This is a genomic window from Streptomyces sp. NPDC000404, assembly GCF_040300365.1.
GTDB lineage: Bacteria > Actinomycetota > Actinomycetes > Streptomycetales > Streptomycetaceae > Streptomyces > Streptomyces ramulosus.
In genome coordinates this window covers 56,883-172,225 of record NZ_JBEPDN010000010.1, presented here as the reverse complement: position 1 = coordinate 172,225, position 115,343 = coordinate 56,883, and the positions used below count along the sequence as shown (strand labels likewise).

The following is a 115,343-nucleotide window of genomic DNA, read 5'->3' as shown; positions in this document are numbered from 1 at the left end:
GCCACCGCCGGAAGCGTCGACGACGGCAAGTCGACGCTGGTCGGACGGCTGCTGCACGACTCCAAGTCGGTCCTCGCCGACCAGCTCGAAGCCGTCGAACAAGCCTCCCTGGGCCGCGGCCAGGAAGCCCCCGACCTGGCCCTGCTCACCGACGGCCTGCGCGCCGAACGCGAACAGGGCATCACCATCGACGTCGCCTACCGCTACTTCGCCACCCCCCGGCGCCGCTTCATCCTCGCCGACACCCCCGGCCACGTGCAGTACACCCGCAACATGGTCACCGGCGCCTCCACCGCCGAACTCGCCGTCGTCCTCGTCGACGCCCGCAACGGCGTCGTCGAACAGACCCGCCGCCACGCCGCCGTCGCCGCCCTCCTCCGCGTCCCCCACGTCGTCCTCGCCGTCAACAAGATGGACCTCGTCGACTACGCCGAGCCGGTCTTCGCCGCCATCGCCGAGGAGTTCACCGCCTACGCGGCGTCGCTCGGCGTCCCGGAGATCACCGCCATCCCGATCTCGGCGCTCGCCGGCGACAACGTCGTCTCCCCGTCGGCGCACATGGACTGGTACGGCGGCCCGACCGTCCTCGAACACCTGGAGACCGTGCCCGTCGACACCGACCCGGCGCGCGACCCGGCCCGCTTCCCGGTGCAGTACGTCATCCGCCCGCAGACCGCCGAACACCCCGACTACCGCGGCTACGCGGGCCAGATCGCCTCCGGCGTGCTGCGCGTCGGCGACGAGGTGAGCGTGCTGCCGTCCGGCCGCACCTCCACCGTCACCGGCCTCGACATGCTCGGCCGGGCCGTCGACGCCGCCTGGGCGCCGCAGTCGGTCACCGTCACCCTCTCCGACGACCTCGACATCTCCCGCGGCGACCTGCTCGCCCCCGCGACGAGCGCACCGGCCGTCACCCAGGACGTCGAGGCGACGGTCTGCCATGTGGCCGACCGTCCGCTCACCATCGGCCGGCGGGTGCTGCTCAAGCACACCACCCGCACCGTCAAGGCGATCGTCAAGGAGATCCCGTCGCGGCTGACGCTGGACGACCTCTCCCAGCACCCGGACCCCGGCGAACTGGCGGCGAACGACATCGGCCGGGTCCGTATCCGCACCGCCGAGCCGCTGGCCCTGGACGCCTACGCCGACTCCCGCCGCACCGGCTCCTTCCTGCTGATCGATCCCGCCGACGGCACCACGCTGACCGCGGGCATGGCGGGCACCGCCTTCGCGGCGCAGGCGGCCGAGGAGACCGCGGCCGACGACGAGGGCTGGGACTTCTGACCGTGCACCAGGACGTGTTCTCGACCTTCGCGAAGGAGGGCGGCCGCATCGGCAGCGGCGCCCTCGGCAGCGGGCAGGGCGGAGTCGGCCGATGTGTGAGCTGACGACGCACCACTTCGCCCGCCCGCTCACGCCCGTACGAAGAACCATCGCACCGCCGGGCGCGCCCTAGAGGGGCGCGTACTGCCCCGGCCCTACGAGAGGAACGCCTCCCGTGCCTGCCGTTCGACCCCGCCATCCGGCGGCCGCCGCCCTCGCCCTGCTGCTGCTCGGGGCGGTCAGCGCCTGCGGCTACGGCTCCGAGGCGAAGAAGGACCCGGCGGCGGAGGTCGCCGCCAAGGGCCCGAAGACCGACGGCCTGGACACCGTCAAGATCGGCTTCTTCGGGAACGTCACCCACGCCACCCCGCTGATCGGCCTCCAGAAGGGCCTGTTCCAGAAGGAGCTGGGCGGCACGGCGGTGAAGTCCTCGGTCTTCAACGCGGGCCCCGCCGAGATCGAGGCGCTCAACTCCGGCGCCATCGACATCGGCTGGATCGGCCCCTCCCCCGCGATCAACGGTTACGCCAAGTCCCACGGCAAGAGCCTGAAGATCATCGGCGGCTCGGCCTCCGGCGGAGTCTCGCTCGTGGTCAACCCCAAGAAGATCAAGAGCCTCGACGACCTCAAGGGCCGGACGATCGCCACCCCGCAGCTGGGCAACACCCAGGACGTGGCGCTGCTCAACTACCTGGCGGAGAAGGGCTACCGCGTCGACGCCACCACCGGCAAGGGCGACGTCACCGTCCAGCGCACCGAGAACAAGGTGACGCCGACCGCCTTCCAGCAGGGCGCCATCGACGCCGCATGGGTGCCCGAGCCGACCGCCGCCAAGCTCGTCAGCATCGGCGGCAAGACGCTGCTGGACGAGAAGGACCTGTGGAAGGACGGCAAGTTCGTCATCACGAACATGATCGTCTCGCAGAGGTTCCTGGCCCAGCACCCCAAGGCCGTCGAGGCGGTGCTGCGCGCCTCGGTGCGGACCAACGCCTGGATCCGCTCGCACCCCGCCGAGGCGGTCAAGGCGCTCAACGAGAAGCTCGCCGACCCGCAGATCTCCGGCAAGGCGCTGCCCGCCGACATCATCGGCCCCGCCTTCAAGAACACCGATGTCACCGACGACCCGCTGGCCGCCACCCTCCAGCTGGAGGCGGACCACGCCGTCAAGGCCGGTCTGCTCCGGAAGCCGGACCTCAAGGGCATCTACGACCTGCGGCTGCTGAACAAGGTCCTCAGGGCCGAAGGCAAGAAGCCCGTCGACGCCGCCGGTCTCGGCAACGACTGACGCCCGCCCCGCAGCACTCCAGGAGGTGACCTTGATGACGACCACCACCCTCTCCAAGCGGCCGGACACCACGGCGGACGCGGGCCCGGCGGCCCCGTACGCCGCACGCATCGACCATGTCTCGAAGTCCTTCGGCCGCCCCGGCGCCCGGCAGCACGTGCTCGACGACATCAGCATCGATGTCGCACCCGGCGAATTCGTCTGCCTGCTCGGCGCCTCGGGCTGCGGAAAGTCCACCCTGCTGAACCTGGTGGCCGGGCTCGACGCGCCGACGTCCGGCTCCATCGCGACGCCCGGCGGCCGCCCGGCGCTGATGTTCCAGGAACACGCCCTCTTCCCCTGGCTGACCGCCGGACGCAACGTCGAACTGGCGCTGCGGCTGCGCGGGGTGCCGCGCGCGGAGCGCCGCGAGGAGGCCGAACGGCTCCTCGAACTCGTCCGCCTCAAGGGCGCGTACGCCAAGCGCGTCCACGAACTCTCCGGTGGCATGCGCCAGCGCGTCGCGATGGCCCGCGCCCTCGCCCAGGACAGCCGGCTGCTGCTCATGGACGAGCCGTTCGCCGCGCTGGACGCCATCACCCGCGATGTGCTGCACGACGAACTGACCCGCATCTGGCACGCGTCGAACGACGGCTCCTCCGGCTCCGGCGGCCTGTCGGTGCTCTTCGTCACCCACAACGTCCGTGAGGCGGTACGGCTCGCCGAGCGCGTCGTGCTGCTCTCCTCCCGCCCCGGCCGGGTGGCCCGGGAGTGGCAGGTCGGCATCACCCAGCCGCGCCGCATCGAGGACGCCGCGGTCGCCGACCTTTCCGTCGAGATCACCGAACAGCTGCGTGGGGAGATCCGCCGCCATGGCCAGCACTGAGACCACCACCGGGCCCGCCGGGGACACCCCGGGCGACGCACCGGACGCCACGGACGCCCCGGCCGGGCCCACCGCCGCCGACACCGCGACCGCCACGACTGACGGCGGCGCGGACCGGAACGGCACCGATCTGGCGGGCCTGGAGGCCGGGCTCGACGCCCTGGAATCCGCCGTCGCCGCCCGGCAACCCTGGCTGCGTACGCTCGCATCGAAGGCACTCCCTCCCGCCATCGCCGTCGTCATCGTGCTGGTGCTGTGGCAGCTCGCCTACCACTTCGAGGTCAAGCCGCACTATCTGCTGCCGAGCCCCGTCGACGTGGCCCGCTCCCTCCAGGAGAAGTGGCTGCAGGGCACGCTGCTGAGCTATGTGTGGACCAGCCTGTCCCGCGGTGCGCTCGGCTTCCTCGCCTCGGTGGTGCTCGGCACCGTCCTCGGGCTGATCGTGGCCCGCGTCAAGGCGGTGCGGGCCGCGATCGGGCCGATCCTCAGCGGGCTGCAGTCGCTGCCGTCGGTGGCGTGGGTCCCGGCCGCGATCATCTGGTTCGGCCTGAGCGACGCCACCATCTACGCGGTGGTCCTGCTCGGCGCCGTCCCGTCGATCGCCAACGGCCTGGTGGCCGGGGTCGACCAGATCTCCCCTCTCTATCTGCGGGCGGGCCGCACCATCGGTGCGACCGGTGTGGCCGGGGTGCGGCACGTCCTGCTGCCGGCCGCGCTGCCCGGCTACATCGCCGGACTCAAGCAGGGCTGGGCGTTCTCCTGGCGCTCCCTGATGGCCGCCGAACTCATCGTCAACGCCCCCGACCTGGGCACCGGCCTCGGCCAGCTCCTGGAGCAGGGCCGGGAGTTCCAGGACATGCCCTGGGTGCTCTCCGCGATCCTGCTGATCCTCATCGTCGGTATCGGTATCGAGCTGCTGGTCTTCGCGCCTCTGGAGCGGCGGGTGCTGCGCAGCCGCGGACTCCTGGTGAAGAGCTGACCCATGGACACCTCACCCACCCTTCTCGTCGTCGCCCACGGCAGCCGCGACCCGCGGCACGCGGCCACCGTCTCCGCGCTGTGCGCACGGGTGCGGGCGCTGCGGCCGGGGCTGCGCGTGGAGGTCGGGTATCTCGACTTCAACGCGCCGGCCGTGCCCCGGGTGCTGGAACGGCTGGCCGCCGAGGGGGCGCGGGAGGTGGTGGCGCTGCCGCTGCTGCTCACCCGCGCCTTCCATGCGAAGTCCGACATCCCGGCGGCGCTGCGGGAGGCCACCGCGCGCCTGCCGCGGCTGACCGTCCACCAGGCCGATGTCCTCGGCCCCTCCTCCTTGCTGACCGCCGCGCTGGAGCGGCGGTTGGCCGAGGCCGGGCTGCGGCCCGGCGACCGCCGCTCGACCGGGATCGTCCTGGCCGCGGCGGGCTCCAGTGACCCGGAGGCGATCGCAGTGATCGCTGAAACCGCGCGGGAGTGGCGGCGCACTGCTGGTTGGTGTGCCGTGCGACCTGCGTTCGCCTCCGCATCTCTGCCCCGTACGGCCGATGCCGTGCGGGAGCTGCGGGCCGAGGGTGTCGCGCGCGTCGCCGTCGCCCCGTACGTCATCGCGCCCGGCTTTCTGCCGGACCGCATCACCCGGGGTGCCCGGGAGGCGCGGGCCGATGTGCTGGCGCCGGTGCTCGGCCCCGCCCCGGAGCTGGCCCGGCTGCTGCTGCGGCGTTACGACGCATCGGCCACCGCCCCGGCCGGCCGGCCGGCGCGGCCCGCGCTGATCGCCTGAGCTGCGCGTTCTCGGCCGGCGGCGGTGGGCTGCGCCGCCGGTGTGTCGGCCCGCCCCTTCTCGTAGACCGTCAGCCCCTTCGACAGGCCGAGCGGGACCAGCAGCAGTTCGACGACGAGGGCTTTCCAGGCGTAGACGAGGTTGACCGCCTTGGTGGCGTAGACGCAGGGCAGGTCGCGCAGGACGGCGAGGGTCCGCAGTCCGCGGCGCCGGGCGGCGTAGAGGAGGGGTGGCGCGGTCAGGAGCAGGTCGGTGCCGGCCCACCAGCCGAGCGTGGCGGGCAGCGGCCGGTCGGTGAGGGCCGCCAGCGCGAACGGGGTGGCCCACCACAGCGGGGCGGTGACGATCTCAAGGACCGCGAGCGTCACCCAGAGCGCAAGCAGCGGTTTGCGGCGGATCAGGGCGCCGAGGTGGAGCCGGACGTTCTGGCAGAAGCCCGCCATCCACCGCCAGACCTGCTTGCGCAGATAGGTGAGGTCTTCCGGGTCGGCGGCGAGGGCCACGGCATCGGAGACATAGACCGCCGTGCGCCCTGCGATCTGCTGGCTCCAGGTGTAGTCCATGTCCTCGACGATGGTGCGCTCCGGGAAGCCGCCGAAGGCCACCAGATCCGCGCGGCGGAAGACGGAGCAGCAACCGGAGCAGACCATGGGGCTGTTGGCACGCGCCTGGATGGGCCGGTGCCAGTGGAACCCGAAGAGGTACTCGGTGGAGCGGCCGCGTTCCCAGACCGTGCGGGTGTGGCGGGTGCGTACCGTGCCGGCGGCGACGGTGACGGACGGGTCGTCGAAGACCGGCAGCACCGTCTCGATGTAGTCGGGCGCGAGGACGGTGTCGGCGTCGACGGCGAGCACCAGGTCGGTGGTGCAGTGCGGCAGCGCGTAGTTCTGTGCCCGGGCCTTGCTGCCGAGGTTCCGCGGCGGGCGCAGCACGGTGACGCCGTGTGCGGCGGCCACCTCGCCCGTGCGGTCGGTGGAGGCGTCGTCGACAACGAGGACGCGGTCAGGTGGGACCGTCTCCCGCGCCAGCGACTCCAGCGTGGCGGGCAGTCCTTCCTCCTCGTTGTGTGCGGGAACGATGACGGTGATGGTGTGCATGCCGAACTCCCCCTGCGGTGCGAAGTGCGCCGGCCACGAGCGTGAGCAGCCCGATCAGGCCGTAGACGAGTGTGCTGATGCCGATGAACGGCAGTCCTCCGTGCATGCGACCGACGGTAGTGAGAGGACGCGCACCGCGTTTTCCGGAGGCATCCTCCTGTGGATAACTCCGCGGCTGCGCACGGCACTTCGACGCAACGGCGCCGGCCGCCGCGCCCCGTGGGGGCGAGCGCGACGGCCGGCGTGTGGCGCTGAGGGGGGAAGTCGGTTACTCGACGACCTTCAGCAGCTTGTTGGGCGTGCCCTCGCTCGGGTTCGAGATCTTGTCCGGCGTGGCGCCGTCCGTGAGGGCCTTGGCGACCTCGTCCGGCTTGGCGTCCGGGTGGGCGCCGAGGTAGACCGCGGCCGCGCCCACGACGTGCGGGGTGGCCATGGAGGTGCCGGAGATGGTGTTGGTGGCGTTGTCGTCGGTGTTCCAGTCCGAGGTGATGTCGGAGCCGGGGGCGTACAGGTCGACGACGCTGCCGTAGTTGGAGAAGTCGGACTGCTCGTCCTTGTTGGTGCTGGAGGCGACCGTGATGGCCTCCTTCACCCGCGCCGGGGAGCCCTGCGAGGCGTCGGCCGACTCGTTGCCCGCCGCGACGGCGAAGGTCACGCCGGAGGCGATGGCCTTCTTGACGGCCGCGTCGAGCGCCTCGTCGGCGCCGCCGCCGAGCGACATGTTGGCGACCGAGGGGCCCTTGTGGTTCTTGGTCACCCAGTCGATACCGGCGACGACCTGCTCGGTGGTGCCGGAGCCCTGGTCGTCCAGCACGCGGACGGCGACGATCTTGGCCTTCTTGGCGACGCCGTGGTCGGCACCGGCGATGGTGCCCGCGACGTGGGTGCCGTGGCCGTTGCCGTCGTTGGCGTCGTTGTCGCCGTCGACCGCGTCGAAGCCGTAGGAGGCACGGCCGCCGAAGTCCTTGTGCGAGATGCGCACGCCGGTGTCGATGACGTAGGCGGTGGCGCCCTCACCCGCGGAGTCGGGGTAGGTGTACTTCTTGTCGCCCTGGGTGTCCGCCTGGTCGATGCGGTCCAGGCCCCACGACGGCGGGTTGTCCTGGGTGGCGTCGATGTGGAACTTCTTGTTCTGGACGACCTTGTCGACGGCCGGGTCGGCGGCGAGGCGCTTGGCGTCCTCGTCGCTCAGACCGGTGGCCGAGAAGCCGTTGAGGGCGGCGCTGTAGTTCCGCTTGACCTTGCCGCCGTACTTCGAGGCGAGGTCGTTGTGGGCGGTGGCCGACACCGAGGCGCTGCCGATCGACTTCTTCAGCATGACGATGTAGCTGCCGTTGACAGCGCCCTTGGCCTCGGCACCGTAAATCTTGCCTTCGGCGGGGGTCGCACCAGCGGTGACCGCGGTGACGGCGGCGATACCAGTGGCGGCTACGGCGGCGGCGATTGCCGTGACGAGCCGCTTCTTGCTGGAACGCTTGTGAGCCATAGCGAGGGTTTCTCCTCGTTCGTGGTGTGGGGGGAAAGCGTTGCGCAATGGCCCGGTTCGACAGGAAGACCTGCACCGGGCCGGATCGAAACCCTGTCGGATTGACGAGTTCAATTCAAGGCCAGAGGCCCCGTGTGAGATAAACAACAACCCTGCATAAAGACAAAATCGGTCACAAGTGGACCAAAAGATGCGGGTAGTTGAATATTCGAACCTCAACACCGTTTACATTTCGGCAATCTGCGGTTACAGAGGGTGGATTGGCCGCTACCGAGGGCCCGTTGGTGCGGGCATCACCAAACGGTGGAGCTGACGGCCCGGAAGCCGGAGTGGCCGTCAGGCGTCGTTGGGTCAGTCTGCCGTCAGGCAGGACCGGTTCGCCGGGTATGCCGCGAAGGTGCCGCGGCCGGAGGAAGGCGTCCGGTACGGGTGCCCCGGCCCGGGTGCCGCTCCTCGTACGTGGGACCCCGGCCCGTCGGCTTCGGCCGCTCGCCCCCGCCCGTCGCCGTGCCGGATCCGTCCGCGGCCGTCGCGGGGCCGCCCGCCGGGCCCGGGGCCGGCACCTGCGAAACTGGGCACGTCACGCCCGGCAGGAGGAATCACCATGAATGAACCGCGCCCCGGCGCCTTCACCGAGGCACGCGCCCGCGCCGCGCTGGCGGCCGCCGGGCGGCCCGACGCCGCGGCCGACGCCCGGCTGCTGTCGCTCGGCGAGAACGCCGTCTTCGCACTCGGCGAGCATGGTCCGGTCATCCGGGTCGGCCGCAGCGCCGAACTCCTCGAACGCGCCGAGCGGGAGCTGGCCGTGGCCCGCTGGCTGGCGGACGCGGGCATCCCCGCCGTACGCGCCGCCGAGCCGCAGGCGCAGCTCGCCGACGGTCACCCCGTGACGTACTGGGAGCGGCTGCCGGACACCGTCCGCCCGGCCGAGCCCGCCGACCTCGCCGCGCTGCTGCGGCTGGTGCACGCGCTGCCGGAGCCGCCGTTCACCCTGCCGCGACGCGAACTGCTCGGCGGCGTCGAACGGTGGCTGCGGCTGGCCGGGGACGCCGTCTCCCCGCAGGACGCGGAGTACCTGCGCGGCCGCCGGGACGCCTTCGCCCTCGCCGCGACGGCGCTGGAGCCGCACCTGCCGCGCGGCCCCATCCACGGGGACGCACTGCTCCGCAACGTCCACGTCGGGCCCGACGGGCCGGTCCTGGTCGACCTGGAGACCTTCTCGTCCGATCTGCGCGAGCACGATCTCGTGGTGCTGGCCCTCAGCCGCGACCGCTACGGGCTGGCCGCCGAGGCGTACGACACCTTCGTCTCCGTCTACGGCTGGGACGTGCGGGACTGGGAGGGGTGCGCGGTGCTGCGCGGCTCCCGGGAGACCGCGAGCTGCGCCTGGGTCTCCCAGCACGCTCCGGGCAATCCGGCGGCCCGTACCGAATTCGCCCGGCGCATCGCCTCGCTGCGCGAGAAGGACACGACCGTGCGGTGGTACCCCTTCTGACGGCGCGCCGGGACGGCCGGCGGATCAGTCGTGCGACGCCTGGTGCGGGATGAGCGGCCAGGCCCCCTCCACATACGCCTCCGGCTTGCCCGAACGCCGCAGATACGCCTGGAAGTCGGCGGCCTGCTCCGCCGCCGCGCCCTCCTGGAGCACGTGCAGCGCCTCCGGGGACGACAGCGCGACGGCCGGGTACCGCTCGCCTATCCGCCGGGCGACGCCGGCCGCGGCGACGGCGTCGGCGCCCGCCTCGTGCGCGCCGTCGAGCGGCACGCCGTAGTGGCCGCAGAGGGCCTGGAGGGCGCGCTTGCCCTTGCGGTAGCGGTCGACGTGGCGGTCCAGGACCAGCGGGTCGATGACCGGGGAGGGGGCGCGGCCCAGCCGCTCGGTCAGAGGCCGCACGCCGTGGCGGCGGCACTCGCGGTCCAGGAGCGAGAGGTCGTACCGGGCGTTCATCACCACCAGGGGTATCCCGGCGCCCAGGGCCTCGGCCAGGGCCGCGGTGATCTCCTCCACGGCGGTCCTCGGCGGGGCGCCGTGCTCGCGGACGTAGGCGGTGGACATGCCGTGGATCGCGGCGGCCTCCTCGGGCACCGGGACGCCCGGGTCGATCAGCCAGCTCTGCCGGATCACGGTCGTGCCGTCGCCGTCCAGGCGGATCAGTGCGGCGGTCACGATGCGGTCCCGCTCGATGTCGGTGCCCGTGGTCTCCAGGTCGAAACCGGCCAACAGGTCCTGATGCCAGCTCATGGCGGGGCCTCCTTCGGTGGTGCGTCCCCCGTTGCTCCGCCACTCTCGCACGCGCCACTGACAACGCGACCGGTGCCCGCGACCGGAAAGGGGCAAAGAGGACAGCCGGCCGGTGGGCGAGGCCCGGTGGGCCCGGTGCGGCACTCTGCGCCGGGCTCCGGCCCGCCCGGCGCCGTCGCAGGTCAGGACACCGGCCGGGAGTCCGCCCACTCGCTCTCGAACTCCTCGCGGTACGTCTCGAAGAGCCCGGCCTCGCCCTCCCGGCCCGCGCCGCCCTGACGGACCACGTCCCGGCCGCCGCCGCGCAGCACCAGCACCGGCGACTCCATGCCGCGGCTGCGGCGCAGATAGCTCTGGACGACGGCCAGCCCGTCGGGCCCGTCCCCGTCGACGAGGTAGGCGGTGAACCGCGGGGTCTCGTCGAAGACCTGGATCTCGAACGCCCCCGGGTCGCGCAGCCGTGCCCGCACCCGCCGCATGTGCAGGATGTTCATCTCGATGGACCGGCTCATCTCGCCCTTCTTCAGCCCGATCTCGCGCTCGCGGCGGCGGACCGCGCTGCTCGCGGGGTTGAGGAAGAGCAGGCGGATGCGGCAGCCCGATTCGGCGAGGTGGACCAGGCGGCGGCCGGAGTAGTTCTGCACGAGGAGGTTGAGCCCGATGCCCACCGCGTCGAGGCGGCGGGCGCCGCCGAACAGGTCCTCGGCGGGCAGCTGCCGCTGGAGCCGCACCCGGTCCGCGTGGACGCCGACGACATCGGCGTAGCGGTCGCCCACCAGGTCCTCGACGGCGTCGATGGGCAGCCGTCCGGAGGTGCGGGTGCCGCTGCCGGAGCCCAGGAGGTCCAGCAGCCGGGCGGAGGCGCGCTCCGCCTGGGCGAGGACGGTCTCCGACAGGGCGCGGTTGCGGGAGACGATGTTGCGGGCCACCTCCAGCTCGTCGAGGCCCAGCTCGACGTCGCGGCGGTCGTCGAAGTACGGCGCGAAGCAGGGCCAGTGCTGGACCATCAGCTCCCGCAGCTGCGGCAGGGTCAGAAAGCTGACGATGTTGTCGTCGGCGGGGTCGAGGAGGTAGCCCTTGCGGCGGCTGACCTCCCGGACGGCCACCGCGCGCTGGACCCACTCCTGTCCGGCCGGTCCGGCGGCGGCGATCACCCATTCGTCGCCGTGCACCGGCCCGTAGATGGGGCGCAGCACCGCGGAGACCACGGCGCGGAGCCGCTGCTCGACGAGATTCAGCCAGATGTAGGCGCGACCGGCCCGGCGGGCGCGGGTGCGCACCTCGCTCCAGGCCTCGGCGCCCCAGTCGAGCTCCGCGCCGATCTCCAGTGGCCGCGCCAGGGACACCGCGCCGGGCGGCGCATCGACGGAGCCGCCCTCATGGCCCTCGTGACCCTCGTCACCAGGGGGCAACTCCAGCCCGCCGCTCACCTGCCACCGCCTTCCGAACCTCCGTGCCAACGATCAAGGCAGACTACTGCGGAGCGGGGAGCGGTGCAGCAGGATGGGGCGACCCATCCGTCAACTCCCCATGTCAGAGGTGGCCGTTGCGCCCCGAAATGCGGGGTGGACGTGAGCGGATTCATAGCCGTATCGCCCCCGGATGGCCCGCGTGCGGCCCCGAGGTGCGGGGCCGGGGCCGGACGGGAGCGGCCGTTCCGGTCGCCGCCGCGGACCCCGTCCGCCGCAGGTCCGCGCTCTCGGCGCGACGCCGGGGGCGGCCGGTGCAGGGGCGCGTGGCGGCGCGCGGTGGCCCCTGGATGCGCGGGCGTCGAACGCCCGGGCGCCGGGTGATTGGCCGGGCCGTCACTGGTGAACTCCGTCTGGATGAGCTAGCCGCTACCGCATCTGGCGTATGGGAGCTGGTCACCGCCCACCAGGGCCGGCGGCACGACGGAAAGGTCCCAGTGGGGTGGAAAATGCCCGCTTTCCGTGAAGCCCGCGTGGCGACCGGGCCGAGGCGCCGCAGCCGCACCCGCCCAGTCGGGCTCGGGTGCCGCCCCGTTCAGGGCGTCCGGAGAGGGGAGCGCGCGCAGCGGCCCGCCGAGGCACACGGTGAACGTGCCGGCCGCCGCCCGCGGTTGAGGCGGTGCCCGGCGCCGTTGCCCCGTGGCGGGCGGTCAGCGCACCAGTAGATCGATCACGCCCGTCAGGTCCTCCTCTCCGCCGCCTTCGGCCAGGCGGCGGTGCATCAGTGCGAAGTAGGGGCTGAGCAGTTCCGGGCTGACGCCCTGCTGCTCGGCGGTGGTCACGAACGTGGGCACGCCGGCCACCTGCATGGCGAGACGGGAGGCGACCCCCGTGGTGTAGTCGTCGCTCCGCAGCTGCTCGGCGGTCCGGTGCACCGAGGGGGCCATCGCGGCGAGCCAGTCGGCGAGCAGCGGGGCGAGCGACGCGGGGTCGATGTCCTCCTTGCGGATCAGGGCGAAGGCGTGGGCGACCCCGGCGAACATCCCGTACATGGCGCTGAGCAGGGCGACGTCGTGCAGCGCGGCGAAGCCCGCGTCCGCGCCGACGTAGGTGGTGCCGACCGGGACGCCCAGGGTCTCCCGGTGCCGCTCGAACAGTTCCCGCGACCCGCTGTAGAAGACGTAGCCGCCGGCTTCCGGCACGCCGATCGCCGGAGGGACGGCCATGATCCCGCCGTCCAGGTAGCGGGCGCCGCGCTCGCGGGCCCACGCGGCGCGGGCACGGGCCTGGGCAGGGGTGCCGGTGGTCAGGTTGACCAGGTCCTTGCCGGTCAGGTCGGTGCCGGCCAGCACCTCCTCGACCGAGGCGTCGTCCAGCAGGCAGCAAATGATCAAGGGGCTCGCGGCGACCGCCTCGGCGGCGCTGTCCGCGGCCCTCGCGCCCTCGGCGGCGAGCGCGGCGGCGCGGGCCCGGGTGCGGTTCCAGACGGTGAGCGGATGGCCCGCGGCGAGCCAGGCGCGGGCCAGTGCGGTACCCATCGAGCCGAGGCCCAGCAGGGTGACGGAGGTCTTCTCAACGGTGGGCTGTGTCATGCCGAAGATGCTGGTCACCGGCGTGCGGGCAGACAAGTACGCACTTGGGAGTGGGTGGTTACCCTGAGGTGAGCATGCACGTCAGCAGCGTTCAAGGGGTGGGGGCCATGACGACGCCGAGCCGGCCGGGCGCACCGGACGGACACATCTGCGGGATCGACATCGCGCTGGAGGTGATCGTCGGCAAGTGGAAGGTGTCGATCCTCTGGGCGCTGCACGAGCACCCCTACCGGCGCTTCGGCGAGCTGCGCCGGCTCCTCCCGGGGATCACCGAGAAGGTGCTCGCCTCCCATCTGCGCGAGATGGAAGCGGCCGGCGTCGTGCGCCGGGTGTCCTACGACGAGGTGCCGCCCCGCGTCGAGTACTCGCTGACCGAGGACGGCACGCGCCTCAACGAGGCACTCCGGCCGCTGGGCGCCTGGGGACGCGCACGGTCGACCGCTCCAGGGCCGCGGGAGACGGTGGGCTAGGAGTCCCGGTCGGCGATGGCGGGGAACCTGCGCGTGGGTGAAGGCCGCGCCATGGCCGATGTCCCCGCGGCCGGCTGTGCGTACGGCGGCGCCGTGCCCACGCAACGTCCCTGTGTGGCTGCGGGAGTTGGCGAGGGGTGGCGCACGGTCACCGATGGCCCCGAAGCGCGGCGGTCACCGCTCCGTCAGGACGTAGTCCATGTTGCCGAAGCTGATGTGGTCGCCGGGGCCGACCGGGACCTCGCCGACCACCCGGAGGCCGTTGACGCAGGTGCCGTTGGTCGAGCCGAGGTCGCGCAGCATCCAGCCGCTGCCCTCGCTGCGGAGTTCGGCGTGGGTGCGGGAGACCGTCTCGTGGTTGAGGCGCAGCCCGGCGCCGGGCGCCCGCCCTATGGTCAGCGGGATCGGCCCGGGCACCGGGAGCATCAGCTTCGGGAGCCGCTCCGTGCGCCAGGCGCGGCGGATGCGGAGGTGGAACGCCGACACCCGGCCCACCGCCCGCAGCAGCGCGCCCTGTACCTTGCGGCTCTCCAGATCGGCGGTGGCCAGGGAGAGGTCGGAGTGCTGCTGCGCGGTGAGAACCAGCTCCAGCCGGCGCAGAAAGGTGTCCTGCGACAGCCGCCCCTCCGCGGCGCCCTCGCGCAGCAGATGCAGCGCACGGTCCCGGTCCGCGTCCGACGGGCGCGCCGGTCGGGCGGGGAAGTCGAGCGAAGTCATGCGGTGATTCTGCGGGGCGGGTGACCTGCTGTCCAGGCGAGGTGGCGGTTCCGGCCGCCCCGGGCCGCGGACCTGACGTCGTACCAGGTCCGCGTGGAGGCAGGGGCACGGACGGGTTGCCGGGCTCGCCCCGGTACGGACCCCGGCGGACGCCCCGGGGCAAGCCGGTACCGCGCACGGCCCGGGCACGGCGGCGCACACGGCGACCGGTGCGCCGGGGCGCGGCCCGGCGGGCGGCGGCGCGCGGCGGATGCCCGCGCGCTCCTGTCGCCACCGGTGACGGAAACTGTCCCCATGCCCCTGCGTATCGCCGACCTGCTGGCCCGGACGGACCTCGCGCTGTCCGCCGGCTACGACGTCCCGCCACCGCTGCAGGACCGCGCCATCGAGGCCGCGACGGTCTCCGACCTGCTGCGGCCCGGAAAGTGGCTGCAGGGCGGCGAACTGCTGATGACCATCGGGCTGCTGCTGCCCGACGACGCGGCCGGCTGCCGGGAGTACGTCCGGGACGTCGCCGGGGGCGGCGCCGCCTGCCTGGCGCTCGGTCTCGGGCACGACCTGCCGTACCAGGAGGCGCCCCGGCCGCTGGTCGATGCCGCGCGGGAGGCCGGGCTGCCGCTGCTGACCGTCCCGGACGAGGTGCCGTTCATCGCCGTCACCAAGGCGGTCTTCGCGGCCCGGGCCGACGAGCGGCGCGCGGCGCTGCACCGGTCGTTCGCCACCCAGCGGCGGCTGACCGCCGCGGCGGTCGGCGGCGGGCTGCCCACCGTGCTGCGGGAGTGGACCGCCGCCACCGGGGTGGGCGCCGCCGTCCTCGACCCGTTGGGCCGCCCGCTGGCGACCGGCGCCGGCCCGGCGGACGACGTGCCGCCCCCGGAGGCGGCCCGCGACCTCGTCGACCGGGTCGCAGCCCAAGGGCTGCGCACCAGCGCCACCAGCGTGGCGGACGGCCGCCATCTGGAGGTGCAGCCGCTCGGCGCGCGGCGGCTGCGCGGGCTGCTGCTGCTCACCGGCCGCCCGGACGGCGCCGCCCGCGCCGTCGTCCCCGGCCTCGTCTCGCTGCTCTCCCTGGAGCTGGAGCGCCGCCATCTGCGGGACGAGCCGGAGCGCCGCCGCCGCTCGGCGCTGCTGTCCGAACTCCTCGCCGACGCCGGGCCGACCGCCGAACGCGCCGGTGACCTGCTGGTTTCGGCGGGCCTGACGGCCGGGCGGGTGCGGGGCGTCGCGGTCGAGGCGCCCGGCGGGCCGGACGAGGCGGCGCGGGCGGCGGCCGCCCAGGACCTCGCCGCGGATCTGGCGCTGGCGCTGCCCGGCGGCCTGGTGCGGATCAGCGGCGGGGTGATCGAGGCGGTGGCCGCGGAGGAGTGCGACGTCCGTGAGGTGCTGGGGCGGTTCGCGCCGGGCCGGCCGGCCGGTATCGGGCCGGCCACCGCGCCCGTGTCCGCGCGGGTGTCGCTGCGTCAGGCCACCGGGCTGCTCGGCGTCAGCCGGGCCACCGGCGAACCGGCCGAGGCCCGCAGCTCCGGCACCAGCCGCCTGCTGCTGGGCCTCGGCGACCGGCCGACGCTGCTCGGCTACGCCGACACCGTGCTGGGCCCGCTCGACCTCGACGACCACGGCGCGGAGCTGGTGGCGACGCTCACCGCGTGGCTGGAGACCGGCGGCGCCTGGGACGCCACCAGCCGCCGCCTCGGCGTCCACCGGCACACCGTCCGCAACCGCCTGGACAAGGCCATGGACCTCACCGGACGCCGCCTCGACGACCCCGACGACCGCTTCGACCTCTGGCTCGCCACCCGCATCCGCCGGGGCACCGCTCCATGACGTCCGCCCCGGAGCGCCCGGGGCGCGCCCACCGGCACCGGGCCGCCCCCGGGAAGGCCGTACGGACACCGGCCCGCCCGGGTACGCCCCGGAACCGGCCCGCCCGGGGACGGCGGGACCGCCCCCGGAACACCGCCCGACCGGCCCCGGTTGCGCTCCGCCGGTCCGGTCCGACGCGCCCCGCCCGCACCGGTGGCCCCTTCCCTCCCCCCTCCCCCACGGTCTTTACTGCGCAGGTGACTTACGAGATCCGTGCCACGGGCCCGCTGCCCCACGCCCCCGACCTCTCCCGGCCCGCCGGCGGCCCCGGCACACCGGGCGACCGGCCCGGGAAGCTCGTCGCCGTCAGCGACCTGCACGTCCGGTACGGCGAGAACCGCGAGATCGTCGAAGAGCTGCGGCCGGAGTCGGACGCGGACTGGCTGCTGGTCGCCGGGGACATCGGCGAGCAGGTCGCCGACATCCGCTGGGCCCTCGGCCTGCTCCGCGACCGCTTCGCCCAGGTGGTGTGGGTCCCCGGCAACCACGAGCTGTGGACCCCGCCCGACGACCCGGTGCAGCTGCGCGGCGTCGCCCGCTACGACCATCTGGTCGGGATCTGCCGGGAGTTGGGCGTCCTGACCCCCGAGGACCCGTACCCGGTCTGGGAGGGCGACGGCGGCCCCGCCGTCATCGCGCCGCTCTTCCTCCTCTACGACTACACCTTCCGGCCGCCGGGCACCCACGACAAGGACTCCGCGCTCGCCACCGCCCACGAGGCGGGCATCATCTGCACCGACGAGTATCTGCTGCACCCCGATCCGTACCCGACGCGCGACGCCTGGTGCCGGGAGCGGCTCGCCCTCACCGAGGCGCGGCTGAGGGAGATCCCCGAGGAGCTGCCCACCATCCTCGTCAACCACTTCCCGCTGGTCCGCGAGCCGCTGCGGCCGCTGCGCTACCCGGAGTTCTCCCTGTGGTGCGGCAGCGAGGCCACCGCCGACTGGCCGCGCCGCTTCCGCGCCCGGACCGTCGTCTACGGCCATCTGCACATCCCGCGCCTGCTGACCTGCGACGGCATCCCGCACCAGGAGGTGTCGTTGGGCTATCCGCGCGAATGGCGCCCGCGCGCGAAGGAGCCGGGCCGCCCGGTGCAGATCCTGCCGCCGGTCACCGCCGGGGTCCCGGCATGATCGAGAAGCTGCTGCCGCCGCCGATCGCGACCGCCGAGGCGTTCGAGGACCGGCCGCTGGACGAGATGTTCCCCGAGGAGCGGGCGGCCGTGGCCCGCGCCGTCCCCTCCCGGCAGCGGGAGTTCGGCACCGTACGGGCCTGTGCCCGCGCGGCGCTCGCGACGTTCGGCATCCCGCCGGCGCCGCTGGTGCCCGGGGCCGACCGGGCGCCGCGCTGGCCGGAGGGGCTGGTCGGCGCGATGACGCACTGCACCGGCTACCGCGCCGCCGCCGTCGCCCGCGCCACCGACCTGCGCTCCGTCGGCGTGGACGCGGAGCCCAACGAACCCGTGCGCGACCCCGGCGTCCTCGGCCTCATCACGCTGCCCGAGGAGCGCGCCGCGCTGCCCGCGCTGCAGGCGGCCCAGCCGGAGATCCACTGGGACAAGCTGATCTTCAGCGCCAAGGAGAGCGTCTACAAGGCGTGGTACCCGCTCACCGGCCGCTGGCTGGGCTTCGAGGACGCCGTCCTCACCCTCGACCCCACCGACGCGTCGTTCACCGCCCGGCTGCTGGTCGAGGGCCCCGAGATCGACGGGCAGCGGTTGACCACCTTCCACGGCGGCTGGCTGGTCGCCGACGGCTTCGTGGTGACGGCGGTGACGGTGGAGCGCTGAGAGCGGGCCGGGGCTCGCCGCCGGCGCGCCCCGGCCCGCCCCGGCGTCAGCCCGCGTCCGGCGTCAGCCGCAGCGAGATGGAGTTGATGCAGTACCGCTGGTCCGTCGGGGTCGGGTATCCCTCGCCCTCGAAGACGTGGCCCAGGTGGGAGCCGCACCTCGCGCAGCGGACCTCGGTGCGGACCATGCCGTGCGAGCGGTCCTCGATCAGCTCGACCGCCGTGGAGTCCTTCGGGTCGTAGAAGGACGGCCAGCCGCAGTGGCTGGCGAACTTGGTGTCGGAGCGGAACAGCTCGGCGCCGCAGCCGCGGCAGGAGTAGACGCCCTCGGTGGTGGTGTCGGTGTACTCACCGACGAAGGCGGGCTCGGTGCCCGCCTGGCGCAGCACCTGGTACTCGCCGGGGCTCAGCTCGGCGCGCCACTGTTCGTCGGGCTTGTCGATCTCGTACGGCATCAGGTCTCCTCAGCTCAGCCGGCCAGGCGGGACAGGATCGCGGGGCCGAGGTCGGTGACGTCGCCCGCGCCCATGGTGAGAACAAGGTCACCGGCCCTCGCCATTCCGGCGACGGCGTCCGGGACGGCGGTGCGGTCGGCGACGGCGGTGACCTCGGCGCCGGCGGCGCGCGCGGCGTCGACGATCAGGGCGCTGGTGATGCCGGGGATCGGGTCCTCACGGGCCGGGTAGATGTCGAGGACGACGGAGGCGTCGGCGAGGGCGAGCGCCTGGCCCATCTCCTTGCCCAGCTCCTGGGTGCGGGAGAAGAGGTGCGGCTGGAAGACGACCAGGACGCGGGCGTCCTCGGCGGCGCCGCGGATGGCCTCCAGGTCGGCGGTCATCTCGGTGGGGTGGTGCGCGTAGGAGTCGATGACCTGCACCCCGGCCGCCTCGCCCTTGAGCTGGAGGCGGCGCTTGACGCCGGTGTACGTGCCGAGCGCGGAGGCGAGGTTGTGCGGCGGCAGGCCCAGGGCGATACCGGCGGCGAGGGCGGCGACGGCGTTGTGGGCGTAGTGGCTGCCGGGGACGGAGACGGTGAAGGTCAGGATCCGGCCGGTGGCCAGGGAGACGCTGACGTCGCTGGTCAGACCGCGCGGGTTGATCTTCAGGATGCGGACGTCGGCGTCCTTGGACTCGCCGTAGGTGACGACCTGGATGTCGAACTTCCCGGCGATCTTCGCCGTCAGCTCCCGGGCGCCGGGGTGGTCCGCGGAGATCACCAGCGTGCCGCCGGGGCGGATGCGGCCGGCGAAGGTCTCGAAGGACTCGTAGATCTCGTCCATCGAGGCGTAGTTGGCGTGGTGGTCCAGCTCGACGTTGAGGACGATGGCGACCTCGGGCGCGTACTTGTGGAAGCTGCGGTCGCTCTCGTCGGCCTCGGCGACGAAGATCTCGCCGCTGCCGTGCTCGGCGTTGGAGCCGGGGGCGTCGAGGTCACCGCCGATGGCGTACGACGGCTTGAGGCCGAGCGAGGTCAGGGAGACGGCGAGCATGGAGGTGGTCGTCGTCTTGCCGTGGGTACCGGCGACGGCGATCGGGCGGACGCCGTCCATCAGGGCGGCCAGCGCGTCGGAGCGGTGCACCACCGGGACGCCGCGCTCGCGGGCGGCGGCCAGCTCGGGGTTGTCGTCGCGGATCGCGGAGGAGACGACGACGGCGGTGGCGTCCGATGCGACGTGCTCGGCGGCGTGGCCGATGTGGACGGTGGCGCCCAGCTCGCGGAGGGCGGCGGCGGTCGCGGACTCCTTGGCGTCACTGCCCGCGACGCGGGCGCCGCGCTGCGCGAGGATCTTGGCGATGCCCGACATACCGGCTCCGCCGATGCCGATGAAGTGCGGTCGGTCCATCGAGGCTGGGATGGCGGCTGCCATGGGTGACTCCCTGATCGTCGCGGCTCTCGTGCTGCCGTCGATTCTCGCACCCACCGGTGACACCGCGTGCCCGGCCGCTCCGCGCCACGGCGGACGGGCGCCGGCAGACGGGCCCGTCCGGCTCAGCGGCGGATCAGACCGCGCGCCGTGGCGGCCGCCACCGCCGCCGTACGGGAGTCGACGCCGAGCTTGGCGTAGATGTGCACCAGGTGGGACTTGACGGTGGCCTGGCTGAGGAAGAGCCGCTTGCTGGCCTCGGCGTTGGACAGGCCGTCCGCGACGAGCTGGAGCACCTCCGTCTCGCGGCGCGAGAGCGCGACGGCGGGGTCGCGCATGCGGTCCATCAGGCGCAGCGCGACGGTCGGCGCCAGGGCCGACTTCCCGGCCGCCGCGGCGCGGACGGCGGCGGCCAGCTCCTCGGGCGGGGCGTCCTTGAGGAGGTAGCCGGTGGCGCCCGCCTCGATGGCCGCGAGGATGTCGGCGTCGGTGTCGTAGGTGGTCAGCACGAGGACCCGGGGTGCGCCGGGACGGCCGGTGATGGCGGCGGTCGCCTGGGAGCCGCGCATCTCGCCGCCGAACCTGAGGTCCATCAGCACGACGTCGACGCCCGGCAGCGCGGCGAGGGTGACGGCCTCCTCGGCGGTGGCGACGTCGGCGACGACCGAGAACCCCGGTTCGGTCTCCAGGACGGCGCGCAGTCCGGCCCGTACGACGGGGTGGTCGTCGGCGAGCAGCAGCCGGATCGGGGCGGGGTCGGTCACGGGGCGGTCTCCTCGCTGCGGTCCGGGGTGCCGGCGTCCGCGGGCGGCAGGGGCAGGGTGACGGCGACGGCGGTGCCCTCGCCGGGGGCGGATTCGACGGCGAGTGCGCCGTGCAGCGCGCGGGCGCGGGCCCGCATGGCGGCGAGGCCGAAGCCGGTGCCGTCGGCGGTCGGCGTCCCGGCGGGCGGCAGGGCGCCGGGGTCGAACCCGGTGCCGTCGTCGACGACGTCCAGGGCGACCTCGGTGTCCATGTAGCTCAAGGTCAGCTCGGCGCGGCGGGCCCCGGCGTGCCGGACGGTGTTGGCCAGCGCCGACTGGGCGATGCGCAGCAGGGCGACCTCGTGCGGGGTGGGGAGTTCGGCGGGGGTGCCGGAGACGTGGCAGTGCACGGCGAGGCCACTTGCGCGGGCGGTGGTGGCGCAGAGCCGCTCCAGGGCGGCGGGCAGCGATCCGGCCTCCAGGTCGGGCGGGCTCAGTTCGCGGACGAAGCGGCGGGCCTCGGCGAGGTTGTCGACGGCGGTGGCGCGGGCGTGGACGACGTGTCCCAGTGCGGTCTCGGGGCGCGACGGCAGGGCGCGTTCGGCGGCCCGCAGCAGCAGCTGGATGCTGGACAGGCCCTGCGCGAGGGTGTCGTGGATCTCCCGGGCCAGGCGTTCGCGCTCGGCCAGCACCCCGGCGGCGTGCTCGGCGGCGGCCAGCTCGCTGCGGGTGGCGGTCAGCTCCTCGACGATCCGGCGGCGCTGTTCGCTCTCCCGGTAGAGGGCCTGGTAGCCGAGGACGACGGCGACCGCGACGGCGGCGCCGAGTACCGGCCCGATGACCGTGCCGACGCCCAGCGCCCCGGTGTGGCGGGCGAACCCGGCGACCGCGAGGACCGCGGTGACGGCGACGGCGGGCAGCCCCCAGCGCGGCGCCAGCAGGTGCAGCTGGACGAAGTAGAGCGGGAAGGCGAGCCAGACGCCGTCCTGGGTGAGCGCCAGCAGCACGACCCAGACGGCCGCGAGGACCGTCAGCCACAGGGCCGCGGCGCCGCTGCGCGGGCGGACGCCGGGCAGCAGCGGGCCCGCGACGTAGCAGCCGAGGAGGACGGCGCTGACGGCGACGACGGCGCCGGTGTGCGGGTTGCCGTCGACGGCGGCACGGGCGGCGGCGAGCGCGAGGAGCGCCGCCACCATCAGGTGCAGGCAGCTGCGCAGCACCCGCACGGCGGGAGTCAGGGCGGGGTCGGTCACGATTTCTCCAGGTTAGGCATGGCGCGCGGGGAGCGGCATCCATCGAAAGGTTGAGCGGGTGCCGCACCTTTCGATCCGGGGGAACCGCTCCCGGGCGCGATGCCCCGGGGCGCCCCGGGGCGGGACGGTGGAGTCCTTCGCCGGGCAGTGGGCCCGGCCACCGCGGAACAAGAGGGACGGTGCCGTGTTCGTCGCCTGGAGGGATCTGAGATTCGCGAGGGGCCGGTTCGCCCTGATGGGCACGGTCATCGTGCTCATCACGGTGCTGGTCGGTCTGTTGTCGGGGCTGACGGCGGGCCTGGGGCGGGAGAACACCTCGGCGATCACCGCGCTCCCCGCCGATCACCTGGTGTTCTCGAAGCCCGCCGACGGCGGCGCTGTGTCGTTCACCGACTCGCGGCTGTCGCGGAAGGCGGTGGCCGGCTGGTCCGCCGTACCGGGCGTGCAGCGCGCCGAACCGCTGGGCATCGCCACCACCAAGGCCGAGGCGGGGCGGCACACCGCCGCCGTGTCGGTGTTCGGGGTCGGGCCGGCATCGAAGCTCGCGCCCGGGGGCGCGCCGGTCGCCGGGCGCGCCGTGCTCTCGCAGAAGGCCGCCGACGAGCTGGGCCTTTCGCGCGGCGACCGGCTCACCCTCGGGGGCCGCACGGTGACGGTCGGCGCCGTCACGGGCGCCGCGATGTACAGCCACACCCCGGTGGTGTGGACGACGCTGGACGAGTGGCGGGCGCTGCCCGGCGGCGGGGACGGGGCGACGGTGGTGGCGCTGACCGCGTCCGGCGCGGATCTGGCCGCCGCCGACGCGAAGCTGGGCACCACGACGGTGACGCTTGACGGAGCGCTCGCGGGCATCGGCTCGTACACCGCCGAGAACGGCTCGCTGCAGCTGATGCGCGGGTTCCTGTTCGTCATCTCGGCGCTGGTCATCGGCGCGTTCTTCACCGTCTGGACGATTCAGCGCAGCGGCGACGTGGCGGTGCTCAAGGCGCTCGGCGCGTCCACCGGGCTGCTGCTGAAGGACGCGCTCGGCCAGGCGGTCGTGCTGCTGGTCCTCGGCACCGGCCTGGGCGCTGCGCTCGTCGCCGGTCTCGGCATGGTCATCGGCGGGGCGGTGCCGTTCGTCCTCACGCCGTCGACCGTGCTGCTCCCCGCGCTGATCATGATCGCGCTGGGCGCCGCCGGCGCCGCCCTCGCCATCCGCCGCATCACGTCCGTGGACCCGCTGACCGCCCTGGGGAGTGCCCGATGAGCCTCGAACTGACCGATGTCACGCTGACCTACCCGGACGGCGACGCCCGGCTGACCGCGCTGGACCGCGTCTCGCTGACCGTTCCGGCCGGGTCGCTGACCGCGGTGATCGGGCCGTCGGGCTCGGGCAAGTCCTCTCTGCTGGCGGTGGCCGCGACGCTGATCACGCCGGACAGCGGCCGGGTGGTGCTCGCCGGGCGGGACACCACCGGACTGGGCCGCGCCGCGCTGACGGCGCTGCGCCGCACCACCGTCGGAACCGTCTTCCAGCAGCCGAACCTGCTCCCGTCGCTGACCGCCGCCGAACAGCTCCAGGTCATGGCCCACCTCGACGGCCGCCCGGCCCGCGCCGCGCGGCAGCAGGCGCGGGAGCTGCTGGCGGCCGTCGGGCTGGCGGGCGAGGCGGACAAGCGGCCGCACCAGCTCTCCGGCGGTCAGCGCCAGCGCGTCAACATCGCGCGGGCACTGATGAACGACCCGGCCGTGCTGCTGGTGGACGAGCCGACCAGCGCCCTCGACCATGCGCGCGGCGCGGCGGTGCTGGAGCTGCTGACCACGCTCACCCACCGGCGCGGTACGGCGACGGTGCTGGTCACGCACGACCGGTCGCATCTGACGGCGGTCGACGCGGTCGTCGAGGTGGCGGACGGGCGGCTCACTCCTGCGCCTGGGGCGGATCTTCCGGGGCGTGCGAGAACAGTTTGAGGACCGGCACGCCGACCTTGTGGCGGGCGCGGGAGGCCCAGTCGCGGTGGAAGAACTCCTCCACGAAGTGGGGGGTGGTCAGCACGATCACCTCGTCCGCGCCCGTCTCGTCGACGATCTCGCGCAGCCGGTCCAGCGGATGCCGCTCGACGACCTGCCCGGTGGCCTCGGCGCCGGCGTCGCGCAGCGCCGCGAGGGTGTGCGCCAGCGCGCGTTCGGCCGGTGCGTCCGCCGCGTCGCCCTCCGGCTCCTCGCCCTCGCGCACCGCGTCGTCGAACTCGCCCAGGGCGACGTCGTCGATGGCCCGCAGCAGCAGGTCCTGCGCGCCGCGCGGCTGCATGAGGACGACGAAGGAGACCGGGTCGTCGCCGTGCAGCGTGGTGACGAAATCGACGTCGGCGGGCGTCAGAGGCTTCTCGATCATCAATACGCTCGTGAACACGACGGACGCCCTTCTTCTCTTCTTCCGGGGCACGGCATGCCGCGGCACCCCACAGAAACCATCCTGCCCCCGCCGTCACACGGGGGTTCCGTTGGCTCTAAGTGTGCCCAAAGGAAGCTAAGCGGAACGGATAATTCCGCTGATTGTCAGCTTCGACGGTATCGGGTGAACAGGAACCCGGCCTCCTCCAGGACGGACGCCAGGACGAACCGCTCCGGGACGGCGACCGACGGGCCGTCCATGATCCGCGGCGCGTCGCCCAGCGCGACGACCGGCGCCAGCGACAGACACATCTCGTCCAGCACCCCGGCGGCGGCGAACTGTCCCAGCAGCGACGGCCCGCCCTCGGTCAGCAGCCGCCGGTGCCCGTGCGCGGCCAGTACCGCTGGGACCCGCGCCGGATCGACGCCCTGTCCCTCGCCCGCGAACAGCACCTCCACCCCGGCATCGCGCGCCGCGGCCACCCGCTCGGCCGGGGCGCCGGCGCCGGTGACGACGAGCGTGGGCACCAGCGGCTCGGTGAACAGCGGCAGGGTGAAGTCCAGGCCCAGCCCGGCGGTCACCACGGCGACGGCGGGCGCGGGCCCCTGTCCGGCGGCGGCCCGGCGTGCGGCGAACGCCGCCCGGGCGCGGGCCGGCCGGTACCCCTCCTGCCGAACCGTTTCCGCGCCGACCACGACCGCATCGGCGAGCGCCCGCAGCACCCCGAAGATCCGCATGTCGGCGGCGCCGGAGAGCGGCTGCGAACGGCCCTCGTGGTGCGCCGCCCCGTCCAGCGACGCCACCATGTTGGCGCGCAGCCAGCCCGGCCGCCCGGCGCGCAGCGGATCGTCCTCGGCCGGGTACGCGTAGGCGTCCGCCAGCTCGTCGAGCGTCCACTCGCGGTCGGTGGCGGCGTCCGGGCCGGGCGGCGGCCCGGCCGGGTCCGGGCGAGCGGGGGCAGGTGCGGGGAGGGGGTACAGGCGTCGCATGGGCCGCAGTGTGACATGGCTCGCCCGGCGGCCCGGGACCCACCACGGAGCGACTAGGCTGGAGCGCTGTGTCGTCTTCCCAGCCCTCGTCCGCACCGTCCGCGCCGATAGCCGAATCGCCGGACGGCCCCGACGCCGCGCCCGCCGCGCTGACCTCCCGCACCCCGCACGTCCCCGCCGACCGGCTGGTCGCCGAGATGGTGCCGCCGCCGCGCTTCCAGGGCGCCCGCTTCGACACCTACATCCCGGACCCGAACCAGCCCAGCCAGGCCGAGGCCGTGACGGTGCTCAGCGCCTTCGCCGCGGGCATCGGCGGCGGCGCCTCGGCCGTCGGCGGCGGCCGGCGCCGCTGGTTCGCCAAGAAGCCCGCCGCGCCCAAGGGCCCGCGCGGCGTCTACCTGGACGGCGGCTACGGCGTCGGCAAGACCCACCTGCTGGCCTCCCTGTGGCACGCCACCGACGCCCCGCCCGAGCGCAAGGCGTTCGGCACCTTCGTCGAGCTGACCAACCTCGTCGGCGCGCTCGGCTTCCAGGAGACCGTCCGTACCCTCGGCGACCACCGCCTGCTGTGCATCGACGAGTTCGAACTGGACGACCCCGGCGACACCGTCCTCGTCTCCAGCCTGCTGTCCCGGCTGGTGGAGTCCGGTGTGGCGCTGGCCGCGACCTCCAACACGCTGCCCGGCAAGCTCGGCGAGGGCCGCTTCGCCGCCGCCGACTTCCTCCGCGAGATCCAGGGCCTGAGCGCCCACTTCCGGCCGCTGCGCATCGACGGCGAGGACTACCGCCACCGCGGTCTGCCCGAGGCGCCCGCCCCGTACGACGACGAGACCGTCACCCGGACCGCGTACCGCACCCCGGGCGCCTCGCTCGACGGCTTCCCCTCCCTTCTGGAGCATCTGTCGAAGGTGCACCCCAGCCGCTACGGCGCGATGTGCGACGGCATCCAGGCCGTCTGCCTCACCGACGTACAGGCCGTACCGGACCAGTCGACCGCGCTGCGCCTGGTGGTCCTCGCCGACCGGCTCTACGACCGCGAGGTGCCCGTGGTCACCTCCGGCAAGGCGTTCGACGAGCTGTTCAGCGAGGAGATGCTGCGCGGCGGCTACCGCAAGAAGTACTTCCGCGCGATCTCCCGCCTCACCGCCCTGGCCCGCGACGCGGGCCCGCTGGTCACCGGCGCGTAGCGGGCCCCACCGGCGGGGCGCGGCGCCCCGCCGGTGCGCCGCGCCGGACCGTCAGCCCCGGCGGGCGGCAAGGTGGCAGACGGCGGCCACCACCGCCGCGGATATCGGTATCGCGGCGGCGAGCGGCAGCCACGGCATCGCGGCCGTGCCGCTCACCGAGCCCGCCACCAGGCCCCGGACCACCGCGCCGGCGGGCGAGAGGGCCGGTACGACCAGCAGGACGCAGCCGAGCAGACCGGCGCAGACCGGCCATGCGGTGCCGTGCAGCACCGGACGATTGCACACCGCCCCGACCGCGGTGCCCAGCAGCAGACAGACCACGGCGGCCGCAAGGCCGCAGGCCGTCGCGGGCAGCAGCGCCACGGGGACCTGCTGGTCGTTGGAGCGGGGATCGGAGAAGAGCGCGACGAACGCCGTTCCCGCCAGCGCGGGCGCCAGCGCGGCGAGGGCGGCCGTCACCACCGCCGCGAGGTGCGCCCGGGCCGGCCCCGCCGTGGCGGCGACACAACTGCGGGCGGCGGGCGGCTCGTTGGTCACGCAGACCCGGGTCAGCCAGACCGTCAGCGGAAGCAGGGCCGCCGCGGCGAACGCGAAGGCGTCGAGCACCGGACTGCCCGTCCCCACGCCGACGACCAGGAAACCGGCGTACAGGAGCACCGGCGGCAGCCAGCGGTGCGAGCCCGCCAACAGGGCCGCCTGGTAGCGCAGCAGGGCGATCACCGGTGGCCTCCTTCCGTGTCTGCCGGAGCGGTGGCGGACGGGGCGGCGGGGCGTGCCGGGGCCGGACCGGTCACGGCCCGGGAGGAAGCGCCCGCCGGGCCCGGACCGGCCGCTTCCGCCGCTCCGGGACCGGCCGGGGCGGCGTCCGGAGTCGCCGTTCCCTCGCCCGGCGCTCCCCCGCCGGACACGGCGCCGCCGCCCGGCGGCCACTCCGGCTGCGGCGCCTCCGGGGTGGTCACCGTCCGGATGTGCCACGGCGGACGGGCCGTCAGCAGGGCCCGCAGCAGCGCGTCGGAGGAAGCGGCGGGGACCGTCAGCCGGGCCGTGCCGTCCGGCTCCCGCACGCTCACGGGCCGACCCGGCAGCTCCCCGGGCAGCTCCGTACCGGCCCCGGGCGGCTCGGCGCGGACCGTCACCCGGGGGCCGGCCTCCGCAGGGTGGTCCGCCGGGCCCGGGAGCGGCGCGGGGCGCAGCCGCCCGTCGGCGATGCGGTGGCAGGCGTCGGCGGCGCCGGCCAGCCGCCGGGGATCGTGGTCGACGAAGAGGACCGTCGCGCCGTCGGCGACCCGCTCGGCGACCGCGCGGTCCAACTCCCCGCGGGCCGCGGCGTCCAGGCCCGTCCACGCCTCGTCCAGGACGAGCAACTCCGGTGCGGCGAGCAGCGCCTGGGCGACCGCCACCTTCTGGCTGGTGCCCTTCGACAGCGCGGACAGCGGCGTACCGGCGTGCCCGGCGGCCCCGAACCGCTCCAGCCACGCCCCGGCCGCGCGGGCCGCCGCCGGGCCGCGCAGTCCGTGCACCCGGCCCAGGTGGGTGAGGTATCCGAGGGCCGTGAAGGGCAGTGCGGGCGGGAAGCGTTCGGGAACGTACGCGGTGCGGGGGCGGCCGCGGATCCGGCCCGTGGTGGGCCGGTCGATCCCGGCGCACAGCCGCAGCAGGGTGGACTTCCCGCTGCCGTTGGCCCCCTCGATCCGTACCAGCGCGCGCTCCGGCAGATCGAGGTCCACCCCGCGCACCACCCACGGCCCGCGCAGTCCGTACCTCCGGCCGACGCCGTCCAGTCGCATCTCTCCCCCTCGCCGTTCCGTCCCGTCCTCACCGTGCCAACGGCGACGGCCGCGGGACCGTTCCCCGGACCGCCGCACCCGTAGGAGGGCCGGTGCGGCCGCACCGATCGGCGCGCGAAGAGCCCGGGAGCGGCTGGCACACTGGGCGGATGACCAGCACCGAAGCCCATGACTCCGCCTCCTCGACCGCGGTCGGGGCGCATCTGAGGAGCGCGGCGGAGCGGGACGCCGCGCCGCAGTTCGTCCTGCCGCTCGTCGTCCGCATCGAGCGGGCCGATCCCCCGGCGCGCACCGACGCCCTGGAGACGGCCGCCCGCGCCGTGCTGGTGCTGCTCTCCGATGCCCGTGCGAACGGCGACGGCGAGTGGGCCGCGGCCGTCCGGGACTGGCAGGACGCCCGGATCCGCAAGGTGGTGCGCCGGGCGCGCGGCGCCGAGTGGCGGCGGGCCGAGGCGCTGCCCGGCATCACGGTGACCGGCGACCGCGCCGAGGTGCGGGTCCATCCCCCGGTCCCGCTCGACGGCTGGCCCAAGGACCTGGCCCGCCTCCAGGTCTCCGGCACCGAACTGGACGACCCGGAGCCGCCGTCCGCGCCGCCCGCCGGGAACCCGGTGCTGTGGCTCAACCCGGGCCTTGCGATGTCGGCGGGCAAGACCATGGCGCAGGCCGGGCACGGCGCGCAGCTGGCCTGGTGGGAGCTGTCCGCACCGGAGCGGGCGGCCTGGCGGGACGCCGGTTTCCCGCTGTCGGTGCGGACCGCGCCGGCGGACGCCTGGGACGGGCTGACCCGCAGCGGGCTGCCGGTGGTGCACGACGCCGGCTTCACCGAGATCGCCCCCGGCCCGACCGTGGTGGCGGAGGGCGGCGAGCGGTTCTGCCCGCTGCCCGGGCCGCGGCGCCCGTAGAGGGATCTCCGGGGCGGCGCCACCGGGTGCGCCCACAGGTGCCGACCGCCCCGGCAGGACCTCGGGCGGGCGGGCCGCCGCACGGGGCACGGCCGGGGCGTCCGGAACTCCGGACCCCCTGGAAGTGGCCAAAACCCGACCCGTACCGTTATGGCGTGTTCACGTCTCTTCTCGGCTTCACCGCCGTCGCCGCGCTGCTGACCATCTCGCCGGGGCCCGACTTCGCCGTCGTGCTGCGCACCGCGCTCGGCTCGGGGCGGCGGGCCGCGCTGTGCAGCGCCTTCGGCATCGCCGCCGGGTGCTTCGTCTGGGGGCTGGCCGGGGCGGTCGGGCTGACGGCGATGCTCTCCGCCTCCGAGGCGGCGTACGGCGTGCTGCGGGTGGCCGGGGCGCTGTACCTGATGTGGCTGGGCGTGCAGGCCCTTCGGGCCGCACGGCGCAACCGGACCGCCCCGGGAGCGGCGGCGCCGGCCACCGCCGAGGCGGCGGACGGGGCGGGCGCGGACGCCCTCTCGCCGCTGCGGGCGTTCCGCACGGGGCTGCTGACCAACGTCCTCAACCCCAAGGTCGGCGTCGTCTATCTGTCGCTGCTGCCGCAGTTCATCCCGCACGGCGCGCCGGTGGTGGCCACCACGCTGCTGCTGGTGGCGGTGCACGCCGTGCTGGGCGTCCTGTGGCTCTCCGCCCTCGCCTGCGCCGTCCACCGGGCGCGCGCCTTCTTCGGGCGTCCCCGGGTGCGGCGGGGGCTGGATCGGGCCACCGGCGGGGTGCTGCTGGCCCTGGGGGCGGCCGCCGGGTTCGAGGCGGCACGCTGAGCGCCGGCGGCGCGCACGGCCGGTCGGCGCCGCGGTACGGGGAAGCTCAAATCCAGCTCTGAAACCGGTGCGCACAGGGTTCGGCGGGTGGTGCCGGGGCGAAGTACCGGTGAGTTCGGCAGTGCGAGGGGGAACGCATGGAACGCCTGGGGACAGGCATCGGCTGGCGGCCGGAGATCGCCACGGAGATCGCCGGGTTCGACGGCCTCGACTGGGTCGAGGTGGTGGCCGAGAATCTCTGCCCCGGCCATCTGCCGCCGGCGCTCCAGGAGCTGCGCGCACGGGGGCTGACGGTGATCCCGCACGGGGTGTCGCTGGGCCTGGGCGGCGCCGACCGGCCCGACCCGGATCGGCTCACCGCGCTCGCGGAGCGCGCGGTGGCGCTGGACGCGCCGCTGGTCACCGAGCACATCGCCTACGTCCGCGCCGGGGGCCGGGCGACCGGTTCGCCGCTGCTGGAGGCGGGTCATCTGCTGCCGGTGCCGCGCACCCGCGACGCGCTCGACGTGCTCTGCGCCAATGTGCGGATCGCGCAGGACGCGCTGCCGGTGCCGCTGGCGCTGGAGAACATCGCGGCGCTCCTCGCCTGGCCCGGCGAGGAGATGTCCGAGGGGCAGTTCCTGACCGAACTGGTCGAACGGACCGGGGTGCGGCTGCTCGTCGACGTCGCCAATCTGCACACCAACCGCGTCAACCGGGGCGAGGACCCCGCCGCCGTACTGGACGCGCTGCCGCTGGAGGCGCTCGCCTATGTGCACGTCGCGGGCGGCGTGGAGCGCGACGGCGTGTGGCACGACAGCCACGCCCACCCGGTGACGGGCCCGGTGCTGGACGTCCTTGCGGAGCTGTGCGCGCGGACGGCGCCGCCCGGGGTGCTGCTGGAGCGTGACGAAGACTTCCCCGAGCCCGGCGAGCTGGCCGGTGAGCTGAGCGCGATCCGCGCGGTGCTGGAGGGGCCCGGCAGGACGCGGCGGCCGGACGGCGGGCCGGGGCGCGGCCCGATACGGGCGGCGTCCGCCCGCGGCGCCCAGGCGTCCGCGCAGGGCGCCCAAGGGACGGCGCACGCCCCCGGAGCCGACCGGTCCCGCCCCGCTCCGGACGCCGCCGAAGCGGCCCGCGCCCGGCTGGCCCGTGCCCAGGAGGAGCTGCTGGCGGCGCTGGTCGCCGGGGCGCCGCCGCCCGCGGGGTTCGATCCCGTACGGCTGGAGGTGCAGCGGCGGACACTGGCCGCCAAGCGGGCCACGGTGATCGCGAAGATCGCGCCCGAACTGCCCGGGATCCTCGGGGACGGCTACCGCCCGGCGTTCCTCGCCTATGCGCGGGGCCGCCCGCTGACCGGCGGCCACCGGCGTGACGCCCTGGACTTCGCCGCCCATCTGCTGGCGCAGGGCCGGCCGGACGACGCCGGGGCGCGGGCCCGGCTCTCCCGGTGGTGGCAGGACCGGGCGGGCCCCCGGCCGCCCGGCACCGGCCCGCTGGCCCGGCTCACCCGCTCCCCCCTGCTCTCCCGACTTCTGCGGACCGCCCGGTCCGCCTCGCACCGGAGGTGACCGCGGTGTCCTTCGTTTCCTGGGTGTACCTGGCGATGGTGGTGTCCTCGGTGGGCCTCGTCGTGGCCACCGTGCGCGGGCGGCGGCCGGAGAACCGGATCCGGCTGGTGGACGCGCCCACTCACGACGTGTGGGAGATCGCGTTCCTGGGCGGCGGCCCGGCCCGCGTGGTGGACGCCGCCGTCGCCGCGCTGCACGAGGACGGCCGGGCGGCCGTCGGCGAGCCCGGTGTGATGACCGTGCTCCGCGACGACCCGCGCGACGCCGTGGAGGCGGCCGTGCTGAACGCCGCCGCGGCCACGCCCGGTGGTGCGCTGGCCGAGGTGCGGCGCCGGGCGATGACCGATCCCGCGGTCCAGGCGGTCGGCGACCGGCTCGCGAAGCGCGGGCTGATGCGGCACCCGGCACGGGGGCGCTGCGCCCGGGCGTGGGCCAACGTCCAGCTGGCGGGCTCCGTGGTGCTGTTCCTGTGCACCCTGCTGCTCACCGTGGCCGGCGAACTGGACGCGGACCCGTCCGAGGTGCCGACCGTCGTGGTGATCGTGCCCGCGGTGATCGTGGCGGCGGTCGTCGCCGGGATCTGCAGGCAGAGCGGACGGCAGCGGCTGACGGAGGCCGGCCGGCTCGCGCTGCGCGCCGCCCAGGCCACCCACCATCCGCTGACGGCCGCGAACGTGCTGGTCCCGGCGGCGCTCCTGGTGGCGATCGGCAGCGCCGCGCTGCTCACCGACGAGCTGCTGCGGGAGCAACTGGCCCAGGCGCAGACCGCGATGACCGTGGGCGGCGGGTCGTCGGACGGCGGCTCGGGCACCTGGGCCGACCAGTCCTCGCAGGCCGCGTGGTGCGGAGGGGCCGGCGGCGGATCGAGCTGCGGCGGCTCGCACCACCACGGCGGCGGGTCCTCCTGCGGCGGCTCCCACCACGGGGGCTCCTCCTGTGGCGGCGGGTCGTCCTGCGGCTCCTCGTGCGGTTCCTCCTGCGGCGGTTGACCGCGGACCACGGGAGCGCGCGGCGGCCGTGCGGGACCGGTTCCGACCGGGCCCCCGGGCCGCCCGCTCCCGTGGTCCGCGTCCTGAGGCGCCCCGTGGGCGATGCCGCGCGCCGGGCGACGGAGGCGGGCGCGGGCCGGCCGCCCCGCGGTCCCCGAGGACGCGCCGACCGCCCTGGCACCGCACGGCCCGCGGGCGCTCGACGACCAGGCGCTGCGCCCGGCCCTCCACTCATCCGGGGTATAGCGGGCAACACCGCGGCCCGGTGCTTTACTTCACCGACCGCCCGCCCAACCATCCCTTTTGTATGCCCGTATGCGGCCGCGCGCGGGCCGCCCGTGTGCCGGGCACGACGAAGGGACGGTTCGTGAGAGCACTCGCGTTGTACGGAACCATCGGGTCACTCCTCCTGGGCGCCCTCGCCACCTCCCCCGCGGACGGCGCCACCCGCGCGCCCGCCGCGCCGCCCGCGCCCCTCGCGCGCCCCCTCACCTTCGGGCGCTGCGCCCCGGTCGAGCATCTGCCGTCGGACGTCGAGTGCGCCGCGCTGACCGTGCCGCTCGACTACGCCCGTCCCCAGGGCAAGCAGATCAAGCTGACGGTCAGCCGCATCCGGGCCACCGCACCCAAGGAGCGGCAGGGCGCCCTGATCTTCAACCCGGGCGGGCCGGGCGGCTCCAGCATGGACTTCCCGCTCTACGGCGCGCTGCCCAAGTGGCGCCGGACCGCCCGCGCCTACGACTTCGTCGGCTACGCGCCGCGCGGCGTCGGCCGGTCGGCGCCGCTGTCCTGCCAGGACCCGAAGGAGTTCACCAAGGCGCCCACCGACAGCCAGGTGCACCCCACCGCGGCCTTCAAGCAGGAGAAGACCGCGCAGGCGAAGGCGTACGCACGCGGCTGCGCCCGGAACGCCGGTGCCGATCTGCCCTTCTACAACTCCGTCAACAACGCCCGCGACCTCGACATGCTGCGGGCCGCGCTCGGTGAGCGGAAGCTGACGTTCATGGGCGCGTCCTACGGGACCTACTTCGGCGCCCTGTACGCCACGCTCTACCCCGGCCACGTCCGCCGGATGATCTTCGACAGCATCGTCGACCCGGACCCGCGGCAGATCTGGTACCGCAACAACCTCTCCCAGAACATCGCGTTCCAGGGCCGCTGGCGCGACTGGCTGCGCTGGGTCGCCCGGCACCACGGCGTCTACCACCTGGGCACCACGGAGCGGGCCGTGCAGCAGGCGTACGACACCGCGCTCACCCGGCTGCGCAGCCGTCCGGCGGGCGGCACCGTCGGGCCCGCGCAGCTCCAGTCGGCGTTCTTGAGCACCGGCTACAACGACGTCTACTGGCCGCGCCGGGCCCAGGCCCTGTCGGCGTACCTGCACGGCGACGAGAAGCCGCTGCGGGACCAGGCGGCGCCCGATCCCGAGGACGCGGTCGCCGAGGAGAACAGCAACGCGGTCTACACCGCGGTCTCGTGCAACGACGCGGCCTGGCCGCGTGATCTGGGCACCTGGGACCGCGACAACGCCGAGGTGGCGCGGGTCGCGCCGTTCGAGACCTGGGACAACGTCTGGATGAACCTGCCGTGCGCCTTCTGGCCGGACGCCGTGCAGTCGGCCCGTGCCTCACTGAGCGCCGCGACCGACCGGGCGGTGGACCGCGCCGCGGCCGGCGCCCCCGGGACGGACGAGGTCGGCGAGGCCGCCCGGTACGCGGTGGCCGCCCGCGCGGCGCAGGCGCTGACCGGGCACCACGGGCCGGTCGACGTCCGTACCGCGCCCGGCGCGCTGCCGCCGGTCCTGCTGCTGGCCGCCGAGCGCGACGGCGCCACGCCCTACCCGGGCGCCCTGGCGCTCCAGGAGCGGCTGCCGGGCTCGTCCCTGGTCACCGAGAACGGCGCCGGCACCCACGGCATCGCGTACGGCCCCAACACCTGCGTGAACGCGCATGTGGAGGCGTATCTGCTGCGCGGCACCGTGCCCGGGCACCGGGTGTACTGCGCGCCGCGCGCCGAGCCGAAGCCGGAGGACGGCAAGCGCGCCACCGGGAAGACCCGAAGGGGCGCGACGAACCCGCTGTGACCTCGCAGGACACGACGGCGGCGGGCCGCCCCGGGTGGGGCGGCCCGCCGCCGTCGTGCACGGAGGTGTGCGGCCGGATCAGGCCAGACCGGCGACCAGTTCCGCGAGCGGCTTGCGGCGACCGGTGTAGAACGGCACCTCCTCGCGGACGTGCAGCCGCGCCTCGGAGCCGCGCAGATGACGCATCAGGTCGACGATGCGGTACAGGTCGTCCGCCTCGAACGCCAGGATCCACTCGTAGTCGCCGAGCGAGAACGACGGCACGGTGTTGGCGCGGACGTCCGGGAAGCCGCGGGCCATCTTGCCGTGGTCGGCGAGCATCTTGCGGCGCTCGTCGTCGGGCAGGAGGTACCACTCGTAGGAGCGGACGAACGGGTAGACGCTGACGTAGTCGCGGGGGCGCTCGTCGGCGAGGAACGCCGGGATGTGCGACTTGTTGAACTCCGCGGGGCGGTGCAGCGCCATGTTGGACCACACCGGGGTGAGGGCGCGGCCCAGGCGGGTGCGGCGGAAGAGGTTGAACGCCTCCTGGAGGGCGTCCGAGGTCTCCGAGTGCCACCAGATCATCACATCGGCGTCGGCGCGGAGCCCGGAGACGTCGTAGGTGCCGCGCACCACGACGTCCTTCGCGGCGAGCTGCGCGAACAGCTCCTCGACCTCGTCGGCGTACCCGCTGCGGTCCTCGGGGAGGACGTCCCGCAGCCGGAAGACCGACCACAGGGTGTAGCGGATGGTGTCGTTGAGGTCCTTCGCCTTCTTGCCGGCGTTCTGTGCCCGCTCCGCGGCGGGGGTGGAAGCGTCTGTCATACCGACCATTCTCACTCGCCTGCGGAGAAGTCCGGCGCCCGGGTCTCCAGGCCCGCCAGGATCTCGTCCGCGGCCCGCCGCGCCGAGCCGATGCACGCCGGGATCCCGACGCCGTCGTAGGCCGCGCCGCAGACCCGCAGCCCCCCGGGGAGCGCCGCGCGGATCCGCGCGACCCGGTCCGGATGGCCGACGAAGTACTGCGGCAGCCCGCCCTCCCAGCGGGTGACGGTGGACGCCACGGGGCGGGCGGTGAGGCCGACGGCCGCGCCGAGGTCGGCGCGCGCGATCTCCACCAGGTCGGCGTCGTCGCGGCCCAGCAGCGCGTCGTCGCCGTAGCGGCCGACGGAGGCGCGCAGCACGAACAGCTCCGGGTCGGCGTCGGCGATCCAGCCCCACTTGCGGCTGGCGAACGTCGAGGCCTTGATGCGGTGCCCGTCCACGGGCGGGACGAGGAAGCCGCTGCCCTCGGGGACGCGTTCCAGGTCGGCGCGGCGGAAGGCCATCGTGATCAGCGCCATCGAGGCGGATTCGACGGTGTCCAGCTCACCGGCTGCCGCCGGGCAGTCGTCCCGCAGCAGCCGCGCCGCGGGCCCGGCGGGCGCCGCCAGGACCACCGCGTCCGCGTCGATCGTGCGGTCGCCGGCCGTCACCCGCCAGCCGTCGGCGCCGCGGCGGCGCAGCGCCCGGACGGGGGTGTGCAGCGCGATCTCGCCACCGGCGGCGCGCACCGCGTCCGCGACGGCGCCGGGCAGGGCGCCGATGCCGCCGTCGATGCCCGTGAAGACCGGCCGGTCGGCGGGGAGATCCCGGGCGGCCTCGGCGGCGCGCTCCTGGATACCGCGGACCCCGGCGGTCAGGGACCGCTCGGCGCGGGCCGCCTCGAAGAGCTGCGGGACGGCGGCGCGCATCGAGATGCGGTAGGCGTCGCCCGCGTAGACGCCGCCGAGCAGCGGCTCGACGAGCCGGTCGACGACCTCGCGGCCGAGGCGCTCGGCGACGTACGCGCCGACCGCGACGTCGTCGCCGACCTCGGTGCGCTCCAGGGTCGCGTCGGCGGCGATGCGGTCGAGGCCCGCCGCCGAGATCACGCCGGAGGCGGCGAGCGGGGCGAGGTCGCCGGGGACGCCCATGACGTGGCCCTTGGGCATGGGGCGCAGCGCCCCGCGCGTCCAGAGGGTGGCGGAGGCGGTGGCGGGCGGCTGGAGGCGGTCGCCGAGGCCGACGGCGCGGGCCAGCTCCACGCCCTCGGGCCGCCTGGCCAGCATCGACTCGGCGCCCAGGTCGACGGGGACGCCGGCGATCTCCCCGGCCCGCAGCTTGCCGCCGAGCCGTCCGGACGCCTCCAGGACGGTCACGGTGGCGCCGCCTTCGAGGAGGCGGTGCGCCGCGGCGAGGCCGGCGATCCCGCCGCCGATGACGACCACATGGCGGCCGGCTGCCCGGCCCGTACTGGTGTGCGCTGCGCTCATGCCTCCACTCTCTCAGAGCGCCCTCCACGCCCGGACGCGGGCCGCGGGCCGGCCCGGGACGTTGGCCGAGGAGCGCGTTGACACCGCCCGGGGCCCGGCAAAGACTCGGGCGGGCGGCGGCTCGGCGCCCGCCCGCGCCGCTGCCGCCTCGCGCGCCCGGACGGCCCGGTCCTCCGCTCCCCGGACAGCCCCACACAGCGAGGACAGTGCCGATGACCGAGCACCGCGCACGGGACGTCTACGTCGTCGACGCCGTACGGACCCCGGTCGGCAGATACGGCGGCGCGCTGGCGGGCGTCCGCCCCGACGATCTCGCCGCGCACGTGCTGGGGGCGCTGGTGGCGCGCAGCCCCGAGCTGGACCCGGCGCTCATCGACGACGTCGTCCTGGGCGGGGCGAACGGCGCCGGGGAGGACAACCGCAACGTCGCGCGGATGGCGGTGCTGCTGGCCGGGCTGCCGGACACGGTGCCCGGGGTGACGGTCAACCGGCTGTGCGGTTCGGGCCTGGAGGCCGTCGTCCAGGCGGCGCGGGCCATCGCGCTCGGCGATGCGCACCTGGCGGTCGCGGGCGGGGTGGAGTCGATGAGCCGGGCGCCGTACGTCCTCGCCAAACCGGACCGCGGCTTCCCGACGGGAAATCAGGAGCTGTACTCCACCACGCTGGGCTGGCGGATGGTCAACCCGCGGATGCGGCCCGAGTGGACCCTCGCATTGGGCGAGGGCGCCGAGAAGATCGCCGAGCTGCAGGGGATCACCCGCGAGCAGCAGGACGTGTACGCGCTGGCCAGCCATCAGAAGGCGAGCCGCGCCTGGCGGGCGGGGCACTACCGCGCGGAGGTGGTGCCGCTGCCCGGGATCGCGCTGGAGCGTGACGAGACGATCCGGGAGGCGTCCTCGCTGGAGGCGCTGTCCCGGCTGAAGCCGTCGTTCCGCCGCACCGGCGGGACGGTCACCGCCGGCAACTCCGCGCCGCTCAACGACGGTGCGGCGGCGCTGCTCCTCGCCGACGAGGAGGGGCTGCGGGCCACCGGCCGGGAGCCGCTGGCCCGGATCGGGGCGAGCGCGGTGACCGGCGTGGAGCCGCAGTTCTACGGGCTCGGCCCGGTCGGCGCGGTGCGGCGGGCGCTGGAGCGCGCCGGGCGCGGCTTCGGCGACCTGGCGGTCTTCGAGCTGAACGAGGCGTTCGCCGCGCAGGCCCTGGGGTGCATCGGCCGCTGGCCGGAGCTGGACCCCACCCTCGTCAACCCGCGCGGCGGCGCCCTCGCGATCGGCCATCCGCTGGGGGCGTCGGGCGCCCGGCTGGCCGGTGCGGTCGCCCACCAGCTCGCGGCCCGCGGCTCCGGCACGGGCCTGGCGGCCCTGTGCATCGGGGTGGGGCAGGGGCTGGCGGTCGTCCTGGAGCGGTGAGGCGCCGGGCCCCGGCGCCTCCTTCCGGCGGCCCGGGCGCCGCCCGCCCGCCGCGCTCCCCGGCCGTTGTCGGTGCCGGGCCGTAGCCTGGCTCACGACCTTGCCCGCGGGGGCCGGTGGACGCCGGCGGGTGTGGGCGAGGTCGCGGGTGTGGGCTCGCGCGGGCGTTCCGTGGCGGGCACGGCGGACGGCGTGAGGGGCTTCCATGACGGAACGGCTCGTGGTCATCGGCGGCGATGCGGCAGGCATGTCCGCCGCCTCGCAGGCCCGGCGGCTGAAGGGGCCCGGCGAGCTGGCCATCACCGCGTTCGAGCGCGGCCACTTCACCTCGTACTCCGCGTGCGGCATCCCGTACTGGGTCGGCGGCACGGTCGACGGGCCCGCCGCGCTGATCGCCCGGACGCCCGAGGAGCACCGGGCGCGCGCCATCGACCTGCGGATGCGCACCGAGGTCACCGAGCTGGACCTGGCGCGCGGCCGGGTGCGCTCCCGGGCGCTGGACGACGGCGGGCGGGAGAGCTGGACGGACTTCGACAAGCTGGTGCTGGCCACCGGCGCCCGGCCGCTGCGGCCGCCGCTGCCCGGTATCGAGGCGCGCGGGGTGCACGGCGTGCAGACCCTCGACGACGGCCGCGCCCTGATCGACACGCTCGCCGCGTCCCCGGGCCGCCGCGCCGTGGTGATCGGCGCCGGGTACATCGGCGTGGAGATGGCCGAGGCGCTGATCCACCACGGCTACGCGGTCACGGTGCTGGACCGCGGCGAGCAGCCGATGTCCACGCTCGACCCGGACATGGGCGCGCGGGTGCACGCGGCCATGTGCGGTCTGGGCATCGAGACGGTGCGCCGCGCCGTCGTCACCGCCGTCCTGACCGACGACGAGGGGCGCGCCCGCGCGGTGGCCACCGAGGACGCGGAGTATCCGGCGGACGTGGTGGTGCTGGGGATGGGCGTCCGTCCGGAGACGACGCTGGCCGAGGCCGCGGGGCTGCCGCTCGGGGCGTCCGGCGGGCTGCTGACGGACCTGTCGATGCGGGTGCGCGGCCAGGAGAACGTCTGGGCCGGCGGTGACTGCGTGGAGGTCCTCGACCTGGTCGCGGGCCACACCCGTCACATCCCGCTCGGCACCCACGCCAACAAACACGGCCAGATCATCGGCGCCAACGTCGCGGGCGGCTACGCCACCTTCCCCGGGGTGGTCGGCACGGCCGTCAGCAAGGTCTGCGATCTGGAGATCGCCCGCACCGGCCTGCTGGAGCACCAGGCCCGCGCCGAGGGGCTGGAGTTCGTGACGGTCACCATCGAGTCGACCAACCACGCCGGCTACTACCCCGGCGCCCGGCCGATGCACGTGAAGATGCTCGCCGAGCGGCGTACGGGGCGGCTGCTGGGTGTGCAGATCGTCGGCCGGGAGGGCGCCGGGAAGCGGGTGGACATCGCGGCGGTCGCGCTGACCGCCGGGATGACGGTGGAGCAGATGACCGTGCTCGACCTGGGCTACGCCCCGCCGTTCTCCCCGGTCTGGGATCCGGTGCTGGTCGCGGCCCGCAAGGCCACGGCGGCGGTCCGGGCCGCCGGGATGTGAGGCCCGGCGGCCGGCAGGTCAGCGCGCGGTCTGCGTGTGGACGTACTCGACGAGGCGGGTCAACGCGTCCGGGTCGGTGGCGGGCAGCACGCCGTGGCCGAGGTTGAAGATGTGGCCGTCGAGCCCGGCGGCCGCGTCCAGCACCTCGCGGGCCTTGGTCTCCACCGCCTCGCGCGGGGCGAAGAGCACGGCCGGGTCGATGTTGCCCTGGAGCGCCTTGCCGGGGCCGACCCGCCGGGCCGCCTCGTCCAGCGGGACCCGCCAGTCGACGCCGACGACGTCCGCCCCGGCCTCGCCGAGCAGGCCCAGCAGCTCGCCGGTGCCGGCGCCGAAGTGGATCCGCGGCACACCGTGGTGGGCGACCGACTCGAAGACCTTCGCGGAGGCGGGCATCACCGAGCGGCGGTAGTCGGCGGGCGAGAGCGCGCCGACCCAGGAGTCGAAGAGCTGCACGGCGCTCGCCCCTGCCTCGATCTGCACGTCGAGGAAGGCGGAGGTGATCTGGGCGAGGCGGTCCAGCAGGTCGGCCCAGAGCTGCGGGTCGCCGTACATCAGCGCCTTGGTGTGCTCGTGGTTGCGGGACGGGCCGCCCTCGACGAGGTAGCTGGCGAGCGTGAACGGCGCACCGGCGAAGCCGATGAGCGGCGTGGACCCCAGCTCCTGGACGAGCATCCGCACCGCCTCGGTGACGTACGCGACGTCGCCGGGCTCCAGCGGACGCAGCCGCTCCAGGTCAGCGCGGGTGCGGATCGGGTTCTCGATGACGGGGCCGACGCCGGGCTTGATGTCGAGGTCGATGCCGATGGCCTTGAGCGGGACGACGATGTCGCTGAAGTAGATCGCGGCGTCGACCTGGTGGCGGCGCACCGGCTGGAGGGTGATCTCGGTGACCAGCTCGGGCCGCATGCAGGAGTCGAGCATCGCGATGCCCTTGCGGACCTTGTGGTACTCGGGCAGCGACCGTCCGGCCTGCCGCATGAACCACACCGGGGTGTGCGGCACCGGCTCGCGCCGGCAGGCCCTGAGGAAGGGCGAGTCATACGTTCCGGTCTGCTGCTGGCCCGTCGGGCGGTCGTTGGCGCTCACGCACGGAATCTTCGCATGCGGCGCCGGACACCTCCGAACGGGCGACGCGCACTCCGGGTGTCCTCCCCCTGCGCGGCGCGACTTCCGCCTACGCTTCCGGGCATGGCTGCGGCGTACGAACACCTCTCGGACAGCGCGGACGAGACCCCGATCCCCTTCCGTCGAGCGGTCGAGTCGCTCCGCGCGGCCCGGCTGCGCCCCGAGATCTCCCTGGACGTGCTCCCCGCGCCGAAACGGCTCGCGCCGTACGCCACCGCGCTGGAGGCCACGGTGGTCGAGCGGGGCGCGGACGGCGAGGACACGGATCTGGCGGACGGGCGGCTGGTGCTGCTGCACCAGCCCGCCGGGCACGAGGCGTGGCAGGGCACGTTCCGGGTGGTGACGCTGGCCCGCGCGGAGCTGGAGCCGGAGATGGGCGCCGATCCGCTGCTGCCCGAGGTCTCCTGGTCCTGGCTGACGGGCGCGCTGGACGCCCGCGGGGTGCACTACGGCGAGGCGAGCGGCACGGTGACCCGGGCCTCGTCGCACCACTTCGGCGGGCTGGCGGTGCGGGAGCCCGCCACGCAGATCGAGATCCGCGCGTCGTGGACCCCGGCCGAGGGCCCCGGCGGCGTACCCGATGCGGGCGCACACCTGGCGGCCTGGTGCGATCTGCTGTGCCAGGTCGCCGGGTTGCCTCCGGTGCCGCAGGAGCCCGGTCCGCGCGGCGGCGTGGTGCCGCTTCCCCAGCGCCGGGGGGCCCAGCCGCGCTGAGCGGCCGCACGCCGGGGCGAGGCCCCCGGCCGACCGCCGCGCACGACCGTCCGGCCGCCGGATCACGGCCCGGGCCGAGGGCGTCGCACCGCACGGTGCGACGCCCTCGGCCTCCTCCGCGCGGTGTGCCCGGCGCCGTCTCACGGGCCCGGTGCGGGAACACGTGCACCGTTGATCACCCCGGTGTTCACGTATGATCGCTCACGCATCCGATTTGTCCGAATTGGCACTAACTAAATCGTGATCGATGCCTAAAGTCCCCTCGGATTGCTGCCGAAGAGGTCAGTGACCCTTCAGATACGGAACGTCCCGGCTCGCCCCTTGCAGCCGGTCGCAACCGTCCCGCCACTCCCCCAGGAGGCCCGGTGTCTGTTCTCCTCGAGCAACCTTCGAGCCTGGTCGCCTACCGCCCGAACAAGCCGACGGCCATGGTCGTCGTGGCCGACCCTCGCGTCCGCTCCACCGTCACCCGCCACCTGTGGGCCCTCGGAGTACGGGACGTGATCGAGGCGTCGTCGATCGCGGAGGCCCGCCCCCGGGTCGGCAACCCACGCGACATCTGCGTTGCCGACGTCCATCTGCCCGACGGCTCCGGCCTGACGCTGCTGTCCGAGACCCGCGCCGCGGGCTGGCCCAACGGCCTCGCCCTCTCCGCCGCCGACGACATCGGCGCGGTACGCAACGCCCTCGCGGGCGGCGTCAAGGGCTACGTCGTCACCGGCACCCGCACCAACCTCGGCCTGCCGGGCCGGCCGGGAGCCGCGCCCATCGGCGCCCACGCCGCCCGGATGCAGCGCCGCCCGCCGGGCGCCCCGGGCCACCCCGGCGGCTACCGCGAGCTGTCGGGCCGGGAGGTCGAGGTGCTGCGGCTGGTGGCGGAGGGCCAGTCCAACAAGGCGATCGGCGTGTCGATGGGGCTGTCCGCCCTGACCGTCAAGAGCCACCTCGCCCGCATCGCCCGCAAGCTCGGCACCGGCGACCGGGCCGGAATGGTGGCCGTGGCGCTGCGCACCGGCATCATCCACTGACCCCCCGCCCCGACACATCGCCCGCCGAGGGAACGTTCCCCTCGACGGGCGATGCGCATACACAGATACCCTTGACCGGTGACCGACGCCCAAAAGACCGCAGCAGACACTCCACTGCGAGCAGCCGGAGACTCGCCTCCGGATTCCCGACCGGCGCCGGAACCCCTGCTGGAGCCCCGTGAGGGCATCCCCCCGGTGACCGCCAGCGGTGACGCCCTCGCCGAGGTCGTCGCCGCGCTCGCGGCGGGCACCGGCCCCCTCGCCGTCGACGCCGAGCGCGCCTCCGGCTACCGCTACGGCCAGCGCGCCTACCTCGTCCAGCTGCGCCGCCAGGGCGCCGGCAGCGTGCTGATCGACCCGGTCGGCTGCCCGGACCTCGCCACGCTGGGCGCGGCCGTCGCCGACACCGAGTGGGTGCTGCACGCCGCCACCCAGGACCTGCCGTGCCTGCGCGACATAGGGATGGTGCCGACCCGGCTGTTCGACACCGAGCTGGCGGGCCGCCTCGCCGGTTTCGCGCGGGTGGGTCTGGGCGCGATGGTCGAGAACGTCCTCGGCTTCGCGCTGGAAAAGGGCCACTCCGCCGTCGACTGGTCGACCCGTCCGCTCCCCGACCCGTGGCTGCGCTACGCCGCCCTCGACGTCGAGCTGCTGGTGGACCTCCGCGACGCGCTGGAGGAGGAGCTGGAGCAGCAGGGGAAGCTGGAGTGGGCCCGGCAGGAGTTCGCCGCCATCGCCGCCGCTCCCCCGGCCCCGCCGCGCAAGGATCCCTGGCGCCGCACCTCCGGGATGCACAAGGTGCGCCGCCGCCGTCAGATGGCCGTCGTCCGCGAGCTGTGGACGGCGCGCGACAAGGTGGCCCAGAAACGCGATGTCTCCCCGGGCAAGGTGCTCGGCGACTCCGCGATCGTGGAGGCGGCGCTGCACCTGCCGCCGAACGCCCACGCGCTGGCCGCGCTGCCCGGCTTCGGGCACCGGATGGGCCGCCGTCAGCTGGAGCAGTGGCAGGCGGCCGTGGACCGGGCGCGGGCGCTGCCCGACAGCGAGCTGCCGCAGCCCGGTGCGCCGCTCAACGGCCCGCCGCCGCCCCGCGCCTGGGCGGACAAGGACCCGGTGGCCGCGGCGCGGCTCTCGGCGGCGCGGGCGGCGGTGACCGCGCTGGCGGAGGAGCTGAACCTCCCGCAGGAGAATCTGATCACGCCCGACACGGTCCGCCGGCTGTGCTGGGAGCCGCCCGCCGAGCCGACCGGGGACGCGGTCTCCGCCGTGCTGGCCGGACACGGCGCGCGCCCCTGGCAGGTCCAGCTGGTCACCCCGCTGCTCACCCAGGCGCTGGCGCAGCACAGCGACTGACGCAGCACAGCGGCTGACACCGCACCGCACCCCGGCGGGCCCAGGTGGCCGCCGGGGTGCGGTGTGACCGCTGCGGGCCGTTCGGTCCGGAGCGCGGGCGTCAGTCCTGGTCGGTGTGCTCCTTGAGGATCTTGTTCTCCTTGGCGTCGACGTCGAAGGTCGTCTTCTTCCAGTCGGAGGGCGAGACGACCTCCACCTTCCAGACCGGCTTGCCGTGATCGGCGTTCTCCAGCTCGACCCCGGCGACCTTGCCGTTCTTCTTCGCCATCGCGGTCTTGGCGGCCATCGGCGCGGTGACCGTGGCGTCCCGCAACCGCGTCGCCAGCGCCTTGCGGTCCTCGACCTTCTGCTGCTCGGTGACCGACTTGCCCGCCTTCCCGGTGACCGCGTCGACGCGGAGGCTGTGGGCCGTGCCGTCGGACGACGCCATCACCGTCTCCCACACGGGGTTGCCGCCGTCGCCCCCCTTCAGCTCGGTGGAGACGGGCTTGGTGTGCGGCACGGCGCCCGCCGCGGCGGTCAGCGCGTGCTCGTAGTCGGCCTTGGTCTTCGCGAAGAGCTCCTTGCGTTCGCTCTGATCCTTGGTCAGGTTCCGGCCGGGTGAGGCGGCCGGCGAGCCGCCCGGGGAGGTGGCCGCCGCCGGGGAGGCCACCTCGGGGCTGTCCGGCGCGCCGCTCACGCTCTTGCCGCTGCCGCCGCAGCCCGCGAGGAGCGCACCGGCGGCGGCGACCGCGCACACCGCTCCGAGTGTGCGGCGCCCCACGGGACGCCGCCGACCACGCACCACCAGATCCTTACGCTTTGTGTCCATAAGGGCACTTTATGTGCGCCACCGACTGATCACATCTCCACGACGCCGCCGCTCGCGCCATGTGACCTTCACCGCTCCGGGCGAGGGGGCTGTGCAGCATGGTTACCCGTAAGTAGCATGTCGGTGTGATGCGTCCCTCCGGGGGCGCCCCGCAGCAGTGCCATCCCGCACCTGGAGGAGAGCCAACGTGCCTCGTACCGCTAGGGACGTCGTCTTCGTCGACGGCGTCCGCACCCCGTTCGGCAAGGCGGGCCCGAAGGGCATCTACCACGAGACCCGCGCCGACGACCTGGTCGTCAAGTGCATCCGGGAGCTGCTGCGCCGCAACCCGGATCTGGACCCCGCGAAGATCGACGAGGTCGCGCTCGCGGCGACCACGCAGATCGGTGACCAGGGCCTGACCCTGGGCCGCACCGCCGGCATCCTGGCGGGTCTGCCGCAGTCGGTGCCCGGCTTCTCCATCGACCGCATGTGCGCCGGTGCGATGACCGCCGTCACCAGCATCGCCGGTGGCGTCTCCTTCGGTGCGTACGACATCGCCGTCGCCGGTGGCGTCGAGCACATGGGCCGGCACCCCATGGGTGAGGGCGTCGACCCCAACCCGCGGTTCGTCAGCGAGAAGCTGGTCGACCAGTCGGCGCTGTTCATGGGCATGACGGCGGAGAACCTCCACGACCGGCTGCCGCACCTGACCAAGGAGCGCGCCGACGCCTACGCCGTCCGCAGCCAGGAGAAGGCCGCGAAGGCGTACGCCAACGGCCAGATCCAGGCCGACCTGGTGCCGATCTCGGTGCGCCGCACCAACGCCGAGGCGGGCGAGACCGGTTGGGGTCTGGCCACCGCCGACGAGCCGATGCGCCCGGGCACCACGCTGGAGAACCTCGCCGGGCTCAAGACGCCGTTCCGGCCGCACGGCCGGGTGACCGCGGGCAACGCCGCCGGTCTCAACGACGGTGCGACCGCCTCGCTGATCGCCGCCGAGGACGTGGCGCGCGAGCTGGGCCTGCCCGTCAAGATGCGCCTGGTCGACTTCGCGTTCGCCGGCGTGGAGCCGGAGGTCATGGGCATCGGCCCGGTCCCGGCGACGGAGAAGGCGCTGGCCAAGGCCGGTCTGACCATCGACGACATCGGCCTGTTCGAGATCAACGAGGCGTTCGCCGTCCAGGTGCTCTCGCTGCTCGACCACTACGGCATCGCCGACGACGACCCGCGCGTCAACCAGTACGGCGGCGCCATCGCCTTCGGCCACCCGCTGGCCTCCTCCGGCGTCCGGCTGATGACGCAGCTGGCCCGCCAGTTCGAGGAGCAGCCGCACGTCCGCTACGGCATCACCACCATGTGCGTCGGCTTCGGCATGGGCGGCACCGTGATCTGGGAGAACCCGCACTTCGAAGGGGCAGGCAAGTGAGCGACACCGCAGAGCTGTTGAAGGGTGCGGCCGAGCTGTTCCCCGACGAGGTCGTGACCCAGGCGCACGTGCGCCACCTCGACCTGCCGAAGGGCGCGGGCCGCTTCGCCCTCATCACGCTGGACAACGGCCTGGACCACACCAAGCCGACCACCTTCGGCCCGCAGTCGCTCGCCAACCTCAACGCGGCGATCGACCAGGTCGAGCAGGAGGCGGCGGACGGCTCCGTCGTCGGCGTCGGCATCACCGGCAAGCCGTTCATCTTCGCCGTCGGCGCCGACCTCAAGGGCGTCGAGCTGCTGAAGCGTCACGAGGACGCGCTGGCCATCGGCAAGGGCGGCCACGACGTCTTCAAGCGGCTGTCGGGCCTGGCCGTGCCGACGTTCGCGTACTACAACGGCGCGGCGATGGGCGGCGGCGTCGAGGTCGGTCTGCACTGCAGCTACCGCACCGTCTCGAAGGCCGTTCCGGCGTTCTCGCTGCCCGAGGTCTTCCTCGGCCTCGTACCGGGCTGGGGCGGCTGCGTGCTGCTGCCCAATCTGATCGGCCCCGAGCGCGCGGTCTCGGTCATCATCGAGAACTCGCTCAACCAGAACAAGCAGCTCAAGGGCCAGCAGGTCTTCGACCTCGGCATCGCGGACGCGCTGTTCGAGGGCGCGGACTTCCTGGAGCAGTCGCTGATCTGGACCGCCTCGGTGCTGACCGGCGAGACCGAGGTCGCCCGCCCCGAGCTGGACCGCGGCGCCGCCTGGGACGAGGCCGTCGCCCGTGGCAAGGCGATCGCCGACGGCAAGGTGCACGGCGCCGCCCCGGCCGCCTACCGCGCGCTGGACATCATCGCCGCCGCCAAGAACGGCGACCGGCAGCAGGGCTTCGACGCCGAGGACCAGGCGCTCGCCGACCTGATCATGGGCGGCGAACTGCGCTCCGGCCTCTACGCGTTCAACCTCGTGCAGAAGCGCGCCAAGCGGCCGGCCGGTGCGCCGGACAAGAAGCTGGCCCGCCCGGTCACCAAGGTCGGTGTCGTCGGCGCCGGTCTGATGGCCTCCCAGCTGGCGCTGCTCTTCGCGCGCCGCCTGGAGGTCCCGGTCGTCCTCACCGACATCGACCAGGCCCGGATCGACAAGGGCGTCGCGTACGTCCACGGCGAGATCGACAAGCTGCTGCTCAAGGGCCGCGTCAACCAGGACAAGGCGAACCGCCTCAAGGGCCTGGTGACCGGTCACCTCGACAAGGCCGCCGCCTTCGGCGACGCGGACTTCGTCATCGAGGCCGTCTTCGAGGAGATGGGCGTCAAGCAGCAGGTGTTCGCCGAGGTCGAGGCGGTCGTCCCGGCGCACGCGATCCTGGCGACCAACACCTCCTCGCTGTCGGTCACCGAGATGGCGTCGAAGCTGAAGAACCCCGAGCGGGTCGTGGGCTTCCACTTCTTCAACCCGGTCGCGATCCTGCCGCTGCTGGAGATCGTCCGAGCCGAGAAGACCGACGACGCGTCGCTGGCCACCGCCTTCGCCGTCGCCAAGTCGCTGAAGAAGACCGCGGTGCTGGTGAAGGACGCCCCGGCGTTCGTCGTCAACCGCATCCTGACCCGCTTCATGGGCGAGATCCAGAACGTCATCGACGAGGGCACCTCGGTCGAGGTCGCCGAGAAGGCGGTCGAGCCGCTGGGCCTGCCGATGTCGCCGCTGGTCCTGCTGGAGCTGGTCGGCCCGGCCATCGGTCTGCACGTCTCCGAGACGCTGCACGGCGCGTTCCCCGAGCGGTTCACCGTCTCGCCGAACCTCAAGGCCGTCGTCGAGGCCGGCAAGCGCGGCTTCTACGTCTACGACTCCGGCAAGCCGGAGCTGGACCCGGAGGTCGCCGCGCTGCTCAAGCAGGGCGACTCGGTGCTCACCGAGGAGCAGGTCCGCGACCGCGTGCTGGACGCCGTGGCGCAGGAGATCGGCCTGATGCTGGACGAGGGCGTCGTCGCCGAGGCGCAGGACATCGACCTGTGCCTGATCACCGGCGCGGGCTGGCCCTTCCACCTGGGCGGCATCACGCCGTACCTGGACCGCGCGGGCGTCTCCGAGCGGGTGACGGGCAAGAAGTTCCTGGCCCCGGGCCTGGCGAGCGTGCCCGCGTAAGGCACCCGGCAGCACGGCGGCGCGGGTCGGCTCGGCGGAGCCGGCCCGCGCCGCCGTGTGTGGGGGCGTGGCAGGCTGGAGCCATGGATTGCCTGGTCATCGTCGATGGAGCGAACGTCGTCGGGTCGGTACCGGACGGCTGGTGGCGCGACCGGCGCGGCGCCGCGGAGCGGCTGCGGGACGGGCTGGCCGCGCGCGCCGGGGCGGGCCTGCCCGGGTACGCCGAACCGCCGCTGGAGCTGGTGTTGGTGGTCGAGGGCGCGGCCCGGGACGTGGCGTCCGTCGACGGGGTGCGGGTGGAGTCCGCGCCCGGCAGCGGCGACGACCGGATGGTGGAGCTGGTGGCGGCCGAGGGCGCCGGGCGGGACTGCCTGGTGGTGACCGCCGACCGCGGGCTGCGGGCCCGCGTCGAGGCGCTGGGCGCCCGGGTGGCGGGCCCGCGCGCGGTCCGCGACGCCCGGGGCGGCGGCCGCCGCCCGGGAGCCGTGGCGGACGGCTGAGCGCGGCTTACGCAACGCCACCGGCGCGCAGGACGGTTGAGCGCGTCCTCAGCCGCCGCCCACCGCGCCCTTCTCGGCCGCCCGGCGGCCCTCCAGACGGCTGTGCGTCCGGCCGTACAGGACGTAGACGACGAACCCGACGACCATCCACGCGGCGAAGCGGAGCCAGGTCTCGGCGGGCAGGTTGAGCATCAGCCAGAGCGAGGCGAGCACCGACAGCACGGGGACCAGCGGGACCAGCGGGGTGCGGAAGGACCGGGGCAGGTCGGGGCGGGAGCGGCGGAGCAGGACGACGCCGAGGGCGACGACGACGAAGGCGAAGAGCGTGCCGATGTTGACCAGTTCGGCGAGTTCGTTGATCGAGGTGAACCCGGCGACGACGGCGACGACCGTGCCCAGCAGGACGGTGGAGCGGTAGGGCGTGCCGAACGTGGGGTGCACCCGGGAGAAGAACTGCGGCAGCAGCCCGTCGCGGCTCATCGCGAAGAACACCCGGCTCTGCCCCAGCAGCAGGATCATGCAGACCGAGGTGAGGCCGACCGCCGCGCCGAAGCTGATGATCCCGGCGTAGACGGGGTGGCCGACCGCCTTGAAGGCGTCGGCGAGCGGGGCGTCCGTCGACAGTTCGGTGTACTTCTGCATGCCGGTGACCACGATCGACACCGCGACGTAGAGGAAGGTGCAGATGGCGAGGGAGCCGAGGATGCCGCGGGGCACGTCGCGCTGCGGGTGGCGGGTCTCCTCGGCGGCGGTGGCGACGATGTCGAAGCCGATGAAGGCGAAGAAGACGACCGCGGCGGCGGCGAAGATGCCCATCACGCCGAAATTGGACGGGGTGAAGCCGAAGAGGAGCTGGGAGAGCGGGGCGGCGTAGCCGCTGCCGCCCACGTGCGGGCGGGTGGGCGGCAGGAACGGGTGGTAGTTCTCGCCGCTGATGAAGAACGCCCCGGCGATGACGACGAGCAGCACCACCGTCACCTTGATCCCGACGATCACGTTCGTCACCCGGGACGACAGCTTCATGCCGAGGACGAGGATGGCGGTGAGCACCAGGACCAGGACGCAGGCGAGCAGGTCGAAGCCGAACGTGCCGCCCTGCGTCCCGGAGAGCACGGACGGCAGATGCCAGCCCGCGGAGTCCAGCAGCGAGCGGATGTAGCCGGACCAGCCGACCGCGACCACCGCACAGCCCAGCGCCAGCTCCAGGACCAGGTCCCAGCCGATGATCCAGGCGGGGAACTCGCCGAGCGAGGCGTAGGAGAAGGTGTACGCGGAGCCGGCGACCGGGACGGTGGAGGCGAACTCCGCGTAGCAGAGCGCGGCGAGGGCGCAGACCACGCCGGCGACGACGAACGAGAGGGCGACCGCCGGGCCCGCCTGCTCCTTCGCGATCTTGCCGGTGAGGACGAAGATGCCGGTGCCGATGACGACACCGACGCCGAACACCGTCAGGTCCAGCGCCGACAGGGACTTCTTGAGCGCGTGCTCCGGCTCCTCGGTGTCCTGGATGGACTGCTCGACGCTCTTCGTCCGGAACACCCCGCGGTCGCGGCGTGACCGGGCCTGTGGGCCCTGCTGTGTGCTCATGGGCGAACCTCCGCCTGGACGACCCTCACCTGAACAGGCAGATTCTCCGCAACACAGACAAATCGTCAGGGGTGGCGGGCCCGGGCGGCGGCGATTCACCCTATGGAGCGCGACGGCGGGCAAACGGATGGGCCGGTCGGCGCACCCGGAGGTGGCCGGCCGGCCCGATGCGTGCCAGGGGCGTCAGTCGCCCGCGACCTCCGCCGGACGGGGCGCGCCCGCCGCGCCCGCGGACGCGTCCTCGAAGCGGCCGTCGAGCTTGGCCACCAGGCCGGTGACCTGCCGGGCGATGTCCGGCGCGGTCAGCCCGATCTCGGCCATGACCTCCTTGCGGGAGGCGTGGTCGAGGAAGCGCTCGGGGATGCCGAAGTCACGCAGCGGGAGGTCCACGCCCGCGTCCCGCAGCGCCTGCGCGACGGCGGCGCCGACGCCGCCGGTGCGGATGTTGTCCTCGACGGTGACGACGACGCGGTGCTCGGCGGCGAGGCCGGGCAGCGCCGGGTCGACCGGCTTGACCCAGCGCGGGTCGACGACGGTGGAGGAGATGCCCTGCTTGTCGAGGAGGGCGGCGACCTCCAGGCACATCGGGGCGAGCGCGCCGACCGAGACCAGCAGCACATCGGGGCGCCCGGCGACCGCCACCGGGGCGCGCAGCACGTCCATGCCGCCGACCGTGCCGACCGCCTCGACGGCCGGGCCGACCGCGCCCTTGGAGTAGCGCACCACCGTCGGCGCGTCATCGACCTCGACGGCCTCCCGCAGCTGCGCGCGGACCTGGTCGGCGTCGCGCGGCGCGGCGATGCGCAGGCCGGGCACGATCTGGAGCAGTGACATGTCCCACATGCCGTTGTGGGAGGCGCCGTCGCTGCCGGTGACGCCGGAGCGGTCCAGGACGAAGGTGACGCCGCACTTGTGCAGCGCGACGTCCATCAGCACCTGGTCGAAGGCGCGGTTGAGGAACGTGGCGTACAGCGCGAAGACCGGGTGCAGACCGCCGGTGGCCAGGCCCGCGGCGGAGACCGCGCCGTGCTGCTCGGCGATGCCGACGTCGTAGATCCGGTCGGGGAAGGCGGCGGCGAACTTCTTCAGGCCGACGGGCTGGAGCATCGCGGCGGTGATCGCCACGATGTCCTCGCGCTCGTGGCCGAGCTTGACCATCTCCTCGCCGAAGACGGAGGTCCAGTCGGCGCCGGAGGCGGCGACCGGCAGACCGGTGTCCGGGTGGATGACGCCGATGCCGTGGAAACGGTCCGCCTCGTCCTGCTCGGCGGGCTTGTAGCCGCGGCCCTTCTCCGTCAGGCAGTGGACGATGACGGGGCCGCCGAAGCGCTTGGCGCGCGTCAGCGCCGACTCCAGCGCCTCGATGTCGTGGCCGTCGATCGGGCCGACGTACTTCAGGCCCAGGTCCTCGAACATGCCCTGCGGGGCGATGAAGTCCTTGAGGCCCTTCTTGGCGCCGTGCAGCGTCTCGTAGAGCGGCTTGCCGACGACCGGGGTGCGCTCCAGCAGGTCCTTGCCGCGGGCGAGGAACTTCTCGTAGCCGTCGGTGGTGCGCAGCGTGGCGAGGTGGTCGGCGAGACCGCCGATGGTCGGCGCGTAGGAGCGCTCGTTGTCGTTGACGACGATGACGAGCGGGCGGTCCTTGGCGACCGCGATGTTGTTGAGCGCCTCCCAGGCCATGCCGCCGGTCAGCGCGCCGTCGCCGATCACCGCGACGACGTGGTCGTCCTTGCCGCGGACCTGGTTGGCCTTGGCCAGGCCGTCGGCCCAGCCCAGGACCGTCGAGGCGTGGCTGTTCTCGATGACGTCGTGCTCGGACTCGGCGCGCGAGGGGTAGCCGGACAGGCCGCCCTTGGCGCGCAGCCGGCCGAAGTCCTGGCGGCCGGTGAGCAGCTTGTGGACATAGGACTGGTGTCCGGTGTCGAAGAGGACGCGGTCCTTGGGGGAGTCGAAGACCCGGTGCAGGGCGATGGTCAGCTCGACCACACCGAGGTTGGGGCCGAGGTGGCCGCCGGTCCGGGCGACGGCGTCGACGAGGAAGGTACGGATCTCCCCGGCGAGCTCTCCGAGCTGCTGCGGGGTGAGCCGGTCCAGGTCGCGTGGACCTTCGATACGGGTCAGCAACTCCCGTCCGTCTCCGGCCACCGCCCCGGCCTGGCGCGCTTCGCGCGGCACCTTCTGCACTGTGCCTCCCTGCTTGTCGTGCTTCGAAACTGGTCGAGGTTGCTGATCAGCCGAGTCTAATGTTCCGGTGCCCGCCGCGACCTTCGGGCCTCGCGATGTATGTCACTCGGGTGACCCGTGGGATTCGGCCGTCCACCGCACACGGGCGGCCCCCACCGGAAGGTGCCTGGTGGGGGCCGCTGCGCACGGGTGCGGGAGGGGGATCAGGTCCGTCCGGCGGTCTTCTGCGTACGGCGGGAGAGCGAGTCGATGACGACCGCCGCGAGCAGCACCGCACCGGTGATCATGTATTGGATCTCACTCGCCATGCCGAGGAGGTTCAGCCCCTGCTGAATCGACTGGATCACGAGCATGCCGAGCAGCGCGGACCAGATCTTGCCGCGGCCGCCGAAGAGGCTGGTGCCGCCGATGACCGCCGCGGCGATCACGTTCATCAGGGTGTTGCCGGCGCCGAGGTTCTTGGTGGCGCCGCCGGAGAGGCTGGCGATGAAGAGGCCGCCGAAGGCCGCCAGCATGCCGGAGACCGCGAAGACCGTGATGCGGACGCGGCCCACGTTGATGCCGGCGCGGCGGGCCGCCTCCGCGTTGCCGCCGACCGCGAAGATCTGCCGCCCGTAGGCGGTGCGGCGCACCACGAAGTCGGCGAGGACGAGGACGGCGAGGAAGAGCACCAGCGCCAGCGGCAGCCCGCGGGCGCCGGCCGGTTCGTTCAGCACGTAGGCGACGGCGAAGGCGAGGACCGCGACGACGCCGGTGCGCAGCGCGATCTCGCTCGCCGGGCGGGACGGCAGCGCCGCGGCCCGGCGGCGGCGCGCCTCCCACAGAAGCGATCCGGCGTAGGCGAGGACGGCGACGAGGGCGAGGCCGTAGGCGGCCGCCTTGTCCTCGAAGTAGTAGCCGGTGAGGTTCTCCACCACGCTGCCCGAGGGCGTGTTGATGGAGCCCTCCTTGCCCATCAGCCAGATCTGCAGACCGCTCCAGCCGAGGAATCCGGCGAGCGTGACGACGAACGCGGGGACGCCGACCCTGGCGAAGAAGAAGCCGTGGAGCGTGCCGATGGCGGCGCCCGCGGCGACGGCGATGAGGACGGCGAGCCAGTCGCTGACGCCGTGGGTGACGCTCAGCACCGCCCACACCGCCGCGCCGACGCCGGCGACCGAGCCGACGGAGAGGTCGATCTCGCCGAGCAGCAGCACGAAGACGATGCCGACGGCCATGATGCCGAGGCCGGAGGTGTAGACGCCGATGTTGGCGAGGCTGCCGGCGGAGAGGAAGGAGCTGTTCTTCAGCTGGAAGACGACGGCGATGACGATCAGCCCGACGACGACCGGCAGCGACCCCAGCTCACCGCCGCGCAGCCGGCGGGCGAACTCCTCCAGGTACCCGGCCAAGCCCCGCTCGCGGACGAGGAGGCGGGGGTCGACGGCCGGGGCGGCGGGCGCCTCGGCGGGCTCCGGTGCGGTGGCGTCCGCCGTCTTCTTGGTGAGGTCACTCATCGCGCCTCCTCCTTCCTGCCCTGCTCGGTGCGTGCCCGGCGGCGGGTGACGGCGTTGTCCGAGGCGCCGGTGATGGCCGCGATGATCTCTTCGTGCGAGGTGGCGGCGACGTCGAAGGTGCCGTTGTTGCGGCCGAGGCGGAGCACCGCGACCCGGTCGGCGACGGCCTGGACGTCGGCCATGTTGTGGCTGATGAGGATGGTGCCGAGGTTCCGCTCGCGCAGCCGCTCCACGAGGTCGAGGACCTGTGCGGTCTGCTCGACGCCGAGCGCGGCGGTCGGCTCGTCGAGGATGACGACCTTCGGCTCGCCGATCAGCGCGCGGGCGATGGCGACGACCTGCCGCTGACCGCCGGAGAGCGCCGCGACCGGGATGCGGACGCTGGGGATGCGGATGGAGAGCGTGTCCAGCAGCTCCTTGGCCCGCTTCTCCATCGCGATCTCGTCCAGGACGCCCGCGCCGCGCAGCTCGTTGCCGAGGTAGAGGTTGGCGACGACGTCGAGGTTGTCGCAGAGCGCGAGGTCCTGGTAGACGGTGGCGACGCCCAGCTCCTGGGCGTCGTGCGGCTTGGTGATGCGGACCGGCGCGCCCTCCCACTCGATGGTGCCGTCGTCGACCGGGTGCACGCCCGAGATCGTCTTGACGAGGGTGGACTTGCCGGCGCCGTTGTCGCCGACCAGGGCGACCACCTCACCGGGGTGGATCTCCAGCGTGACGTCGGTGAGCGCCTGGACGGCGCCGAACCGCTTGGAGACCTTGCGCAACGCCAGCACGGGCGTAGCGGACACGGACATCATCTCCTTCGCCGCCTTCACAGGGGCGGGACGGTGGTGCGGGGCACCGGGTTCTGCGAGGGGGGTGGGGGTGCGGCGGGGCACCGGGGTGCCGGGGGCGGCGGCCGGTGCGGGCCCGCGGCGCGGGGGCGGTGCGCGGCGCCGGCGGCCCGGGGCCGTCCGCGGTGGCCCGCCCGGGGCGCGGGACGGCGGACGGTGCCGCCTCCCGCGCCCCGGGCCGGGCCGGGCGGGCTACTTGATACCGGCCTTCTCGCACGCCGCCTTCACATCGGCGGTGCAGAGCTGGCTCACCTGGTAGACCTTGTCCTTGATGATCGTGTCCTTGACGTTGTCCTTGGTCACGACCTGGGCGTCGTAGAGCTTCGCCGGGATGCCCTTGACGTCGCCGCTGAGGCTGTCGACCTTGGTGGGCGCCAGCGCGTCGATCTTCCCGCCCTTGAGGAGCTTCACCGCGATCTCGGCGGTGGCGTCCGCCTGCGGCTTGATCTGCTTGTAGATGGTGAACGCCTGGTCGCCCTTGAGGACGCGCTGCAGGCCCGCCAGTTCGGAGTCCTGGCCGCCGACCGGGACCTCGACGCCCTGCTGCTTGAGGGCGGTGATCACGCCGCCCGCCTCGCCGTCGTTGGCGGCGTAGACGCCCTGGAAGCCGTCCTTGCCGAGCGAGTCGATGGCCGCGCTCATCTTCTTGTTGGCCTCGTCCGACGACCAGTCGGGGATGTCCTGCTCGTAGACGATCTTCTTGACCTGCTTGTCGAGGACGGTGTGCGCGCCCTTCTTGAAGAACGGCGCGTTGGCGTCGGTCGGCGAGCCGTTGATCATCACGACGTTGCTGTCCTTGGCGTCGCTGCCGAGCGCCTTGACCAGCGCCTCGCCCTGGAGACGGCCGATCTTCTCGTTGTCGTAGGAGACGTACGCGGAGATCTCGCCCTCGGCCAGCCGGTCGTACGCGACGACCTTGACGCCCTTCTTGGCCGCCTGGTTGACCCAGGACTTGGTGGCCTTGTAGTCGACCGGGTCCAGGATGATCACCTTGACGCCCTGGGTGATCAGCGCGTCGAACTGCTTCTTCTGGGTCTCGGTCTCCTGCGCCGCGTTGTTGTACTTGACCTCGCAGTCGGCGCACAGCGCCTTGATCTTCGCCTCCATGAGCGGCCGGTCGAAGGTCTCGTAGCGGGTGGTCTTGTTCTCCGGCAGCAGCAGGCCGATGGTCTTGCCGTCCCCGCCCGCGGCCTTGTCGCCGTCGCCCGCCTTGCCGCAGGCGGCGACCGAGAGGGCCATCGAAACGGCGGCGGTGCCTATGACGGCGCGACGCGTCCAGACATTCATGTGAGCTTGCCTCCCTGACGAGGCCGCGTCCTTGCGGCCGAGGTGGCTGGAAGTCAACTCGGCCGCCAGCGGGCCGTCAAGGAGTAAATTCTTAACGAGATGACAACGGTGCCATACGTTAGGTGTCTGAAGTCAGCCGCACCTCGGCCACATTCCGTGCACCGGACCTTCTCAGGCCGGCGCGGCGCCGTGGGCGGCCTGCGCGCCGTCCAGCAGGGTGGCGTCGCCCATCTCGCTGAGCACCAGCGCGAGCGCCCCGAGCACCTCGGCGCGGCCGCCCAGCGTGCCCGGCACCACACCCAACTGCCGTGCCGCACTGGGGATCGCGTACCGCGACACCGACTCGCGGATCGGGCCGAGCACCAGCTCCCCCGCCTCCGCGAGATCGCCGCCGAGCACCACCCGGCTGGGGTTGAGCAGATTGCAGAGGTTGGCGACGCCGCTGCCGATGTGGCGGCCCACGTCCGCGATGACCCGGCGGCACCCCGGGTCGCCCTCGCGGGCCAGCTCCACCACGCGCGCCATCGTCAGATCCGGGCCGTGGCTCGGCTGGAGCAGCGGCAGGACGTAGCGGGCGGCGGTGAAGGTCTCCAGGCAGCCGCGGTTGCCGCAGCGGCAGACCGGCCCGGACTCGTCCAGCGTGATGTGGCCGATCTCGCCCGCCGTGCCGCCGGGCCCGCGGTAGATCCGCCCGCCGATGACCAGCCCGGCGCCGACGCCGCTGGCCACCTTGATGTACGCGAGGTCGGCGGCGCCGCGCCCGGCGCCCCACACCAGCTCGCCCAGGGCGCCTAGGTTGGCGTCGTTGTCGGCGTGGACGGGGACGCCGAGGCGGCCGGACAGCTCCGCGCCCGGGTTGGTGCCGCTCCAGCCCGGCAGGATCGCGGTGGAGCCGAGGGTGCCCGACTCGACGTCGAGGGGGCCGGGCACGCCGAGTCCGACGCCGATGACCTTGCCTGGGGCGATGCCGGTCGCCTCGACGAGCCGGGCGACCAGCCGCTCGGCGCGATCCAGCCCCTCGGCGGCGGAGGCGTCCACGTCGATCGGCTCGGCGTCCTCGGCGAGCACCTGGTGGGCGAGGTTGCCGACCGCGACCCGCAGGTGGGAGTGGCCGAAATCGACGCCGACGACGATGCCGGCGTCGCCGGAGAGGGACACGCTGCGGGCCCGGCGGCCCCCGGCGGAGGTGGGCGTCACCTCGACGGTGCCGCCGTCCTTCAACTCACGAACGATATTCGAGACGGTCGCCGCGGACAGCCCCGTGCTGCGGGCGATCTCCGCCTGGGTGAGCGAGCCCGCCATGCGCACCGCCCGCACGACCCGCTCCAGATTGGCCCGGTGCAGCGAGGACTGCGACCCCGGAGTCTCCATCGGCTCATCCACTCCCGCCCAAGGCGTACGGCACGACGACCGTCCGCCGGACCGGACCACACCAGCGGGGCCCGGCTTGTCTCCAACATGTGAATCTAAGCTGAGCCGTACGGATCACCTCCCGTCAAGTCCTCGACCGGAGGTGGCAGGGGCGAGGCGGGCGCGCCGGAGCGGTCGCCCCACCACGCCGGACGGGCGCCCGCGCCGGAGCGCCCCGGGGCGGCCGGGGGCCGCGCGGCGTGGACAGCCGAAAGCCCCGCGCCCCCCTGTGGGCGGCGCGGGGCCCTCGCGGTCCGGCGGCTACTTGAGCGCGCCGGCGGTGAGGCCGGCGACCACCTGCCGCTGGAAGATGATGTATGCCGCGAGCACCGGCAGCATCGCGATGGTCAGCCCGGCGAAGAGCCCGGACCAGTCGCCCTTGTACCCCTGGCTGACCGCGAGCGCGACCAGTCCCTGGGTGAGCATCTTCTTGTGCGGGTCGCCGACGTTGAGCACGGTCGGCAGCAGGTACTGGTTCCACTGCCCGAGGAAGTTGAAGATGCCGACGCTGATCAGGCCCGGCTTCGCCATCGGCAGCATGACCTGGAAGAACGTACGGGTGTGGGAGGCGCCGTCGATGAGCGCCGCCTCCGCCACCGAGGTCGGCAGCGTCTTGAAGAACCCGCTGAGGAAGAAGACCGTGAACGGCAGCGAGTAGGCGATGTAGACGCCGATCAGCCCGTGGTAGGTGTCCAGCAGCGCCATGTTCTTCATGACGAAGAAGAGCGGCACCAGCGCCAGGATCACCGGGAAGCCCATGCCGCCGACGAAGAGGAAGTAGACGAAGCGGTTGCCGGGGAAGTCGAAGCGGGCCAGCACATAGGCCGCCATCGAGCCGAGCACCATCGTGCCGATCAGCGAACCGCCCACCACGATCAGCGAGTTGAGGAAGTACTCGCCCATGTTCGCCTTCTCCCAGGCGCGCACCCAGTTGTCGGGGTGCAGCACGGAGGGCAGGCTCCACGGCGAGCTGAAGATCTCCGCGTCGTCCTTGAAGGAGGAGACCACCGCCCACAGCAGCGGCATGGTGACCAGCAGGCCCCAGATCACCAGGACCCCGTGGGAGAAGACGTTCAGCACGCCGCCCTCGCCGCCGCGGCGCCCCGCGCGGCCCGGTCCGCCCTTCGGCGTGGCGTGGCGGGCGGCGGGCTCGGTCTGCGCACTCATCAGAACTCCAGTCGCTCGCGCCGTCCCAGCCGCATCACGACGGCCGAGAAGACGAGGGTCACGATCAGCAGGGAGACGCCGATGGCGGTCGCGTATCCGGCCTGACCGTCGCGGAAGGTCCGCTGGTAGACGTAGAGCGGCAGGACCTCGGTCGAGTAGTCGGGGCCGCCCGGGCCGACGCTCATGATCTGCACGAAGGCGAAGGCGGAGACGTCCAGCGCGAGAATTCCCATGTAGATCCAGCCGGTCTGCACGGTGTCCCACAGCAGTGGCAGGGTGATCCGGAAGAACGTGTTCACGCGGTTCGCGCCGTCCAGCAGCGCGGCCTCGTAGAAGTCCTTGGGAATCGAACTCATCCCGGCCGAGAACAGCACGACGTAGAAACCGACATTGGCCCACACCATGGCGCCCATGACGCACCACAGCGCGAGCTGCGGGTCGCCCAGCCAGTTCGGCTGCACGCCGTCGAGGCCGACGGCGTCGAGAAAGGCGTTCAGGGCGCCGCTTTCCGGGTTGTACGCGAACTGGAACAGCAGCGCGACGATCGGGACGGACAGCACCTGCGGGAAGAAGTAAATGATCTTGTAGACGCCGGATCCGCGCACTCCGCCGATGACCGCCTTCTTCCGGCGGCGGCCGCCGACATTGAGCATGAAGGCGAAGAACAGCCCGAGACTGAGCGTGACCATGGGCAGCAGCAGCAACAGCGTCACGCTGTTTCCGACCGCGGCCCAGAAGACGGAGTCATGGAAGAGGCGTAGGTAGTTGTCGAAGCCGACCATCCGCAGGTCCGGGCTCAGGCCCGTCCAGTCCGTGAGGGAGTAGTAGATGGCCTGTACGAAGGGTGAGATCACGAAGACCGCGTAAATCACCAGCGGAACGATCAGGAATCCCGCGATGAAACGGTATTTACCGTGCTGCATGACTGCCGGTCCCGTTCTTGCGCTGCGGATGGTGCCGGTGGCTCGCTCCCCTCATGGGTCAGCGCTTGTACTTGGTGACGCTGGAGTCCGCGCGGGTGTCGTCCGCGTACTTCTGGATCTTTTTGATCGCCTCGTCGGGCGTCATCCGGCCGGCCATCATTTCGCCGATGGCGCCGACGCCGATCTTTTCCTTCTGCAGCGCGACATACCAGTCCTGGAGCCGGGGGTTGAGGACGTTCTTCCCCGCCTTTTCCAGTACGGACTGCGCGGAGGCGAGCCCCGGCGGCAGCTGGACGCCGTCCGTTCCGCCGTCCAGCGAGGTCAGCGAGGAGACCTGCTTGATGAAGGTCTGCGCCGCCTTCTTGCCGAGCATGACGCGCAGCAGCTCCATGCCGCCCTCGGCGTTGTGCGCCTGCTTCGGGACGATGTACGGCTCGCCGCCGGACGCCCAGAGGGTGCCGAAGGGCATCTTGTCCGCGGCGGAGAGGCTGGACGGGGCGCCGACCGCGAGGTCGAAGTGCGGGTCCTGGGCGATCTGCTTGGCGGATTCGTTCTCCACCCAGGAGCCGTTGGGGATGAAGAGCGCCTTCCCCTCGGCCCAGGCGTTCTGCGACTGGAGGTGGTCGAGACCGGGCGAGCCCTTGAGGATGTAGCCCTTGCGGTACAGCTCGTAGTACGCCTCGAACGCCGCCTTGACCGCCGGGTCCAGCCAGGCGTTCGGCTCCAGGTTGTCGATCCGCCGCAGCACCTCCGGGCCGCCGATCTTGCCGATGAAGGGGTAGAGGGAGAACGGGAAGTAGTACGGGTACTTACCCGGATACGTCCACCCGGCTATGCCCTTCTTCTTGGCCTTCGCGCAGAGCGCGAGCATGTCGTCCCAGGTTTCGGGATATTCCGCGTCGAGTTTCGCGAGATTCCCTCTCGAATACCACACGCCGTAGACGGTGTACGCGTAGTAGAGGATCCAGGTTTCCTTGCCGCCGAACTGTCCCATTTCGACGACGCCGGGGCGCAGCGTGTCGCGTACCTTCTTGGCCGGGTCGTCGATCGACGGGGCGTCGAGGAGGGCGTTGAGGTCGGTCAGCTGGTCCTTGCTGACGAGGGTTCCGAAATCCATCTGCTCGGCGCCGGAGTTGTCGACGAGATCCGGCGGGTTGCCGCCGTTGAAACGCGGCTGCAGCGTCGACTGGATCTTCTGGGTGGAGGTCAGCTTGGCTTTTCCGGCGGCCTTCGGAAAGGCCTTGGTGTACTCCGCCAGTGCGCTCTTGGCGTAGGCGTCGCCGAAGCCGCCGTCGAAGATGACGACGTCCAGACCTGCGCTGTCATTGACCGCGAGCGGATTCTTCGCCGACTTGGTGCCCTTCGCCGCCTTGTCGCCGCCGCCACCGCCGGAGCTGGCGCAGGCGGAAAGGAAACTCATGGCGGGGAGCGCGACGATTCCCATGGCCGCTGCCCGCTTGACCAGATCGCGCCGGTTGAATTCCGAGGTGGATCCCATGCTCAAGTCCTCGCCTTCTTCAGGACTCAGGCGGTGCACGAAACTCCCCGGCACCGCAGGTCGTCAGATGGAGCTGAGTGGTACGGGATGTGCGCCGGGTCTGCCAGGGAACCGCGGGCGCATTCGGCCACCCGCATTTCCCCCCGGATCCACGGCCGTTGACGGGCCGTTCGGACGCCGACAGGTATAGTCCACTTTCGGGTGACGGGGCAAGATCGAATGCGGCGTTCCTCACTCTCTTTCCCGAGTTGAGACCTGGTCGAACCGGCCGGGCGCACCCCGGCGCGCACCGCGTCGCACCACGGCACACACCCCGGCCCGTGCGCCGCCTCCCCCACCCTTGACACCCGACGGGCCGCCCTCCTTACTTGTCTCCGAACGCTGCAACTGACAACGATGTCAACCTTGTTGAGAGGGTTCGCGTGCGGATCGGACACCGGCACACCCCGTTACGGACGCTCGCCCGCCCCACCGCACTGGTGGCGGCCGCGCTGCTCACCGTCACCGCCTTCGGCCCGGCGGCCGGGGCCACCCCGCGCCAGCCCCCGCCCGCGGCAGGCGGGTTCAGCTCCTCCTTCGAGCCGGGGCAGCCGGCGCCCGACTGGACCGACACCGCCGAGCGGGGCCCCGACGGCCACCCCAGGGCGGACGGGGTCACCCCGCCCGCCGGCCCCGCCGCCCCGGGCATGGCCACCCGTACCGGCACCGGGCCCGAGTCCACGCCGACGTCCAGGAACGGCGCCGGTTTCTCCGGCCGGCACGCCCTGGAGTACGCCGGCACCCACACCGCCGCCGGCCGCGGCTACGCGTACAACAAGGTCTTCGCCGTCCACGCGCCCGTCACCGCGGACACCACGCTCTCGTACAAGATCTTCCCGGAGATGGTCACGGCCGATCCGGAGTACCCGGCCACCCATGTCGCGGTGGATCTGGCCTTCACCGACGGCAGCCACCTCAGCGAGCTGGGCGCCACCGACCAGTACGGGGCGCCGCTGACGCCGCGCGGCCAGGCCGACGCCCGGATGCTCTACGTCAACCAGTGGAACGCGCGCACCGCCCGCATCGGCGCGGTCGCCGCCGGGAAGACCGTCGAGCGGATCCTCGTCGCGTACGACGCACCGCGCGCCCCGCGCACGGCCCCGGCCTTCCGCGGCTGGATCGACGACCTCACCCTCGGCCGGCAGGCGCCCGAGAAGCCGCGCGCCCATCTCTCCGACTACGTGCGGACCACCCGCGGCACGCTCTCCAGCGGCAGCTTCTCGCGCGGCAACACCTTCCCGGCGACCGCCGTCCCGAACGGTTTCACCTTCTGGACGCCGGTGACCGATGCCGGCTCGACGGACTGGCTCTACGAGTACGCCCGCAAGAACAACGCCGACAACCTCCCCACCCTCCAGGCGTTCGCCGCCAGCCACGAGCCCAGCCCGTGGATGGGCGACCGGCAGACGTTCCAGGTCATGCCGTCCACCGCGGCGGGCACCCCGAACGCCTCCCGCACCGCCCGCGCACTGCCGTTCCACCACGAGAGGGAGACGGCCCGGCCGCACTACTACGGCGTCACCTTCGACAACGGCCTCAAGGCGGAGATCGCCCCCACCGACCACGCCGCCCAGATGCGCTTCACCTTCCCCGGCGACGACGCGAACCTGATCTTCGACAACGTCAACAACAAGGGCGGTCTCACGCTCGACCCGGAGCACGGCACCGTCAGCGGCTACTCCGACGTCAAGAGCGGCTCGTCGACGGGCGCCACCCGCCTCTTCGTCCACGGGACCTTCGACGCGCCGGTCACCGGAGGCGGGCGGCTCGACGGAGGCGGCGGCAAGGACGTCACCGGCTATCTGCGGTTCGCGCCCGGCAAGGACCGCACGGTGACGCTGCGGCTGGCCACTTCCCTGATCGGCACCGCCCAGGCGAAGGCCAACCTCGACCGGGAGATACCGGCCGGGACGCCGTTCGCCACCACCGAGCGCCGGGCCCAGGCGCAGTGGGACGCTCTGCTGGGCCGCATCGAAGTCGAGGGCGCGACCGGCGACCAGCTGACCACCCTCTACTCCAACCTCTACCGGCTCTACCTCTACCCCAACTCCGGCTCGGAGCAGGTCGGTTCGCGCACCCGCTACGCCAGCCCGTTCTCCCCGCCGGCCGGCGAGGACACCCCGACGCACACCGGCGCGAAGATCGTCGACGGCCAGGTCCATGTCAACAACGGCTTCTGGGACACCTACCGCACCGCCTGGCCCGCCTATGCGCTGCTCACCCCCGGCCGGGCCGGGAAGCTGGTCGACGGCTTCGTCCAGCAGTACAAGGACGGTGGCTGGACCTCGCGCTGGTCATCGCCCGGCTACGCGGACCTGATGACGGGCACCAGCTCGGACGTGGCGTTCGCCGATGCGTACCGCAAGGGCGTGCGCTTCGACGCCGAGGCCGCGTACGAGGCGGCGGTGAAGAACGCCACGGTCGCGCCGCCGCAGTCCGGAGTGGGCCGCAAGGGCATGACCACCTCACCGTTCCTCGGCTACACCTCGACCGACACCCGCGAGGGCCTGTCCTGGGCGCTGGAGGGCTACCTCAACGACTTCGGCATCGCCCGCATGGGACAGGCGCTGTACGCGAAGACCCACCAGGCCCGCTACAAGGAGGAGTCCGCCTACTTCCTCGGCCGGGCACGGAACTACGTCCGGCTCTTCGACCCCGCGGTCGGCTTCTTCCAGGGCCGCGACGCCAAGGGCGCCTGGCGGCTGCCGCCGCAGAAGTTCGACCCGCGCGTATGGGGCCACGACTACACCGAGACCAACGCCTGGACGTACGCCTTCCCCGCGCCGCAGGACACCCGCGGCCTGGCCAACCTCTACGGCGGCCGGGCGGGCCTCGCGAAGAAGCTCGATGCGTACTTCGCGACGCCGGAGACGGGCGCCAAGGAGTTCGCCGGCTCCTACGGCGACGTCATCCACGAGATGACCGAGGCGCGCGACACCCGCATGGGCATGTACGGCCACAGCAACCAGCCCTCGCACCACATCGCCTACCTCTACGACGCGGCCGGTCAGCCCTGGAAGACCCAGGCGAAGGTGCGTGAGGTGCTGGCCCGGCTCTACACCGGCAGCGACATCGGCCAGGGCTATCCGGGCGACGAGGACAACGGCGAGATGTCCGCGTGGTACGTCTTCGGCGCCCTCGGCTTCCACCCGCTGGTGATGGGCGAGGGCGAGTACGCGATCGGCTCCCCGCTCTTCACCAAGGCCACCGTGCACCTGGAGAACGGCCGCGACCTGGTGATCAACGCCCCGCGCAACAACGCCCGGAACGTCTACGTCCAGGGCCTGCGCGTCAACGGCAAGGCGTGGACGTCCACCGCGCTGCCGCACGCCCTGCTGGCCCGCGGCGCCACCTTGGACTTCGCCATGGGCGAGAGCCCCTCGTCCTGGGGCACCGGGAAGAACGCCGCCCCGGCCTCCCTCACCCATGACGACAAGGTGCCGGCCCCGCCCGCGGACGTCACCGACCCGTCCGCCGGCCCGCTCTTCGACAACACCTCCGCCACCGCGGCACCGTTCACCCCCACCCGCGTCGACCTGCCCGAGGCCGCCCAGGTCACCACGTACACCCTCACCTCGGCCGACCGCGCCACGGCCCCCGGGGGCTGGACCCTGGAGGGCTCCCCGGACGGCACCTCCTGGACGAAGCTCGACCACCGCACCGCCGAGACCTTCCGCTGGGACCACCAGACCCGGGCGTTCTCCGTCCCGTCCCCCGCACGCTACGCGCACTACCGCCTCGTCCCGGAGGGCGGCGGGACGTTGGCGGAGGTGGAGTTGCTGAGCTGATCCCGGCACGCCGAAGGGCCGCACCCCGGTCGGTCGGGGTGCGGCCCTTCGGCTTCTCCGGCCGTCAGGCGGCCGGAAGATCCCGGATCAGCTGTTGATCAGCGAGCGCAGGACGTACTGCAGGATGCCGCCGTTGCGGTAGTAGTCCGCCTCGCCGGGGGTGTCGATGCGGACGACCGCGTCGAACTCCACGCCGGAGTCGGTGGTGACCTTGACGGTGCGCGGGGTGGTGCCGTCGTTCAGCTCGGTGACGCCGGTGACCGAGAAGGTCTCCTCGCCGCTCAGGCCCAGCGACTCGGCGGACGCGCCCTCGGGGAACTGGAGCGGCAGGACGCCCATGCCGATGAGGTTCGAGCGGTGGATGCGCTCGTACGACTCGGCGATGACGGCCTTGACACCGAGGAGCGCGGTGCCCTTGGCGGCCCAGTCGCGGGAGGAGCCGGAGCCGTACTCCTTGCCGGCCAGGATGACCAGCGGGGTGCCGGCGGCCTGGTAGTTCTGCGACGCGTCGTAGATGAACGACACGGGGCCGTCCGCCTGCGTGAAGTCGCGGGTGAAGCCGCCCTCGGTGCCCGGCGCGATCTGGTTGCGCAGGCGGATGTTGGCGAAGGTGCCACGGATCATGATCTCGTGGTTACCGCGGCGCGAGCCGTAGCTGTTGAAGTCGCGGCGCTCCACACCGTGCTCGGTGAGGTACTTGCCGGCCGGGGTGTCGGCCTTGATGGCACCGGCGGGCGAGATGTGGTCGGTGGTGACCGAGTCGCCCAGCTTGGCGAGGACGCGGGCGCCCGCGATGTCGCCGACCGGCGACGGCTCCATCGCCATGCCCTCGAAGTACGGGGGCTTGCGGACGTAGGTGGACTCGCCGTCCCACTCGAAGGTGTTGCCGGTGGGGATCGGCAGGGCCTGCCACTGGGCGTCGCCCGCGAAGACGTCCTCGTAGGACTTGTTGAACATGTCCTCGCCGATGGCGTTCGCCACGACGTCGTTGACCTCGGCCTCGGTCGGCCAGATGTCCTTGAGGAAGACCGGCTTGCCGTCCTGGTCGGTGCCGAGCGCCTCCTCGGTGATGTTGATCTTCATCGAACCGGCCAGCGCGTACGCGACGACCAGCGGCGGGGACGCCAGGTAGTTCATCTTGACGTCGGGGTTGATCCGGCCCTCGAAGTTCCGGTTGCCGGAGAGGACCGAGGTGACCGCGAGGTCGTGGTCGTTGACGGCCTTGGAGACCTCCTCCGGCAGCGGGCCGGAGTTGCCGATGCAGGTGGTGCAGCCGTAGCCGACGAGGTTGAAGCCGACCTTGTCCAGGTACGGCGTCAGGCCCGCCTTGTCGAAGTAGTCGGTGACGACCTTCGAGCCCGGGGCGAGGGTGGTCTTGACCCACGGCTTGCGGGTCAGGCCCTTCTCCACGGCCTTCTTCGCGACGAGCGCGGCGGCGACCATGACGTACGGGTTCGAGGTGTTGGTGCAGGAGGTGATGGCCGCGACCGTCACCGCACCGTGGTCGATCTCGTAGGTCGAGCCGTCGGGGGCGGTGACGGTGACCGGGTTCGACGGGACGCCGTTCGGGGAGACGGCCGGGGCGTCGGACGCCGGGAAGGACTCCTTGCCGGCCTCCTCGTCCACGGAGACGTAGTTGCGCACGTCGACGGCGAACTGCTGCGCGGCGTTGGCGAGGACGATGCGGTCCTGCGGACGCTTCGGGCCGGCGATCGACGGGACGACCGTGGAGAGGTCCAGCTCCAGCTTCTCGGAGAAGTCGGGCTCGGCGGCCGGGTCGAGCCAGAGGCCCTGCTCCTTGGCGTACGCCTCGACGAGCGCGACCTGCTGCGCGTCACGGCCGGTCAGACGCAGGTAGTTCAGGGTCTCGTCGTCGATCGGGAAGATCGCGGCGGTGGAGCCGAACTCCGGCGACATGTTGCCGATGGTGGCGCGGTTGGCGAGCGAGGTGGCGGCGACGCCCTCACCGTAGAACTCGACGAACTTGCCGACCACGCCGTGCTTGCGCAGCATCTCGGTGATCGTGAGGACGAGGTCGGTGGCGGTGGTGCCGGCGGGCAGCTCGCCGGTCAGCTTGAAGCCGACGACGCGCGGGATCAGCATGGAGACCGGCTGGCCGAGCATCGCGGCCTCGGCCTCGATGCCGCCGACGCCCCAGCCCAGGACGCCCAGGCCGTTGACCATCGTGGTGTGCGAGTCGGTGCCGACCAGGGTGTCGGGGTAGGCCTGGCCGTTTCGCACCATGACGGTGCGGGCCAGCTTCTCGATGTTGACCTGGTGGACGATGCCGGTGCCCGGGGGGACGACCTTGAACTCGTCGAAGGCGGTCTGGCCCCAGCGCAGGAACTGGTAGCGCTCGCGGTTGCGGCCGTACTCCAGCTCGACGTTCTGGGCGAAGGCGTCGTTGGTGCCGAACTTGTCGGCGATGACGGAGTGGTCGATGACCAGCTCGGCCGGGGCGAGCGGGTTGATCTTCGCCGGGTCGCCGCCCAGCTCCTTGACGGCCTCACGCATGGTGGCGAGGTCGACGACGCAGGGGACGCCGGTGAAGTCCTGCATGATCACGCGGGCCGGCGTGAACTGGATCTCCTGGCTGGGCTGGGCCTGGGAGTCCCATCCGCCCAGCGCCCGGATGTGGTCGGCGGTGATGTTCGCGCCGTCCTCGGTGCGGAGCAGGTTCTCCAGCAGCACCTTCAGGCTGTAGGGCAGACGGGCGGAGCCCTCCACCTTGTCCAGCCGGAAGATCTCGTACGACTCGTCGCCCACCTGCAGCGTGCTGCGGGCGTCGAAGCTGTTCGCCGACACGACAGTCTCCTTCATGCATGAATTCGCGCGTACCCACCGCATCCTGCCGTCGCAGGTCCGCGCCGATCCGGTAAGGTGAGCCTTAGTTAGGCATGCCTTACTGGCGCGGCGGCGGTACGCCTTTCGGCAGATATCTCGATGTCGAGATAACTCTAGTACATCGCCGCGGCGTGGTCATGCCCCGGCGGGCCCGATACCGCATCGCGCCGCCCGCCGCGACCCCGAACGGGGGCCCGGCCCCGGGCAGCCGCGCGCGGGACGGGGCCGTTCGGGTCGCCCCCCGGAACCGCTCCACCGCACAGCCGACGGGACGGCGGCGCGGCGCGGGCGGTAGGTTCGGGCCGCTGCCCGGCCGGGCGCCGCACCCGCGGTGCGCCGGGACCGGGCCGGAACGGGGGGCACCCATGACCGTCGAACGGATCGATCCGCCGCGCACCGGCGACGAGCGGGTCACGCTGCGCGCGACTCTCGACTTCCACCGCGCCACGCTCGCCATGAAGTGCGACGGTCTGACGGACGAACAACTGCGCCGCCGGGCCAGTCCGCCGTCCACGCTCTCGCTGCTCGGACTGGTGCGGCATCTGGCCGAGGTGGAGCGGGCGTGGTTCCGGCGGGTGGTCGGCGGCCAGGACATCCCGCTGGTCTGGTCGCCGGAGGGCGACTTCCAGGCGGCGTACGACGCGCGGGGCTGCACCCGGGCGGAGGCGTTCGCCGCCTGGGAGGCGGAGGTGGCGCACGCCCGCCGGATCGAGGCGGCGGCCCCGTCCCTCGACACCGCGTACCACGCGGCCCGCTGGGGCGAGGACGTGTCGCTGCGGACGGTGATGCTGCATCTGATCCACGAGTACGCACGGCACAACGGGCACGCCGACTTCCTGCGCGAGGCGGTGGACGGGGCGACGGGGGCCTGAAGCCCGGGACCGGCGTCGTGCCGGGCAGGGCGTGCGGCGCCGGGCCCGGGCGGAGCCGGCGTGGGCCACGGGCCCGGCCCGGACGGCGCCGGGGCGCGGCCCGCGCGCGCCCGCCGTGCGCACCCGGAAGCAATCCCCGGCCGGGCGCGCCGTACGGATCACGGGGCGCCGCCCCCGGGCGATCAGCGCGGCGCCAGCCCCTGGCGCACCACGCCCACGATCTCGTCGTCGGTCAGCCCGAGCCGCCGGGCCTCGGCGATGAGGCGGTCGGCCGCCTCGCCGAGGCGGGCGCGGGCCGGGGAGGCGACGCCGGTGACCACCGCGCCGCGGCCGCGGCGGAGTTCGATCAGGCCCTCGTCCTTCAGGCGCTGGTAGCCGCGGAGGACGGTGTGGACGTTGACGCCGAGCGAGGCGGCCAGCTCCCGGCCGGCGGGCAGCCGCTCGCCCGCGCGGACCGAACCGTCGGCGATGGCGCCGCGGACCGCGGCGGCGATCTGGTCACCGAGCGGCACGGCGGAGCGGGGGTCGACCCGGAACAGCACTCAGTCTCCTCGGTCCAAACGGGCGCGGTCGAGCAGGGCGTTCAGCAGTGCGGCGGCGGTCGCCGCGTCGTCGACCGTCACCACGAATTCCCGGCCGCTGCGCAGCTGCAGGACGATCCCCTCACCCGATCGGAGCACCAGCCCGCTGCGGTGTGCGCGGACCCGGTAGCCCCAGCCGCCGAAGTCGGCGAACGGGTCGACATTTCTGCAGGTGGCCTCGGTCACCCGGTCGAGGGGGATGCGGCGGAAAGCGTACGGCAGCAGCGCGGGCGCGAGGGCCAGCCCGCGCCGGTCGACGGTCACCCGCACCGAGGCGAGCGCCCCGGCCGCCACGCCCGCCGCGCCCAGCGCGACGCCGGCGAACGGCCCGGCGACGAAGCCGAGGTACAGCCCGGCGCAGCAGGTGACCAGGCCGAGGACGGCGAGCAGCGGGGAGCCGGTCGTCCGGCTCCATCCGGCGCGCTCCCCCGCCGCGAGCGGCAGCCGTGGCGCGCCCTGCGGCCCGGTCGGCCGCGGGCGCGGAAGCGGCCCCCCGAGCCACAGCCCGACGGCGCCCGCGAGCAGCCCGGCGGCCATCACCACCAGCACCTCCCACAACGGCGCCCGGACCGCCCGGGCCTGTCCCGCCGCGGCGTTGTCCAGCAGCGTCATACAGGCCGGTACGGCGAGGAAAGCGGCGAGGGCCCAGCCCAGGGCGAGCACCCAGGGCGCGGCCGGGGTCAGTCGCCGTACGCGGGTGAGGACGGCGCAGCCGACGCCCAGTACGAGCAGCGCGAGGACGGCGCCGAGGAGGAATCCGCGGACCGAGGCGAAGCCGTCGGCGGCGCCGTCGGCACCGAAATGGATGGCGAGCGGATCGGGCAACCGGTCGGCAGTCTTGTGATGGACGCCGGCGACGACGGCGACCGCGATCAGGAAGGGGAACGCGGCGATCGCGACCCGCAGGGTGTCGGCCGGGGGACGGGTGAAGGGAGTGGCAGGGTTCATGTCAACCTCCAGTTATTCGCATAGTAGTAGAACAATTAGCGAAAGTGACCACATCTCATATCTGAGATACGGTCATGCCATGGCAGACGACTACCTCGAACGCATCGGCCGGCTGATCCGCGACGCCCGACAGCACCGCGGTTGGACACAGACGCAGCTCGCCGACGCTCTCGGCACCAGCCAGAGCGCGGTCAACCGCATCGAACGCGGCAACCAGAACATCAGCCTTGAGATGATCGCCCGCATCGGCGAGGCCCTGGACAGCGAAATCGTGTCGCTCGGGTTCCCCGGCCCGATGCATCTGCGCGTGGTCGGCGGCCGCCGGCTCTCCGGTTCCATCGCGGTGAAGACCAGCAAGAACGCCTGCGTCGCGCTGCTCTGCGCCTCGCTCCTCAACGCGGGCCGCACCACCCTGCGCCGGGTCGCCCGGATCGAGGAGGTCTACCGCATCCTCGAAGTGCTGAACAGCATCGGCGTGCGCACCCGCTGGATCAACGACGGCAACGACCTGGAGATCGTGCCGCCCGCCGAACTGGACCTCGCCTCGATGGACACCGAGGCGGCCCGCCGCACCCGCAGCGTCATCATGTTCCTCGGCCCGCTGCTGCACCGCATGGACCACTTCCGGCTGCCGTACGCGGGCGGTTGCGATCTCGGCACCCGCACGGTCACCCCGCACATGACGGCGCTGCGGCACTTCGGGCTGGAGATCACCGCGACCGACGGCGTCTACCTCGCCGAGGTCGACCGCTCCGTCACCCCGCGCCGCGCGATCGTCCTGACCGAACGCGGCGACACCGTCACCGAGAACGCGCTGCTGGCCGCCGCCCGCCACGACGGCACCACCGTCATCCGCAACGCCTCCTCCAACTACATGGTTCAGGACCTCTGCTTCTTCCTGGAACAGCTGGGCGTCCGGGTCGAGGGCATCGGCACCACCACGCTCACCGTGCACGGCGTCGCCCACATCGACCGCACCGTCGACTACGCGCCCTCCGAGGACCCGGTCGAGGCGATGAGCCTGCTGGCCGCCGCCGTCGTCACCGAGTCCGAACTCACCATCCGGCGCGTGCCGGTGGAGTTCCTGGAGATCGAGCTGGCGGTCCTGGAGGAGATGGGCCTCGACCACGAGCGCAGCGCGGAGTACCCCGCCGACAACGGCCGCACCCGGCTGATCGACCTGACGGTCCGTCCGTCCAAGCTCCAGGCGCCGCTGGACAAGATCCACCCGATGCCGTTCCCCGGCCTCAACATCGACAACGTCCCGTTCTTCGCGGCGATCGCCGCCGCCGCACAGGGCCAGACCCTGATCCACGACTGGGTCTACGACAACCGCGCCATCTACCTCACCGACCTCAACCGCCTCGGCGCCCAGGTGAAGTTGCTCGACCCGCACCGCGTCCTGGTCGACGGCTCCACCCGCTGGCGCTCCGCCGAGATGATGTGCCCCCCGGCCCTGCGCCCCGCCGTCGTCGTCCTCCTCGCCATGATGGCCGCCGAGGGCACCTCGGTCCTGCGCAACGTCTACGTCATCAACCGCGGCTACGAGGACCTGGCCGAACGCCTCAACTCGATCGGGGCACAGATCGAGACGTTCCGGGATATCTGAAAGTCTTCAGAAACAACGCCACTAAACCCCTCCTGACCTGCATGTGTGTGAGCCAGGAGGGGTTCGGCTCCGCCCGTGGGACTCCTCAGGGACTTTTGGGCCGAGGCCGAGGGAGTATCGGCCTCGGCGGCTGGGGGGACAGATTGCCCAGCACTCCACGTGGTGGGTCATCGGGAAGATGTGGAGCCAGAAACAGATTCAAGAAAACTGCAGTTCAGAGACGTATGGTGCGCAATACGGACTCAAGGTCCACGTGCACTACGTGCGTCATGGGCGCTACGCGCGGCCTCTCGACGCACGCATACTGCCCCTCGATGGCCCGAAGGCCGCCACCCAGTGGGGCGTGCTCACCAGGGTGACCTCTTTCGCCGGACGGTGGGGCCCGCCGAGACTGCACAATGCGACCGCGAGGTCCGCAAGTCACCCACTGTCGCTTGCGACGTCGACCTTCTAGTGATCGCCTCAGCCGCCGTGCTCACCGAAGTGATCACTGCAGCTCAGTGCCAGCACGCTGAAGCGGACGCTCTCCCGACTGCGGCTGGACCCCGCACCCAGGCCCTCGCCCAGCCGGGCCCCGTCACGGTCCTCACGCGAGATCGGACAACAACAGCTCCAGTTCCCTCTCCTCCTCGACACGAACACCGAGTTCGGCGACGGCCACAGCGAGTGCGGGCTCCCAAGGGGTCTCCGTCGGGGTGCTGACGAGCGGTGACAGGGGAGGTGAGACGCAGCGGAGCACGGCTGCGCGGTAGTCCACGGCCGTGTAGCGCCAGGGTCGCCACGGGACGCGGCGGCGAAGGGCACCGGCGATCCGGAGCCCGCCCCAGTCGAAGTCCCCGTGGTAGTACAGGGCCGCTCCGTGGTCGTGCAGCCCCCGGAGCAGCGTGAGGGCGGCGGCGGAAGGCTGGCCCTGGAGACAGACCAGGGGCGGGCAGGCAGGGCCGAGCACATCGGCCGCCGCTGCGAGGACGGTCGGGTTCTCGCAGATCCGCACCTTGGGAGCGGCAACTGCCGGAGGCGTGCGGGTGAGCTGGCGAAGGGTGAGCACGCAGGGTTCGCCGTCTTCGGCCAGGCGGTCCAGGGCTGGGGTGCCGCGCAGGTTCAGAGTCAGGACGGTCGAGGACAGCTCGTCCCGCAACAGTCCCGCCGAGGCCCACGCCTCGCGTCGCCATTCGGTGCCCTGGCCGTCATGGAAGCCGGTCAGCGCACGGGCCCCGGACAGGGTGAGGGTGGCCAGTGGTGTGCCGTCGTCGAGGGCGTGGGCCCAGCCGAGGACCCGGGCGGCGAAGGCGGGTAGCGAGACGACCGGGACGGCGGGGAGCGCGCGCAGGGCTGTGCACACTCCGGCGAGTAGGCCGAGCGTGACGTCTGGAGTGCGCCCCAGGCGCCGCGCGAGGCCGTCGGCGCGTATTCGGGCCGCCCACTCCGCGAGCGCGGGGACCGTGGCGACAAGCTCGTCGAGCGGCGCATGCGCCCGCTTCCAGTCGTCCTCCTCCTCTTGGCGGGTCCGGGGGAGCGATGTGGCAGGTCCCGTGAGTGCCTCGACCGCAGCGGCCAGGCCGTTCGGGCTCGTGCCTGAACGGCGTAGTACGGCGTCGACCGCGTCCAGACGCACCGTCAGGGACCTGCCGCCACCGGGAGCTCGGGCGAGAAGACGTTCGACCGCCGCCCGCTGGGCCGGAGTGGGATCGCCCAGAGAAACGGAACCGGTCAGGGGCTGTTCGGTCACCAGGCGTCGGCGCGCTCGTTCGACGAGCCAGGCGAGTTCCGGTGCGCCGAGCAGCCGAGCGAGCCGCGGGCCGTCGACCGCTCCGGTCTCCGGCTCGTGCCCGTGGCTCAGTTCCACAGCGGCTCGGGCTCCTCTGCGCCGGGCGTGTCCTGGGGCGCGTGCCGTACGGGATCCTCGCGACGCCGTCGTCTCGTACCGTCCCACTCCCAGCGGGTGACGAGGACCGCCGCCACCTCGTCGATCCGGGACAGCTGGGCGATGGCGATGCCGGGCACCTGCGGGTAACAGGCCCATTCCCGTTCGCTGGTCATGACCACATCGAGGTCGAAGGCGCTCAGAAGGCCGAGGCACTTGGCCCGGGAGTCGTCGTCCACGCCGGCGAACGCCTCGTCGAGAGTGACCAGGCGGGGCGCGTACGAGCTGCCCGCGCTCGCGTAGTGCGAGGAGGCGGCGGCGAACAGCGGTACGGACACGGCGAGGACACGCTCGCCGCCGGAGGCCGGGCCGGTGGCCGGGACCCAGCGCCCGTGCTGGTGGCGTTCGATGCCGAACTCGTGCCAGGAGCGGTAGTCGAGCGCCGCCGTGAGCTGTTCGAGGCGGCTGCCCGAGCCGTCGTCGGAGTGCTGGCGGGCGATCTGGGCCTGGAGGAACTCGCCGACCGCCGTGCGGTCCTCGGCCGCCCAGGCATCGGCCGACTGACGCAGCCGGTCACGTGCCTGGGCGAGTCCTGGCGGGGCCTTGCGCGAGGCCCGCCACACCAGGCGGAGTTTCATGCCGGTGGAGGTGGGGCGGTCCTCCAGTTCGGTGTTCATGTCCCGCACCTGCCGTTCGGCGGCGCCGATGAGGTCCTGGAGAGTGCCGGCGACCTCGGTGATCAGATGGGTTTCGAGGATCTCGCGTTCGTGGACGGACAGGATGCGGGTGAGCTCTCCGACCTCCGTGGCGAGCGCGTCGGCGAGTTCGGGCACAGCCCGCTCGCGCCCCTGGTAGACGATGTCGACGACCATGCCGTCCTCGACCATGCGGGCGGAGGCGCTGTGGCCGTGCCGGGACAGGGTGTCCTGCAGGGTCTTCAGTTCCTCGCTGAGCCGGCGCTGTACGCGTTCCCAGGCGGCGTCCGTGTCGTCGGTGGCCGACAGACCGGAGTCGATGGCGCGGGCGAACGCGATGGCCGGTGTCGCGATCCAGGGGCCGTCGTCCGAGGCGGGGACGGTGAGTTCGGGCAGCGCGACCGCGACCAGGCCGGTGGCCGTGAAACGCCGGAGCGCGGCGATGGCCTCCGCACGTGCGTCGACGGCTTCGGCGAGGTCCGTCTCCAACTGCTCGATCCGCCCCTCGGCCCGGCTCTCCTCCCGGTCCGCCTGGGCGTAACGCTGCCGGGCGTTCTTCTGGTCGGTCTCACAGATCCGCTGTGCCTCGACGGTCTCGGCAAGGCGCCGTTCGAGTTGGGCGACGGCAGCGCCGACGGTGGAGCGCAGGGTCCGATGGCGTTCGTCGGCCGCCGCCGCATCGCGCACCGCGTCCTGGGCCCGCTGGGCGAGGTCAACGACCCGCTGCTCCGCCTCGGCCGCATCGGCTCCTTCCTCGTCCACCTGCCGTACGGCCTCTCCTTGCTCACGCACCGCGGGCCAGTGCGCGGCCAGCACGGTGGCGAGGGAACCGAGGGCGTGACGCACGGCGGTGAGTCCGGCCCGGTCGGTGGGCAGCCCCAGATCCGCGGCGACCTCGTCGAGCTCGGCGGCGGCCCTCTCGGCGTGCCCGGCTGCCTCGGTGACCTCGGCGGCACGCCCCTCATGGCGTGCGCGGGCCGTGCGTACGGTCTCGGCGGCGGCGCTCACGAGCGCGTGTGCCCTGGTGAGCGACGACTCGTCGGGGACGTCGGCGAACTCGGAGTCAAGTGTGCGACGGCGTGCCGTGATGGTCACGGACCGAGCGGCGAGCGTCTCCGACTCCTCGCGCAGGGAGGCGAGTTCGATGCCGAGCAGGACGACGCGGGCCCGGCGTGCCGCCTCGCGCGCGCCCTCGCCGATGTACGTGGCGGCGGGCTTGGCCCACGTGCCGGTGAGCGCACCGACCCTGAAACGTCCGTCGGATGCCACCCAGGTCTCGGCTCCTCCCCCGCCGTCGAGGCCGATGGCGGCGAGCAGTCGAGGCACCGTCGTCTCGTCCAGAGCAGCGGCCTGTCCGTCGCCGTGGTCCACGGCCGGGCACAGCACGTCTGCCAGAGAGGGGCCGTTCACCGGTCCGTTCGACGGGGAGAGCAGGACGTCGTGCCCGTCCGCGGCGAGGGCGGAGCCGTCGGGCAGCACCCAGGCGTCGAGGAGACCGGAGGCTTCGAGTGCCGCTTCAAGTCCGGCACGCTCCGGCTCGGTCAGTCCACCCCGGAAGTCGACAAGGCGCCAGAGCGGTGCGCCCGGCAGCGTTTCGCGCAGGCCGGGGGTGCGTGTCGACGGGGGCTGGGGCTCGCGTCCGCCGCCGGCTTGCAGCGTGGTGAGCTCCCGTCGTGCCTCGTCGGTGCGCGCCGCCAGCTCCGTGGCTCTGCGGGCGGCTTCGGCCGTCTGGTCGGCGAGGTCCGCCGACCGGGCCGTGTGGGCACGGGTGGCATGGACCCGCGCCGGGTAGGGGCCGTCGAGGCGACACGTCCACTCCTGGAGTTCGTCCAGGAGTCCGGCCTCGTCGCCGAAGGCCAGTTCCTTCCAGGTGCGGGCGCGCTCGCGCACGTCGTCCAGGAGGATCCGGCCCGCCCGCGCCGTGTTCTCCTCCGCCTCACCGTGTGTCTCGGCGGCCAGCGCGAGGTCGGTCTCCGCTTCGTCGAGGCGTCCCGACGCCCGGCGGTGCGCTTCGGCGGCCCGCTCGGAGGCTTCGAGGAGGCCCTCGACGTGGGCGAGCGCCCGCTGGGCGCGGGACGTGGCGTCCTCGACGGCACACCGCGATTCGGGCTCGGGCAGCAGGTCGTCCGCTGGCAGGGCTACGCGCGCTGCGGCTGCCTGTTCCCGCACGTGAGCGAGGGTCTCCTCGACTCGGAGCCGCGTGGCACGCAGCCGGTTCTCGGCGGCGCCGAGCCGACCGAGCGCCTTGGTGTGGAGGGCGTCCGCCTGCTCCCGGTCCCCCTTCGCCCGGTCCGCCTCCTGGGTCGTGCGCGTCACGGCCTGAGCGGCGTGCTCCAGCTCTCGGGCGTCGCGCATCTCGGGCGCCTCGCGCAGCGCGTTCTCCTGGGCCCGCAGACGTTCCCTGGTCTCGGCCAGGGAGCCGATCTCCTCTTCGGCTGCCGCTCGCTTCTCCTCCGCGCGGGTGCGCCGCTCCTGCGCCTCTGCCAGATCTCGCTGCACGCGCTCGTAGCGGGAGTGCTCGGCGCGCGGAAGCCGGGCGCGGCGTCGGGTGGCGATCCGGGCGTACCGCCGGTAGTGCTCCAGGAACGCGGCGGCGGCGCGCTCGGCGGCGGAGGCGGCGGCCAGCTCGTCCCTCTCCTCGTCCAGGGAGCGGAACGCCTCGGCCACGTCGGCAATGACGGCCTGGTCCATGGGCGGCAGGGCCTCGGTGAGGGCACGGGAGAGGGCCGCTTCGTTGGGTCGCTTGGAGAGCTGGGGCTGGCGCAGCTGGATGAGCAGGTCGACGAGGGCGGCGTACCGCTGCTCTCCGAGGCCGAAGAGCGCTTCGTCGACGGCCCTGCGGTACGCCTTGGCCTGGTCGTACACCATGCCGTACCCGGCGACGGCCTCGGCGAGGCGGTCCCGGGACAGGGCCGTACCGGTGGCGTCGAGGAGCCGGAAGGTCCCCTCCGTGCGTTCGGCGGAGCTGTGGTCGATGCGCTGGCGGGTGACGGCGTACCAGTGCCGGGCAATACCGCGCCCGCTGACGGCCTTGAGCCCGCACAGCAGCGTACGGAAGTGCTGCTCGCCGGTCGTGTCGTCGAGCCTGCCGAACTCGACCCAGGTGTAGCCGAGCCGTTCGGAATGCGGGTGCTCGCCGCCGAGGAGCAGGTTCCACTCCATCCGCTTGCCCGGGTCGCCGTCGGGCTCGACACGGCGCGGGCTGAGGTCGCCGTCGAGCAGGAAGGGCAGGGTCAGGGCGAGCACCTTGGATTTGCCGGTGCCGTTGTTGCCACGCAGCAACAGACGCCCGTCCCGGAAGTGGAACTCGTCCACGTCGTAGTGGAACAGGTCGACGAGCCCGACACGCAGGGGCTGCCAGCGGGTGCGTCGCGGGGTGGGGAGGCGGGTCACGAGGTGGCCTTTCGCGGCGGAGGCACGGGGGCGGAGCCGGGTTCGCGGATGACGGTCTCGCCGACCGCGTACCGGGCGAGGGCGGGTCGCACCACGACCGCGTGCGGAGTACGGGAGACCAGGCCGAGCGCGGCGAGCCGGGCGACGGCCTGGTCGACGAGCTCGGTCTCCGTGCCTGGCTCCCGGGCGGACTTCGACCAGAAGCCGCCGTGCCGGGATGCGAGTTCACGGACTCGGAGGGCCAGCTCGTCGAGATCGACGGGTCCGTCGGCGGCGGCCAGGTGCTCGGCGAGCAGCAGGGTGACATGGCCGTGGGTGCCCTGTTCGGGCATGCGGACGTCGGTGAGGTCGTCTTCGGGGTCGACCATGGCGATCCCCTCGGCCCGCACCTCGGCGACCAGTCCGGTCAGCTCGGTGATCCGGGCGGTGAGGAAGCCGCGCTGCCGGGTGAGGTAGCCGAGTTCGGCGTCGGTCAGGTCGTCGTAGTAGAGCACCGGGTCGTCGAGCATCCTGCGGGTGAGGGAGCGGCGCATGGCGCGGAAACGCAGTTCGTCGCTGTCCAGAGCGGTTTCGGTGACGAGTTCGGTGAGGCGGTCGTCGAGGTCTTCCGCGTGGACGGTGGAGGGGCCGCGGCGGGAGGCCAGAAGTCCGGCGAGGACCCGACGCTCGACGTCGTACAGGACATCCCCCGCCCCGCTGACGTATGCCTCTTCCTCGCCCGCGACCCGACGCAGCACGCCGAGGTCGAGCAGCAGCCCTACGACGGTGGCGAGGTCGAGGCGCTCGTCGCGGCGTTCCAGGGCGAACTCGATCCCCGTCACGGCGAGTCGGGGATCGGCGGCATCGAGGACGATCTGGTCGGCAAGGCGTCCGAGAGCGATCTGGGCTTCGCCGCGTTCGAGGGCGGCGAGCGCGAGACAGAGCAGGACGTAGCGGCGGCGGGTGAAGGGGGAGGCGCCGCGGGTCGTGTCCCGCGCGGGATGGGTGGGGTCGGTGAGGACACCGGGACTCTTGCGCAGCCGGGCGACTTCGGTGTCCACCTGGAGTGGCCAGCCGGTGTTGCGGTCGAACCACTCCCGTAGTTCCGATGCGTGCCGGCGAGCGAGGCGGAACTCGTCGGCGTACCGGCCGCGCGCGAGCAGAAGTGGCTGCTTGAGCAGGGCGCGGGCGGCCTTGCGCAGTTCGGCGGCATGCTGGCCGTCCAGCACCTCGGCGAGGGGTGTGGTCATCGGCCGGGCTCTCCGTCCGTCGGGTCGTCTCTGTGCGTCGGGCCGTCTCCGCCCATCAGGCCGTCTCCCTCCATGAGGTCGACGATCTCGATGAGGTGGTCCGGGCCGCTGAAGACTCCGCCCGGGGTACGAACCTCGGCGGTCGTGCCGTCGGCGAGTGCGGTGAGTCTGATCTCCATGGAGCCGTCGTTGCTGGTGGCCGTGGTGTGCCGCATGCCGGGCCGCCACGTGGCCAGGGCGTCCCCGAGCAGCTGGAGGAACAGCCCGAAGGAGGCAGGGTCGAGCTCGCCGAGACCGGACAGGCGCGTGACGCCATGGGTGACGAGCCGAGCGCGGGCGGCGGCCGTTTCGGCGGCCTGCTTGGCGGCGGTCTCGGCGAGCGAGCGCCGTCGCTCCTCCCGGTCCTCGACTTTGCGGGGCTTGCCACGCCGCTCGTAGCTGCCGGTGCGACGCAGCTGTGGGCTGATGCGCAACGGCTCGGCCTCGGCCCACGGCGTGGCGGCCGGGACGGGCCGCGCCGCGCGGGCGGCGAGGGTGTCGGCGTCGACGGTGAAGTGCCGGGCCGGATAGAGGCCGAAGGCGGCCCGCCACAGCCGGTGCCGGGCGTCGTCGTCGGCTGCCTCGGCAAACCAGCGCGCGAGCGTGCGGAAATCGGCCGACCGGTCGGAGCGGCCGGCCCGGCGCTCGTTCAGCGCTCGTACGGCGGCAAGGAGCTGGGGAATCGCGCCGAGTGCCCGCCCGCGCAGGAGCCTGGCCTGCGACTCACGCCCGTCCCTGCTGATGAACCACGCGCCGAGCCCCGACCAGCGGGCCGCCCACCGCTCGTACACTTCCCACTCCGCGTTCGCGGCCTCGTCCGGCGAGGCGTCGGCGGCCTCCCGGCCGGCGGCTGCCCGCAGCAAGGGCTCCACCCTTCCGTCCTCTTCCAGCTCCATGATCAGCCGCGCGATCCGCCCGCCCAGCGTGATCAGGTCCTGGATGAACCGCTCCAGGTACTGGATGAGCCGGTCTTTGTACGCGAGGAAGACCTCCTCCTCGACGTCGTGCAGGTCGATGGTCCGCTGGAGCGATCCCATGAAGGCCCGGGCGTTGTCGGCGAGCGCGGCGAACCGACTGGCCAGCGAGTCGAGCGCCAGATGCGTCTTGGCCGGATCCGGCTCATCCTCGGCAGCCAGGACGAGAAGGGCACGGAGCTGGGTGACGATGTCGTGCAGGGCCACGGCCTGGAGGGCGCCGCGACGCCCGAGCGCCTCGTCGTAGGCGGACAGCGCCTCCTCGGCGGCCTCTCCCTCCCGCGTGAGCTGGTAGATGAATCGCTTCCGGTAGAAGTCCTCGACCGCGGTCACACGGGCGGTGTCGGGGTCCGCCCGCAGATTGCCCCAGCCGACGAGCTTGTCGAGCGCACCGGCTACGGCGTCCAGCTCGGCGGGACGGATGTCGGCCGGCAGTGCGGTGTGCACGTCCTCGGGCCGTAGGTGGACCGCGAACCGTTCCTTGGCCGCGAGGAACGCCCGCATCACCTGGCGGTAGAGCGGGGTGTTCGGCACGGTGAGGTGAGCGAAGGGGCCGAAGCCCGACGGCTCGGGAGGCGGGCCGGTAGAGGCGCTGGGGGCGGTGACGGTCATCGCCCGCCATTGTCCCCGGGGCGCGGCGACCGCGGAAAGAGACGAATGTACCTGGCTGATTTACGCCGATCCGCGCAACTCGGAAAGGCGGACGCGGTCGGAGAAGGGCTTTCCTCGATCACCGCGCGTGGTATCCGGCCAGAGTATGGGCGGCGGCCTGCCCCGAACCGGACCCGATGTCGGACACCGCCGATACCCTTGGCCCGTACACACGCGACCCTCACGCGACTTTCGGTAGATCTTCAAGGTGGGAACCAGGTTGAACGCAACGCCGCTGAGCCCGGACGATCCGGCCGAGCTGGGCGGGTTCACGCTGCTGGGACGGATCGGCCACGGCGGCATGGGCCAGGTCTACCTCGGCGAGTCCGCCGCCGGTGAGGCCGTCGCGGTGAAGGTGATCAAACCCACGGTGGTCGATTCGGAGACCCGGCAGCGGTTCGCCCAGGAGATCGAGGTCCTCAAGACGATCTGGGGACCGCGCATCGCCGCGTTCGTGAAGGCCGACACGGAGTCGGAGCAACCGTGGCTCGCGACCGAGTACGTGGAGGGACCCGACCTGCGTCGGCTCCTCGACACCCGGGGTGTCCTGTCGCCGCTGGCGGCCGCCTCGCTCGGGGCGACCCTTGCCGAGGCGCTGGCCGGAGTCCACAGCCAGGGGCTGCTGCACAGGGACCTCAAGCCGGCGAACATCCTGCTCGGCCCCAACGGCCCCAAGATCATCGACTTCGGCCTCGCCGTCTTCGCCGAGTCCAGCGCCTCCCTCACCGCGCCGAACACGGTGATGGGCACCCCCGCCTGCATGTCTCCGGAGCAGGCGAACGGAGAGAAGCCGCTGACGGCCCCGGTGGATGTGTACGCACTGGGGGCGGTGCTGCTCTTCATGACCACGGGCCACTATCCGTACCAGGCCGATCACGTACAGGTGCTGTTCAGCCACATCGTCGACCCCGACAAGGCTCCTGACCTGTCGGGAGCCCCCGAGGAACTGGTCGGTCTCCTGTCGTCCATGCTGCGGTACGCGCAGCACGACCGTCCGACGATGGACGAGGTGGTCACCCGGTGCGTGGCGGTCATCAAGGCCCACGGGGCGACCGTGGCGCAAGCCCGACGGCAGCTGACCTCCCTCGCCACGGCCGCGTACACACCGCCGGAGCCCTCCCCCGTACCGGCTCCCGCCCCGCCGCCCACGGATGCCGAGGCCTTCGCCGAGGCGTCGACGCTCCTGGCCCCGAACCCGGCGCCCGTGGCGCCGACCGTCCCGCTGCCGCAGCAGTCCGCCGCCCACTCGCCGGGCTACACCCCGACGGTAGCGGTGACCGCCCCGGACGCCGAGCCCGCGGCCGTGGCCCCACCCCAGCCCACGCCCGCGCCACCCGCCGGCCCGCGCCGTTCCGCCGCCGCGCTCCGGATCGCGGGTCAGTTGCGGGAGACGTACGCGTCGACGGCGCCGTTCTGAGCGGGCCGGCAGGCGGCGAGGCGCCGGGGCGGCCTGGGCGGAGGTGACCATCGCCTCTTGTCCCGGGCCGTGGCCCGCACCAGTAGCTACACAGTTCAGCAGCTATCAGGAGGTACCGCGGGTGACCGCGCAGCAGTCCAGTTCGCAGTCCGGTGGGCAGCCCACCCCGGGAACCGGTACGAGTCTCCCGCCCGGCGCCCAGATCGTCGTACGCGACGAGGAGTGGCTGGTCAAGAACGTCACCCGGACCGATCACGACGGCGACCGCATCGAGGCCGTCGGGATCTCCGAGTTCGTCCGCGATCAGGAGGCCGTCTTCTTCACCGGCCTGGAGCGCACCCGCGACGGCGCGCCCGGCATCGAGCTGATGGACCCCGCCAAGACCACCCTGATCAGTGACGACTCCCCGAATTTCCGCCGCAGCCGGCTCTTCCTCGAAGCGATCCTGCGCAAGACCCCGCTGCCCCAGTCGGAGCGCGGCCTGGCCCTCGCCGACAGCTTCCTGCTCGACTCGCTCCCCTACCAACAGCGGCCCGCGCAGCTCGCACTCTCGGGCCGGAACCTGCGCCCCCGCATGCTGATCGCGGACGTCGTCGGCCTCGGCAAGACCCTGGAGATCGGGCTCACCCTCGCGGAGCTGATCCGCCGCGGCCGCGGCGAGCGGATCCTCGTGGTGACCCCGCAGCACGTTCTGGAGCAGTTCCAGCACGAGCTGTGGACCCGGTTCGCGATCCCGCTGATCCGCCTCGACTCCGCGGGCATCGAGCGGATCCAGCGGGAGATCCCGGCGGGCCGCAACCCCTTCACGTTCTTCAAGCGCGTGATCGTCTCGATCGACACCCTCAAGAACACCGATCAGTACAAGCACCACCTGGAGCACATCCGGTGGGACGCCGTCGTCATCGACGAGTCGCACAACCTCATCAACCGCGGCTCGCTGCGCAACCAGCTCGCCCAGCTCCTCGCCCCGCAGACGGACGCCCTCATCCTCGCCAGCGCCACCCCGCACAACGGCAACGCCCGCTCGTTCGCCGAGCTGATCGCGCTGCTCGACCCGGCGGCGATCCGTGACCCCGAGCGGTACTCGGCCGAGGACATCAAGCACCTGTTCATCCGCCGCACCAAGGTCAGCGCCGAGGTGCGGGAGAAGATGTCCGGCCAGTGGGCCGACCGGGGCCCTTCCGAGTCGGTGCACTGCCCGGCGACCCCCGCCGAGGAGAAGATCTTCGAGGAGCTGGCCCAGGTCTGGCTACCCGCCGAGGGCCGCTCGGTGAGCGAGGTCCCGCTCTTCCCGTACACCCTGCTCAAGTCCTTCCTCTCCTCGCACGCCGCCCTGAGCTCGACGGTCGAGACCCGGATCAAGACGCTGGAGAAGAAGAACGACCCGGACGCGACGGGCACCGAACTGGCCGCTCTCCAGCGCTTGCGGGAGCTGACAGGCGGTCTGACCGCCCAGGACTCGGCCAAGTTCACCGCTCTCGTCGAGCAGCTGAAGGCCATCGGAGTCGGACCGCGCAGCGAGACACGCGTCGTGGTCTTCTCCGAACGCGTCCAGACCCTGGAATGGCTGCGATCCGCCGTGCCGGCCGCGCTCGGTTTCAAGGGCAAGGCCCTGGAGGCAGCCGCCCGTGTGATGCACGGCGGCCTCTCCGACGAGCAGCAGATGCAGTGCGTCGAGGACTTCGGTCTCGCCGACGCACCCGTACGCATCCTCTTCACCGGTGATGTGGCCTCCGAGGGCGTCAACCTCCACCGGCAGTGCCATCAGCTCATCCACTACGACGTGCCGTGGTCGCTGATCCGCATCGAGCAGCGCAACGGCCGTATCGACCGTTACGGCCAGGTCCACAAGCCGCAGTTCCGCGCCCTGATCCTGACCAGCGAGGTGGACGGCGCGAAGGACGACCGCACAGTCGCCGAGCGCCTCCTTGAGCGGGAGGACGAGGCACACCGCTCGCTCGGCACGGCGGAAGCGGTCTCCGGCCTGTACCGCGCGGAGGCCGAGGAGAAGTCGCTGATCCAGGACCTGCTCAAGGGCCGCACGGTCGACGAGTCCCTCCAGCAGACCGCCCAGGAGGCGGGCGGGGCGGACGACTTCCTGGCCGACTTCTTTGCCCAGGTCGACGACGTGTCCGCCGAGCCCGCCGCCGAGACTCCCACATCGGACGGTTCCTCGGCCGCCCCGCCGAAGGCCCACGTGCCCCGTCTCTTCACGACCACCCGCGAGTTCGTCGACGAGGCGGTAAGGGAGGTCTTCCCGGACGCCCAGCAGTCCCTCGGGATGGACCGCGACCCCGAGAACGGCCTGATCTCCTTCAAGCCCCCGGCCGACCTGGTGCACCGGCTGAAGGCGCTGCCGCCCGACTACCGCCGCGAACAGCGCCTGAGCGAACGCCTCCTCGTCACCCTCAACCGCAAGCTCGCCGACCGCGCCCTCGTACGGGCCCGCGAGTCGGGCACCTCCAGCTGGCCGGAGATCTCCCTGCTCACCGACCTCCACCCGGTGGTGGAGTGGCTGACCGACAAGGTCCTGGTGAAGCTGGGCCGCCAGGAGGCCCCGGTCATCACGGCCGATGTCGACGCCCCCGTGTACCTCGTGCAGGGCATCTACTCCAACGCCCTCGGCCGCCCGACGGTCGTCAAGTGGATGGCCGTCACCGGCGAGGACGTCACCGACGACATGGTGGGGACACTCCGCGAGGCGGGCATCGGCCCGACGATGGCCAACCCGTTGCGGCCCCACGACGTGGACGGTCTGCGGGCCGGCATCCCGGCGGCCCTGGACGCCGCCGAGGCCTTCCTCTCGCGCCACAGCTCGCAGTGGGACAAAGCGCTCCTCGCGCCGATCGAGGAGTACCGGCAGCGCCTCGGCCGGTGGGAACAACCCACCCTCGCGGGCGAAGAGACCAAGGACGACCTCTCCCGCCTCGCCGACTCCCTGCTGACGACGGGCCGCCCGATGCTCCGCGTCCTGGCCGTCCTCGACTCCGCCCACGACTCCGCCGCGCACGCCTAGGAGAACCCCATGACGTACGACTCCCTGGTCAACCGCGGTGACTACTTCTCCGCGCACTACCTGGCCGAGGTCTTCCCGAAGGACCTCAAGTCCGGGCTCCTCGCGGCCTGGAAGACCCGCGAGGAGGAGGCCAAGTCCTCGGACCTCGCGGATCACGAACCGGCCGCTGACGCCCTCCCGGTCACCCCGCGCCTGGGCCTGCGTGCCCTGCGCCGCCCGTACTTCCGCACCCGCGCCTTCTTCGCGGAGGCGGCGGTCACGCCCGACGACGCGACGACGTACGACGCGCCCGAGTGGCGCGAGCGCGCGGCCTCCCTCAACTCCTCGGTCCTCCGCGCCCTCGGCTACGACGCCAAGCCCCAGATCCTGACGGTGTCCCGGGCTGACCACACGTACGAGATCCCCGTCGCGCACACCGAACCGGGCCTGGTGGCCGTCGACTGCGGCTGGGCGGCTGAGCCGGACGCGGCCCTGGACCCGGACGGCCCCGGCCGCCTCCTCACCCCCGTACAGCTGGACGCCTCCGCCTCCCTCCGTACGGGCTCGAAGCTCGCCTCGTTCCTCTTCGCGAGCGAGGACGCACCGCGGTACGTGCTGCTGCTCGCCGGCGGCGTGATCGTCCTCGCGGACCGGGCGGCGTGGGGCGAGGGCCGCTACCTGGCGGCCTCACTCGACACGGCCTTGGACCGCAACAACACCAAGGACGGCCAGGAACTCGACACCCTGGCCGCTCTGTTTGGCGCGGACTCGCTGCGCACTCCGGAGGAGGGCGGCGTGAACCCGCTCGCCGGGCTCGTCGACAAGTCCACGAAGCATGCGGTCGGCGTCTCGTCCGAACTCCGGGACGGCCTGCGCGAGTCGGTGGAACTCATCGCGAACGAAGTCCTGGAACGGATCACTAGCCATGACGGTGTCCGCCTGGAGGACGTGAAGGAGCTCCCCGAACTCTCCCGACAGTTGACTCGCGAGTCGCTCCGCTACCTGTACCGCATCCTGTTCCTCCTGTACGCGGAGGCCCGCCCCGAGCTGGGCATCCTGCCGTCCGACTATCCCGAGTACCACCAGGGGTATGGCCTCGGCCGCCTCGGCGAACTCGTCGCCGAACGCGACCTGGTGGGTGAGAAGGCCCGCGAGGGTGTCTACCTCTACGAGTCTCTGGACCTGCTCTTCAGCAAGGTCCAGGAGGGCTACCGGCCGCGCCGCACGCACGGGGTGACGGAGAAGGAGTCCGAGACCGCGACATCGGAAGACGTCGGCCTCCGCTTCGAACCCCTCCACTCGAAGCTCTTCGAACCGGAGTCGATCCGCCTCATCGGCGCGGAGTCGGTCAAGGACCCCCGCCACGACGACGACTCGGACGAGGGCCCGCGCTACCTGGACACCCGCCTCCGCAACGCGACCCTGTACAAGGTCCTGCGGAAGCTGATGCTCACCCGGGGCAGGAAGGGCGAGCGCGGCGGCTTCATCTCGTACGCCCAGCTCGGAATCAACCAGCTCGGCGCAGTGTACGAGGGGTTGATGTCGTACGCGGGCTTCATCGCGGGCGAGGAGCTGTACGAGGTCGCGAAGAACGGCGACCCGAAGGACGGTTCCTGGCTGGTCCCGTCCTCGAAGGCCGACGAGTACGCAGATTCCGTCTTCGTACGCCGCCGGGATGAGGAGACGGGCGCCGACGTCCGGGTCAGGTACTGCCCGGGCTCGTTCGTCTACCGCCTCTCCGGTCGCGACCGCCAGACCTCGGCCTCGTACTACACGCCGGAGTCCCTGACGAAGGTCACCGTCCAGCTGGCGTTGCAGCACCGCCTGGACCAGGACGACACGGTCACGGAGGCCCGCGAACTCCTGGACTGGAAGATCTGCGAGCCGGCCCTCGGCTCGGGCGCGTTCCTCAACGAGGCCATCAACCAGGTCGCGGCCGAGTACCTGCGCCGCCGCCAGGACGAGACCGGCCGGGCGATCGACACCGAGCAGTACCCGGTGGAGCTCCAGAAGGCCAAGGCGTACATCGCGCTGCACAACTCCTACGGCGTGGACCTCAACTCGACGGCCGTCGAGCTGGCAGAGGTCTCGCTGTGGCTGAACACGATGCACCCGGGCATGGAGGCGCCGTGGTTCGGCCTCCACCTGCGGCGGGGCAACTCGCTGATCGGTGGCCGCAGGGAGATCTACGGCCCCGAACGCCTGAAGAAGGGCGGCTGGCTGGGCGCCACGCCAGAACGCTTCCCCCTCACGGAGGCTTCGTCCGGGCTTCCCTCCGGTTCCGTCCACCACTTCCTGCTCCCGGCGAAGGAGTGGGGCGCGGTCGCCGCCGAGAAGGAGGCGAAAGCTCTGGCCCCGGAGGAGGCGAAGGCGCTGGGCGCCTGGCGCAAGGCGATCACGAAGTCGCCGCGCGCGAAGCAGACGGCCCGGCTCCAGGGGCTCGCGCGCCGGGCGGAGTACCTGTGGCAGCTGGTGGTCCACCGCCTGGAGATCTCCGAGCGGGACATCAGCCGCAAGATTGATGTCTGGGGCGCGGAGCCGGAGTGGCTGCGGCAGCCGGTGGAGGCGGTCCAGCGCGAGGAGGTCCTTGCGGACCTTGAGGCGGTCGACACCCCGTACTGGCGCCTGAAGACGCTGATGGACGCGTGGTGCGCGCTGTGGTTCTGGCCGGTCCAGGAGGCGTCGCTGCTGGATGGCACGAACCCCCGCTACCGACAGGCGGCGGAGCTGGCGGAGCAGTCCGCCGCCTATGAGCTGGCCGTCTCGGGGGCGGAGGACGAGGACGCCGGCGTCCTGATGTCCTGGGAGGAAGAGACCCTCCCCGGTTTTGGCATAGAGGCCAAGCAGCTGTCCTTGACCCAGGAGGACGTGGCGAAGCGGCGGATGGGCCGCCGCAAGGAGGCGATCGCTGAGCGGCGCCGCGAGGTGATCCCGCTGGCGAACCTGGACGACTGGCTGGACTTCGCGGAGTCGCTGCTGGGCACGCAGGATGTGCCGTCGGAGTCGCTGATCGCGGAGTTCGAGTCACTTACGGAGCTGACGCCTTACGAGGACGCGCTGCCGGATTTGATGGGGATGGATCGGTCTTATTGGCTGGAGTCTCGGTTCCCGTGGGCGGCCCATGCGAAGGACGTCGCCACCCAGCAGGGGTTCTTCCACTGGGAGCTGGAGTATGCGCAGGTCTTTGAGCGGGGTGGCTACGACTTGCAGGTGGGTAACCCGCCGTGGGTTCGGCCGGACTGGGATGAGCGCACCGTGCTGGCCGAGCTTGATCCATGGTTCTCCCTCGCAGACAAGCCTGACATGACGGAGTGGCGCGTACGGAAGGAGGACGCGCTCAACAAGAGCGCAGGGACATCATTCTTCCTCAATGAACTCGTGAGTAATTCTGGCGCAGTGGCAATACTGGGAAGCGAATCAGCTTACCCCCTCATCGCCGGGACCCGCGCCAACCTCTATCGCGCGTTCATGTGCCAGGTCTGGAAGCATTCAAGTTCACCCGGAATGGCTGGGCTGATCCACCCTGACACCCACTTCACCGGAGCCAAAGAGGGGAATCTCCGAGCATCGGCGTACAGGCATCTACGCTTCCATGCGCACTACTGGAATCAGCGCCATATCTTCACCGACATTAAAGAAACACGGCAATTTTCAACGAACGTATACGGCCGTTCGGGCCCTGTGAATTTCCAGCACATGAGCTGGCTTTTTGCACCCGAGACCCTATCCGCCTCAGTTTCCCACAACGGGACAGGAGAATTCCCCGGCATCAAGCACGAGGGCACCTGGGATCTTCGCCCCCATCAGGCTCGCCTCGTGACCGTCGACGACGATCTCCTGTCTCAATGGCAGGATCTTTCCGGCGAAACCGGGTCGCCCACCAGCCAGGCGACCATGCTCTATCCGGTGACCGGTGGCGAGCAAGGAGCGATCACCGCCCTCTCATCCTTTAAGGATCGCCTGGGGTCACATCACCCTCGCATCACCGTCGGAATGTTCGAGAATCTCGCCACAAAGAAGCTCGGACTGTACCGCCATGCCACAGGCACCCCTTCAACCCTATCGGAGGCGATCCTCCAAGGGCCCCATTTCGGAATCGCTACCCCATTCGAGAAGCAGCCGAATATCCCGCTGCGAAATCGCAACGACTACGACACCTGGGACCTCACACGACTCCCCACAGAGATAGTCCCGCGCACCAACTACGTCCGCGCATGCGAACCAGATCACTATCTCAGCGTCCAGGATCGCTGGGATAATGTTCCATACACAGAATATTTCCGTCTCGCTTGGCGACGCATGATCCCCTTCGATACCGAGCGAAGCCTATTCGCAGCTCTCATTCCGCCAGGCCCGGCACACCTCGACACGGTGCGCTCTATGGCACTTACAGACAATCTCACGACCGCGCTGAACGCCGGGTTCTGGGCGTCCCTCCCCCTCGACTACCTGCTCCGCATCACAAGCCGCTCCGATCTGGTGGTTTCTGATGCGGTCAAGATGCCTGCACCAACCCCAAATCACCCCCTAACCCACCCCCTCCTCCTTCGAACACTGCGTCTCAACTGCCTTACCAACACTTACGCTCCGCTCTGGCAGGAGCTATTCCACGCCACGTGGCCGCACTACGAGGATTGGGCGCACTCGTGGCCAAACCTCCCTCCACTCGCGCAGCGCCTCACATCGACCTGGGGGCCCGAATCTCCCCTGCGGAGCGAGTACGAGCGCCGCGCAGCACTCGTCGAGTTGGATGCCCTCGTCTCCGTCTGGCTCGGAATTACCGCCGACCAACTGGTCACTATCTACAAGTCACGCTTCTACATCCTCGCCCAGCGTGAATCCGAGATGTATTTCGACGCGAGCGGCAGGAAGATCGCCGCAAGCCACCACACCTACGGCCACGGCCAGATCAAGGAGACCTACCCGGCGCTCCTCGACCACCTGGACAACCCGGCCACCGTCCCGCCGCCCGAGGGCTACACTGCCCCCTTCTACAAGGCCGACCGCGAGACCGAGATGCGGGCCGCGCACGCGCACTTCTCCGCTCGGCTCGACGCGGAGATCGCTGCCGGCCGGTGGACGCCGCCCGTGAAGACCGACGCGTAGGAAGACGAACGGGCCGCGCCAACCGAGGTTGGCGCGGCCCGCGTTGTCGTACAGGTCAGTGCGACGCGAAGGCGACGAATATCGCCCACTGCTCCGCGTCGAAGCTCAGCACAGCCCCAGCCTTGTTCTTCGAGTCGCGGACGTGGGTCGAACCGACGGCGTTCGCCACCTCCACGCACTCGCCACCTGCGCCACTGCTGTAGCTGCTCTTGAACCAGGCCGATTCCGGCACAGGCCGCACAGGCTCCGTCGTGTTCATACCTCTCCCAGCGCCTTCTCGATGACGTTCAACGACTCACGTGGGGTGAGAGCTTGGGCCCTGAGGAGCCCGTACTGCTCCTCGAACTCTCGCACCGGCTTGCGTTCGGTGTACAGGCGGCTGTCCTGGTGCGCTTCCACGTAGGCCATCCTCCGCGCTTCCTTTGTCTCGATCAAGGTGAACGAACCGCCGAGCCCGGCATGTTCTTCCAGACAGGTCGGCATCACCTGGATCGAAACATTGCGCCGCTGGGCGGCCAGCAGGATCTGCTCCAGCTGCCCCCTCATCACTTCCCGGCCGCCAAGTGGGCGCGTGAGCATCGAGTCCTCGATCACGAAGCTGATGGTGGGCATCGGCATCCGCGAGAAGATCGCCTGCCGCTCCAACCGGGCCGCGACCCGCTCCTCGATCGTTGTCTCGTCCAGCAACGGCAGCCACATCGCGAACACCGCCCGCGCGTACTCCTCCGTCTGCAACAGCCCCGGCACCGCCTGCACCGCGTACACGTGCAGTTCGACGGCCTCCTTCTCCAGCTTCGCCGCGCCCCGGAAGAACGCCGGGTACCGCGCCCGCGCGACCTCCTCCTTCATCTCCTTCAAGATGCCGCGCGCTCCGAGCAGCTCGTCCGCCTGGTCGATGAACTTCGGCGGCGGGATCCGCTTCCCCTGCTCGTACGCCGCGATCGTCGATGTCGAGTACCCCGTCATCGACCCGAACTCGGGCCGTTCCAGCCCCGCCCGCTCCCGGAACCGCTTCAGTTGCCGCCCGAACACCTGAAGGATGCCCGTCGCCCCCTGCTCGGCTTCGTACCCGGCTTCCGCCTGCTGATCGTCCATAATCCACGCCTCCCGCACCCAACGCCCGGCCGTCCCGCCGGTCACGCCCCGTATCGCCACACCCTCCGCACCGACGCATACAGCCCGTACGCGTCCGCGCGTCACTCCTGGTCAACGCTACTCACGCAACGCCACCGTTGGCGGCATGACATCCACAACTCACCCGACCCAGGCCCCACGCGAACTCCACGCCCACGTCCAGGAGTTCGACATGCGTTTCACCTCCACCCCACGCGGCGCACGGCTCGCCCGGCGTCTCGTCTCGCACCGGCTCCACGAGTGGGGCCACCCCTACGAAACGACCGCCAACGACACCGCCACCCTCCTCGCGGCCGAACTCACCGCGAACGCCATCCGACACGGCCACGTCCCCGGCCGGGACTTCCACCTCCGCCTCACCGTCCACGCGGACGCCGACGCCACCACCATCCGCATCGAGGTCACCGACACCCGCACCGAGCGGATGCCCGCCCTCAACACCCCCGCCCCGGACGCCGAAACCGGCCGTGGCCTGCTCCTCGTGGCAGCCCTCGCCACCCGCTGGGGCACCACACCCCGCGTCGTCGCCCCCGGCAAGACCGTCTGGGCACAACTCGTTGTCAGTGGTCGGGTACAGACTGTTTCCAGAGCCACCAACTGACAGAGAGGTTCTCTTCCTTGGCCAAGAGCAAGCAGCGCAGCACCACTCGCTGGCGCGTCGGATACCTCTTCGTACACGGCATCGGCAACCAGAAGCCGGGCACGGCCCTGGAGTGGGGCAGAGCCACCTTCGACGCCCTCCGTGACGTGCACGGAGAGCAGGTCCTTGCCTGGAACGACCAGCCTCTGGCGGCCTCACCCGAGGACGCCGCCATCCGGCACGCGGAAGTCGTCATCTCTCTCGGCGGCGGTGGCGCGAGCCGTCGTGCTCTGTTCGCCGAGGCGCTCTGGGCCGACAAGTTCACCACACTGGGCCGGCCCTCCATCCGGCGGACGCTCACGTTTCTCGTAGCAAGCCTCCCCCTCCTCCTCTGGGTGGTCGGTCCGGACCGGCGCGACCTGCGGGTTCTCGCCTCCCCCTCTCGCGGCCTCCAAACCCGCGGAGAGGCCGGGCTCGCCCAGATGCGGCTGCTGTGGCGCCTTCTCACCCTGACGGTGATCGCGACCGCGCTTGCCTACGGGATCTCGCTGACGGCACACAGCCTGCTGGCGTCGGCCTTCCTGCTCGGCCTGCTGGCCTGGTTCGCCCGTTCCCGCCGCAATCTCCTGTGGCACGTCCGGGTCGCCGCAATCGACGAGGAGCGTACGCGGCTGCTCCTCGCGCACCTCCACCGCAAGGTGTCCTGGATGGAGCGCCACTGCGACGAGGTGGTCATCGTCGCCCACTCGCAGGGCGGCTATCTCATGCACCGTGTCCTGTCCCCCACCGCCGACCGGCACCACCCGAAGGTCCGGAGGTTCATCGGCGTCGGCTCCGGCCTGAAACCGATCACCCTCCTCAAGACCTTCGACAACAGCCGCATCGGGCCCGGCCTGTGGGGCCTCGTGTTCCTCGTCCCAGGGTGGTTGTGGGGGCTCGGCCCTTGGACGTGGCAGCCCATCGGGTGGTTGATGCAGAGCGTCCTGCGCCAGCTCTACCTGGCCCTGCAAGTGACGGTGACGCCGTCAGCCGCCTTTGCTGATCCACGCCTCGCGGAGCTTCATCGCGAGGCCATCGCCGCAGAACTGCATCGAGCCCTCACAGCGGCACCCAGTCTGCGTCTCGACCTCGCCCACGGAGCCGCCATCGTTGTGTCCCTGGTCCTGGCCTCCCTGCTCGGGCGGCTGATCCATGCCGCTCTGCAGGCCCGGCCGCCGTACCCCCTCGACCTCGACCACCACCGCCGGGACATCGAGTGGCGCGAGTACAGCAGCCCCCACGACATGGTCGGCCGGATGCTGGGCCCCACCCTCCCCGACAATGTCGAGCAGCCATGGATCGCCCCTGTGGGCCAGCCCCTCAGCGACCACACGCTGTACTTCCATCGCACCGGTGTCCTTCCCCGCCGCCTGGCGGCCGACCTCCTCGGGGATCTCGATCTAAGGCCCGAGGCGGCCGACTGGAACAAGGCCGTCAGGGGGCTCGACGAGGTCCGGCGCCAGCAGGGAACACGTCGGCGCACCCTGCACGGGCTGCTGATCGGCACCTTCGCCACCTTGCTCGCGGCACCCCGGCTCTTCGACAGACCGTCCGTACTCCTCGCCTACCTGCACGCCTGGCTGCCGCTCGCGCTCCTGCTGCTGGTGCTCACCGTTCTCTTCAGCCTGCTGGCCCACCGGTCGGCAGGCAGGGCGGCCCGCCGCTTCACCGCTTCCCTGTCAGGAGACACGCCTTCGCGGCGCACTCGGTGGCGCGTGCGGATCGTGCCGCTCGGCCCCCGCCTCCTGCCGACGATCGCCACGTCGACCGGAGGGCTGCTCGCCGTGTACGGCACGGTTCGGTTCTTCCTGGCCGCCCGCGAGTACGGGGAGACTCACGTCTGGCAGGGCTACCCATTCCTCTTCCCCATCGGCATCGGGCTGCTGTTCGTCGCCTGCGCCTCGGCCGCCGGGTATCCCGTACGAGTGCGCTGGTACGGGGTGATCGCCGTCCTGGGATGCATGGCCCTGTACTCGGCTCCGGCGCCCGCCACCATGGGCTTGTCCTGGGAGCTGCGCCCCGAAGGGACGCTGCTCGGCACTCTCGGCATGTGCCTCGTCCTGGGTCTCGTCGGCTCCCTCCACGCCCGGCTGAGAGCAATCGATCTGACCGCACAGGTGTGAGGCAGAATCGATGCGGGTCGACAGGAAGCCACACCTACGAGGGAACGGACACGAAGACATGTCACCGGAGGACAGCGGCAGCCACCGCGCACCCCAGCCGAAGGACCAGCTGTCCTTGTACGGCCGCTACCTGGACGATGCGTCCCCCGAGGACAGCGGGGCGTTCCTGGTGGAGATCGGGGCCGGTGGGCGGAGCACCGATGTCGAGCTGGAGCAGCCCGACGAGGAGCCGGACGGCGCGGGCGACCAGATCACGGCACCGTACGACCCGTCCAAGATCGAGATCCAGACCCTCAACCCGACGATCAACCTGCTGATCTCCCGGCTGGTCAACGGGATGATCGACCTCGCCCCGGACTTCCAGCGCAAGGCGGGCATCTGGTCGGACGAGCAGCAGAGCCGGCTGATCGAGTCCCTGCTCCTACGCATCCCCATCCCTTCCTTCTACGCCTCCGAACTCACCGACAGTTCATGGGCCCAGGACAGTTCCTGGGCCATCGTCGACGGCATCCAGCGCCTCACCGCCATCGCACGGTTCATCGCCCCCGAAGCGCTGGCGGAGGCGGGGATGGATTCCGGGCCGCTCACGCTGCGCGGCCTGGAATACCTCAAGAAGGACTTCGAGGGCAAGGGGTACGCCGACCTGTCGGGGCGTATGCAGATCCGTCTCAACGAGAGCCAGGTCGTCGTCCACCTCATCCGCCCAGGGACTCCGGAAGAGGTCAAGTTCAACATCTTCGCGCGCATCAACACCGGCGGCCTCCCGCTGACCCGCCAGGAGATCCGGCACGCGCTCATCCCCGGCCCGGCCCGCCAGCTCCTGTCCTCGCTCGCAGAATCGCCGGAGTTCGCCTCGGCCACCGGCGACGGCGTCTACAGCGAGCGGATGGCGGACCGCGAGATGGTGCTGCGCTATCTCGCCTTCCGGCTGACCGACCCCAGCCAGTTCAGGCGCCAGGACTTCGACCAGTTCCTCGCGCTCACCATGCGCCAGGTCAACCGGCTCACCGAGGACGAGCGGGAGACTCACGCCCACGACTTCCGCCGGGCCATGGCCACGGCCGAGAAGATCTTCGAAGGCCATGCCTTCCGTAAGCAGTTCCCCGGCCAGACCCGGCGCTCGCCGGTCAACAAGGCCATCTTCGAGACGGTTTCCGTGAATCTGGCCGCTCTCTCGGAGCACGAACGATCTACACTGCTGGCGTCCCGCGAACAGGTGGTCGAGGGCTTCCAGCAGCTCATGACCGACCGGAACTTCGAGCGGGCCGTGTCCGTGGGCACCGGCGACCGGGCCAAGGTGGTCGACCGCTTCGCCAAGGTCCGCGGACTCTTCCGCACCGTCCTGCAGAACAACGGGGGCAGCAACCAGTGATCGAGCAATTGTCACTGACCAACTTCAAAGCGTTCCGGTCCGCCGACATCCGGCTGGCCCCGGTCACGCTCCTCACCGGCCTCAACTCCTCGGGCAAGAGCACGGTCCTGCAGTCTCTGGCGATGCTGCGCCAGTCGTACGACTCGGGCATCCTCATGTCCACCGACGGGGACGCCGACAGCCGTGGGGGTTTCCTCCTCGACGGTGACCTCGTGGAGCTGGGCACGGGCCAAGACCTCCTGCACGAGGACTTCACCACCGAGCGGCCGGGCACGGACCCGCTGATCTCCGTCGAGTTCGAAACCACCGACAAGGAGTCGTACGCCTGGTCAGCCCGGTACGCGCCGGAGCAGGACGTACTGCCGCTCGAAAGCTCCACCCGCCCGGCGGACTGGGCTGACGTGCCCCTCTTCTCCCGGCGCTTCCAGTACCTCAAGGCCGACCGGATCACACCGGCCACCACCTATCCCCGGTCTCACCACCACGCGATCGGCCGCGGCTTCCTCGGGGCACGCGGCGAACACGCCGTCAACTTCCTGCGGCACCACGCGCAGGACGTCGTGCCGGACGGCCACCCACTCCGACACCCGGAGGCCGGCGGTCACACCCTGCTCGACCAGGTCGTCGCGTGGATGCAGGAGCTCTGCCCCGGGGTCAACCTCGAAGCTTCGGAGATTCCCGGGATCGACTCGGTACGTCTCAGCTTCGGATTCGGCGGCACCGCCGGCCTGGACTCCACCCGGCGCCGACGGCCGACAAACGTCGGCTTCGGTCTCACTTATGCTCTCCCCATCGTCGTGGCGTGTCTCACCACCGGGCCCGGCAGCCTCATCCTCCTGGAGAACCCCGAGGCCCATCTCCACCCGCGCGGCCAGTCCCGTATGGCCTCCCTCATCGCCGCCGCAGCGTCCGCCGGCGCGCAGCTCATCGTCGAGACCCACAGCGACCACGTGCTCGACGGGACCCGGCTGGCCGTCAAGCAGGGACGCCTTGCGGCCGCGGACACCGCGGTGCACTTCTTCCGGGGCAACGGGGCCGGCGTGGAGACCATCACTCCGACGGTCGCCGAGGACGGATCGCTCTCCGAATGGCCGGAGGGCTTCTTCGACGAGTCGGAGAGCACGCTCGACCAGTTGCTGGGCTGAGCGCCCGCTTGTCAGTCCGGAAGTCACAGAGGGGGGCGCTTCATGGTGCTCATGTTCTTCAACGAGAAATCCTGCGTCTCCGATTGCTCGCAGGACGAGGCCGGGCAGGCCATGCGCGACTTCGTGAAGGTCTGCCAGGCGGTCAGGCGGGTGGACAACGGAGCGAGTCTCGTCAGCGAGGTCCGACTGGAGGAACTGGAGATCGCTCCTGGCTACTACCTCGCCCAGTGGCGGAACGAGAGCCAGAACCGCGACCACTGGCGGTTCATGCGGCTACTCAACCGCAAGTCCCCGCACTCCACGGTGCTGCCTGCACCTCCCGAGGACCAGGAGGTCGAATACCGTCACAACGGCGACCGGGTTCTCGGGCTCGCCGCCGCCCATCTCATGGAGACGCTGGCCGTCAGCCTGCCCACCGCCCAGCCCTGGGAGCCCTCCTGGCTGAGTGTCGAGTACGTCCTCGTCGACGAGGACGAGGTCCAGGAGGACAGCGCGGAGGTCCGGCACGCCTCGACACCCGAGCACGTGGCGGAACACGCCGACTGGATACGCGAGAGCGCGGCGAACGCCGTCACCTCCGGCGCACAGCTCTGGGAGGAACGCAAGAGCCTCTTCGCCTCGCTTCAGTTCACCCCTGGCGTGGAGGACGACCTGAGGAAGCTCCCGGGTGTCTCCGTGCCCTCGGTCCGGGCGGCGCTTTTCGCGCTCAACACAGCGGCCGAGGCCTGGAGGCCCGGCGACTCGGAACCGGCCTGGCCCATCAAGGTGGTCCCCGAGAGCGACACCCGGATCCATCTCGGATTGTGCAACTTCACCGACACGGACGGGGAGAAGCGGCTGTTCAGCCTCCACACCCGGTTCCGTCCGCGGCCCGGCCGCATCCACCTGCGGGTGGTCACCGAGGAGGGCCGCGTGCGCATCGGCTACATCGGCCGGAAGCGCCTGACGGAGGACGTCCCGCGCAGCTCGCGGTGAGCTACGGCAGCCATCGCGCTGCCTGTTCCCGGGTGATCCGGTCCGCGTCGACCCACCAGTGCTCGGCCTCCTTGTCCCACTGGGCCCTGAGCAGGCGCTTTGCCTCGTCCTTCTGCGCGTACGGAACTTTGAGATATAGACGGCCGTCCCGCACAAGCCCCGGGTACACCTTGCCGGCCGGCGCCTCGGCTCGCTGGGCAGGCACCGCGGACACCGGAGCGGTATCTCCGGCGGGACGCCACGGTCCACGCGCCGGGCGTTCCATGCGAGTGCGCTCCATCAACCGTCGTACGCGGTCGCAGGAGGCGGGGTCGGTGTAGCGCATCATCAGGTCCGTGGGCCCGATGTTCGCGAGCAGGTTCTTCGAGCCGTGCCACAGGACCGAACCGTCGAGGATGAGGACCTTCTCGTGCATGCGGTCGCGGAACTCGACCCGGCAGCCGACGGCCTCCAGTTGCTCCACCAGTTCCCGGTGCCGCGCCACGCGGGACGGTTCCTGCTGCTCCTCCGGCGGGCGGGTGAAGACCGTGACCTGGAGCCCGGCAGCCACCTTCGGCCCGAGCATCCGGGCCCACCGGCGGACTGGAGGCGCGTCCATGAACGCCGAGTACAGCTCGATGCTGCGCTGCGCTCGCTCCACGTCCCATGCCACCGCCTCCAGGACCTCGCTGTGCTCGAAGAAGGCGGGTCGTGCCAGCTCCTCCTCCGACAGGATGGCCAACTGGTCCGCATCGCGGATCGGGATCAGCTGGTCGGCGGAAATGGTCTGCGCGTGCGCTTCCAGATGGTCGACCATCGCCAGCGCTTCGCTGTGCGGGGCCAGGTGCTTGCGCAGGAAGGCGACGTCCGCCACGACGACCAGGTGGTCCTGGGCCCGGCTGAGAGCGACGTTGAGGAGACGGCAGGTCTGCGAGGACAGCCCCGTTCCGCTGTAGAAGAAACCGGGGTCCTTTCCGGCTCCCGCCACCGTGTCGAGGAGCACGACGGGGCGCTGGCTGCCCTGGAACCGGTGGACGGTGTCGACCAGGCCGTCGTAGTCCTCCCCGAAGCGGTGGGCCAGGCTGCTCTTGAGTGCCTTGACCTGCTCCCGGTACGGGGAGATGACGGCTAGCCGATCGGTCGCCCGTTCCCCCTCGGGTACCTCCTGCCACTTGCGGCCGGGCAGGACTCCCTCGTACTGGAGCCCCCGGACCAGTTCGTGGATGACCGCGGCATGGACGGCGTTCGTCATGTGGGGCTTGCGGCTGCCGCCGGGGATCCGGCGACCGGACGTGTCGATCAGGATCACCGGTGAGTCGATGAGCGGGGCGAACGGCAGACGGCTGGTGTTTCCGCGCCCGGTCCTGAGCGGTGCGTCCGGATACGCCACCTCGTTGACGACCGCGCAGATCGGCTTCCGCATCCGGTACTGGGTGTCGAGCGCCACCAGGCGAGAGTCCTGGCGTATTCGCCCGGACGGATCGACCAGGCCGGCGGCGTGGAAGGCGTCGCGCGCCGTCCACTCGCGGGAGTGGGCGCGCTCCGCCTCGTTCGCCTCCCGATCCCCGTCGCCTTTGGTCACGGCGGGCAACTGCCGGAAGTCGCCTGCCACGACCACCCGCTTGCGGGCGAGACCGGCGGCGAACCAGGCCGATGGCAGGTTGACCATCCCGGCCTCGTCGATCACCACGACATCGACCTCGTCGAGCAGTTTCCTCGACTGAACGGCCTTGGCCACGGTCGCTCCGAGCACTCGGCAGTGGGAGCGCACCTCGTCCTGGATTCGCTTGCGTTTCCGTCCGAGTTCGTCAAGTCGTGCCTGGAGCGAGGCCGCGGAGTCGGCGACGGTCTGCCTAGGCGGGATTCCAACGAGGGCAGCATGGGCCGCGGGGAGGGCTCGGCGGGCCTCGGCCGCCCGCTTCTCGCCCGCCGTGTGGCGATGGGCCGCGCTCGTGACGTCCGTCCTGGCCCGCGCGGCCTCGTCCTCTTCGTGCGCCAGGGCGGACCAGAGGTCGCGCAGTTTCGCCGCTTTGTGTTCCGCGCGGAATCCGGTCGGTGGCCCCACCTTCTCCATTTTCAGCCGCAGCTGCGCGGCCAGGGTGTCCGCGGCCGCCACCGTCCGAGCCGCCGTGGCGTGGTCGCGGGCGGCCTCGGCCATCTCCTCCGTGGCGGTGGCCAGGTCCGACTCCAGGTCCCGGACCCGGTCGTGCAGGGCCAGCGCCGCCCTCGCGCCCTTGAGCTGGTCGGCCGCCGTGCTGATCTGCCGGTCGATGCTCTCCACGAGCAGGGCGGCGATCCGGGCCGGGTCGACCTGGTCTCCGTAGCGGCTACGCAGCGACGGCAGGACGATGGCCCCGGACCGCTGGACGATCCCCTCGGCGAAGCCCTCCTCGTGCTCCAGCAGGGAGCACATCCGCTCAAGCGCCTGGTCCACCGCGACGTTCGTGGGCGCCAGGAAGAGGACCTTGAGTCCTTGGCGGAAACTACCCTCGACGATGTGGCCGACGACATCCGTCTTCCCGGTGCCGGGCGGCCCCCACAGGAACAACACCTCACTGGCGAGGGCCTGTGCGACGGCGTCACGCTGACGCGGGTTCAGCTGGAGCCCCGCCCAGTTCGCCACCCACTGTCCCGGGTTCTCGGCACGGCCGGTGCGCGGGGTGCCCCGGCCGACCAGCCAGCCCGCGTGTTCGGTGTCGACGGGGCTGTCCTGGCTGCCAGCTGCCTCCAGGCGCTCGGCCAGCGCGGCCCAGTTCGCGGAGTCGTCCTTGCGGATCTGGATGTTCGCGGGCGCCGCCCCGAAATCGGCTTTCGTCACGAGCCGTACGGTCCCGTCCGGAGCACGCGAGGCCTCGGCCGGATCCCAGGCCTTCCGGGAACGTGACGGCCGGGCGAGGACAGGAACACCGTCCAGGCTGTCCTGCCAGGTGCGGCACTCGAAGAGATACTCGCGCGTCCCACCGGATTGCGAGAGGAGCCGTCCTTTGGACAGGGCGACCTTCACAACGCCCTCGGCGTCGCTCCGCTGTTCTGCGAGGATCTCGGCGCGCACGGCCGTCAGAAGCTCCTCGACGGGATAAGGCCGCCCTCTACCGGTCATGTTCACCGCTCCCCCCACATCGCCCCACAGGTCCGGAGACTGTACGTGAGTCTGTCGCCGCCGAACGGTGCATTCGAGAGCCACTGGCCAGTCACTGGCCGGAATCATTCGCGATCGGTCATTGCCCGGAGCGATGTCACCGGCTCCGTATACCGTTGACGCAGCTCACCGACCTGGCACGAAGCAAAGGAGAACGTCGTGAGGCCCACGCTGGCCGCCGCGCAGCTACGGGGCAGTCTCACCCAATACCTCACGACGACATACGCGCTCACCGACGAGGACACCCGGCGGGCGCTGGAGCGGTTCCTTGAGCATCCCGAGACCGGGATGTTCCGCGGTCCCTATCTGCGGATCAGGACCCCCTTCCACAAGGCTGGCGCCGGCTGGGAGAAGCACCTGGAGTGGAACCCGGGATTCACCCCGTACCGGCATCAGGCGAAGGCGTACGAGCGGCTGAGCACGCTCCATGGGCCCGCCCTGCCAACGCTGGTCACGACGGGGACGGGTTCCGGAAAGACCGAGTCGTTTCTCGTTCCCGTCCTTGACCACTGCCGCCGCGAGAAGGCCCTCGGCCGGCGTGGGGTCAAGGCCGTGCTCCTCTATCCGATGAACGCGCTCGCCACCGATCAGGCGAGCCGCATCGGTGACTATCTCGCGCAGCCGGACCTGGCCCAGGTGACGGCGGGGCTCTACATCGGCGACCGGCCGGACACCGACTTCCGCCGGGTGATGACGCGGCGCGAGGACATGCGGCAGTCACCGCCTGACCTGCTGATAACGAACTACAAGATGCTCGATCTGCTGCTCCAGCGGACCGAGGACCGCGCGCTGTGGCAGGACTCCAGGATCCAGTACGTCGTGCTGGACGAGTTCCACACCTACGACGGGGCGCAGGGCACGGACGTCGCCATGCTGCTGCGCCGCCTGGCGGCGAACACGGGCCGCAGCGAGCCCGGACGGCCCCTCGGTTCGATCTGCCCGGTGGCCACCTCGGCGACCCTCGGTGAGGGCGGGACCGGGGCCGGCCCCGACTCCATCCTGGAGGTGGCTGCTCAGGTCTTCGGGATACCGTTCTCCCCGGACGCGCTGGTGGGCGAGGAACGGATGACGCCCGAGCAGTTCACCGGACCGGTGAACTACGCGCTGCCCGAACCCCCTTCGCCCGAGGAGGTCATCGCCTGCTCGGGCGGCCCCGATGTGGTCTCCCGTCCGGACAAGCTCGATCTCAACGCCCTGGCGGCACGGATGCTGGGACAGCAGGGCCTGTCCGCCTTCGAGATCGGACGGCTGCTCAAGCAGCACGACTTCACCCAGGGAGCGCTGTCCCTTCTCGACGGGGACCCGCTGAGCGAATGGGAGCTCCGCGACCGCCTCGGCCGGTTCGGGTACACCTGGGGCCGGACCGCCCGTGAGAATCCCCGCCTCGCCCTTGCCGCGCTCGCGCGATTCGTCGCTTTGTTGTCGGCCGCCCGCGATCCGGAGTCGGACGAGCGCCGCCCACGCCCCCTGCTTCACGTGGAGACCCATCTGTGGATCCGGCCGGTCGGCCGGATCGTGCGCGGAGTCGGGCCCGGCAAGCCCGAGTTCCACTGGTACGAGGACGATCACGCTCGGCGCTCCGCCCTGCCCGCGACACCTCCTGAGGGCGATGAGGGGCCCGAAACCGGTCAGATCGGGTACGTGGCGCGCTCACATCGCGCACAGTCAGCGATCGGCGCGGACACGGCCGTACGGCAGGCGAGCATAAGGCTGCCCGCCGTTTACTGCCGCAACTGCGGCCGCTCCGGCTGGGCGGCCGTCTCCCCGGAGGCCGATCCCCAGCAGCTGGTGATGGCCCACAACAAGATCTGGCGCGCCAGCGTGGGGCGGGAGAAGCGGCGGGTCCGCTATTTCATCGCCGCCACGGCCGCAGAGCAGGAGGACACGCTGGCGGTAGTCGGCCAGTCCCGGCCCACGACGGCAGGCGGACAGTCGCCGGCGCTGATCCTGGACGGTGCGCAGGGGACGTACCGGCTACCGGTCGCCCAGGACACCGGAAACCTGCAGGACGCCTGCTTCGTCCTGGCGATCACCGAGAAGAAGACCGCCGACCGGGCCGCCGTCGATCAGCGCTGCCCCGCCTGCGAGACCGACAACGCGATGCGTTTCCTCGGCACTCGGCCGGCCGCCCTGGCGGCAGCGACGGTGACCCAGCTGTTCACCGGGCAGGAGGTCGCGCTCGAAGCGGAGGAGCGCAAGACCCTCCTGTTCAACGACTCGACCCAGGACGCGGCCCACCGCGCGGGTTATGTGGCGAACCGGTCGTTCACGTTCTCACTGCGCTCGCTCCTCGCACGCAACCTGGACGAGTCCGGCACGCCGTCGGCGCTCAACGACCTGATCGGGAACGTGCTCGACTCCGTCGAGGATCCGCAGGCACTCGCCGCCGTCGTCCCGCCCGACCTGTACGACGAACCGGGCGTGGACCGGCTGCTCTCCGGGCGGGGCACGGGCGACCTGCGGACCTGGAAGCTCATCGGAGAGCGGCTCGCCTTCGCCACCGTCATGGAGTTCGGGCTCCGTTCCCGGCAGGGCCGCACCCTGGAGCTGACCCGGACGGCGGCCGCCGAGGTCGTCATCGAGGACCAGCACCGGATCACCGTGCTCGCCCGCGACGTGCACATGGCCCTGCCCGGTCAGCTGCTGGGCACCGGGCTGCCGACGGCCGAGCGCTATCTTGCCTTCGTCCGTGGGCTGCTGGAGCGGATCCGGCTTCGTGGCGGGGTCCGGCACCGGTGGCTGGAACCGTGGATGAAGGACGCCGGGGCGACCCGGTTCAAGATCTGGGGCGGCCGGCCCGACGGCATGCCGGCGTTCCCCGACAGTGTCGCCGCGCCGCGCTTCCTGCTCGACGGCGACAAGGGCAGGTCCGACTTCGACTCGACGACGGCTCGCGCCGGCTGGTACCAGGACTGGGCGCGCCGGTGCCTGGGCCTCGACGCCCCCGGGGCGGCCGAGTACCTCCGCAGGCTGCTGCCTGTCCTCGTCGACGAGGGGCTCCTCGCGGTGCGGACGGCCCAGGACCGGACGATGAAGGTCTATGGCCTGCAGCCCGGCCACATCGAGGTGCGGCTGCTCGAGGACGACATCGTCAACAAGGCCTTCGTCGCTTGTGAGGCGTGCGGCTGGCAGCAGGTGGTGCACCCCTCCCGGCGGACCCGCTGGTACGGCCATCCTTGTCCGCGATACCGATGCCGTGGGCAGATCACCGCGCCGCAGCCGGGCCAGGCCACGGTGCCGTCCTCCGGTTCCACCAGCTTCGGCGGCCCCCGGCCCCGCGACTACCGCGATGACTACTACCGGCACCTGTACAGGACGGGCGGCACCTTCCGTGTGGTCACCGCCGAGCACACCGGCATGCTCACCCGGCCCCAGCGAGAGCGCGTGGAGCGGGCCTTCCGCGACGGCACGCACTACACCGACCCGAACGTGCTGTCGTGCACTCCGACTCTGGAGCTCGGCATCGACATCGGAGACCTGTCCGCCGTCCTGCTGGGGTCGCTTCCGAAGGGCCCTGCCAACTACGTGCAGCGAGCGGGCCGCGCGGGCCGTAAGACGGGCAACGCCCTGGTGGTGGCCTTCGGCGGTCGCCGGGCACGCGACCTGTACTACCTCGACGAACCGCGGGAGATGATCGCCGGGGACATCGTGCCGCCCGGCTGTTACCTCTCCGCCGTGGAGATCCTCCGCCGTCAGTACACGGCGCACCTTCTGGACCTCGCGGCCCGGGGCCGGCTCACGACGAGCGATGGTGAGCCGCTGCAGCCCGCGCCGCGCCTGGTGTCGGCGCTGTTCGGCAATACGGCCTGGTGCCAGGAGCTCACGGACGCGGCCCTCGCCCATGGCGCCGTGCTCGTCGAATCGTTCCTGGACCTCTTTCCCTCCCTTCCCGGCCGGCCGGACACCGGGGTCTCCGAGCAGGCCGCCGAGGAGCTGCGCACGTACGCGTGCGGTGGCATCGTGCGCGCGCTCCAGGAGGCCGAGGAGGAATGGACCGGGCGCGGTGAGGAACTCCGGCGCCGGATCCACGCCATCGACACGGCGATGGACCAGCTCGTGCGCAGCGATCCCGAGCAGGAACGCGAATGGCGCGAGTTGCGCGCCGAGCGCTACGCGACGGGCAACCTGCTGCGCGACCTGAACCAGACCAGTGCCCACGGAGCTCTCGTCGAGCTCGGGCTCCTGCCCAACTACACGCTCTCGGACACCACCACCCAGCTGGAGGCCACCCTCTACTGGACCGAGCAGCCCGAGGCCGAAGGGACCAAGAAGACCTACCACAGCGAGGTCCGGGACTACGAACGCGCACGCCGGTCCGCGCTGTCCGAGCTGGCGCCCGGAAACAGTTTCTACGTCAACGGCTACAAGCACGTCGTCCGGGCCCTGGACATCGGCAGTCCGGAGCGTCGTGCCTGGTCGGTGTGGCGGCTGTGCCCCGCCTGCGGCTACGTCCGCACGGAGAACGCCCAGGCCGATGCCTCGCCCTGCCCCCGGTGCGGCGGGCGGGAGATCGCCGACGCCGGCTGTGTCCAGCGCGTTCTCGAACCGAAGCGGGTCATGTCGCGCGACAAGCGGGACGACGCCCGGGTCCGCGACGACAAGGACGAGCGCGACAGCAGGCGGTACGCCGTCCTCACCACCGTGGACATCGACCCGGTGCACCTGGCCACGGGCTCCTGGCGCCACGACACCGCCGTCTTCGGGGTCGACTTCACCCGCCAGGCGGTGGTGCGCACGCTGAACCTGGGCCTCGACCGCCAGGACGGCAGCAGCACCGTGCCCCTCGCCGGGGCCGACGTACGGATCAATCCGTTCTACGTCTGCACGAGCTGCGGCGGCGCCACCTCCGAGGGGCGCCCGGTCGTGGACCACCACCAGGACGCACTGACCGAATCCCTTGCCGCGGCGACCAGGGCCAGCGCTCACCACCAGCTGTGGTGCCCGCGCCGCAAGGTCCGTACGAGCACCCCGGAAGGGCAGGGGAAGGGGGAGGACGTCCCCCTGCTCCTGGCCCACGAGCTGACCACCGAGGCCGTCCGTGTCCTGCTCCCCGCGTCGGTCGCCCGTGTCAAGGAACGCCTCGCGTCCTTCACCGCCGCCCTGTTCGTGGGCATCGCCGCACGCTACGGCGGCGATCCGGACCACATCGACATCACCGCCGCGTCCATGCCCGACGGCAACGACCCGGAATGGCCTCGCCGCTTCCTCGTCGTTTACGACCGTCTGCCGGGCGGCACCGGCTACCTGCACCGGCTCGCCTCCTCCGACGGCTTCCGCGAAGTACTGCTGAGGGCTCGCGAGGTGATCGACAGCTGCCCGTGCATCGAGAAGGGCCTCGACGGCTGCCATCGCTGCCTGCTGCGCCGCGTACCCGCCGGCGACTACGACAAGGTCAGCCGCAACGAGGTCCGGCAGATGTTCGACGAGCTGCTGGGAGCCGATGGCAGTGACTGGGCCACCTCACCGGTCGCCGCCACCCACCAGATCCCGTTGGAACGACAGGCCGAGAGTGATCTTGAGGTCATGTTCCTGGAGACCTTGGGCGAATGGGCGAAGCAGCCCTCGGCCAAGGCCAGCGCGGACGCCTACACGACCACGGCCGGAACGTACTCGCTGGACCTGCGGCTGACCGGCACCGACGGGGCCACCGTCAGCTGGCGCGTCTCCCAGCAGCGGGTCCTCAACGGCACCCGCCCCGACGTCCTCTTCGAACGCACGGACGCACCCGGTCCGCGGATCGCGCTCTACCTCGACGGATACGAGTTCCATGCCGGGCCGAAACACAAGGACAGGCTGGCCGACGACGCCGTCAAGCGCACCCGGCTGCGCGCCGACGGAGTGCGGGTCTTCCAGCTCACCTACTACGACGTGAAGGAGTGGCGGACCTGGGTCCGTGACACGGGCTACGCGGGCACCGGGCCGGAGCACCCCGTCTGGGTGCCGTACGGCGAGCAGGGCCAGAAGCGTGCCCGTGACTACTACGCGGGTGTGCATGGCGGCCTGCCGGGCGAGCTGTCCGCGAACCTCTGGGTCAATCCGGCGGACCTTCTGATCGCTCATCTGCGTGCCCCGGACGCCTCCTTGTGGCAGCAGCGCGCCGAGGCCGCCGTCGCGGGGCTGCTGGGCGCCGGAGCCCACATCGCCGCTCTGCACCCTCTAGCGGTCGGCGAACAACTCCTCGGCGCCCTGCGGGGCGGCGCCCCGCAGGGGCCCAGGGGACCGGTGCAGCTGCTCTCAGCGGTCGACGCCGCAGGATGCGTGATCACCGCTGCCGCGGACGGTCGACACCGGCCGCCGATGTGGACCGCACTGACCCTGCTCGACGACAGCGACCGGGCTCTCTCGGACGAGGCCGGGCACAAGCGGCGCTGGCAGGGCTGGCTCTACTGGAGCAATGTGCTGCAGTTCCTGGAGCACGGAGGCGGTGACAGTGTCCAGTTGACGACCAGCCTGCTGGAAGGCTTCACCGTCGACGGCCTCGCCGTCACCGGAGGCTCGGGCTGGCTCGAATCCCAGCGGGCCGAGCGGCCGGCCGCTGTGACGGCGAGCCTCACCGGAGACGTTGCGGAAAAGCCTGACCCGGTCATCCCCACGGCTCAGCCGGCCAAGCCCTCCGACACGGCTCATGACACCGGCTGGGAGCAGGTACTGGAGTTCCTCGACCCCGATGAACCCGGCCTGCTCCCACTCAGCCAGGGGCTTCGCGCTCTGGGCGTGATACCGCCGGAAGCCGGCTACGAGCTGGACGAGCACGGCTGGATGGCCGAACTCGCCTGGCCCTCCGCCCGGATCGCCGTGGTGACGGCCCACCGGCCGGCCGACGGGGAGCGGGATCACGACGCGGAGGACCGGGACAGGGCCTTCGCCTCGGCAGGCTGGCTGATCCGCACAGCCGCCTCCTGTACCCCCATGGACATCAAGGACCTCCTCGCCGCGGCGGAGGGCGAAGACACGGGCACGAACGACGGAGGCCAGCAGCGATGACGACCACGGGCGTGACCCTGCGTCTGCTCGACAAGGCGGACAAGGAGATCCTGAGACTGCCGCGTGCGGTCAAGGGCGCGATCTACGACTTCCAGCACAAGTTTAAGGAGAACCCGCAGCTCCGGGGTCTGCGGCTGAAGCAGCTGGAGGGCCACGACCGGCTCTGGTCGGCCCGCGTCAACGACGAGTACCGGGTTCTGCTGCTGCATCTGGCGGACACCGACTGGCTCATCGTCTCCGTCAAGCATCGCAAGGAGGCGTACGAGAAGCTCGACCGGCTCTCGTACGGCATCAACCGGATCACCGGCGGCATCGAGTACGTCAACCTCCAGATCGTCGAGGAGAGCGTCCGCGGCCAAGCGGCGACTCCCAGGCCCACCACCGCCGCTCACACCGAGCCCTCCCCGGCACCCGCGCCCGCGCCCGTCCCGTTGTTCGCCGCGTTCTCCGACGAGCAGCTCACCGATCTCGGCGTCGCGGGACCGCTCGTCCCGGTCGTCCGGACCCTGACCACCGAGGATCAGCTCCTCGGCCTGGCGGAGTACGCCCCTCAGCTCACCTCGGAAGTCCTGCTCGCGCTCCACGACGGTGCGTCGTACAACGTGGTGCTGGAGCAGATCACCCGTCCCGTCTCCGCACCGGACCCGGTCGACACCGATGACTTCCGGGCCGCCGCCGAGCGGCCGGCCACCATGGTCACAACGACGGACGAGGCGCTGCGCGAAGCCCTGGAGGGCGGCGACTTCGGTCGGTGGAAGGTGTTCCTCCACCCGACCCAGTCCCGGCTCGTCGAACGCGAGTACTCAGGCCCCGCCCGGGTGGGGGGCGGTCCGGGCACGGGCAAGACCATCGTGGCCCTGCACCGGGTCAAGCACCTGGTGGACCGGCTGCCTCCCGGCTGTCACAAGCCCGTCCTCCTCACCACGTACAACAAGAACCTTGCCGCCGACCTGAGGTCCCGGCTGCTCCAGCTGGGCGATGAAGATCTGCTGGCGCGCGTGGAGATCAGCCACGTCGACCAGCTCGCGCTGCGCGTCGTCCGCGAGGCCGAGCCCGGGAGCGCCAAGCAGACGCTCGACGAGAGTCAGGCTCTCCGCGAGTGGCGTGCCATGCTCGACGAGCTGGGCGAAACCGGGTGGGACGCCCAGTTCCTGCACGACGAGTGGTCGCAGGTCATCCTGGGCCAGGCCGTCGTCTCCCGGACCGAATACTTCCGCGCGCGCCGAGCCGGCCGGGGCAAGAACATCTCGCGGGCCGAGCGCGCAGAGATCTGGCAGCTCGCGGAGCGGTTCACTCAGCGACTCGACCGCCTCGGACGGCAGACCTGGGAACAGGTCGCCGAGCGCGCGGCGCGGCTGGAGATGGACCGCGAGCAGCGGATCCAGGCTGTCGAGCGTCAGCGCGAGGAGGCGGGCGGTCTCGACAACGTCCATCTTCAGGCCGGGTCAGCGGGATGGCTGCGGCACCGCTTCCAGCACATCGTCGTCGACGAGGCACAGGACCTGAGGGCCGCTCACTGGAAGCTGCTGCGGGCGATGGCGCCGCGCGCCGCCAACGACATCTTCCTCGTGGGCGACACCCATCAGCGCATCTACGGTAACCAGGTCACGCTGGGAAGCCTCGGCGTCCACATCCGCGGCCGCTCGGCCAAGCTGACATTGAGCTACCGGACGACCCGGCAGATCCTCGGCTCCGCACTCGGTGTGCTCAGCGGCGAGAGCTTCGACGACCTGGACGGCAGCACCGAGGACCTGGCCGGGTACAGGTCTGTCCTGACCGGAAGTCTTCCGCACTTGCACGGCTGCGACGACTGGGAGTCCGAGCAGGAGTCGATCGCCGCGCTCCTCGCCGACTGGATCGCCCTGCCGACGCCACCCGGACAGATCGCTGTCTGCGTTCCGACCAACGCCATGGCAAGCGAGCTGGCTTACACCCTTCTCGCCCACAAGGGGATCAAGGCCGTCGAGATCGGCCCCGAGGGCCCGCGTGGAGACGAAGGTGTCCACATCGGCACGATGTTCCGGTTCAAGGGACTCGAGTACCAGCGCATGGTCATCGCGGGGGTTCGGGACGGACTTGTGCCCCGGGAGGCGGTCACCCGTCTACGGAGGGACGATGCCGTCCGATACCGGCGCGAGCTCCAGCGGGCCCGCTCACTCCTCTTCGTCGCGGCCACCCGGTCCCGAGACAGCCTCGCCATCTTCTGGCACGGCCGTCCGAGCCCGTTCCTCGAACCTCTCATGCGGTTGCCCGCTTCATGAACACCCCGGGCGGCTGAGCCTCCCTGGAGCAGGAGAGCCTCGGGGGTGACTCAGCCGCCCCGTTCTGCGGGGCGTACGTGTGCTGGCCGCGGACCCGGCGATGGCGGAGCGTCGCCGCCAGGCGTTCGAGAACGTTGCGAAGCTGATGCAGTCCTTCAAGAAGGCCGACGACGAGATCATGCAGTGGTGTATCCGACTGTCATGGAGATGGAGGCGCAATACACATAGCGCGCGAAGCTCAGCGGCTGAAGGCCCCAACCGAAGCCGCTGGCCTTCTCGCCGGCAGCATGTAGAGGCGAATTGACGGCAAAGGTAAAGATCGCCGCCCGCCCGGACACCCACTTGATGGCAGCATGCAGCTGCCATAGATCACTTCGAGTCGAAGGTGGTCCCATTGGATCGGCAGGTCAACGAACGGCAGCTCTCGGTACTGCAGTGGGTGGGAGCCGGGTGCCCCGTCGGCGTATGGGAAACCAGCTCTTACAAGACCACGTGCCAGGCACTGCAGAACCGGGGCCTGGTCACGGTCTCCCGGAAGGGTGGCCAGTGGAGCGTCGCCCTGACGACCGCTGGCCAGTATTACCTGGCGCACGGCACCTACCCTCCCCGCAGGTCTCGCCCACGGAAGCCCCAGGTCGCCACTCCGCAACCGCGGCCCACCCGAGCCCTGGAGACTCCGGCAGCCGGGCGAAAGCCAAGCCCTCCCCGACAGCCTCGCGTGACGTTCACGGAGCAGTTGCTGCAAGAGCTCACGGAGGCCGGCGGCCGGGTCGTCAAGAGCGGCGGCGGTCCAGGCTCCGCGAACTGGCCGTCCCGCATCGCTGCTGCGCGCAGGTCGGGAAAGATCCCGGAGACGAAGGAGCTGCACGGGAGCTGGTGCCGTGGCGGGTACGAGATCACGCTCGTCGACATCCCTGCCTGGCGTCTGGCGGCTCTCCAGCCCGTACCCGTGCCCTCGCGGCTCACGCGGCCGCACACCGTGGTCCGGGCCATACAGAACGAACCCCGGCCGCTGGGCCTGACCAAGTCCGTCCAGGGACGTACCCTCCGGCTTATCCAGGCTCTGATCACCGCCGCTGAGGCCGAAGGACATTCCAGTTCGGCAGGACAGACCGGCTTCGCACCCCCGTCTCATCGCCGCCGCAGGGCATCTCCCCACTTCACCATCACCGCTCAGGGACAGGCTGTGGGGTTCCTCGTCCTCCAGGAGCAGGACCGGACCGAGCACGTCGCCACCGAGAAGGAACTGGCCGAGGCCAAGAAGAACTCCTGGATCAAGATCCCCCGCTTCGACCACACCCCGTCCGAACGCCTCCGCTTCGTCCTCAGCGGCGGCCAGCCGCACCGGGCGAGCGAATGGGCCGACATCCCCGGACGCTCCCTCGAAGACCAGCTCGCCGAGATCACGCAGGAGGTCACGCTTCGCGGCAACGCCGCCGAACGCAGACGTCTTGACGAGATCGAAGCAGCGCGTCAGAAACGCGTCCGCTGGGAAGCCGCTATGGAAAAAGCGCGCGTCCAGTACGCCGAGGCGTACCGCGTCAGGCGCTTCGAGGCGCAGGAAGCGGCATGGCGCCACGCCATCCGACTGACGGAGTACGTGAGCGCCGTACGCACCCGGGTCGAGGCCATGCCCCCAGGTCAGGCCAGGACCGAAGCCGAAGCATGGATCGACTGGGCAGCAGCCCACGTTGAGTGCCTCGACCCTCTCAACACACCGCCCCGGCTGCCCGACATCCCCGAACCACGAGCCGACGATCTCAGGCCCTTTCTCGGGAACTGGAGCCCGTACGGCCCGTGACCCACCACGTACCGGACACCCACCTAGGGCATAGACCGACCGCCAGTCACGCGGCTCCCAGGCCCCAGGATCTTCACCGGCCGCTAGTCGTTCGATATGCACGCGCTGACGTTCGTTCACGGCGGATCACCGATGCACGAACGTCAGCCCACACCGCGCCCGCACTCCCTGCGTAGGGCCGAAAGAGTGGCTGCGCGCATCGGAGTTCTCTGGGACTTTTCTGGGACTTCCAGCCGCATCAACAGGCACGAGCGCGAAACAGCCGAAAGGCCATTCCTACAGGTCAGCGACCAGCGACCGCCCATTGCAGCAGGTCATCGCGTCCGCTGGTCCCTTCCGGGATATCTGACCCCCACCGCACCGACTCCGGCGCCCCACCCCACCACGCCCCCGCGTCCCGCCATTCCCTGGACGCGGGGGCGCGGCCGTCGCCCGTGCGGCTCGATCGCGCCGCATCCGGTTCGGGCCACCCCGCCTACCGCAGATCGTCCCCGCCCTTGGCTTGAATTCGTCGAAAGGTCCCTGAACGGGTCAATCAGGCTCTCAACTTCCTTGCTTCGTACCGGATGACGGTTAACTGATCACGCAAGTATGAAAGTGCCGGAGCGCGGGGGCAGCCGGTTGCGTGAGGGAGTTTTTCAGGTGGGCAGAAAACTGCGGGGTCTTCGGGGCCGGTTGCGGTACTGGTTCGACGGGACGATGGACCGGGGGACGCCCGCGCTGATCGGCTGGCTGGGGCTCGCCTCGGTGGTGTTGATCGCGGCGGTGACCTCGCTGGTGGTGCTCTTCACCGATGAGGACACGGAGAAGAACGGCGGCTGGCTCGGTGTCGTCTGGATGAGCGTGCTGCGCACGCTCGATCCCGGGACGATGGGCGGCGACACCGGCGGTCCGGTCTTCCTCGGGTTGATGCTGATCGTGACGATCGGCGGGATCTTCATCGTCAGTGCCCTGATCGGTGTGCTGACGACCGGACTGGAGGCGCGGATCGAGGAGTTGCGGCGCGGGAAGTCGCGGCTGGTCGAGCGCGGGCACACCGTGGTGCTGGGCTGGTCGGAGCAGGTGTTCACGGTGCTCGCGGAGCTGGTGGAGGCCAATCAGAGCGAGCGGCGCTCGTGTGTGGTGATCCTCGCCGACCGGGACAAGGTCAAGATGGAGGAGGAGATCCGCCGCCGGATCCCCGAGACCGGGCGTACCCGGGTGATCTGCCGCTCCGGCAGCCCGTTGCAGCGGCAGGACCTGGAGCTGGTGAGCCTGGACGCGGCCAAGTCCGTCATGGTGCTGCCGCCCGTCGGGGACGACAGCGACACCGAGGTCATCAAGGTGCTGCTGCTCCTCAACAGCCGGGAGTGGCGGGGCGAGCGGCCCAACATCGTGGCGGCGGTGCAGAGTTCGCCGAACCTGGCGGCGGCGCGGCTGGCGGCCGGGGACTCCGCGCTGGTCATCGACGCCGACGACATCGCCGTCCGGCTGATCGTGCAGTCGCACCGGCAGTCCGGTCTGTCGACCGTCTTCAACGAGCTGCTCAGCTTCGAGGGGAACGAGATCTATCCGTATCCCGCGGGGCCGCTGGCGGGTGGCACCTACGGCGAGACGCTCAACGGGTTCGAGCTGGGCGTTCCGGTCGGGCTGCGCCGGGAGAACGGGGAGGTGCAGGTCAACCCGCCGATGGATGCGGTGGTCGCGGGCGGGGACGAGATCCTGGTGATCGCGGAGGACGATCTGCTGATCCGGCGGGCGCAGACCCGGCCGGATCTCGTCGCGGAGGCGATGACCACGGGCAGCGGCGGGGAGTCCACGCCCGACCACACGCTCGTCATCGGCTGGAACTCCCGGGCGGCGAAGATCATCACGCTGCTGGACCGGCTGGTGGAGCCCGGCTCGCTGATCGACGTCGCGGCGCCGCGCGAGCCCGCGGCGCTGCCCCGGGAGGGACTGGAGAACCTCGCCGTCGGCTTCCGGCGCTGCGAGCCGACGCACCGGCCGTCGCTGGAGGCGCTGGGGCTGGACCGCTACCGGCACATCATCGTGCTGACCGACGACGACATCGGCTCCGACCGCGCCGACGACCGCACGCTGGTGACGCTGCTGCACCTGCGGGACATCGCCACCCGCACCGGCACCCCGTACTCGATCGTCACGGAGATGAACAGCGACGCCAACCGGGAGATCGCGCAGGTCACCAAGGCGGACGACTTCATCGTCAGCACCAAGATCATCAGTCTGCTGCTGACCCAGCTGGTCGAGGACCGGCATCTGCACGCCGTCTTCAGCGACCTCTTCGACCCCGAGGGGTCGGAGATCTACCTCAAGCCCGCCGGCGGCTATCTCACACCGGACGCACCGGCCAACTTCGCCACGGTCATCGAGGCGGCCCGGCAGCGCGGTGAGACCGCCATCGGCTACCGCCGCGCGGACGAGAGCGACACCCCGCCCGGGTACGGCGTCGTCCTCAATCCGCCCAAGGGCGCGCCGCTTTCGCTGCGGGCGGACGATGCGGTCGTGGTGCTCGCCGAGACCGGGCGGATCTCCGCGCCGGTGCCCGCGGCCCGTAAGGAGCCGGGCCGGGAGGGCGTCGGGGCGCAGGCGTCCCGCGACTGAGCCGGAGCCCGTTCCGTAGCGGCCCCGTTCCCGGAATCCTTGGGGACGGGGCCGTTCACTGTCACCCACTCGGGTGATGGGAAGGCCGGAACCTGACGCCGCGGGCCGGGCGGCCACGATCATGCGGAGGTGACTTCTGCGAATACTCCGGGCCGCCGCCGGCCCCGCACCCCTGTCGTCGCCGGAATCGGCGCCCTCGCCCTGGTGTCCACGCTGACCGCCGGGCCCGCCGCGCACGCCGACGCCTCCTCCGCGGGCGGCGCGCGCGCCGCGGCCCCCGCCGTCCGTCCGATGACCGCGACGGAGCGGGGCACGGACGCCTATCTGACCGCCATCCGCCGCGACCCGGGCGCGCTGCGAACCTTCTTCCGGCAGCTGCCGAAGGGAGGTGATCTGCACAACCACCTGTCCGGCGCGGTCACCCCCGAGTACCTCATCGGGCAGGCGACCCAGGACGGTCTGTGCATCGAGACCGCCACGATGACCGCCGTCGCCCCGCCGTGCGGGCCCGGCGCCCGGCCCGCCGCCGACGCCCGCCGCGACCGCGCCTTCCACGACGCGATCGTGCGCGCCTGGTCCATGCAGGACTTCCCCGCGGACGGCAACGGCCACGACCACTTCTTCGACGCCTTCGGCAAGTTCGGCGAGGTGACCTGGCGCCACCGCGGCGAGCAGCTGGCCCAGGTGGCCAACACCGCTGCCGCGCAGCACCAGTTCTACGTCGAGACGATGGTCACGCCCGCGTCCGACGAGGCGAAGAAGCTGGCCGACGCGGTCGGCTGGGACGACGACTTCGCGGCGCTCCACCACAAGCTGGTGGCCGGCGGCCGGCTCGACCGCGTCATCGCCCGGGCGCGCCAGGAGGCGGACGACGCGGACACCGAGTTCCGCGCCACCGCGCACTGCGGCACCGCCCGCGCCGAGCCGGCCTGCCGGCTGCCCGTCCGCTGGGTCTCCCAGGTGTCCCGGGGCAGCGCGCCGGAGCGGGTCTTCACGCAGATGGCCGTCGGA

Annotated in this window: 78 protein-coding genes and 1 pseudogene (2 of these 79 cut by a window edge); 42 read left to right on the top strand and 37 right to left on the bottom strand. The window is 72.0% G+C overall.

Translation table 11 applies throughout. From position 1 onward, the window contains the following. The 5 genes from ABT345_RS20735 to ABT345_RS20715 form a co-directional block, all read left to right on the top strand. On the top strand, positions 1 to 1,284 hold the 3' portion of the coding sequence (locus tag ABT345_RS20735; protein ID WP_345085615.1) for a sulfate adenylyltransferase subunit 1. It extends 60 nt beyond the left edge of the window; the window shows 1,284 of its 1,344 coding nt (coding positions 61–1,344); its start codon lies off the left edge, out of view; it ends in the stop codon at positions 1,282 to 1,284. Between the two features lie 214 nt (positions 1,285 to 1,498). Then, positions 1,499 to 2,608, top strand: a complete 1,110-nt coding sequence (locus ABT345_RS20730; RefSeq protein WP_345085612.1) for an aliphatic sulfonate ABC transporter substrate-binding protein — start codon at positions 1,499 to 1,501, stop codon at positions 2,606 to 2,608. Positions 2,609 to 2,642: 34 nt separating this feature from the next. Further along, positions 2,643 to 3,473: an ABC transporter ATP-binding protein gene (locus ABT345_RS20725; RefSeq protein WP_345085609.1), complete on the top strand. Its 831-nt coding sequence runs from the start codon at positions 2,643 to 2,645 to the stop codon at positions 3,471 to 3,473. Beyond that, complete coding sequence (locus ABT345_RS20720; RefSeq protein ID WP_345085606.1) at positions 3,460 to 4,452, top strand: ABC transporter permease; 993 nt, start codon at positions 3,460 to 3,462, stop codon at positions 4,450 to 4,452. Before ABT345_RS20725 ends, ABT345_RS20720 begins: the two co-directional genes overlap by 14 nt. 3 nt (positions 4,453 to 4,455) lie before the next feature. Further along, the gene (locus ABT345_RS20715; protein ID WP_345085603.1) at positions 4,456 to 5,229 is read left to right on the top strand and encodes a sirohydrochlorin chelatase; all 774 of its coding nucleotides are present in this window, start codon (positions 4,456 to 4,458) and stop codon (positions 5,227 to 5,229) included. Here ABT345_RS20715 and ABT345_RS20710 read toward each other — a convergent pair. Together ABT345_RS20710 and ABT345_RS20705 are read right to left on the bottom strand one after the other, a co-directional pair. Then, positions 5,169 to 6,326: a glycosyltransferase family 2 protein gene (locus ABT345_RS20710; RefSeq protein ID WP_345085601.1), complete on the bottom strand. Its 1,158-nt coding sequence runs from the start codon at positions 6,324 to 6,326 to the stop codon at positions 5,169 to 5,171. The genes ABT345_RS20715 and ABT345_RS20710 overlap by 61 nt on opposite strands. Positions 6,327 to 6,594: 268 nt before the next feature. After that, the gene (locus tag ABT345_RS20705) at positions 6,595 to 7,812 is read right to left on the bottom strand and encodes a S8 family peptidase (RefSeq protein WP_345085598.1); all 1,218 of its coding nucleotides are present in this window, start codon (positions 7,810 to 7,812) and stop codon (positions 6,595 to 6,597) included. A 604-nt stretch (positions 7,813 to 8,416) separates the two neighbouring features. Here ABT345_RS20705 and ABT345_RS20700 point away from each other — a divergent pair. After that, entirely contained in the window at positions 8,417 to 9,307 is an 891-nt protein-coding gene (locus ABT345_RS20700) for a phosphotransferase (RefSeq protein ID WP_345085595.1), read from the top strand. A gap of 24 nt (positions 9,308 to 9,331) precedes the next feature. Here ABT345_RS20700 and ABT345_RS20695 read toward each other — a convergent pair whose 3' ends face one another. The 3 genes from ABT345_RS20695 to ABT345_RS20685 all read right to left on the bottom strand — a co-directional run bounded on the left by ABT345_RS20695 (position 9,332) and on the right by ABT345_RS20685 (position 13,055). Continuing rightward, entirely contained in the window at positions 9,332 to 10,054 is a 723-nt protein-coding gene (locus ABT345_RS20695) for an exonuclease domain-containing protein (protein ID WP_345085592.1), read from the bottom strand. A gap of 182 nt (positions 10,055 to 10,236) precedes the next feature. Continuing rightward, on the bottom strand, positions 10,237 to 11,484 hold the full coding sequence (locus ABT345_RS20690; RefSeq protein ID WP_345085589.1) for a DUF5919 domain-containing protein: 1,248 nt from the start codon (positions 11,482 to 11,484) through the stop codon (positions 10,237 to 10,239). A gap of 689 nt (positions 11,485 to 12,173) precedes the next feature. Next, positions 12,174 to 13,055: an NAD(P)-dependent oxidoreductase gene (locus ABT345_RS20685; protein WP_345085586.1), complete on the bottom strand. Its 882-nt coding sequence runs from the start codon at positions 13,053 to 13,055 to the stop codon at positions 12,174 to 12,176. 107 nt (positions 13,056 to 13,162) lie between these two features. On the opposite strand from ABT345_RS20685, the gene ABT345_RS20680 reads away from it, so the two are divergent. Further along, a complete protein-coding gene (locus ABT345_RS20680; RefSeq protein WP_345085583.1) occupies positions 13,163 to 13,525 on the top strand; it encodes a winged helix-turn-helix transcriptional regulator in 363 nt (120 codons plus the stop codon). Positions 13,526 to 13,699: 174 nt separating this feature from the next. Here the strand turns inward: ABT345_RS20680 and ABT345_RS20675 are convergent, their stop codons facing one another. Then, positions 13,700 to 14,242, bottom strand: a complete 543-nt coding sequence (locus ABT345_RS20675; RefSeq protein ID WP_345085580.1) for an FHA domain-containing protein — start codon at positions 14,240 to 14,242, stop codon at positions 13,700 to 13,702. Between the two features lie 294 nt (positions 14,243 to 14,536). On the opposite strand from ABT345_RS20675, the gene ABT345_RS20670 reads away from it, so the two are divergent. The 3 genes from ABT345_RS20670 (at position 14,537) to ABT345_RS20660 (ending at position 17,894) form a co-directional block, all read left to right on the top strand. After that, on the top strand, positions 14,537 to 16,066 hold the full coding sequence (locus ABT345_RS20670) for a PucR family transcriptional regulator (RefSeq protein WP_345085577.1): 1,530 nt from the start codon (positions 14,537 to 14,539) through the stop codon (positions 16,064 to 16,066). Positions 16,067 to 16,302: 236 nt separating this feature from the next. Further along, positions 16,303 to 17,238, top strand: coding sequence for a metallophosphoesterase family protein (locus ABT345_RS20665; RefSeq protein ID WP_386461092.1), 936 nt, complete (start codon positions 16,303 to 16,305; stop codon positions 17,236 to 17,238). After that, on the top strand, positions 17,235 to 17,894 hold the full coding sequence (locus tag ABT345_RS20660) for a 4'-phosphopantetheinyl transferase family protein (RefSeq protein ID WP_345085574.1): 660 nt from the start codon (positions 17,235 to 17,237) through the stop codon (positions 17,892 to 17,894). Before ABT345_RS20665 ends, ABT345_RS20660 begins: the two co-directional genes overlap by 4 nt. 46 nt (positions 17,895 to 17,940) lie before the next feature. Here ABT345_RS20660 and msrB read toward each other — a convergent pair whose 3' ends face one another. The 4 genes from msrB to ABT345_RS20640 all read right to left on the bottom strand — a co-directional run bounded on the left by msrB (position 17,941) and on the right by ABT345_RS20640 (position 21,696). Beyond that, on the bottom strand, positions 17,941 to 18,348 hold the full coding sequence (gene msrB / locus ABT345_RS20655; RefSeq protein WP_345085571.1) for a peptide-methionine (R)-S-oxide reductase MsrB: 408 nt from the start codon (positions 18,346 to 18,348) through the stop codon (positions 17,941 to 17,943). A 14-nt stretch (positions 18,349 to 18,362) separates the two neighbouring features. Then, entirely contained in the window at positions 18,363 to 19,760 is a 1,398-nt protein-coding gene (gene murC / locus ABT345_RS20650; protein WP_345085568.1) for a UDP-N-acetylmuramate--L-alanine ligase, read from the bottom strand. A gap of 122 nt (positions 19,761 to 19,882) precedes the next feature. After that, on the bottom strand, positions 19,883 to 20,521 hold the full coding sequence (locus ABT345_RS20645; RefSeq protein WP_345085565.1) for a response regulator: 639 nt from the start codon (positions 20,519 to 20,521) through the stop codon (positions 19,883 to 19,885). Next, the gene (locus ABT345_RS20640) at positions 20,518 to 21,696 is read right to left on the bottom strand and encodes a sensor histidine kinase (protein ID WP_345085873.1); all 1,179 of its coding nucleotides are present in this window, start codon (positions 21,694 to 21,696) and stop codon (positions 20,518 to 20,520) included. Before ABT345_RS20640 ends, ABT345_RS20645 begins: the two co-directional genes overlap by 4 nt. 241 nt (positions 21,697 to 21,937) lie before the next feature. Here ABT345_RS20640 and ABT345_RS20635 point away from each other — a divergent pair, with 241 nt between their 5' ends. Both ABT345_RS20635 and ABT345_RS20630 read left to right on the top strand, forming a co-directional pair. Further along, a complete protein-coding gene (locus ABT345_RS20635; protein WP_345085562.1) occupies positions 21,938 to 23,002 on the top strand; it encodes an ABC transporter permease in 1,065 nt (354 codons plus the stop codon). Further along, the gene (locus tag ABT345_RS20630; RefSeq protein WP_345085559.1) at positions 22,999 to 23,706 is read left to right on the top strand and encodes an ABC transporter ATP-binding protein; all 708 of its coding nucleotides are present in this window, start codon (positions 22,999 to 23,001) and stop codon (positions 23,704 to 23,706) included. The genes ABT345_RS20635 and ABT345_RS20630 overlap by 4 nt, the downstream gene beginning before the upstream one ends. Here the strand turns inward: ABT345_RS20630 and ABT345_RS20625 are convergent. Beyond that, positions 23,657 to 24,130 (bottom strand): putative universal stress family protein, encoded by a 474-nt coding sequence (locus tag ABT345_RS20625; RefSeq protein WP_345085557.1) that lies wholly within the window; start codon positions 24,128 to 24,130, stop codon positions 23,657 to 23,659. The genes ABT345_RS20630 and ABT345_RS20625 overlap by 50 nt on opposite strands. 164 nt (positions 24,131 to 24,294) lie before the next feature. Continuing rightward, positions 24,295 to 25,119, bottom strand: a complete 825-nt coding sequence (locus tag ABT345_RS20620) for a pyrimidine reductase family protein (RefSeq protein ID WP_345085555.1) — start codon at positions 25,117 to 25,119, stop codon at positions 24,295 to 24,297. 68 nt (positions 25,120 to 25,187) lie between these two features. On the opposite strand from ABT345_RS20620, the gene zapE reads away from it, so the two are divergent. Then, complete coding sequence (gene zapE, locus ABT345_RS20615) at positions 25,188 to 26,306, top strand: cell division protein ZapE (RefSeq protein WP_345085552.1); 1,119 nt, start codon at positions 25,188 to 25,190, stop codon at positions 26,304 to 26,306. Positions 26,307 to 26,357: 51 nt separating this feature from the next. On the opposite strand, the gene ABT345_RS20610 is transcribed toward zapE, so the two are convergent. Together ABT345_RS20610 and ABT345_RS20605 are read right to left on the bottom strand one after the other, a co-directional pair. Then, positions 26,358 to 27,026 carry an ABC transporter gene (locus ABT345_RS20610; RefSeq protein ID WP_345085549.1) on the bottom strand — a complete coding sequence of 223 codons (669 nt, stop codon included), beginning with the start codon at positions 27,024 to 27,026 and terminating at the stop codon, positions 26,358 to 26,360. Between the two features lie 215 nt (positions 27,027 to 27,241). Continuing rightward, a pseudogene (locus ABT345_RS20605) lies at positions 27,242 to 28,093 on the bottom strand (ATP-binding cassette domain-containing protein); the annotation flags it as partial. A 149-nt stretch (positions 28,094 to 28,242) separates the two neighbouring features. On the opposite strand from ABT345_RS20605, the gene ABT345_RS20600 reads away from it, so the two are divergent. The 5 genes from ABT345_RS20600 (at position 28,243) to ABT345_RS20580 (ending at position 34,435) form a co-directional block, all read left to right on the top strand. Beyond that, the gene (locus ABT345_RS20600) at positions 28,243 to 28,998 is read left to right on the top strand and encodes a peptidyl-tRNA hydrolase (protein WP_345085546.1); all 756 of its coding nucleotides are present in this window, start codon (positions 28,243 to 28,245) and stop codon (positions 28,996 to 28,998) included. Between the two features lie 155 nt (positions 28,999 to 29,153). Beyond that, positions 29,154 to 29,813 (top strand): LysE family translocator, encoded by a 660-nt coding sequence (locus ABT345_RS20595; RefSeq protein ID WP_345085543.1) that lies wholly within the window; start codon positions 29,154 to 29,156, stop codon positions 29,811 to 29,813. A 137-nt stretch (positions 29,814 to 29,950) separates the two neighbouring features. Next, the gene (locus ABT345_RS20590; RefSeq protein ID WP_345085540.1) at positions 29,951 to 31,363 is read left to right on the top strand and encodes an MbnB/TglH/ChrH family RiPP precursor modification enzyme; all 1,413 of its coding nucleotides are present in this window, start codon (positions 29,951 to 29,953) and stop codon (positions 31,361 to 31,363) included. Positions 31,364 to 31,368: 5 nt separating this feature from the next. Beyond that, a complete protein-coding gene (locus ABT345_RS20585; protein WP_345085537.1) occupies positions 31,369 to 32,352 on the top strand; it encodes a TIGR04222 domain-containing membrane protein in 984 nt (327 codons plus the stop codon). Between the two features lie 367 nt (positions 32,353 to 32,719). Continuing rightward, on the top strand, positions 32,720 to 34,435 hold the full coding sequence (locus ABT345_RS20580; RefSeq protein ID WP_345085534.1) for an alpha/beta hydrolase: 1,716 nt from the start codon (positions 32,720 to 32,722) through the stop codon (positions 34,433 to 34,435). Between the two features lie 78 nt (positions 34,436 to 34,513). Here the strand turns inward: ABT345_RS20580 and hemQ are convergent, their stop codons facing one another. Both hemQ and hemG read right to left on the bottom strand, forming a co-directional pair. Further along, the gene (hemQ, locus tag ABT345_RS20575) at positions 34,514 to 35,242 is read right to left on the bottom strand and encodes a hydrogen peroxide-dependent heme synthase (RefSeq protein WP_345085531.1); all 729 of its coding nucleotides are present in this window, start codon (positions 35,240 to 35,242) and stop codon (positions 34,514 to 34,516) included. An 11-nt stretch (positions 35,243 to 35,253) separates the two neighbouring features. Next, a complete protein-coding gene (hemG, locus tag ABT345_RS20570; protein WP_345085528.1) occupies positions 35,254 to 36,711 on the bottom strand; it encodes a protoporphyrinogen oxidase in 1,458 nt (485 codons plus the stop codon). Positions 36,712 to 36,923: 212 nt separating this feature from the next. Between hemG and ABT345_RS20565 the strand changes: the two genes are divergently transcribed. Together ABT345_RS20565 and ABT345_RS20560 are read left to right on the top strand one after the other, a co-directional pair. Further along, on the top strand, positions 36,924 to 38,120 hold the full coding sequence (locus ABT345_RS20565) for a thiolase family protein (protein WP_345085525.1): 1,197 nt from the start codon (positions 36,924 to 36,926) through the stop codon (positions 38,118 to 38,120). A 205-nt stretch (positions 38,121 to 38,325) separates the two neighbouring features. Further along, entirely contained in the window at positions 38,326 to 39,705 is a 1,380-nt protein-coding gene (locus ABT345_RS20560; protein ID WP_345085522.1) for an FAD-dependent oxidoreductase, read from the top strand. A gap of 18 nt (positions 39,706 to 39,723) precedes the next feature. Here ABT345_RS20560 and hemE read toward each other — a convergent pair whose 3' ends face one another. After that, a complete protein-coding gene (gene hemE / locus ABT345_RS20555) occupies positions 39,724 to 40,791 on the bottom strand; it encodes a uroporphyrinogen decarboxylase (protein WP_345085519.1) in 1,068 nt (355 codons plus the stop codon). A 102-nt stretch (positions 40,792 to 40,893) separates the two neighbouring features. Here hemE and ABT345_RS20550 point away from each other — a divergent pair, with 102 nt between their 5' ends. The 3 genes from ABT345_RS20550 to ABT345_RS20540 all read left to right on the top strand — a co-directional run bounded on the left by ABT345_RS20550 (position 40,894) and on the right by ABT345_RS20540 (position 43,925). Beyond that, complete coding sequence (locus tag ABT345_RS20550) at positions 40,894 to 41,544, top strand: DUF3000 domain-containing protein (RefSeq protein ID WP_345085516.1); 651 nt, start codon at positions 40,894 to 40,896, stop codon at positions 41,542 to 41,544. 365 nt (positions 41,545 to 41,909) lie between these two features. Further along, positions 41,910 to 42,572 carry a response regulator transcription factor gene (locus ABT345_RS20545; protein ID WP_030279967.1) on the top strand — a complete coding sequence of 221 codons (663 nt, stop codon included), beginning with the start codon at positions 41,910 to 41,912 and terminating at the stop codon, positions 42,570 to 42,572. Positions 42,573 to 42,650: 78 nt separating this feature from the next. Then, entirely contained in the window at positions 42,651 to 43,925 is a 1,275-nt protein-coding gene (locus ABT345_RS20540; RefSeq protein WP_345085509.1) for an HRDC domain-containing protein, read from the top strand. A gap of 100 nt (positions 43,926 to 44,025) precedes the next feature. Here the strand turns inward: ABT345_RS20540 and ABT345_RS20535 are convergent, their stop codons facing one another. After that, positions 44,026 to 44,736: a PepSY domain-containing protein gene (locus ABT345_RS20535; protein WP_345085506.1), complete on the bottom strand. Its 711-nt coding sequence runs from the start codon at positions 44,734 to 44,736 to the stop codon at positions 44,026 to 44,028. 187 nt (positions 44,737 to 44,923) lie between these two features. Here ABT345_RS20535 and ABT345_RS20530 point away from each other — a divergent pair, with 187 nt between their 5' ends. From ABT345_RS20530 to ABT345_RS20520, 3 genes are all read left to right on the top strand, one after another. Then, positions 44,924 to 46,144 (top strand): thiolase family protein, encoded by a 1,221-nt coding sequence (locus ABT345_RS20530; protein WP_345085503.1) that lies wholly within the window; start codon positions 44,924 to 44,926, stop codon positions 46,142 to 46,144. Beyond that, complete coding sequence (locus ABT345_RS20525; protein ID WP_345085500.1) at positions 46,141 to 48,270, top strand: 3-hydroxyacyl-CoA dehydrogenase NAD-binding domain-containing protein; 2,130 nt, start codon at positions 46,141 to 46,143, stop codon at positions 48,268 to 48,270. Before ABT345_RS20530 ends, ABT345_RS20525 begins: the two co-directional genes overlap by 4 nt. A gap of 83 nt (positions 48,271 to 48,353) precedes the next feature. Further along, complete coding sequence (locus ABT345_RS20520) at positions 48,354 to 48,770, top strand: PIN domain-containing protein (RefSeq protein WP_345085497.1); 417 nt, start codon at positions 48,354 to 48,356, stop codon at positions 48,768 to 48,770. Between the two features lie 48 nt (positions 48,771 to 48,818). Here the strand turns inward: ABT345_RS20520 and ABT345_RS20515 are convergent, their stop codons facing one another. The 9 genes from ABT345_RS20515 to ngcE form a co-directional block, all read right to left on the bottom strand. Beyond that, entirely contained in the window at positions 48,819 to 50,357 is a 1,539-nt protein-coding gene (locus tag ABT345_RS20515) for an amino acid permease (RefSeq protein ID WP_345085494.1), read from the bottom strand. 183 nt (positions 50,358 to 50,540) lie between these two features. Continuing rightward, positions 50,541 to 52,541 carry a 1-deoxy-D-xylulose-5-phosphate synthase gene (gene dxs, locus ABT345_RS20510; RefSeq protein ID WP_345085491.1) on the bottom strand — a complete coding sequence of 667 codons (2,001 nt, stop codon included), beginning with the start codon at positions 52,539 to 52,541 and terminating at the stop codon, positions 50,541 to 50,543. A 203-nt stretch (positions 52,542 to 52,744) separates the two neighbouring features. Beyond that, positions 52,745 to 54,037 (bottom strand): sugar ABC transporter permease, encoded by a 1,293-nt coding sequence (locus ABT345_RS20505; RefSeq protein ID WP_345085488.1) that lies wholly within the window; start codon positions 54,035 to 54,037, stop codon positions 52,745 to 52,747. Beyond that, positions 54,034 to 54,834, bottom strand: a complete 801-nt coding sequence (locus ABT345_RS20500; protein ID WP_345085871.1) for an ATP-binding cassette domain-containing protein — start codon at positions 54,832 to 54,834, stop codon at positions 54,034 to 54,036. The genes ABT345_RS20505 and ABT345_RS20500 overlap by 4 nt, the downstream gene beginning before the upstream one ends. Positions 54,835 to 55,062: 228 nt before the next feature. After that, the gene (locus tag ABT345_RS20495; protein ID WP_345085485.1) at positions 55,063 to 56,157 is read right to left on the bottom strand and encodes a substrate-binding domain-containing protein; all 1,095 of its coding nucleotides are present in this window, start codon (positions 56,155 to 56,157) and stop codon (positions 55,063 to 55,065) included. A 171-nt stretch (positions 56,158 to 56,328) separates the two neighbouring features. Further along, positions 56,329 to 57,528, bottom strand: coding sequence for an ROK family transcriptional regulator (locus ABT345_RS20490; RefSeq protein WP_345085482.1), 1,200 nt, complete (start codon positions 57,526 to 57,528; stop codon positions 56,329 to 56,331). A gap of 300 nt (positions 57,529 to 57,828) precedes the next feature. Beyond that, a complete protein-coding gene (locus ABT345_RS20485) occupies positions 57,829 to 58,734 on the bottom strand; it encodes a carbohydrate ABC transporter permease (protein WP_345085479.1) in 906 nt (301 codons plus the stop codon). Next, entirely contained in the window at positions 58,734 to 59,657 is a 924-nt protein-coding gene (locus ABT345_RS20480; protein WP_345085476.1) for a carbohydrate ABC transporter permease, read from the bottom strand. The genes ABT345_RS20485 and ABT345_RS20480 overlap by 1 nt, the downstream gene beginning before the upstream one ends. A gap of 58 nt (positions 59,658 to 59,715) precedes the next feature. Further along, positions 59,716 to 61,155, bottom strand: coding sequence for an N-acetylglucosamine/diacetylchitobiose ABC transporter substrate-binding protein (gene ngcE / locus ABT345_RS20475; protein WP_345085473.1), 1,440 nt, complete (start codon positions 61,153 to 61,155; stop codon positions 59,716 to 59,718). A gap of 422 nt (positions 61,156 to 61,577) precedes the next feature. Here ngcE and ABT345_RS20470 point away from each other — a divergent pair, with 422 nt between their 5' ends. After that, positions 61,578 to 64,982, top strand: coding sequence for a GH92 family glycosyl hydrolase (locus ABT345_RS20470; RefSeq protein WP_345085470.1), 3,405 nt, complete (start codon positions 61,578 to 61,580; stop codon positions 64,980 to 64,982). An 87-nt stretch (positions 64,983 to 65,069) separates the two neighbouring features. Here ABT345_RS20470 and acnA read toward each other — a convergent pair whose 3' ends face one another. Beyond that, positions 65,070 to 67,787 carry an aconitate hydratase AcnA gene (acnA, locus tag ABT345_RS20465; protein WP_345085467.1) on the bottom strand — a complete coding sequence of 906 codons (2,718 nt, stop codon included), beginning with the start codon at positions 67,785 to 67,787 and terminating at the stop codon, positions 65,070 to 65,072. A 404-nt stretch (positions 67,788 to 68,191) separates the two neighbouring features. Between acnA and ABT345_RS20460 the strand changes: the two genes are divergently transcribed. Beyond that, complete coding sequence (locus ABT345_RS20460) at positions 68,192 to 68,698, top strand: DinB family protein (RefSeq protein WP_345085464.1); 507 nt, start codon at positions 68,192 to 68,194, stop codon at positions 68,696 to 68,698. Positions 68,699 to 68,880: 182 nt separating this feature from the next. Here ABT345_RS20460 and ABT345_RS20455 read toward each other — a convergent pair whose 3' ends face one another. Together ABT345_RS20455 and ABT345_RS20450 are read right to left on the bottom strand one after the other, a co-directional pair. Beyond that, positions 68,881 to 69,240, bottom strand: coding sequence for a GntR family transcriptional regulator (locus ABT345_RS20455; protein ID WP_345085461.1), 360 nt, complete (start codon positions 69,238 to 69,240; stop codon positions 68,881 to 68,883). Further along, entirely contained in the window at positions 69,241 to 70,227 is a 987-nt protein-coding gene (locus ABT345_RS20450) for a DUF1648 domain-containing protein (RefSeq protein ID WP_345085458.1), read from the bottom strand. A 79-nt stretch (positions 70,228 to 70,306) separates the two neighbouring features. Here ABT345_RS20450 and ABT345_RS20445 point away from each other — a divergent pair, with 79 nt between their 5' ends. Next, complete coding sequence (locus ABT345_RS20445; RefSeq protein ID WP_345085455.1) at positions 70,307 to 71,836, top strand: helix-turn-helix domain-containing protein; 1,530 nt, start codon at positions 70,307 to 70,309, stop codon at positions 71,834 to 71,836. 586 nt (positions 71,837 to 72,422) lie between these two features. Here ABT345_RS20445 and ABT345_RS20440 read toward each other — a convergent pair. From ABT345_RS20440 to ABT345_RS20425, 4 genes are read right to left on the bottom strand one after another with little or no spacing between them, the layout of a single operon-like run. Then, positions 72,423 to 73,682 (bottom strand): TIGR02679 family protein, encoded by a 1,260-nt coding sequence (locus tag ABT345_RS20440; protein WP_345085452.1) that lies wholly within the window; start codon positions 73,680 to 73,682, stop codon positions 72,423 to 72,425. After that, the gene (locus ABT345_RS20435) at positions 73,673 to 77,788 is read right to left on the bottom strand and encodes a TIGR02680 family protein (protein WP_345085449.1); all 4,116 of its coding nucleotides are present in this window, start codon (positions 77,786 to 77,788) and stop codon (positions 73,673 to 73,675) included. The genes ABT345_RS20440 and ABT345_RS20435 overlap by 10 nt, the downstream gene beginning before the upstream one ends. Next, the gene (locus tag ABT345_RS20430) at positions 77,785 to 79,017 is read right to left on the bottom strand and encodes a TIGR02678 family protein (RefSeq protein ID WP_345085446.1); all 1,233 of its coding nucleotides are present in this window, start codon (positions 79,015 to 79,017) and stop codon (positions 77,785 to 77,787) included. The genes ABT345_RS20435 and ABT345_RS20430 overlap by 4 nt, the downstream gene beginning before the upstream one ends. Further along, positions 79,014 to 80,642: a TIGR02677 family protein gene (locus ABT345_RS20425; protein WP_345085443.1), complete on the bottom strand. Its 1,629-nt coding sequence runs from the start codon at positions 80,640 to 80,642 to the stop codon at positions 79,014 to 79,016. Before ABT345_RS20425 ends, ABT345_RS20430 begins: the two co-directional genes overlap by 4 nt. Before the next feature lie 259 nt (positions 80,643 to 80,901). Between ABT345_RS20425 and ABT345_RS20420 the strand changes: the two genes are divergently transcribed. The 3 genes from ABT345_RS20420 (at position 80,902) to ABT345_RS20410 (ending at position 90,199) form a co-directional block, all read left to right on the top strand. After that, positions 80,902 to 82,098, top strand: a complete 1,197-nt coding sequence (locus tag ABT345_RS20420; protein WP_345085440.1) for a serine/threonine-protein kinase — start codon at positions 80,902 to 80,904, stop codon at positions 82,096 to 82,098. Between the two features lie 121 nt (positions 82,099 to 82,219). Next, the gene (locus ABT345_RS20415; protein ID WP_386461552.1) at positions 82,220 to 85,114 is read left to right on the top strand and encodes a DEAD/DEAH box helicase; all 2,895 of its coding nucleotides are present in this window, start codon (positions 82,220 to 82,222) and stop codon (positions 85,112 to 85,114) included. A 9-nt stretch (positions 85,115 to 85,123) separates the two neighbouring features. Beyond that, positions 85,124 to 90,199, top strand: coding sequence for a class I SAM-dependent DNA methyltransferase (locus ABT345_RS20410; RefSeq protein WP_345085437.1), 5,076 nt, complete (start codon positions 85,124 to 85,126; stop codon positions 90,197 to 90,199). Between the two features lie 55 nt (positions 90,200 to 90,254). On the opposite strand, the gene ABT345_RS20405 is transcribed toward ABT345_RS20410, so the two are convergent. Continuing rightward, positions 90,255 to 90,458 (bottom strand): DUF397 domain-containing protein, encoded by a 204-nt coding sequence (locus ABT345_RS20405; RefSeq protein ID WP_345085434.1) that lies wholly within the window; start codon positions 90,456 to 90,458, stop codon positions 90,255 to 90,257. Next, complete coding sequence (locus tag ABT345_RS20400; RefSeq protein ID WP_345085431.1) at positions 90,455 to 91,294, bottom strand: helix-turn-helix domain-containing protein; 840 nt, start codon at positions 91,292 to 91,294, stop codon at positions 90,455 to 90,457. Before ABT345_RS20400 ends, ABT345_RS20405 begins: the two co-directional genes overlap by 4 nt. 145 nt (positions 91,295 to 91,439) lie before the next feature. Here ABT345_RS20400 and ABT345_RS20395 point away from each other — a divergent pair, with 145 nt between their 5' ends. The 5 genes from ABT345_RS20395 to ABT345_RS20375 are packed head-to-tail and all read left to right on the top strand — an operon-like array spanning position 91,440 to position 97,567. Further along, positions 91,440 to 91,934, top strand: coding sequence for an ATP-binding protein (locus ABT345_RS20395; protein ID WP_345085428.1), 495 nt, complete (start codon positions 91,440 to 91,442; stop codon positions 91,932 to 91,934). 17 nt (positions 91,935 to 91,951) lie between these two features. Continuing rightward, positions 91,952 to 94,075: a lipase family protein gene (locus ABT345_RS20390; protein WP_345085425.1), complete on the top strand. Its 2,124-nt coding sequence runs from the start codon at positions 91,952 to 91,954 to the stop codon at positions 94,073 to 94,075. A gap of 58 nt (positions 94,076 to 94,133) precedes the next feature. After that, on the top strand, positions 94,134 to 95,447 hold the full coding sequence (locus tag ABT345_RS20385) for a GmrSD restriction endonuclease domain-containing protein (protein ID WP_345085422.1): 1,314 nt from the start codon (positions 94,134 to 94,136) through the stop codon (positions 95,445 to 95,447). An 8-nt stretch (positions 95,448 to 95,455) separates the two neighbouring features. Continuing rightward, positions 95,456 to 96,592, top strand: a complete 1,137-nt coding sequence (locus ABT345_RS20380; RefSeq protein WP_345085419.1) for an AAA family ATPase — start codon at positions 95,456 to 95,458, stop codon at positions 96,590 to 96,592. A gap of 42 nt (positions 96,593 to 96,634) precedes the next feature. Then, on the top strand, positions 96,635 to 97,567 hold the full coding sequence (locus ABT345_RS20375) for a hypothetical protein (protein ID WP_345085416.1): 933 nt from the start codon (positions 96,635 to 96,637) through the stop codon (positions 97,565 to 97,567). A gap of 1 nt (position 97,568) precedes the next feature. Here the strand turns inward: ABT345_RS20375 and ABT345_RS20370 are convergent, their stop codons facing one another. After that, positions 97,569 to 100,364, bottom strand: coding sequence for an AAA domain-containing protein (locus ABT345_RS20370; protein ID WP_345085414.1), 2,796 nt, complete (start codon positions 100,362 to 100,364; stop codon positions 97,569 to 97,571). 480 nt (positions 100,365 to 100,844) lie between these two features. Here ABT345_RS20370 and ABT345_RS20365 point away from each other — a divergent pair, with 480 nt between their 5' ends. The 5 genes from ABT345_RS20365 to ABT345_RS20345 all read left to right on the top strand — a co-directional run. After that, on the top strand, positions 100,845 to 107,669 hold the full coding sequence (locus tag ABT345_RS20365) for a DEAD/DEAH box helicase (RefSeq protein ID WP_345085411.1): 6,825 nt from the start codon (positions 100,845 to 100,847) through the stop codon (positions 107,667 to 107,669). After that, positions 107,666 to 109,930 (top strand): UvrD-helicase domain-containing protein, encoded by a 2,265-nt coding sequence (locus tag ABT345_RS20360; RefSeq protein WP_345085408.1) that lies wholly within the window; start codon positions 107,666 to 107,668, stop codon positions 109,928 to 109,930. The genes ABT345_RS20365 and ABT345_RS20360 overlap by 4 nt, the downstream gene beginning before the upstream one ends. Positions 109,931 to 110,648: 718 nt before the next feature. Continuing rightward, the gene (locus ABT345_RS20355) at positions 110,649 to 111,731 is read left to right on the top strand and encodes a hypothetical protein (protein ID WP_345085405.1); all 1,083 of its coding nucleotides are present in this window, start codon (positions 110,649 to 110,651) and stop codon (positions 111,729 to 111,731) included. A 642-nt stretch (positions 111,732 to 112,373) separates the two neighbouring features. Continuing rightward, entirely contained in the window at positions 112,374 to 114,332 is a 1,959-nt protein-coding gene (locus tag ABT345_RS20350) for a CASTOR/POLLUX-related putative ion channel (RefSeq protein ID WP_345085402.1), read from the top strand. Positions 114,333 to 114,461: 129 nt separating this feature from the next. Further along, positions 114,462 to 115,343, top strand: the 5' portion of a protein-coding gene (locus tag ABT345_RS20345) for an adenosine deaminase family protein (RefSeq protein WP_345085399.1). Its footprint extends 738 nt past the window's final position; the window shows 882 of its 1,620 coding nt (coding positions 1–882); the start codon lies at positions 114,462 to 114,464; the stop codon falls past the right edge of the window.

What these genes read in the sequence shown, in the direction of transcription:
- ABT345_RS20725 (WP_345085609.1), top strand. Translation starts at nt 2,643, where the DNA reads ATGACGACCACCACCCTCTCCAAGCGGCCGGACACCACGGCGGACGCG.
- ABT345_RS20720 (WP_345085606.1), top strand. Translation starts at nt 3,460, where the DNA reads ATGGCCAGCACTGAGACCACCACCGGGCCCGCCGGGGACACCCCGGGC.
- ABT345_RS20715 (WP_345085603.1), top strand. Translation starts at nt 4,456, where the DNA reads ATGGACACCTCACCCACCCTTCTCGTCGTCGCCCACGGCAGCCGCGAC.
- ABT345_RS20710 (WP_345085601.1), bottom strand. Translation starts at nt 6,326, where the DNA reads ATGCACACCATCACCGTCATCGTTCCCGCACACAACGAGGAGGAAGGA.
- ABT345_RS20705 (WP_345085598.1), bottom strand. Translation starts at nt 7,812, where the DNA reads ATGGCTCACAAGCGTTCCAGCAAGAAGCGGCTCGTCACGGCAATCGCC.
- ABT345_RS20700 (WP_345085595.1), top strand. Translation starts at nt 8,417, where the DNA reads ATGAATGAACCGCGCCCCGGCGCCTTCACCGAGGCACGCGCCCGCGCC.
- ABT345_RS20695 (WP_345085592.1), bottom strand. Translation starts at nt 10,054, where the DNA reads ATGAGCTGGCATCAGGACCTGTTGGCCGGTTTCGACCTGGAGACCACG.
- ABT345_RS20685 (WP_345085586.1), bottom strand. Translation starts at nt 13,055, where the DNA reads ATGACACAGCCCACCGTTGAGAAGACCTCCGTCACCCTGCTGGGCCTC.
- ABT345_RS20680 (WP_345085583.1), top strand. Translation starts at nt 13,163, where the DNA reads ATGACGACGCCGAGCCGGCCGGGCGCACCGGACGGACACATCTGCGGG.
- ABT345_RS20675 (WP_345085580.1), bottom strand. Translation starts at nt 14,242, where the DNA reads ATGACTTCGCTCGACTTCCCCGCCCGACCGGCGCGCCCGTCGGACGCG.
- ABT345_RS20670 (WP_345085577.1), top strand. Translation starts at nt 14,537, where the DNA reads ATGCCCCTGCGTATCGCCGACCTGCTGGCCCGGACGGACCTCGCGCTG.
- ABT345_RS20660 (WP_345085574.1), top strand. Translation starts at nt 17,235, where the DNA reads ATGATCGAGAAGCTGCTGCCGCCGCCGATCGCGACCGCCGAGGCGTTC.
- msrB (WP_345085571.1), bottom strand. Translation starts at nt 18,348, where the DNA reads ATGCCGTACGAGATCGACAAGCCCGACGAACAGTGGCGCGCCGAGCTG.
- murC (WP_345085568.1), bottom strand. Translation starts at nt 19,760, where the DNA reads ATGGCAGCCGCCATCCCAGCCTCGATGGACCGACCGCACTTCATCGGC.
- ABT345_RS20640 (WP_345085873.1), bottom strand. Translation starts at nt 21,696, where the DNA reads ATGGTGGCGGCGCTCCTCGCGCTCGCCGCCGCCCGTGCCGCCGTCGAC.
- ABT345_RS20630 (WP_345085559.1), top strand. Translation starts at nt 22,999, where the DNA reads ATGAGCCTCGAACTGACCGATGTCACGCTGACCTACCCGGACGGCGAC.
- ABT345_RS20625 (WP_345085557.1), bottom strand. Translation starts at nt 24,130, where the DNA reads ATGATCGAGAAGCCTCTGACGCCCGCCGACGTCGATTTCGTCACCACG.
- ABT345_RS20620 (WP_345085555.1), bottom strand. Translation starts at nt 25,119, where the DNA reads ATGCGACGCCTGTACCCCCTCCCCGCACCTGCCCCCGCTCGCCCGGAC.
- ABT345_RS20600 (WP_345085546.1), top strand. Translation starts at nt 28,243, where the DNA reads ATGACCAGCACCGAAGCCCATGACTCCGCCTCCTCGACCGCGGTCGGG.
- ABT345_RS20590 (WP_345085540.1), top strand. Translation starts at nt 29,951, where the DNA reads ATGGAACGCCTGGGGACAGGCATCGGCTGGCGGCCGGAGATCGCCACG.
- hemQ (WP_345085531.1), bottom strand. Translation starts at nt 35,242, where the DNA reads ATGACAGACGCTTCCACCCCCGCCGCGGAGCGGGCACAGAACGCCGGC.
- hemG (WP_345085528.1), bottom strand. Translation starts at nt 36,711, where the DNA reads ATGAGCGCAGCGCACACCAGTACGGGCCGGGCAGCCGGCCGCCATGTG.
- ABT345_RS20565 (WP_345085525.1), top strand. Translation starts at nt 36,924, where the DNA reads ATGACCGAGCACCGCGCACGGGACGTCTACGTCGTCGACGCCGTACGG.
- ABT345_RS20560 (WP_345085522.1), top strand. Translation starts at nt 38,326, where the DNA reads ATGACGGAACGGCTCGTGGTCATCGGCGGCGATGCGGCAGGCATGTCC.
- ABT345_RS20550 (WP_345085516.1), top strand. Translation starts at nt 40,894, where the DNA reads ATGGCTGCGGCGTACGAACACCTCTCGGACAGCGCGGACGAGACCCCG.
- ABT345_RS20535 (WP_345085506.1), bottom strand. Translation starts at nt 44,736, where the DNA reads ATGGACACAAAGCGTAAGGATCTGGTGGTGCGTGGTCGGCGGCGTCCC.
- ABT345_RS20520 (WP_345085497.1), top strand. Translation starts at nt 48,354, where the DNA reads ATGGATTGCCTGGTCATCGTCGATGGAGCGAACGTCGTCGGGTCGGTA.
- ABT345_RS20515 (WP_345085494.1), bottom strand. Translation starts at nt 50,357, where the DNA reads ATGAGCACACAGCAGGGCCCACAGGCCCGGTCACGCCGCGACCGCGGG.
- ABT345_RS20505 (WP_345085488.1), bottom strand. Translation starts at nt 54,037, where the DNA reads ATGAGTGACCTCACCAAGAAGACGGCGGACGCCACCGCACCGGAGCCC.
- ABT345_RS20500 (WP_345085871.1), bottom strand. Translation starts at nt 54,834, where the DNA reads ATGATGTCCGTGTCCGCTACGCCCGTGCTGGCGTTGCGCAAGGTCTCC.
- ABT345_RS20495 (WP_345085485.1), bottom strand. Translation starts at nt 56,157, where the DNA reads ATGAATGTCTGGACGCGTCGCGCCGTCATAGGCACCGCCGCCGTTTCG.
- ABT345_RS20490 (WP_345085482.1), bottom strand. Translation starts at nt 57,528, where the DNA reads ATGGAGACTCCGGGGTCGCAGTCCTCGCTGCACCGGGCCAATCTGGAG.
- ABT345_RS20485 (WP_345085479.1), bottom strand. Translation starts at nt 58,734, where the DNA reads ATGAGTGCGCAGACCGAGCCCGCCGCCCGCCACGCCACGCCGAAGGGC.
- ABT345_RS20480 (WP_345085476.1), bottom strand. Translation starts at nt 59,657, where the DNA reads ATGCAGCACGGTAAATACCGTTTCATCGCGGGATTCCTGATCGTTCCG.
- ngcE (WP_345085473.1), bottom strand. Translation starts at nt 61,155, where the DNA reads ATGGGATCCACCTCGGAATTCAACCGGCGCGATCTGGTCAAGCGGGCA.
- ABT345_RS20460 (WP_345085464.1), top strand. Translation starts at nt 68,192, where the DNA reads ATGACCGTCGAACGGATCGATCCGCCGCGCACCGGCGACGAGCGGGTC.
- ABT345_RS20450 (WP_345085458.1), bottom strand. Translation starts at nt 70,227, where the DNA reads ATGAACCCTGCCACTCCCTTCACCCGTCCCCCGGCCGACACCCTGCGG.
- ABT345_RS20445 (WP_345085455.1), top strand. Translation starts at nt 70,307, where the DNA reads ATGGCAGACGACTACCTCGAACGCATCGGCCGGCTGATCCGCGACGCC.
- ABT345_RS20430 (WP_345085446.1), bottom strand. Translation starts at nt 79,017, where the DNA reads ATGACCACACCCCTCGCCGAGGTGCTGGACGGCCAGCATGCCGCCGAA.
- ABT345_RS20425 (WP_345085443.1), bottom strand. Translation starts at nt 80,642, where the DNA reads ATGACCGTCACCGCCCCCAGCGCCTCTACCGGCCCGCCTCCCGAGCCG.
- ABT345_RS20410 (WP_345085437.1), top strand. Translation starts at nt 85,124, where the DNA reads ATGACGTACGACTCCCTGGTCAACCGCGGTGACTACTTCTCCGCGCAC.
- ABT345_RS20405 (WP_345085434.1), bottom strand. Translation starts at nt 90,458, where the DNA reads ATGAACACGACGGAGCCTGTGCGGCCTGTGCCGGAATCGGCCTGGTTC.
- ABT345_RS20400 (WP_345085431.1), bottom strand. Translation starts at nt 91,294, where the DNA reads ATGGACGATCAGCAGGCGGAAGCCGGGTACGAAGCCGAGCAGGGGGCG.
- ABT345_RS20395 (WP_345085428.1), top strand. Translation starts at nt 91,440, where the DNA reads ATGACATCCACAACTCACCCGACCCAGGCCCCACGCGAACTCCACGCC.
- ABT345_RS20385 (WP_345085422.1), top strand. Translation starts at nt 94,134, where the DNA reads ATGTCACCGGAGGACAGCGGCAGCCACCGCGCACCCCAGCCGAAGGAC.
- ABT345_RS20375 (WP_345085416.1), top strand. Translation starts at nt 96,635, where the DNA reads ATGGTGCTCATGTTCTTCAACGAGAAATCCTGCGTCTCCGATTGCTCG.
- ABT345_RS20360 (WP_345085408.1), top strand. Translation starts at nt 107,666, where the DNA reads ATGACGACCACGGGCGTGACCCTGCGTCTGCTCGACAAGGCGGACAAG.